104 protein-coding genes (2 of these 104 running past the window's edge) are annotated in these 115343 nt (G+C 31.2%); 51 read left to right on the forward strand and 53 right to left on the reverse strand.

Annotated elements, in window-relative coordinates:
- Window positions 1-1565: the 5' portion of an excinuclease ABC subunit UvrA gene (gene uvrA / locus DG508_RS05725; RefSeq protein WP_108867214.1), read on the reverse strand. It extends 1216 nt beyond the left edge of the window; the window shows 1565 of its 2781 coding nt (coding positions 1-1565); it begins with the start codon at window positions 1563-1565; its stop codon lies off the left edge, out of view.
- Window positions 1566-1806: 241 nt separating this feature from the next.
- Between uvrA and DG508_RS05730 the strand changes: the two genes are divergently transcribed.
- Window positions 1807-2391 carry an RNA polymerase sigma factor gene (locus DG508_RS05730; RefSeq protein WP_103866855.1) on the forward strand — a complete coding sequence of 195 codons (585 nt, stop codon included), beginning with the start codon at window positions 1807-1809 and terminating at the stop codon, window positions 2389-2391.
- Between the two features lie 252 nt (window positions 2392-2643).
- Here the strand turns inward: DG508_RS05730 and DG508_RS05735 are convergent, their stop codons facing one another.
- Entirely contained in the window at window positions 2644-3312 is a 669-nt protein-coding gene (locus DG508_RS05735; RefSeq protein WP_108867215.1) for an endonuclease III domain-containing protein, read from the reverse strand.
- 157 nt (window positions 3313-3469) lie between these two features.
- On the opposite strand from DG508_RS05735, the gene bcp reads away from it, so the two are divergent.
- Entirely contained in the window at window positions 3470-3919 is a 450-nt protein-coding gene (gene bcp / locus DG508_RS05740) for a thioredoxin-dependent thiol peroxidase (protein ID WP_108867216.1), read from the forward strand.
- A gap of 75 nt (window positions 3920-3994) precedes the next feature.
- Here the strand turns inward: bcp and DG508_RS05745 are convergent, their stop codons facing one another.
- On the reverse strand, window positions 3995-5311 hold the full coding sequence (locus DG508_RS05745; RefSeq protein WP_108867217.1) for a thioredoxin family protein: 1317 nt from the start codon (window positions 5309-5311) through the stop codon (window positions 3995-3997).
- 137 nt (window positions 5312-5448) lie between these two features.
- Window positions 5449-6900 (reverse strand): nicotinate-nucleotide adenylyltransferase, encoded by a 1452-nt coding sequence (locus DG508_RS05750; RefSeq protein WP_108867218.1) that lies wholly within the window; start codon window positions 6898-6900, stop codon window positions 5449-5451.
- Between the two features lie 170 nt (window positions 6901-7070).
- On the opposite strand from DG508_RS05750, the gene DG508_RS05755 reads away from it, so the two are divergent.
- Both DG508_RS05755 and DG508_RS05760 read left to right on the forward strand, forming a co-directional pair.
- Entirely contained in the window at window positions 7071-7832 is a 762-nt protein-coding gene (locus DG508_RS05755; protein WP_108867219.1) for an MBL fold metallo-hydrolase, read from the forward strand.
- A 4-nt stretch (window positions 7833-7836) separates the two neighbouring features.
- The gene (locus DG508_RS05760) at window positions 7837-8334 is read left to right on the forward strand and encodes a hypothetical protein (protein ID WP_108867220.1); all 498 of its coding nucleotides are present in this window, start codon (window positions 7837-7839) and stop codon (window positions 8332-8334) included.
- A 158-nt stretch (window positions 8335-8492) separates the two neighbouring features.
- Here the strand turns inward: DG508_RS05760 and DG508_RS05765 are convergent, their stop codons facing one another.
- The 9 genes from DG508_RS05765 to DG508_RS05805 all read right to left on the reverse strand — a co-directional run bounded on the left by DG508_RS05765 (window position 8493) and on the right by DG508_RS05805 (window position 22523).
- The gene (locus DG508_RS05765) at window positions 8493-9347 is read right to left on the reverse strand and encodes a DUF4249 family protein (protein WP_108867221.1); all 855 of its coding nucleotides are present in this window, start codon (window positions 9345-9347) and stop codon (window positions 8493-8495) included.
- 5 nt (window positions 9348-9352) lie between these two features.
- Window positions 9353-11767 carry a TonB-dependent receptor gene (locus tag DG508_RS05770; protein ID WP_108867222.1) on the reverse strand — a complete coding sequence of 805 codons (2415 nt, stop codon included), beginning with the start codon at window positions 11765-11767 and terminating at the stop codon, window positions 9353-9355.
- A gap of 303 nt (window positions 11768-12070) precedes the next feature.
- The gene (locus DG508_RS05775; RefSeq protein WP_108867223.1) at window positions 12071-13546 is read right to left on the reverse strand and encodes a right-handed parallel beta-helix repeat-containing protein; all 1476 of its coding nucleotides are present in this window, start codon (window positions 13544-13546) and stop codon (window positions 12071-12073) included.
- 22 nt (window positions 13547-13568) lie between these two features.
- Complete coding sequence (locus DG508_RS05780; RefSeq protein ID WP_108867224.1) at window positions 13569-14405, reverse strand: hypothetical protein; 837 nt, start codon at window positions 14403-14405, stop codon at window positions 13569-13571.
- 26 nt (window positions 14406-14431) lie between these two features.
- On the reverse strand, window positions 14432-16015 hold the full coding sequence (locus DG508_RS05785) for a right-handed parallel beta-helix repeat-containing protein (protein ID WP_108867225.1): 1584 nt from the start codon (window positions 16013-16015) through the stop codon (window positions 14432-14434).
- Window positions 16016-16029: 14 nt separating this feature from the next.
- Window positions 16030-16881 carry a hypothetical protein gene (locus tag DG508_RS05790; protein WP_108867226.1) on the reverse strand — a complete coding sequence of 284 codons (852 nt, stop codon included), beginning with the start codon at window positions 16879-16881 and terminating at the stop codon, window positions 16030-16032.
- Window positions 16882-16920: 39 nt separating this feature from the next.
- Window positions 16921-17973, reverse strand: coding sequence for a heparin lyase I family protein (locus DG508_RS05795; protein WP_108867227.1), 1053 nt, complete (start codon window positions 17971-17973; stop codon window positions 16921-16923).
- Between the two features lie 211 nt (window positions 17974-18184).
- Complete coding sequence (locus tag DG508_RS05800; protein WP_108867228.1) at window positions 18185-19270, reverse strand: hypothetical protein; 1086 nt, start codon at window positions 19268-19270, stop codon at window positions 18185-18187.
- 385 nt (window positions 19271-19655) lie between these two features.
- Window positions 19656-22523 (reverse strand): esterase-like activity of phytase family protein, encoded by a 2868-nt coding sequence (locus DG508_RS05805; RefSeq protein WP_108867229.1) that lies wholly within the window; start codon window positions 22521-22523, stop codon window positions 19656-19658.
- Window positions 22524-22826: 303 nt separating this feature from the next.
- Between DG508_RS05805 and DG508_RS05810 the strand changes: the two genes are divergently transcribed.
- The 3 genes from DG508_RS05810 to DG508_RS05820 all read left to right on the forward strand — a co-directional run bounded on the left by DG508_RS05810 (window position 22827) and on the right by DG508_RS05820 (window position 26409).
- Window positions 22827-25238 (forward strand): glycoside hydrolase family 31 protein, encoded by a 2412-nt coding sequence (locus DG508_RS05810; RefSeq protein WP_234418182.1) that lies wholly within the window; start codon window positions 22827-22829, stop codon window positions 25236-25238.
- 129 nt (window positions 25239-25367) lie between these two features.
- The gene (locus DG508_RS05815) at window positions 25368-25787 is read left to right on the forward strand and encodes a hypothetical protein (protein ID WP_159090705.1); all 420 of its coding nucleotides are present in this window, start codon (window positions 25368-25370) and stop codon (window positions 25785-25787) included.
- A 31-nt stretch (window positions 25788-25818) separates the two neighbouring features.
- A complete protein-coding gene (locus tag DG508_RS05820; RefSeq protein WP_108867231.1) occupies window positions 25819-26409 on the forward strand; it encodes a YdeI/OmpD-associated family protein in 591 nt (196 codons plus the stop codon).
- 509 nt (window positions 26410-26918) lie between these two features.
- Here DG508_RS05820 and DG508_RS05825 read toward each other — a convergent pair.
- The 6 genes from DG508_RS05825 to DG508_RS05850 form a co-directional block, all read right to left on the reverse strand.
- A complete protein-coding gene (locus DG508_RS05825) occupies window positions 26919-27578 on the reverse strand; it encodes an alpha/beta hydrolase (protein ID WP_416354243.1) in 660 nt (219 codons plus the stop codon).
- A 68-nt stretch (window positions 27579-27646) separates the two neighbouring features.
- Entirely contained in the window at window positions 27647-28453 is an 807-nt protein-coding gene (locus DG508_RS05830) for a hypothetical protein (protein WP_108867233.1), read from the reverse strand.
- Between the two features lie 37 nt (window positions 28454-28490).
- Window positions 28491-28820, reverse strand: a complete 330-nt coding sequence (locus tag DG508_RS05835) for a DUF4870 domain-containing protein (RefSeq protein WP_108867234.1) — start codon at window positions 28818-28820, stop codon at window positions 28491-28493.
- 95 nt (window positions 28821-28915) lie between these two features.
- Window positions 28916-30169 (reverse strand): dihydroorotase, encoded by a 1254-nt coding sequence (locus tag DG508_RS05840; protein WP_108867235.1) that lies wholly within the window; start codon window positions 30167-30169, stop codon window positions 28916-28918.
- Window positions 30166-32094 (reverse strand): BatA domain-containing protein, encoded by a 1929-nt coding sequence (locus DG508_RS05845; RefSeq protein ID WP_108867236.1) that lies wholly within the window; start codon window positions 32092-32094, stop codon window positions 30166-30168. The genes DG508_RS05840 and DG508_RS05845 overlap by 4 nt, the downstream gene beginning before the upstream one ends.
- 170 nt (window positions 32095-32264) lie before the next feature.
- A complete protein-coding gene (locus DG508_RS05850; protein ID WP_108867237.1) occupies window positions 32265-32786 on the reverse strand; it encodes a porin family protein in 522 nt (173 codons plus the stop codon).
- A gap of 152 nt (window positions 32787-32938) precedes the next feature.
- Between DG508_RS05850 and DG508_RS05855 the strand changes: the two genes are divergently transcribed.
- Window positions 32939-34495, forward strand: coding sequence for an NAD(P)/FAD-dependent oxidoreductase (locus DG508_RS05855; protein WP_108867238.1), 1557 nt, complete (start codon window positions 32939-32941; stop codon window positions 34493-34495).
- Window positions 34496-34572: 77 nt separating this feature from the next.
- Here the strand turns inward: DG508_RS05855 and DG508_RS05860 are convergent, their stop codons facing one another.
- The 3 genes from DG508_RS05860 to DG508_RS05870 all read right to left on the reverse strand — a co-directional run bounded on the left by DG508_RS05860 (window position 34573) and on the right by DG508_RS05870 (window position 39249).
- Entirely contained in the window at window positions 34573-35811 is a 1239-nt protein-coding gene (locus tag DG508_RS05860) for a sensor histidine kinase (protein WP_234418183.1), read from the reverse strand.
- Between the two features lie 235 nt (window positions 35812-36046).
- Entirely contained in the window at window positions 36047-36427 is a 381-nt protein-coding gene (locus DG508_RS05865; RefSeq protein ID WP_108867240.1) for a RidA family protein, read from the reverse strand.
- A gap of 53 nt (window positions 36428-36480) precedes the next feature.
- The gene (locus DG508_RS05870) at window positions 36481-39249 is read right to left on the reverse strand and encodes a putative LPS assembly protein LptD (RefSeq protein WP_108867241.1); all 2769 of its coding nucleotides are present in this window, start codon (window positions 39247-39249) and stop codon (window positions 36481-36483) included.
- Between the two features lie 202 nt (window positions 39250-39451).
- On the opposite strand from DG508_RS05870, the gene DG508_RS05875 reads away from it, so the two are divergent.
- From DG508_RS05875 to DG508_RS05915, 9 genes are all read left to right on the forward strand, one after another.
- Entirely contained in the window at window positions 39452-40576 is a 1125-nt protein-coding gene (locus DG508_RS05875; protein WP_108867242.1) for an N-acetylmuramoyl-L-alanine amidase family protein, read from the forward strand.
- Window positions 40577-40661: 85 nt separating this feature from the next.
- The gene (locus tag DG508_RS05880) at window positions 40662-41612 is read left to right on the forward strand and encodes an MlaD family protein (protein ID WP_108867243.1); all 951 of its coding nucleotides are present in this window, start codon (window positions 40662-40664) and stop codon (window positions 41610-41612) included.
- A 6-nt stretch (window positions 41613-41618) separates the two neighbouring features.
- Window positions 41619-42947, forward strand: coding sequence for a 4Fe-4S dicluster domain-containing protein (locus DG508_RS05885; protein WP_108867367.1), 1329 nt, complete (start codon window positions 41619-41621; stop codon window positions 42945-42947).
- Window positions 42948-43011: 64 nt separating this feature from the next.
- Window positions 43012-43458: an LNS2 domain-containing protein gene (locus DG508_RS05890; protein WP_108867244.1), complete on the forward strand. Its 447-nt coding sequence runs from the start codon at window positions 43012-43014 to the stop codon at window positions 43456-43458.
- Between the two features lie 58 nt (window positions 43459-43516).
- Window positions 43517-44308, forward strand: coding sequence for a (Fe-S)-binding protein (locus DG508_RS05895; protein ID WP_108867245.1), 792 nt, complete (start codon window positions 43517-43519; stop codon window positions 44306-44308).
- A gap of 113 nt (window positions 44309-44421) precedes the next feature.
- A complete protein-coding gene (locus DG508_RS05900; RefSeq protein ID WP_108867246.1) occupies window positions 44422-44907 on the forward strand; it encodes an ABC transporter ATPase in 486 nt (161 codons plus the stop codon).
- A gap of 7 nt (window positions 44908-44914) precedes the next feature.
- Entirely contained in the window at window positions 44915-47839 is a 2925-nt protein-coding gene (locus tag DG508_RS05905; RefSeq protein WP_416354242.1) for a glycoside hydrolase family 3 N-terminal domain-containing protein, read from the forward strand.
- 52 nt (window positions 47840-47891) lie between these two features.
- On the forward strand, window positions 47892-48782 hold the full coding sequence (locus DG508_RS05910) for an aldo/keto reductase (RefSeq protein ID WP_108867247.1): 891 nt from the start codon (window positions 47892-47894) through the stop codon (window positions 48780-48782).
- A gap of 227 nt (window positions 48783-49009) precedes the next feature.
- Window positions 49010-49465, forward strand: a complete 456-nt coding sequence (locus DG508_RS05915; RefSeq protein WP_108867248.1) for a hypothetical protein — start codon at window positions 49010-49012, stop codon at window positions 49463-49465.
- Between the two features lie 10 nt (window positions 49466-49475).
- Here DG508_RS05915 and DG508_RS05920 read toward each other — a convergent pair whose 3' ends face one another.
- Genes DG508_RS05920 through DG508_RS05930 form a run of 3 tightly spaced genes read right to left on the reverse strand, consistent with a single transcriptional unit; the run spans window position 49476 to window position 51465 of the window.
- Complete coding sequence (locus DG508_RS05920; RefSeq protein WP_199912762.1) at window positions 49476-50012, reverse strand: RsmD family RNA methyltransferase; 537 nt, start codon at window positions 50010-50012, stop codon at window positions 49476-49478.
- Window positions 50013-50015: 3 nt separating this feature from the next.
- Window positions 50016-50840 carry a DUF3822 family protein gene (locus DG508_RS05925; RefSeq protein WP_108867249.1) on the reverse strand — a complete coding sequence of 275 codons (825 nt, stop codon included), beginning with the start codon at window positions 50838-50840 and terminating at the stop codon, window positions 50016-50018.
- Window positions 50821-51465: a hypothetical protein gene (locus DG508_RS05930; protein WP_108867250.1), complete on the reverse strand. Its 645-nt coding sequence runs from the start codon at window positions 51463-51465 to the stop codon at window positions 50821-50823. Before DG508_RS05930 ends, DG508_RS05925 begins: the two co-directional genes overlap by 20 nt.
- Before the next feature lie 136 nt (window positions 51466-51601).
- On the opposite strand from DG508_RS05930, the gene DG508_RS05935 reads away from it, so the two are divergent.
- From DG508_RS05935 to DG508_RS05945, 3 genes are all read left to right on the forward strand, one after another.
- Entirely contained in the window at window positions 51602-53029 is a 1428-nt protein-coding gene (locus DG508_RS05935; RefSeq protein ID WP_108867251.1) for an ATP-dependent DNA helicase, read from the forward strand.
- A 160-nt stretch (window positions 53030-53189) separates the two neighbouring features.
- Window positions 53190-55034: a 3-deoxy-manno-octulosonate cytidylyltransferase gene (kdsB, locus tag DG508_RS21360; protein WP_108867369.1), complete on the forward strand. Its 1845-nt coding sequence runs from the start codon at window positions 53190-53192 to the stop codon at window positions 55032-55034.
- A gap of 89 nt (window positions 55035-55123) precedes the next feature.
- Window positions 55124-55675 (forward strand): 1-acyl-sn-glycerol-3-phosphate acyltransferase, encoded by a 552-nt coding sequence (locus DG508_RS05945; protein ID WP_108867370.1) that lies wholly within the window; start codon window positions 55124-55126, stop codon window positions 55673-55675.
- On the opposite strand, the gene DG508_RS05950 is transcribed toward DG508_RS05945, so the two are convergent.
- From DG508_RS05950 to DG508_RS05980, 7 genes are all read right to left on the reverse strand, one after another.
- A complete protein-coding gene (locus tag DG508_RS05950; protein ID WP_234418184.1) occupies window positions 55676-56176 on the reverse strand; it encodes a hypothetical protein in 501 nt (166 codons plus the stop codon).
- A gap of 129 nt (window positions 56177-56305) precedes the next feature.
- Window positions 56306-57676, reverse strand: a complete 1371-nt coding sequence (locus tag DG508_RS05955; protein WP_108867253.1) for a mercuric reductase — start codon at window positions 57674-57676, stop codon at window positions 56306-56308.
- 293 nt (window positions 57677-57969) lie between these two features.
- On the reverse strand, window positions 57970-58695 hold the full coding sequence (locus tag DG508_RS05960) for a YebC/PmpR family DNA-binding transcriptional regulator (RefSeq protein ID WP_108867254.1): 726 nt from the start codon (window positions 58693-58695) through the stop codon (window positions 57970-57972).
- Between the two features lie 106 nt (window positions 58696-58801).
- On the reverse strand, window positions 58802-59089 hold the full coding sequence (locus tag DG508_RS05965) for a 4a-hydroxytetrahydrobiopterin dehydratase (RefSeq protein ID WP_108867255.1): 288 nt from the start codon (window positions 59087-59089) through the stop codon (window positions 58802-58804).
- 29 nt (window positions 59090-59118) lie between these two features.
- Entirely contained in the window at window positions 59119-60054 is a 936-nt protein-coding gene (locus DG508_RS05970; RefSeq protein WP_108867256.1) for a septum formation inhibitor Maf, read from the reverse strand.
- A gap of 32 nt (window positions 60055-60086) precedes the next feature.
- Window positions 60087-60674 carry a Maf-like protein gene (locus DG508_RS05975; protein WP_108867257.1) on the reverse strand — a complete coding sequence of 196 codons (588 nt, stop codon included), beginning with the start codon at window positions 60672-60674 and terminating at the stop codon, window positions 60087-60089.
- 6 nt (window positions 60675-60680) lie between these two features.
- On the reverse strand, window positions 60681-61571 hold the full coding sequence (locus DG508_RS05980) for a geranylgeranylglycerol-phosphate geranylgeranyltransferase (RefSeq protein ID WP_159090707.1): 891 nt from the start codon (window positions 61569-61571) through the stop codon (window positions 60681-60683).
- Window positions 61572-61821: 250 nt separating this feature from the next.
- Between DG508_RS05980 and DG508_RS05985 the strand changes: the two genes are divergently transcribed.
- The 3 genes from DG508_RS05985 to DG508_RS05995 are packed head-to-tail and all read left to right on the forward strand — an operon-like array spanning window position 61822 to window position 64414.
- On the forward strand, window positions 61822-63219 hold the full coding sequence (locus tag DG508_RS05985; RefSeq protein ID WP_234418185.1) for a sensor histidine kinase: 1398 nt from the start codon (window positions 61822-61824) through the stop codon (window positions 63217-63219).
- Between the two features lie 47 nt (window positions 63220-63266).
- Window positions 63267-63950 carry a response regulator transcription factor gene (locus DG508_RS05990; protein WP_108867260.1) on the forward strand — a complete coding sequence of 228 codons (684 nt, stop codon included), beginning with the start codon at window positions 63267-63269 and terminating at the stop codon, window positions 63948-63950.
- 32 nt (window positions 63951-63982) lie between these two features.
- On the forward strand, window positions 63983-64414 hold the full coding sequence (locus DG508_RS05995; RefSeq protein WP_108867261.1) for a hypothetical protein: 432 nt from the start codon (window positions 63983-63985) through the stop codon (window positions 64412-64414).
- Between the two features lie 13 nt (window positions 64415-64427).
- Here DG508_RS05995 and rlmH read toward each other — a convergent pair whose 3' ends face one another.
- On the reverse strand, window positions 64428-64901 hold the full coding sequence (gene rlmH / locus DG508_RS06000) for a 23S rRNA (pseudouridine(1915)-N(3))-methyltransferase RlmH (protein ID WP_108867262.1): 474 nt from the start codon (window positions 64899-64901) through the stop codon (window positions 64428-64430).
- Window positions 64902-65040: 139 nt separating this feature from the next.
- Between rlmH and nadC the strand changes: the two genes are divergently transcribed.
- The 6 genes from nadC to DG508_RS06030 all read left to right on the forward strand — a co-directional run bounded on the left by nadC (window position 65041) and on the right by DG508_RS06030 (window position 69311).
- The gene (gene nadC / locus DG508_RS06005; RefSeq protein ID WP_108867263.1) at window positions 65041-65898 is read left to right on the forward strand and encodes a carboxylating nicotinate-nucleotide diphosphorylase; all 858 of its coding nucleotides are present in this window, start codon (window positions 65041-65043) and stop codon (window positions 65896-65898) included.
- A 3-nt stretch (window positions 65899-65901) separates the two neighbouring features.
- Complete coding sequence (locus tag DG508_RS06010; RefSeq protein WP_108867264.1) at window positions 65902-66822, forward strand: YihY/virulence factor BrkB family protein; 921 nt, start codon at window positions 65902-65904, stop codon at window positions 66820-66822.
- A 22-nt stretch (window positions 66823-66844) separates the two neighbouring features.
- Window positions 66845-67405, forward strand: a complete 561-nt coding sequence (locus DG508_RS06015; protein WP_108867265.1) for a chalcone isomerase family protein — start codon at window positions 66845-66847, stop codon at window positions 67403-67405.
- A gap of 136 nt (window positions 67406-67541) precedes the next feature.
- Complete coding sequence (locus DG508_RS06020) at window positions 67542-68105, forward strand: chalcone isomerase family protein (RefSeq protein ID WP_108867266.1); 564 nt, start codon at window positions 67542-67544, stop codon at window positions 68103-68105.
- A 98-nt stretch (window positions 68106-68203) separates the two neighbouring features.
- On the forward strand, window positions 68204-68632 hold the full coding sequence (locus tag DG508_RS06025; protein ID WP_108867267.1) for a DUF2147 domain-containing protein: 429 nt from the start codon (window positions 68204-68206) through the stop codon (window positions 68630-68632).
- 112 nt (window positions 68633-68744) lie between these two features.
- Window positions 68745-69311: a chalcone isomerase family protein gene (locus tag DG508_RS06030; protein ID WP_108867268.1), complete on the forward strand. Its 567-nt coding sequence runs from the start codon at window positions 68745-68747 to the stop codon at window positions 69309-69311.
- A 110-nt stretch (window positions 69312-69421) separates the two neighbouring features.
- Here DG508_RS06030 and DG508_RS06035 read toward each other — a convergent pair whose 3' ends face one another.
- The gene (locus tag DG508_RS06035; protein WP_108867269.1) at window positions 69422-70951 is read right to left on the reverse strand and encodes a DUF3472 domain-containing protein; all 1530 of its coding nucleotides are present in this window, start codon (window positions 70949-70951) and stop codon (window positions 69422-69424) included.
- Window positions 70952-71250: 299 nt separating this feature from the next.
- On the opposite strand from DG508_RS06035, the gene priA reads away from it, so the two are divergent.
- Window positions 71251-73704 (forward strand): replication restart helicase PriA, encoded by a 2454-nt coding sequence (priA, locus tag DG508_RS06040; protein ID WP_108867270.1) that lies wholly within the window; start codon window positions 71251-71253, stop codon window positions 73702-73704.
- Here the strand turns inward: priA and DG508_RS06045 are convergent.
- Window positions 73701-74408, reverse strand: a complete 708-nt coding sequence (locus DG508_RS06045; protein ID WP_103866351.1) for a LytR/AlgR family response regulator transcription factor — start codon at window positions 74406-74408, stop codon at window positions 73701-73703. The two genes, priA and DG508_RS06045, sit on opposite strands and share 4 nt — an antisense overlap.
- Window positions 74409-74579: 171 nt before the next feature.
- Between DG508_RS06045 and rpsF the strand changes: the two genes are divergently transcribed.
- The 4 genes from rpsF to DG508_RS06065 all read left to right on the forward strand — a co-directional run bounded on the left by rpsF (window position 74580) and on the right by DG508_RS06065 (window position 78956).
- The gene (gene rpsF, locus DG508_RS06050) at window positions 74580-74918 is read left to right on the forward strand and encodes a 30S ribosomal protein S6 (protein ID WP_103866352.1); all 339 of its coding nucleotides are present in this window, start codon (window positions 74580-74582) and stop codon (window positions 74916-74918) included.
- Complete coding sequence (gene rpsR, locus DG508_RS06055; protein ID WP_199912764.1) at window positions 74918-75217, forward strand: 30S ribosomal protein S18; 300 nt, start codon at window positions 74918-74920, stop codon at window positions 75215-75217. Before rpsF ends, rpsR begins: the two co-directional genes overlap by 1 nt.
- Before the next feature lie 16 nt (window positions 75218-75233).
- Window positions 75234-75686 (forward strand): 50S ribosomal protein L9, encoded by a 453-nt coding sequence (gene rplI / locus DG508_RS06060; RefSeq protein ID WP_108867272.1) that lies wholly within the window; start codon window positions 75234-75236, stop codon window positions 75684-75686.
- A 102-nt stretch (window positions 75687-75788) separates the two neighbouring features.
- A complete protein-coding gene (locus DG508_RS06065; RefSeq protein WP_108867273.1) occupies window positions 75789-78956 on the forward strand; it encodes a TonB-dependent receptor in 3168 nt (1055 codons plus the stop codon).
- Between the two features lie 79 nt (window positions 78957-79035).
- Here the strand turns inward: DG508_RS06065 and DG508_RS06070 are convergent, their stop codons facing one another.
- Window positions 79036-80340 (reverse strand): M20/M25/M40 family metallo-hydrolase, encoded by a 1305-nt coding sequence (locus tag DG508_RS06070; RefSeq protein ID WP_108867371.1) that lies wholly within the window; start codon window positions 80338-80340, stop codon window positions 79036-79038.
- Between the two features lie 169 nt (window positions 80341-80509).
- On the opposite strand from DG508_RS06070, the gene DG508_RS06075 reads away from it, so the two are divergent.
- Entirely contained in the window at window positions 80510-80992 is a 483-nt protein-coding gene (locus tag DG508_RS06075) for a DUF6495 family protein (RefSeq protein ID WP_108867274.1), read from the forward strand.
- 33 nt (window positions 80993-81025) lie between these two features.
- On the opposite strand, the gene DG508_RS06080 is transcribed toward DG508_RS06075, so the two are convergent.
- Window positions 81026-82261 (reverse strand): ABC transporter permease, encoded by a 1236-nt coding sequence (locus DG508_RS06080; protein ID WP_108867275.1) that lies wholly within the window; start codon window positions 82259-82261, stop codon window positions 81026-81028.
- Between the two features lie 222 nt (window positions 82262-82483).
- On the opposite strand from DG508_RS06080, the gene hisS reads away from it, so the two are divergent.
- Together hisS and DG508_RS06090 are read left to right on the forward strand one after the other, a co-directional pair.
- Complete coding sequence (gene hisS / locus DG508_RS06085; protein WP_108867276.1) at window positions 82484-83854, forward strand: histidine--tRNA ligase; 1371 nt, start codon at window positions 82484-82486, stop codon at window positions 83852-83854.
- Between the two features lie 82 nt (window positions 83855-83936).
- Entirely contained in the window at window positions 83937-84419 is a 483-nt protein-coding gene (locus DG508_RS06090; protein ID WP_108867277.1) for a hypothetical protein, read from the forward strand.
- 100 nt (window positions 84420-84519) lie between these two features.
- On the opposite strand, the gene DG508_RS06095 is transcribed toward DG508_RS06090, so the two are convergent.
- The 3 genes from DG508_RS06095 to DG508_RS06105 all read right to left on the reverse strand — a co-directional run bounded on the left by DG508_RS06095 (window position 84520) and on the right by DG508_RS06105 (window position 88685).
- Window positions 84520-86304: a cytochrome-c peroxidase gene (locus DG508_RS06095; RefSeq protein ID WP_108867278.1), complete on the reverse strand. Its 1785-nt coding sequence runs from the start codon at window positions 86302-86304 to the stop codon at window positions 84520-84522.
- Window positions 86305-86308: 4 nt separating this feature from the next.
- Window positions 86309-87772, reverse strand: a complete 1464-nt coding sequence (locus DG508_RS06100) for a PhoX family protein (RefSeq protein ID WP_108867279.1) — start codon at window positions 87770-87772, stop codon at window positions 86309-86311.
- Window positions 87773-87911: 139 nt separating this feature from the next.
- Entirely contained in the window at window positions 87912-88685 is a 774-nt protein-coding gene (locus tag DG508_RS06105) for a TIGR02757 family protein (RefSeq protein ID WP_234418186.1), read from the reverse strand.
- Between the two features lie 390 nt (window positions 88686-89075).
- On the opposite strand from DG508_RS06105, the gene DG508_RS06110 reads away from it, so the two are divergent.
- Both DG508_RS06110 and DG508_RS06115 read left to right on the forward strand, forming a co-directional pair.
- Entirely contained in the window at window positions 89076-89984 is a 909-nt protein-coding gene (locus DG508_RS06110; protein WP_159090709.1) for a helix-turn-helix domain-containing protein, read from the forward strand.
- A 560-nt stretch (window positions 89985-90544) separates the two neighbouring features.
- Entirely contained in the window at window positions 90545-91387 is an 843-nt protein-coding gene (locus DG508_RS06115) for a M57 family metalloprotease (RefSeq protein ID WP_108867281.1), read from the forward strand.
- 84 nt (window positions 91388-91471) lie between these two features.
- Here the strand turns inward: DG508_RS06115 and DG508_RS06120 are convergent, their stop codons facing one another.
- Together DG508_RS06120 and DG508_RS06125 are read right to left on the reverse strand one after the other, a co-directional pair.
- Window positions 91472-92362, reverse strand: coding sequence for an ABC transporter ATP-binding protein (locus tag DG508_RS06120; RefSeq protein ID WP_108867282.1), 891 nt, complete (start codon window positions 92360-92362; stop codon window positions 91472-91474).
- A 55-nt stretch (window positions 92363-92417) separates the two neighbouring features.
- On the reverse strand, window positions 92418-94814 hold the full coding sequence (locus tag DG508_RS06125; protein ID WP_234418187.1) for a DUF5916 domain-containing protein: 2397 nt from the start codon (window positions 94812-94814) through the stop codon (window positions 92418-92420).
- Window positions 94815-94996: 182 nt separating this feature from the next.
- On the opposite strand from DG508_RS06125, the gene msrA reads away from it, so the two are divergent.
- The 3 genes from msrA to DG508_RS06140 are packed head-to-tail and all read left to right on the forward strand — an operon-like array spanning window position 94997 to window position 96516.
- Window positions 94997-95554: a peptide-methionine (S)-S-oxide reductase MsrA gene (gene msrA / locus DG508_RS06130; RefSeq protein ID WP_108867283.1), complete on the forward strand. Its 558-nt coding sequence runs from the start codon at window positions 94997-94999 to the stop codon at window positions 95552-95554.
- A gap of 5 nt (window positions 95555-95559) precedes the next feature.
- Entirely contained in the window at window positions 95560-96156 is a 597-nt protein-coding gene (folE, locus tag DG508_RS06135) for a GTP cyclohydrolase I FolE (RefSeq protein ID WP_108867284.1), read from the forward strand.
- 60 nt (window positions 96157-96216) lie between these two features.
- On the forward strand, window positions 96217-96516 hold the full coding sequence (locus DG508_RS06140) for a hypothetical protein (RefSeq protein WP_108867285.1): 300 nt from the start codon (window positions 96217-96219) through the stop codon (window positions 96514-96516).
- On the opposite strand, the gene DG508_RS06145 is transcribed toward DG508_RS06140, so the two are convergent.
- The 9 genes from DG508_RS06145 to DG508_RS06185 all read right to left on the reverse strand — a co-directional run bounded on the left by DG508_RS06145 (window position 96513) and on the right by DG508_RS06185 (window position 104007).
- Window positions 96513-97034: a DUF6787 family protein gene (locus DG508_RS06145; RefSeq protein WP_108867286.1), complete on the reverse strand. Its 522-nt coding sequence runs from the start codon at window positions 97032-97034 to the stop codon at window positions 96513-96515. The two genes, DG508_RS06140 and DG508_RS06145, sit on opposite strands and share 4 nt — an antisense overlap.
- 21 nt (window positions 97035-97055) lie before the next feature.
- A complete protein-coding gene (locus DG508_RS06150) occupies window positions 97056-97484 on the reverse strand; it encodes a DUF6146 family protein (RefSeq protein WP_108867287.1) in 429 nt (142 codons plus the stop codon).
- A 203-nt stretch (window positions 97485-97687) separates the two neighbouring features.
- Window positions 97688-98134, reverse strand: a complete 447-nt coding sequence (locus DG508_RS06155; protein WP_159090711.1) for a hypothetical protein — start codon at window positions 98132-98134, stop codon at window positions 97688-97690.
- 185 nt (window positions 98135-98319) lie between these two features.
- Complete coding sequence (locus DG508_RS06160; RefSeq protein WP_108867289.1) at window positions 98320-99216, reverse strand: arabinofuranosidase catalytic domain-containing protein; 897 nt, start codon at window positions 99214-99216, stop codon at window positions 98320-98322.
- Window positions 99217-99221: 5 nt separating this feature from the next.
- Window positions 99222-99734: a hypothetical protein gene (locus tag DG508_RS06165; protein WP_108867290.1), complete on the reverse strand. Its 513-nt coding sequence runs from the start codon at window positions 99732-99734 to the stop codon at window positions 99222-99224.
- Window positions 99735-99838: 104 nt separating this feature from the next.
- Complete coding sequence (locus DG508_RS06170) at window positions 99839-100477, reverse strand: DUF937 domain-containing protein (protein ID WP_108867291.1); 639 nt, start codon at window positions 100475-100477, stop codon at window positions 99839-99841.
- A gap of 179 nt (window positions 100478-100656) precedes the next feature.
- Window positions 100657-101607: a D-2-hydroxyacid dehydrogenase gene (locus tag DG508_RS06175; protein WP_108867292.1), complete on the reverse strand. Its 951-nt coding sequence runs from the start codon at window positions 101605-101607 to the stop codon at window positions 100657-100659.
- 40 nt (window positions 101608-101647) lie between these two features.
- Window positions 101648-102712, reverse strand: a complete 1065-nt coding sequence (gene serC / locus DG508_RS06180) for a 3-phosphoserine/phosphohydroxythreonine transaminase (RefSeq protein WP_108867293.1) — start codon at window positions 102710-102712, stop codon at window positions 101648-101650.
- A 233-nt stretch (window positions 102713-102945) separates the two neighbouring features.
- Complete coding sequence (locus DG508_RS06185) at window positions 102946-104007, reverse strand: acyl-CoA reductase (RefSeq protein ID WP_108867294.1); 1062 nt, start codon at window positions 104005-104007, stop codon at window positions 102946-102948.
- Between the two features lie 66 nt (window positions 104008-104073).
- On the opposite strand from DG508_RS06185, the gene DG508_RS06190 reads away from it, so the two are divergent.
- A complete protein-coding gene (locus tag DG508_RS06190; protein WP_103863938.1) occupies window positions 104074-104421 on the forward strand; it encodes a 4Fe-4S binding protein in 348 nt (115 codons plus the stop codon).
- Between the two features lie 116 nt (window positions 104422-104537).
- Window positions 104538-105131, forward strand: a complete 594-nt coding sequence (locus DG508_RS06195; protein WP_108867295.1) for an outer membrane beta-barrel protein — start codon at window positions 104538-104540, stop codon at window positions 105129-105131.
- A 173-nt stretch (window positions 105132-105304) separates the two neighbouring features.
- Here DG508_RS06195 and DG508_RS06200 read toward each other — a convergent pair whose 3' ends face one another.
- Both DG508_RS06200 and DG508_RS06205 read right to left on the reverse strand, forming a co-directional pair.
- Window positions 105305-105667, reverse strand: coding sequence for a hypothetical protein (locus DG508_RS06200; protein ID WP_108867296.1), 363 nt, complete (start codon window positions 105665-105667; stop codon window positions 105305-105307).
- A 449-nt stretch (window positions 105668-106116) separates the two neighbouring features.
- On the reverse strand, window positions 106117-107811 hold the full coding sequence (locus DG508_RS06205; RefSeq protein ID WP_108867374.1) for an alpha-amylase family glycosyl hydrolase: 1695 nt from the start codon (window positions 107809-107811) through the stop codon (window positions 106117-106119).
- A gap of 210 nt (window positions 107812-108021) precedes the next feature.
- Between DG508_RS06205 and menA the strand changes: the two genes are divergently transcribed.
- The 7 genes from menA to DG508_RS06240 all read left to right on the forward strand — a co-directional run.
- Window positions 108022-108921, forward strand: coding sequence for a 1,4-dihydroxy-2-naphthoate octaprenyltransferase (menA, locus tag DG508_RS06210; RefSeq protein ID WP_108867297.1), 900 nt, complete (start codon window positions 108022-108024; stop codon window positions 108919-108921).
- A gap of 99 nt (window positions 108922-109020) precedes the next feature.
- The gene (locus DG508_RS06215) at window positions 109021-109701 is read left to right on the forward strand and encodes a metal-dependent hydrolase (protein ID WP_103863942.1); all 681 of its coding nucleotides are present in this window, start codon (window positions 109021-109023) and stop codon (window positions 109699-109701) included.
- The gene (locus DG508_RS06220) at window positions 109701-110741 is read left to right on the forward strand and encodes an o-succinylbenzoate synthase (RefSeq protein WP_108867298.1); all 1041 of its coding nucleotides are present in this window, start codon (window positions 109701-109703) and stop codon (window positions 110739-110741) included. Before DG508_RS06215 ends, DG508_RS06220 begins: the two co-directional genes overlap by 1 nt.
- Window positions 110742-110760: 19 nt before the next feature.
- The gene (locus DG508_RS06225) at window positions 110761-111684 is read left to right on the forward strand and encodes a CPBP family intramembrane glutamic endopeptidase (protein ID WP_108867299.1); all 924 of its coding nucleotides are present in this window, start codon (window positions 110761-110763) and stop codon (window positions 111682-111684) included.
- Between the two features lie 84 nt (window positions 111685-111768).
- Entirely contained in the window at window positions 111769-112854 is a 1086-nt protein-coding gene (locus tag DG508_RS06230) for an AMP-binding protein (RefSeq protein WP_108867300.1), read from the forward strand.
- 191 nt (window positions 112855-113045) lie between these two features.
- Window positions 113046-115115, forward strand: a complete 2070-nt coding sequence (locus DG508_RS06235) for a vWA domain-containing protein (RefSeq protein ID WP_108867301.1) — start codon at window positions 113046-113048, stop codon at window positions 115113-115115.
- Window positions 115116-115297: 182 nt separating this feature from the next.
- On the forward strand, window positions 115298-115343 hold the start of the coding sequence (locus tag DG508_RS06240) for a hypothetical protein (RefSeq protein ID WP_108867302.1). The gene runs 1382 nt beyond the window's last position; only the first 46 of its 1428 coding nucleotides appear in the window; the start codon lies at window positions 115298-115300; its stop codon lies beyond the right edge, outside the window.

The following is a 115343-nucleotide window of genomic DNA, read 5'->3' on the forward strand; positions in this document are numbered from 1 at the left end:
TCACGTAATGACTGTAATACTTTTATTAGTTTTTCTGTATCTTTTGGATGTAGCCCTATACTAGGTTCATCAAGAATGTACATAGAACCTACAAGACTACTTCCTAATGATGTTGCCAAGTTAATACGTTGAGATTCTCCTCCTGATAATGTATTTGATTTACGGTTAAGTGTTAAATATTCTAGCCCCACATTCTGTAGGAACTCTAATCGACTATTAATTTCTTTGAGTAAGCGTTTGGCAATTTTTGAATCATACGTATTAAGAGTAATGTTCTTAAAGAAATCAGCAAGCTCATTAAGCGGTTTTTCTACAAGATCAGTTAAGGTAGCTTCATTAATTTTTACATAACTAGCTTCTTTACGTAGCCGTTTTCCTTTGCAAGTATTACATTTTGTTTTACCACGATATCGAGATAGCATTACTCGATTTTGAATTTTATAAGCTTTAGACTCTAATTCTTCAAAAAAACTAGTAATTCCTTCAAAATATTCATTTCCTGTCCAAAGTAATTCTTTGTGTTCATCTGATAATTCAAAATATGGCTTATGAATAGGGAAATCAAATTTATATGCACTGTTTACTAATTGATCTTTGTACCAGCCCATACTATCACCTTTCCATGGGAATACGGCTCCTTCATAAATGCTTAATGCAGTATTAGGAATTACCAACTCCTGATCAATACCAATAACATCACCATATCCTTCACAATCTGGGCATGCCCCATATGGATTGTTAAAACTAAATAAATGGACATTAGGTTCAAGAAAAGATATTCCGTCTAATTCAAATTTATTACTGAATTGTTTTTGCTTGCCGTCTGTCAATGATTCTATATAACAGCTTCCCTTTCCTTCAAAAAAAGCAGAGTCAACAGCATCAGCAAGTCGATTGTAGAAATCTTCATTATCTCTTTTCACAATACGATCTACTACCAAATGATATGTATCCTTATCAATTATAGATACTTCTTCAATTCTGGTTACTTTATTATTGTGTTTTATACGAGCATATCCCTGTTGTTGTAAAACTTTTAACTTCCCTTCAAGAGTACGTCCTTCTTCTACATGAATAGGAGAGAGTAATAATAGTTTTTCGCCATCTTCAAAAGATTTTACATACTTAATAACATCTGTAACAGTATCTTTCTTTACTAATTCACCAGAAACAGGAGAATATGTTTTACCAATTCTTGCATAGAGTAACTTGAGATAATCATAAATTTCTGTCGTTGTACCGACTGTGGATCTTGGATTAGTAGAATTTACTTTTTGTTCTATTGCAATAGCAGGAGCGATCCCTTTGATATAATCTACTTTTGGTTTATTAAGGCGTCCCAAAAATTGCCTTGCATAAGATGAGAGGCTCTCTACATATCTGCGTTGCCCTTCTGCATATAAAGTATCAAAAGCTAAGCTAGATTTACCAGAACCAGATAAACCAGTAATAACTACTAGTTTATTTCTAGGTATGACTGCGTCTAAATCTTTAAGATTGTGAAGCTTAGCACCTTTTATAATTATGTTGTCTTTTGGATCTAAGGTTGTAATGTCTTGAATCATAGTAAATATGCGGTAAGAGGGCAAAGATAAGGATTACTAAATAAGTACAATAACTGAAGTAGATTGAAAGTTGAGTTAAAAAAATTAACAGGAAATTGTTTAATATTCGAGGATAGTTATTATATTAGCAATCTCAAAACATTCAAAAAACTAATCAAAACTGCCTATTGAATACCTTTACTTTTTAAGTTTAACGTAGCCCGAGCCCCAAGTATATGCTTGTGCTAAATTGAGTCAAGGTATGAAAGATTACACCCTATCAGACGCAGTGCTGGTTAATAATTATATTAAAGGCGACGAATGTGCGCTTTCAATTCTTATCGAACGTCATAAGCAACGTATTTATAGTTTTATTTATTCTAAAGTGTTTGATAGAGATGTCTCTGAAGATATTTTTCAAGATACTTTTATAAAGGTAATACGTACATTAAAAAATGGGAAATACAACGAAGAAGGAAAATTTCTTCCTTGGGTAATGCGTATTGCTCATAATTTGGTAATTGATCATTTTAGAAAAGGAAATAGAATGCCAAAATTTGAGGATAATGGCGAATTCAGTATTTTTTCTGTAATTAGTGATGGAGATTTGAATGCAGAAAAAAGATTGATAAAGGATCAAGTAGAAGAAGATTTACGTAATCTAATCCAAGAATTACCAGATGATCAAAAAGAAGTATTGGTCATGCGTATGTATAGAGATATGAGTTTTAAAGAAATATCTGATAAAACTGGAGTTAGTATTAACACAGCTTTAGGTAGAATGAGATATGCTTTGATTAATTTAAGAAAAGTGATAGAAAAAAATAATATAGTTTTAACAAACTAATTAATCTATTTGTGCAATAAAGTAGTTTTGGTGCCGTTATAGTCTTATATAATAACTTTATAATTTAAGACATTTAATATGGCAAAATTTTACTTTACGTCTTCTAAAAGAGAAGAAAAACATTTATTACCAAGTAGAAATACAATTAACTTTTTACTAAACTATTCAAAATCATTACAGGTTATTGAATGTAGTAACAGTTTAAAATTCGAAACGATTTTAAATTAAACTAAAAACATAAAAACAAAAAGCCTATTTTTTAATAGGCTTTTTGTTTTTATTATATTCACTTAGCACTGTCTTTCTACCAATAGTAGAGGTGATTATATCTTTATCTAGATCCCAACCTCTTGCAGGAGAATATTCTCGACCATACCAGATTATTTGTAGATGAAGATCATTCCATAATTCTTTAGGAAATAACCTTTTGGCATCCTTTTCGGTTTGCGTTACATTCTTACCATTACTAAATCCCCATCTATACATCAATCTATGAATATGTGTATCTATAGGAAAAGCAGGTACACCAAATGCTTGTGACATAACAACACCCGCAGTTTTATGACCAACAGCTGGTAATTCTTCAAGAGCTTCAAAACTTTGAGGAACTTCTCCGTTATGCTTATCAATAAGAATATGAGACAATTCATATATTCCTTTTGATTTCATAGGGCTTAATCCCACAGGTTTTATGATTTCTCTAATCTCTTCTACAGACAATCGTATCATAGCATGTGGATTATCTGCTTTTTCAAATAATAAAGGAGTAATCTTGTTTACCCGAACATCTGTACTTTGAGCGCTCATTAATACAGCAATAAGTAATGTGTATGGATCTTTATGATCCAAAGGAATAGGAATTTTGGGGTATAGTTCTTGAAGTGTTTTTATCGTAAAATCTACCTTTTCCTGTTTAGTCATGTCTCAAAGTTATTTTAGGCTAAAGTATAAAATAATCAACCCTCTATAAATATAGATAGGTATTAATTTCTTGCTAAAATTAAAAATAGATAAGTATTTTTGTTACAAATTCAGCAAAAGAAATAGTAAAAAGTTTTATTCGTATAAATTATATAAAATGACAACATTAAAAATAGGGGATAAGGCTCCTGATTTTACAGCATTGGACCAAGAAGGAAATACTATAACCTTAGCAGATTATAAGGGTAAAAAATTAGTTGTTTTTTTCTATCCCAAAGCCAGTACTCCAGGGTGTACGGCAGAAGCATGTAATTTGAGAGATAATTATCAAACGTTTCAAAATCAAGGATATGAGGTTATAGGAGTAAGTGCAGATAGTGCAAAAAGACAACTTAATTTTAAGAATAAAAATGAGTTACCTTATTCTTTGTTGGCAGATGAAGACAAAAAAGTAATTGAAGCTTTTGGGGTATGGGGGCCTAAAAAATTTATGGGACGTGAATATGATGGTATCCACCGTACTACCTTTGTGATAGATGAAAAAGGAATAATTACAGAGGTAATAGGTAAAGTAAAAACCAAAGATCATACGGCTCAGATTTTGTAATAAATCTATCTTTGTAAAAGTTTATTATACCCTTTTTATTTATAATAAAAAGGGTATATGTTTTTATCTATCTCTTTAGCTTGATAATTTTTTAATGAGTTCATCAACAGAATTTAAGTAGTATGAGTTTATTTTTTCTTTATGTTTAGTACAAATTGCCTGAGATTTTTTTGCCAACTTTAGAGCTGTAGATTTATCATTTGCTTGTGAATATGTTTTAGCTGCCATAAAATAAGCATGTAATTTTTTTAGAGGATCATCAGATTTATTACCTAAATCTACAACTATAACTGCTTGTTTGATTGCTTGGTTATAGTTTTTGCTAGTTAGATTAAGTTTCATGTTCATGATATGAGCGTCCATGTTTTGTGGGCGTATGAGAATCGTTTTATTTGACCAGGTGATAAACTCTTTTAGGGTATCACTTTTTAAATCTATTGGCGAATAGTTTGCAATACCAATATGATCCATGATTAGATCAAAATCATCAGAAGCATATTGTTCTAAAAAAGGAATTATTCTGTCTATCGCTTCTTTATACTTTTGGCAGTTTTTAAGGTAATTAATCTCAATTTGTGCTATTAACTTATCTTTATAAGGATAGTTTGTTGTTCTTAAAAAAGGAATTACAGTAGTATCAACATATTTTTCTGCAAATCCAGCACCTACATGGTGACTTTGTGTGAGTATATATCTTTTTGATATTTTATTGATTAATTTTTTTTCTGGTATTATTTTAGAAAAAGAATCAAAATTATTGATTAATATTTCAAACGGAATTGATTTGATATTAAAAGCATATTTATGAATTAGTTCATAAGTATGCTTTGTGAATACCTCTTTTTGAGGTAAAGAATTGAGGTATATTCCTAGTTTATTATCGGTTTCTCCTCCAAGTTTTATTAATTGAGACAAGTATTTTTTAATAAAATCTTTGTCTCTATTCCCTTTATTAAATTCATCATCCAGTACTGTGAATCTTTTTTTTGGATTTTGAGCAGTTTTTGCTAATTCAATCATTGCATCTTTATCTGCATATGCAGAAGTTATGTGTAATAACTTTCCTGTTGCATCCAAAAATAAAAAGGTAGGATAAGAAATTACTCCGTATTTTTTTGCTAATGCTATTCCTTCACCTTTTTCTGCATCAATTTTTACGCTTACAAATCTTGGATTGTAATAATCCCCAAGCTCTTTTATAGGAAAAACTTCTTTAGACATTTTTTTACAAGGAGCGCACCAGTCTGTGTAGACATCAACAAAGATTAATTTTTTTTCTGTCTTGGCTTTTGCTTTAATCTCATCCCAATTACTGTGTTCAAAATCTATTCCTTGTGAGAAAATGTGATTGCTGGAAAGTACCAGCAATGACAACAAAATTATTCTTTTCATTTCGTTTTTGTTTTAGAATTCAAAATAAATACGAAACTGTTGTTCTTTTACCCTATTTATACAAGGTTAAAATTTTCATAAAAAAATAGAGAGGTTATAATTTTATAACCTCTCTATTTTTACTATTTATATGAAATTTATTTTTCTATAGCTTTTTCAGCTTTATAGCCAAAGAAATTATTGGCTTTAATCATTTCAGGGATAAGCTCTGGTAATTGATTTTCCCAACCAGGAGTATCATCCTGAATATTTTGTAAAATTTCTCTTGAGAAAATATTCATAAGAGAAGCATCATAATCTGCAATATCTTGTAGTTTACCGTTGTATTTAAAGAATTTATACAATTCTTTCATTCTTGGGTGTACTTTTAGAGTATCACTAGTTGTAATTTCTCCAGTTTTATGATTTTTTAATGGATATAGGTATACTTTTAGATCTTTAAAGAATAATTTACCAAAGGCTTCTAGAATCCCTCCACTAAGGTGTCTATAGTATTTTTCATCAAAAATATCTACCAAGTTATTCACTCCCATAGCGAGAGCCATACGTTCTTTGGTATAGTTTGAGAAGTACTCAACAACCCTATAATATTCTTTGAAGTTAGAAATCATTACAGTTTGCCCTTGAGAGCATAGTAATCTAGCTCTAGCCATAAAATCTTCCTCATCAATTTCACCTTCTGCCCTTAGGTTGGATAAAGTGATCTCAAATATAACTACGGTTTTATCTTTGTTTACTTTATTTTCACTCAAAAACATATTAAGTGACTTCTCGTAGATATCCATATTTACTTTGGTCACAGGTCTAAAACTACCACGAAGCGCTAATATGTTTTTCTTGTATAAAATGGCAGCAGGTAATATATTATTACCATCAGGGCCGAACATAACGGCCTCTGTCATTCCATTTTTAACTAGCTGTAAACTCATTAAGCGATTATCTACTTTACTAAATCTAGGACCAGAAAAGTTGATTGTATCAATTTCTATTTGATCTTTATCTAGGTGATCATACAGATAGCGTAGTAACTTTTTTGGATTATCATATTTGTAATATGCACCATAAATTAGGTTAACCCCTAATATTCCCAAAGTCATTTGCTGTAGTTTGGCATCATTCTCATGAAAACGTATATGCAATGAGATTTCGTTGTATTCTTCGTTTGGTACGGTTTGATATCTTATACCTACCCAACCGTGACCTTTGTATTTTTTTGCAAAATCAATGGTTGCTACAGTATTGGCGTAACTAAAGAATAATTTATTAGGATGTTTTTCTCTAGTAATTCTTTCTTCAATAAGTCCAACTTCATGCCTAAGCATTTTTTTTAATCTCGCTTCAGTAACATAACGTTTATCGTTTTCGATACCATATATAGCATCACTAAAATCTTTGTCATATGCACTCATTGCTTTCGCAATAGTACCAGAAGCTCCACCTGCTCTAAAAAAGTTTCGAACAGTTTCCTGACCAGCACCAATTTCTGCAAAAGTACCATAGATGTTTTGGTTCAGGTTAATACGTAAAGCTTTGCTTTTTATTGAAGGGACAGACTCAAATTCTTTATCTCCCATTATCTTAATAGGCATAGTAAAAAGGGCTTTTTTTGTTTACTGTAAAGGTACTAATCCAAAAAGTATTAAAAAAGCATGTATGTAAATTTATATCTACACTTTATGTCCTATATTACGAATTAAGAAAAATATGTAATTTTTTGAGCAAAAAAATATAAGTACATTTGCTCTGGTTTATAGAAATTATGGAAATAACTTTTCTCGGTACCGGTACATCTCAGGGAATTCCAGTAATAGGAAGCGATCACCCTGTGTGTTTGAGTGATGATCCTCGTGATAAACGATTACGGGTTTCTGTACTTATATCTTGGGGTCAATACTGTTATGTTATCGATTGTGGACCTGATTTTAGGCAACAGATGCTATCAAATAATGTATCAAGAATTGATGGTATTGTCTTTACACATGAGCATGCTGATCATACCATGGGAATGGATGACATTCGTCCTTTTTTTTTCAGACAAGGAGATATTCCTGTATATGCTCACAAAAGAGTATTAGAATCATTGAGTGCTAGGTTTGAATATATTTTTTCTTCAGAAAATAAGTATCCAGGAGCTCCCAGTGTTATAGAACATGAAATTAGTAATACTCCTTTTTTACTGGGTGATTTGGATATTATTCCTATTAATACGTTTCATAACCGTTTACAAGTTTTTGGATTTCGATTCAAAGATTTTGTGTATATGACAGATGTAAAAACGGTAGAGGAAAAAGAAAAAAAGAAATTAAGAGGTGTCAAGGTGTTAGTCGTAAATGCATTGCGGATAGAGCCACATCATTCACATTTTAATCTTGAAGAAGCATTAAAATTTATAGAAGAAATAAAACCAGAGAAAGCATACTTAACTCATATAAGTCATTTAATGGGGTTTCATGCTGAAGTTGAAAAAAAATTACCAAAAAACGTATACATAGCTTACGATAATTTAAAAATAACAATTTAGAAACATGAGGAATAAAATTTTTTTATATCTATTCATTTTTGCATTACTATTTATCCTTTTTCAATTTATGAATGCAAAAAAAGCGAAAGAATCCTACGATAAAAAAATAGATAACCTAGAAACTCGTATCACAGAAAAAGAAACAGCTATAGATTCTTTGATAAGTACGACTATGGATCTTACGTATTTTTCATTAGAGAGTAATGAGGATGCAGCGAGTTATTTTGAAGAAATGGGATATGATGCCAATAAATTAACTTTGACAATAAGTGATCAAATTATTAGTCAGAATAAGGCAGGAAAAGATAATCCAATTATTCCATTTGTAGGAATGGAAGGCAATATGAGCATCAATAAAGTGAGGTTGTTAAACCATAAATGGATTATTGCTGATTTTACGGATGGAGTATATTGGGGAGAACTTTTTATTACTTACGAAGTAAAAGAAGGGGGAGTAATTGACTTTGAAGTCGAAAAATCATTCTTATACCCAAGGAATTAATTATAGATAACTTTAGGGAGTCTGTTTATATATATGATACCTATTAATAAACAAACCTGCCGAAATTTTAGATCATTGTTATAGGGTTTCGACAGGTTGTTGCTTGACAGATATCACACATTAACTCACTTATCTATCTCTTTTTTTTATGTTTTGAATTATTTAAAAGTGTAAGTTCTTCGCTCTACTTGAGTTAATCTAAAATACCCATGTGCATAATTATCTTTATTACTTAAATTAATACAATTACCTTTTAACGCTACGGGTGTAGCACTAAATAGGCCAGCTCCCTCAGATTGCTCAATAAGTATTCTTATATAGTTGTAATACCCCTCAGAGATACCATATAAATCTATATCTATAACATCTCCCTGAGCAAACTGATCATTGTCATCATCATCATCATTATCATCATCGTCTTCTTTTTCAAAATACCAACTAATTTCATTACCGTTTACGAATTCATCATTAAAATCTTCAAATTCAGCCAATAGATCACCTTTTTCTTTAAATTTAATGAGGTAATTATTTCCTTCTTCTTTTGGATCATCAAATATTACATTTACCTCTAGAACTTCATCATCAAAGCCATTCTCTGTAGACTGGTTAACTTCTTTGATGTCTGCTACTGGCATTAATGTTTCTTTGGCAGTATAAGTTTCATTATTATAAATAACTTCTAGCGTATAAGATTGATTAACGATAGGAACAAATTCTGTAGTGGTATACTCACCATTATTTTGATCTGTAAAAATAAATTCTGTACCATTGGTATCATTAGTAACTTTTACAGTAGCACCAGAAACATTGGTATTTGTCGTTCTATCAAAATAAGGAGTCGAGGTACTCAGTTTTATAGTTTGATTATTTCCTGTAGTTCCTTTTTCCCAATCTAATGAGGCTTCAATAGTTAATCTTGCAGGAGCTGTTTGTACCTCTACATCTATTACATCTTCACAAGAAGTAAAAACTACTGCCAATAAGATGATTATAATTTTTATATGGATGTTCATTTTGTTTAAAATTTAAAATTATACATTACTGAGGGTACTATCCCAAAAATAGCTGTTCTAGTAGCTTCATTAGCTCCTGTTTCGGCATTCTGCCCAAATGATATGGCGGCCGCATTTTTTTGATTATAAACATTATAAATACCAAAAACCCATTCTCCTTTCCATCTTCTATTAGGTTTATTATTGGGTCTGTATGTAGCAGAAATATCAAGTCTGTGATAGGCTGGTAATCTATCAGAGTTTCTGTCAGAATAACTAGCTATTGATAGCCCTTCATATTCATATTGGCCATTAGGATAGGTTACAGGTCTTCCTGTTTGAAAAACAGCATTGGCACTTAAAGTCCATTTCTTATTTAGTTGGTAAGCACCTGTTAATGAGATATCATGAGTTCTATCATAGGCAGTGTTGTACCAATCTCCATTATTAATCCCTGGCCCTCCTGCATTGGCATCAACTGTTCTTTGCTCTGATTTTGATAAGGTATATGCAAGCCATCCTGTAAATTTACCTTTGTTTTTACGAAATAAGAATTCTAGACCGTAAGCCCTTGATTCACCATTTAAAATTTCGGTTTCTATTGCATTATTTCCGATCAGGTCAGAACCATCAATATAGTCAATTCGGTTATCTGTCGTTTTGTAGTATGCCTCTAATTCTAATGAATACGTTTTGTCTTTAAAATTTCTAAAATATCCCAACGCATATTGATCAGATAATTGAGGTTTTATATATTTTCCACTAGGAGTCCACACATCAAGAGGTGTAACAGAGGTGGTGTTTGATAATAAATGAATGTATTGTGCGGCTCTAGAGTATCCCATTTTTATTGATGACTTATCATTTAATTGATACGCCAAAGAGGCTCTAGGCTCTATATTTCCAAAATTTTCAATAGATTCACTTTTTTTGTAGTTGGTTTCACCAATTTCAGTACCTCTTTCATAAATCCCTAAAGTAGGATTGTATACAACGGGCTGATCGTTTCTATAGTTCGCTATAGCTTGACCTCCTAATCGGCTGAAAGCACTATACCTAACCCCGTATTGTACTGTAAGTTTATCTGTGATTTTGTGTTCTGCATTGGCATATATACCTCCTTCAAAAGCTTTTTTTCTATCAAGAGCTAGAGGGTTTATTGATGAATTATTAGAGGTTGGCTTTATTCGACCTGGATCAAAATCATAATAGATACCACTTACTCCAAAATCTAATTTGAATTTATCACTGGCATAATATTTTAGATCGTATTTCACATTGTAATTATTAATTGATGAAACCCATTCAAACTCTTCAATAATAATATCCAGGTCATAGTCATATTTACTATAGATAAAAGAGGCATTAGAAAATAGTTTATCATTAAAAATATGATTCCATCTCAAATTTCCAGATACATTACCATAACTTGTACTGAAACTATCTCCAAAGTTAAACGTATCTCTACCATAATATCCTGATAAGTAAAGTTTATTGTTTTCATTCAAGCTATAGTTTGTTTTAAGGTTTATGTCATAAAAGCCAGCAGTATTTTTTTCTCCAGATGCTTTTAATAATAAATGAGCATAAGACCCTCTCCCAGCAACAAGAAATGAGCCTTTATCACTAAATAATGGCCCTTCTGCAGCTAATCGACTAGAAATAAAACCAATTCCTCCTGTAAGGCCAAACTGTTTATTGTTACCGTCTTTTTGTCGTACATCTAGTACAGAAGATGTTCTCCCCCCAAAACGAGCTGGGATGCCTCCTTTATATAATTTGATATCCTTAATTGCATCTGCATTAAAAACAGAAAAGAACCCTAATAGGTGAGAGGTGTTATAGATAATTGCTTCATCTAGTAAAACTAGGTTTTGATCTGCGGCACCACCTCGTACATGAAAACCACTGGTACCTTCTCCATTTTTTGTAACACCAGGTAGCATTTGAATAGATTTTATAATATCTACCTCTCCTAATACCACTGGCATTTGTTTTACAGTTTTTATATTAAGTTTAGAAACACTCATTTCTGGTTTTCTTAGACTTACTCTTTCTGTTTCTTCACTTTTAATTATTACTTCATCTAATTGAGTAGATGACTCAGTAATTTCAAAATCTATTTTTTGATTTTGATCTAATACTACTTTTTGATTAATATCTGTGTACCCTACATAAGAAACAGTCAAAGTGTAGTCTCCTTTTGGAGCAGAGATAGAATAAAACCCATATTCGTTAGTAATTACTCCAATAGAAGTGCCTTTAAAAAAGACAGAAGCTCCAAAAAGTGTTTCCCCGTTTTTTATGTCTGTAATCTTACCACTTATTGTATGGTTTTCTTGAGCTATTACACTTGAACTCATTACCAGTAAAGAAAAACAACAGAGGATAAGTAATCGTGTCCTTTCTTTAAGATGTTTACATTTAAAACTTTGATTCATACGTAATTTGTTTTGACTTTTGATTTTGTTAGTTTTTTGATAGAAAAATGATTACAATTTTATTTGCTTTACTATTGTTAATGACAATTCATAAAACTAAAGGTTGCATGTAGATGTAATTATTTTTTAAATAATTGATAGACAGTGTTTTGTTTGTGATTAAGAATAGAGGTGTTATTACGTTCTTGAGTTAATTCAATTAAAAAAGGTGTAATTTTTATAAATAAAAATTACACCTTTTAGGTATTAAGAATATTTAAAATAAGGGATGTTACTAAAACAAAGTGAGGAATAAAATTATGTTTATCTCACACCAAACAATTCAGATTGATCTTTGCTTATATATGCCCCCATATTTATGGCATTTTCTGTATTATTTCCTAATAACATACCTTTGTCTATACCAGTGTTTAAACATGGAGAATCAGGGCTTAATTTTAAACCATTATAAGTGACGTTGGTAAATAAAGGATCAGAAACCATACTATTTTGATCCTTTTGGGTAAGAGATTGCCAATTTGCAAAATTGATTTGATCCCAATTGCTAGTTGAAGTCCCGTCACCAAAACTAGTACTACCGTAATAGCAGTTATAATCAGGTTGGATATATGCTACAAAATTTTCAGCAGAATTGTTAGGAGATTCCTGATAGAAATAGGCTCTTTTCCCTTTTACATAAATAACATTATTAAATAGGTTATTGGTGTGTGGTTCGATATTATCGGTTATCCATAAAAAAGAAAAGCCAACGGTTCCATTTTCTGTATAGATTGAATTGTTAAAAATATCAAGGGCTTCAACGGCTAGTGTTCTCATAGTACCAGAGGAAGTAAATTCAAATTCTTGAGCATTATTAAAGAAAACGTTTTGATATATTCTGGAGCGTTCGTTTTGAGGTCCTTCTGTAAACCCGTGTGCACGAATTGTAGAAAAAACATTATCATGAAATGTGTTATACCGAATATCTATTCCATAATGTTCATATCCTTTTAGTTGAATAGCAGCTCCGCAATCAAAAATATCATTGTGTTCTATGGTAGAAAATTGTAGATCATAGGTAATAATTCCTGCTTGGTTTACACTATTTAAACGATTTTGGTTAAAACCACTCAGTTTATTGTCAGAAATTTTTAAATCTGTTGCATCTTCCAGTCGTATAGCAGAATGGTTATCAATATAGTTCACATCCTCGCCAGAAATAACACATCCTATAACAGCACATCCTTTTGAAGACCATATAGTACAAGGAGCAGAGTCTGAAGCTCCTTTGTTATCATTTACATTTTCGTTGGTGTAGATACCTACCCAATAGATATAGTCTTTTTGATAGCACCCAAAGGCAGGCCAACCTGTCCCAGTTTCAGTAGCTCCAGAGCGTATTTCTGTATACTCAGCACTTATTTTACTTGCTTGATTTTCTGCTACAAAAACAATAGGTGAATCTTTAGTTCCAGCGTTTTTTGGCGTAAAAGCTGGACTGTACCGAGATTGTGTGCTGGTAGCATCATTTTGACCAATATAAATACCAGCTTTTATTCCGATAGTGTCTCCAGCTTGTGCAAATTCCATAGCTTCATTTAATGTCCAAGGGTTAGCATCTGATCCATCACCGCCTCCCAAGGCATCAGGTGAAACAGTTTTGTTTCTTTGTTTAAAATTAGGAATAGAAGCAGGAGCTTCATCGTTGGGAATAACGATTTCAACTACGGGCTTTTCTATTTCTTCTTTACTACAGGAAATCAGCAATAAAAAACTAACTATAATTAAAAAGTATTTCATTTTTATTGGCTTATTACATTTTTTAGTTAATAGTTTCTAATGCCCAATCAGGATGTCCAGTAGACATTTTTATTTCATCTACCCAGAGATGTTGATCTTGAGGAGCAAGACCATTCCAATAGGTAAACAGGTAAAATGAATGAAAATAATCACCATCATGTAAAATTGTATTAATTGCTTTTTCTTCATGAATTTTTTGTCCATCATACCACCAAATAATTTTAGATGTTCCACCTTCACTAGCAAGAGTTTTATCAAATTTTACATAAACATCAATTTTATGCCATTCATCTTTGGTTAATAAACCAGGAGTGCCATAATAAAACCATTTGGCTTGATGTTCTCTAAGCATTCTGAATTGTCCTTTGCTTTCTTCTATAGGTAATGATTGTTTTTGATCATCCACAATTTGTAGGTCAATATATCCATTTGATTTTCCTTCTGCAGTTTCAGAGGCAAAGCGAAGAAATTTTAAGCTTCCATTACCAGGAGTTGCAATTATAAATTCTGAAGGGATTCTAATTGCCATGCTTAGGTAAAGATGTTGCCCATTTTTTATTTTTTCAGGAAAATTGAGAATACCTCCCCACAAACCAAAGCCTTCTTGCCCTTTTTTGATGTGTAATTTTGCAGCTCCTGTTCCTTTATATGTGAATTCATTATCATATAAAGAGTGTCCTGCAGCACCATCAAAAGCATCAGGATGACTTTCTGCTTTTTCTCCTATTTTTCCATTGTCAAAATTCTTTATGATCTCCCAAGGTTCATAATCTAATTTGGGTTGTTCTGGTACACTATCGTCTTTTTTACATGCAAAAAAAAGTATTGATAATGTAAGAGTTAAAGCTATTTTTTTCATTATATTTTTGTTAACTGATTAGATTTTTAGTGAACGATAATTAACTGATTTATAGCAACATTTTTTTCTGTGATATTGATGATGTATATGCCATCACTTTTGAACACTTCTTTGTCAATGATATGTTTTTTACCTATATCTGTTACTTTATAAATAAGTACCCCTTTTAGATCATAAACTTTTATTGTAGTAATATTTGAACTTAAATTATCTATTGTTATTTTTTGATTTAGTGATGGGTTGGGATAGATTATATAATTTTCCTTTTCAGAAGTAGTAGGGGGATTAGGTATTTCTACTGGGGTAATTGCTCCATTTGTAATACCAATTACACTGCCATCATTCCCCCTTGGGTATGCCCCTATATCTTCACCATTTTTACCAGCTCCTATGCATTTACTGTCAGTAGCAAGATGAAAATTCATTTCTGTACTATTGATAAACTTAGGATTCTGGGAGATAGAGTTATTCTCAAACCCAATAAATGTATTCCAACCAGTAATATCATAGAAATAATTATTGTTACCAGCAAGAAACCACATGCTCTTATCTTCATTTGGTATCATAAGGCAATTGAATTCAAAATTATAATTGACTGTATTGATAGATGCAATAGCATTCCATCTGTTCATATTTAGTATACGAGCCGCTATATCTGCTCCTGTACCTATATCAGCAGATACGTTAGAATATACAATGTTATTCCAGAAATTAAAATTGGTGGTAAAATGATCATCCCAACCTTGTATAAATCCTGTACAATTGTATATAGTATTGTTATAGACATTCAAACCTTCTCTCATATTGTTGTTGGTGCCCAATCCACCAATTATAAAAGCTGTTTTTGAATTGATTACTATATTCTCTGTAATAGTAACATTTTTTCCACCATTTTGAAATGGAAAATAAAAGGCAGCCTCAGAGGAATTAACGATAAGGTTTTGTTTGATAAGCATATCATTAGGGTCGTCTTTTCCTCCTATAGCTTGTTTACATTTATAAAACTCATTATTAGTGATAACCCATCCTTTGGTATCATATAAGCGTAGTGCAGGAGATAGGTTATCATGAAAGTAGTTGTTTTGAAACACACAATTATTTGAATACCCATTTTCTGTACCCATACATCGAATTACAGCTGTGTTTTCTGAACCGTTTTCAGGTGGCATCCCATAAAATTCACAGTTCTGAAATGTACAGTAATTGCTAGCTTCCATATAAATAATACTAGCTCCAACATTTGTAGAAGAAGTAGTCATTTTTAGTTTTTCAAATACCAAATATTCTTTAAACTGAAGCGTGAAACAAGGCCCTTCACCTCCGTCAATAATAACAATCTCATTTTCATAAGCTCTGTACGTTATTGGTTTATTAGTAGCTCCAGATTTTGGGATTATTTGTTGATTAAGGGTGTATGTACCTTCTCGAATAAAAACAGTATCTCCAGGTGTTGTTTGCAAAGCTGCTTTTGCAATGGTAGCATAAGGAGCTACAAATGTACCTGGATTATTGTCAGATCCATTTGTAGCTACATATATGCTTTGCGAATAAAGAGAGCTAAATGCGGTAATACAAAGTGTAATCAATACTAGAAAAAATGATTTTTTCATTACTCTCTATTTTTTTAGTTGCCAATAAAAGGATTTCCGTTGATATCCTTGTTTATAGGAGGATTATCATGAGTGGTGATAGTAAGATCATCTACATATACATAATTTGTAGGAGGGGTTTCGTTGTTCCAATATGTAAACAAATAGAAGTAATCAATCTCTCCATTTTCGTCGGTAATAGTAGGTGCATCGGTTCTATCAAAGATTAACTTTGCATCACGCCAGATTCGCATTCTAGCACTACCTCCTTGATCAACACTTTTGTTATCTACAGCTAGATACATTTCGTATGTCTCCCAGGTATCTCGGGGTATTTTATGACCATCATAGGTTTCCCATATATTATGGAACTCTTTGATACAACGCAGAACAGTGGTAGTTTGATCAGCTTGGTCTACATATAAATCATTATACCCTGCATTTTCGCCATTTCCAGATTTGTTATGTAATCTTAGAAACTTCATGTATGGAGTAGCATTAAATATAAACGATGATGGCCAGTAAACACGTAGTCGCACCCATATTTCTCCTCCTTTTTTGATTGAAGGGGTAATAGGTATAATTCCTCCCCATTGCCCAAAACCTCCTTGATCTCCTTGATGGATTTCCATTTTTGCAGCATAGTTACCAGAATAACTTTGTTCATTACTTACAGTGGTTCTTCCTGCTGCATCAAAAGGTTTGAGACTGCTTAAGGAGATTCCATTTTCATAAGTATCAAAGTTGTCATCAAAATAATAGTTTTCTTCTTTTGGTGGATCAGATGGAGGATCTATCGGGGTTTCTTCTTTATCTGATTCTGAGCATGATGAAATTATTAATGCTACAAGAATAATTTGAACCAATTGAAGTCTATACGGATTCATTGTTTTAATATGTTTTATTTTAAAAATAAGCATGTGTGATTATTGTACAGAAGAGGTTATTTTACCTGTAGAGAAAACAACATTATCAATATAGAGAATAGTTTCTTCATCAAAACCAGAATTTGACCACCCTAGTAAGTATCCGTATTGAAAATAATTAAAGCCCATTTCTGAATAATTAGGCAAATCAGTAACATTTAAATACTGTTGTCCGTTTTTCCATACTTGGATAATACCATCATCATTTGAGGAACTTGCAACTTTTATATGAAAAATGACTTCCATCCATTTACCAAGATCATGTTTTTTATCAATCATATAATTTTCAGAGATCGTATGTCCAGCTCTCCAGGCACCATGATCTTTTGCTGGATAGTATGATAGACATGAGTTTCCTCTATTTTTGTACCAGTTCTCAAAACTGATACTATTACCAGATTTATCAGAACCATAATCTCCTTGCCAAACCAAAAAGAATTTATTGTTATTACCATATCCAAGTCTTTTGGCTACTTTTGAAATAGTGCCATTTCTTTTGTTTTTAAACTCATTACCATCTAGAAAAGTAAGGTAATCTGGTAACTGGTCTACCATAATGGTGTCTTGGGCAATATGTTTTACAACTCCCCAGTTTTCTTGATTAGGAATGCTATAGCTACCAGTATCATTTTTTACTTTTATAATAGTATCTCCTACACGTACATCTGGGTCAGAGGATTCTATTTTAAGTTTTACTGGGCAGCGATGATGAAAATTTTGAGGAATATATAGATCGTATTTTACCCAAAAGTCACCATAATCACCTCCTAGATGGAAACGCTGTTCTTGCCAGCTATCCTCATTAATAGTATTTGGTCCATAAGTATACTTTAACCCTTTGGTACTATTAGGCGTATCGGCAATTGTAACATTGTTACTAGACCATTTAAATCCGTTTTCAGAACTGGAGTGATCCCCAGTTTCAAAATCATCTGTAAAAAAAGGCAGAATAGCGTCTGGGGTTTCATCATTACTTTCATCAGAACTAGAACATGAAACCACTATAAGAATCAACAAAATAGATGAGATTTTGTTTAATATATACTTATACATAATATTGGTTTAGGTTTATAATTAAATTATTTATTGGTTTAACAGGCTTTATACATTAGAATATCAATTACACCTTGCAAGTTCTGTAAAAACGTATGTTATACTACATTTTTTAATTTAACCGTAGTGGTGCTATGCTCAAATTAAGAAAATACCCTTTTATTATTGTACTTTCATGCTTCATAACAAAGTTCTAATGCATAAATTGGGTTTAAGGTGTTGTTTTATTTGTTGAGAATTCAACATTATCAATATAGAGAATAGTTTCTTCATCAAAACCAGAATTTGACCATCCTAAGAGGTATCCATATTGGAAATAATTATATCCTAATTGTGAATGATTGGCAAGATCAGTTATAGAAAAGAATTGTTTTCCGTTTTTAGATACTTCTAATATTCCATCATTATTGGCATCACTTGCAATTTTAGTATGAATTACAATTTCCATCCATTTCCCTAGATCTGTTTCCTTATCAAAAAAGTCTATTTCTCCAAATTGATGTCCCAATTGCCAAGTCCCTTGATCTTTTGCAGGACTATAAGATAAACGTGAATTTCCACGATAAGAATACCAAGTAGAAAGATTTATAGTATTTCCTGATGAGGCATGACCATAATCGCCTTGCCACAAGACTAGGAATTTATTGTTATTGCTATACCCAATATTTTTAGCAATTTTTGAAATAGTTCCAGTTCTTTTATTTTTGAATTCATTGGTATCTAGAAAGGTATAGTAACTAGGTAATTGATCTACCATCAGAGTATCTGCAGATATATGTTTTATGATTCCCCAGTTTTCTTGATTAGGGATACTGTAACTACCTGATTCATTTTTTACTTTTATAAGAGTATCACCTATTTGTACATCTGGAGTTGATGTTTCTAGTTTAATTTTTACGGGAGATCGATGATGAAAGTTTTGAGGAATATACAGGTCATATTTTATCCATAATTCGCTATAATCATTTCCCAAATGAAAACGCTGTTCTTGCCAGCTATCTTTGTTTACATCATTTGGTCCATATATAAATTTAAGCCCTGATGTTCCATTTGGTGTTTTATCTATGGCAACATTATTATCAGACCATTTGAAACCATTTTCAGATGTTGAATGATCACCAGTTTCAAAATCATCTGTAAAGAAGATGTTTTTTTGGTTGTTTGGTTGACTGTCTGGTTGGTTTTCAGGATTAATATCTTCTTTATCAGAGCAGTTTGAAAACAGTATAGCAATCAAAAAAACATTGATAATAGAGAAGAAAGAGGTATGCTTAAGTAACTGAATATTAGTATACATAAAATAAGGTTTTGAAGAGACATAGAGTATTCTCTTTAGTTGTGGTTTATTAGAATTGTTTTAATAGAATAAAAGAAGATTATGTTATGTTAATAATAATAAAAATGAGTTTGTGTTTTATTAATTATTAATACTAAGTTACATATAAAAATGGATTTTTTTGAGTTGTAAAAAGTTTAATTTTTTTATGATTACAGTTTTTGTTTTTTAAAGATTTGAATATGAATTTGTTATAATTGTAAGATTCAATTAATTGGTTAAAAAAATAAAAAGCTGTCAATATTGACAGCTTTTTACTAGTTAAGTGATTGAAATTAAGTTGGTTAGATTATATTTTTGAGATCTGTAACTTGGTTTTTATTTATTAAAGAGTTTCTAATCTTGTTTATTTTTTTATTATTTTCTTTTTAAAGAAATTCCTGCCTATTTGAATAATAGCTATATAGATTCCAGAAGTAACTTTTGCTCCATTGTTTGAGACTCCATCCCAGATATATGTATAGCCTTTTGCATTTTTGATAGGGGTAGTTAATTTTTTAATCTGATTACCATATATGTCATAAAGCATAATAGATATATTACTTTTTTCTTCTGAAGTAATAGAGAAATGCACTTGATGATCAAATGTGTTTGGGTATACCTGTATATGATTTTGAATCTTGTTTTTTTCAAGATCTTTATGATGATACCAGGGTTTTCCTAAAGGTTGATCTAACCATAACAAGATAAATTCATTATCATCAGGCAGTTTAGCTCCTATATGGCGACCAATGCTAAAAGGGTAATTGTTATCGTTTAATACTCCTATAAGAAAAGGATTAAACACAACAACACTTTCTATAGTTACAAATGGAAAAGCAAAGTTTTTACCTATTCCTATATCACCATTTAATCCAGGCTTAGAAATGCTACGAATATCATTGATTTTTAGTAAATCAACATTGAGTTTTTTTTCTATAAGTTCTTTGTTATTATCCAATTCTATTTCGTAAACTGTTTTAAAACCAGATAAATCACCTTGTGAGTTATCACGCTCAATAATAAGTCCTCTCTTGGAATTAAACATGATAAAATCTCCAATAGCCTCTGTTTTTTCGTGTAAAGGGTAGGTATATCTTTTGCCTGTGTATGAGTGGGTAGCCAGATCAAATTCATGAATTAATACATCATTTTTTTTGCTATTATATAACGGCTTTTCTAATATAGGAAATAGTTTGTTTTTTGAGGGAGTGATAGCCATTCCTTCAAAACCACCACTTTGTTTTACTCTAAAAGGGGTATCTAGTTTAGTTTGTCTATATGGCCAATACAGTCCACCTAACCAAGGAGTGTTTTTTCCGTTTTCATTTTGTAAGTTGGTTCCATCACCATGTAGACTAACTTTTGGGAAATCACCAAATAAGCAAACAGTTCGTATATCGGGATAGTATTTGTGAGTAATTAATAAGGTTCTGAAATCAAAACTTTGAATATCTGCTCGATCAGTAAGATGATTAGAAACAATTACATCTGCTACAGCTCTAGTAAATGTTTCAGGATTTACCGTTCTATTTGCAAAGATATCTCCTCGATCATCAGTATCTGTTCTGGGATTAATTTTGGTTTCAATATTAAAACGAACTTTGGATGCATTTTTCCAGCGTTTTATTGCTTCTGGATGAGATGTCCCTGTACCGTTTTTGTAATATGTAACATAAAATTGTACAAAATCAAATAACTGTTGAAGTGATGGTATAATATAAGGATCTATAAATTTGTGGTGATTAGCAAATGCTACTGCAACAGGAGATAATGAGAGGTTGTTTGTTTGTATAGGTCGACCACTTAGTATTTTATCAGCAATAAATGTATTTTGAATCTCATTAAGAGATAAGTTTTTTATGAGTACTTCGTCTTCATATTCATATGGTGTTCCATCTACTTTTCTAGCCTTTGATGCTTCTATATGTGGATCATGATCCAGAACAGGAATTCCATCTAGAGTAATGCCACAATCGGTTTCTAAAGTTGGCATTAAATAGTCTAGTGCAGCTTCTATAGCAGGTAATGTATTTTCCGGTCGCAAGTTTCTGGCACCTCGATGTCCCTGTGCATCAAATAAAGTAATATCTATAAGTCCATTTGCATCAAGATAATCAGGTTGTCCATCTTGATTTTTATCATGGTTTTGTAATGCTTTTAATAATAGGTCAGGACGATCAGAAATGATTCCTTGTACGTTCATATCCAACAGGAGTTGCATGTTTTCTAAATCATTTACGGTATAAACAACTACTTGATGTCCTGCAGTATTCAACGAGGATACATTGAACAATTCACTAGAAGCAGGAGTAAGCCCTGTAGGAGGGTTTTCTCTACTATTTACTTTGGTCTTCTCATTTTTATCATCCAACATTACATACCAAGGTGACATAACGGGAGGTTTGCTTCCATATGATTTGGCATGAGATCGCATTGCATTCATAATGCGTAATGCACTAGATTCTTCACTATATGGATTTTGAGGTGATCTAAGTTCTTTTTGAGGATTATCAAAATCAGGAAGTGAGTAAGGAGGTGCTACTAATATTCCATTTTTGTCAAAGTGAAGTATAAAGGGACCAAATTCATCTCCAATCCAATAATCACCATTACTATCTCTTTGAATGGATTCTATATCAAAATCAGCTCCAGTAAGAATTCTGGACTCACTAAAATGATTTGTAATTGCAAACGGAATTAGTTTTTTGGGGTCACGCAATTCTATGTAATCAATTACTTCGATTGTGCCTTTGTCCCAACCAACAATATTTTTGAAGTTAGGTTTGATTGTATATAGCCTAAGATGATAATCGGCTGAATTTTCTATGGTTCCAAAGCCATTATCAGATAGTACTGTAAATGTTCTGTCCTTATTGTCTAAGATTGAAGAGAATCCTTGTATAGGCTGTTTATTATAAAAAGGAACTGGCTGTTGATTGATTAAACCGTGGCTGATGTATTGTCCCGAGGTAGGGCCTTCAGAGAAAGTAGCAGCTGGTAAAACAGCTCTTGATACTAGAATATCTCCGAAAGTGGTAAAGGACTTACCAGTTCCTTTTGGATGTATTTTTTTCTTAAAATTATAATTGATAAAAGAAGTATAATTAGATTTAAGGTTGTTTTCTGTTTGATAAGGTACTGATTGCGCATTGAGAGTGCATATGTTAGCATAGAATATGCTAAATAAGATACAGCCCGTTATTTTTTGGATAATTTTACAATGATAGTTCATAATGTGCAATACGTTTTTTTAAGTTAACTTGGTTACTACTTTTCAAAACTACAGACCTTATATTACCAGATTGTTCGGGGATGGTAAACAAATGATTAGGAAACTGTTATGTGCTTTATTGTTTTGTACTAATGGTGTGTATTTTAGTACGAAAACGTTGTAGTGATTTTTTGAGATTCTGATAGTATTATAAGAGTTTTGATACTGATTTAATAATTCTGATTCTTAGACTTTTGTAGGGGTGAAGTTTCAGTGGCATTCTCTTATATTTGATATACTTTCAGCTTATAATCAAATACTACTATGCCTAGAATTACTTATATAAAACGTTTTTTTCTTTTATTACTTTTATTGAGTATGGCGTTGAATTTTTCTTGTAGGAAAAAATTAGATGGCCCATATCAAGGATTTAAAAACAAAAATACTTACATCGAAGTCTTTAAGGAGGATGGAACTTATATCATAACTCCTTATTCAGATAAAATTATTGAAACTTCATTTATTCCTAAGGGAGAAATTTTTGATACAATATCTCATGCAGTAGTATTAGAACCTATAGTTAAAAAGCTAAAGGTAGAAGAGAATGATAGTTTATTAATTATTGATACTGATGGTATTGATGTGTATATAACCAAAGAACCATTTAATATATCTTATTGGTTTAATGATAAAAAGCTAATTTCTGAGAGAAAAGGATATATAAAAACAGATTCTACAGAAATATTAGATTTTAGTTTAGACAAAGAAGAAGTTATTTATGGAGCAGGAGCAAGGGTTGTAGGTATGAATAGAAGAGGGAAAAGACTTCAACTCTATAATAAAGCTCATTATGGGTATGAGACTTATTCAGAATTAATGAATTTTACAATGCCCTTGATACTTTCTTCCAAAACCTATGCAATTCATTTTGATAATGCACCTATTGGATTTTTGGATATTGATAGTAAAAAGGATAACTCATTGCAATATGAAACAATAAGCGGAAGAAAAACCTATCAAGTGGTAGCAGGAGAAAATTGGAGAGATCTAATGGATCAATATACTAACCTTACAGGCAAACAACCACTTCCTCCTCGTTGGGCATTTGGAAATTTTGCTAGTCGTTTTGGATATCACTCAGAAAAAGAAACCAAAGAAACGGTAGCTAGATTTAAAAAAGATAGCATTCCATTGGATGCAGTGATCCTTGATATTTATTGGTTTGGTAAGGATATAAAAGGGCATATGGGAAATTTAGAGTTTTTGAAAGATTCATTTCCAACACCTAAGCAGATGATCAATGATTTTAAAGATCAAGGAATAAAAACAATATTGATCACAGAGCCTTTTATTCTCAAAACGTCAAAAAAATGGAATGAAGCGGTAGCCGAACGGATTTTAGGAAAAGATACACTTGGTAATCCATTTGAATATAACTTTTATTTTGGAGATACAGGAATAATTGATATTTACGACCCTAAAGGAAAAGATTGGTTTTGGAATATATATGCATCTTATGCCAAGGATTATGGTATTGCAGGATGGTGGGGTGATCTAGGAGAACCAGAGGTACACCCATCAGGACTACAACATGCGACTGGAAGTGCAGATGAGGTACATAATATTTATGGGCATGATTGGGCTAGACTTATTGAAGAAGGATATAAGAGAGATTTTCCTGATCAACGCCCTTTTATATTAATGCGATCAGGATATTCGGGTTCTCAACGATTTGGCATGATCCCGTGGTCGGGTGATGTAAATAGAAGTTGGGGAGGGTTACAACCACAAACAGAAATAGCACTACAAATGGGAATGCAAGGATTGGGATATATGCATTCTGATTTAGGAGGGTTTGCAGGAGGAGAAGTCTTTGATGCTGAACTGTATACCCGTTGGTTACAATATGGAGTGTTTCAGCCAATATTCAGACCTCATGCGCAAGAACATATTGCACCTGAACCTGTTTTTCATGATGTAAAGACAAAAAAGTTGGCCAAAAAGAATATAGAGCTTAGATATAGCATGATTCCTTATAATTATACAACTGCTTTTCAGAATAATCAGAAAGGTATGCCTCTTATGCGACCTTTGTTTTTTGATAATGTAGACAATAAAGATTTGTATGAGATTAGTCATGCCTATATGTGGGGAGATAATTTTCTAGTTGCTCCAGTGATAAAAAAAGGAATAACAGCAATGGATATTCCTTTTCCAGAAGGGGATAATTGGTATGATTTTTTTACTGATGATAAATTTAAAGGAGGAATACAAAAAACAGTAAACTTAGAAGAAGATCATATTCCTGTGTTTGTAAAAGGAGGAGCATTTATTCCTATGATTAGGCCAATTCAAACTACAGATGAATATTCTACCAAAGAATTGATTGTTCACTTTTATTATGATAATGAAGTTAAGAATAGTTCAGATATACTATACGATGATGATGGCAAGACGCCCAGAGCTTTTGAAAAAGGAAAATATGAGCTCCTACAATTTAGAAATAAAACAACTAGCGAAAGTATTTCGATTGCATTAACCACAAAAAAGGGAGCAAGGTATACTTCAATTAAAAGAAATGTTACTTTGATAGTTCATAATCTAGAGACTAAACCAGAATCTATACATATAGAAGGCTCTTTAGTACCTTTTGAGTGGAATTTACAACAGCAAACAGTAAGAATTTCATTTATCGTAGAAAATTCTACTAATAAAACCATAAAGATATCGCTATAAGAAACTATAAAAACATGTCTTTATGATTAAGTGTATGTATGTAGAAATAAAATTTAATTGATTTATACTATTGATTGTGTTAAAAGGTTATTATTTCTTTAGTATATTAAGACTTTTAATTGTTTTATTATGATGTTTACTAAAGGGCGTAGAATGTGGTTTAATTTGATAGCATTGATGTTTGTAGTCTTTCTATTTACTGGATGTGACTATAATATTAAATGGCTTAATGGAAAATGGGAAGGTGTGGGGTGCCAGTTGGATATGGAGGATAATGATACCTGGTCTATTAATCTAGAAATTGATATAGATAAACAATTGTTTGAAATAGAGTATCCTAGTTTGGGATGTGCTGGGAATTGGGTATTAATTGATTATTCAAATGATAGAGCAATTTTTAATGAGTTAATTACCGAGAATGATAAAAATGATTGTATAGAAAAAGGAACTGTAATTCTTACTAAAGTTGATGAAAAACATATTAGTTTTAGTTATTATATTTATAGTGATAAGGATGTTTTAGCCTTCTCAACACTAAGAAGAAAATAAGAAAGCTCTCTTGATTAATGAATATACAATTATGGAAAAAAACAAATCTGTAGAGGAGTTCATTGCAAAGAACTTACAATGGCAAGAGGAATTAAAGATGTTGAGAAGTATTATGCTTGATACAGAGCTAGAAGAAACGATAAAGTGGGGAACTCCTGTTTATACGATAAATAATAAGAATGTGATAGGACTAGGGGCTTTTAAGTCTTATGTTGGGATTTGGTTTTATCAAGGAGTATTTTTAGAAGATAAAAAAAAGAAATTGATAAATGCTCAAGAAGGAAAAACCAAAGGTTTACGGCAATGGAGATTTACTAATATAATAGATATAGATAGGGGTTTGGTGTTGAGTTATGTAAAGGAAGCTATAAATAATCAAAAAGCTGGTAAAGAGATTAAGAAAGAAAAATCAACTGAAATAAAAATACCTACAGAATTATTAAATGTTTTAATTAATAATGAGATTTTTAAAAAAGCTTTTGAAGGATTAACTTTATTTAAACAAAAAGAATATGCAGCTTATATTAGTGATGCAAAAAGAGAAACGACACGTTTATCAAGATTAGAAAAGATAAAACCAATGATTCTTGAAGGAATTGGTCTCAACGATAAGTATAGGTAGCTATTCAGAAAGGGTAAAGGGTTTTTGATAAAAAAAGAAATACATACCTCAGACTTGGTTGTGTGAGCCCAAGGTATGATAGGTTTAATAAGAGTAATGAGTACTATATATTTGTGATTTTATTTATTAGATTGATATAATATTCCTTCAATTTACTATAAAAATGCTCTTTTTGTTAGAATCAAAAAATGTATAAAACACTTTATATAAAGGATAAATTCACAATTTTTTTAGGACTATATAATTCTAGGTTTTTATTTTTATTTAGTCTAAACAAAAATAACAAAACTATAATAGTACAAAAATGATTTTAGTTAATTTTTTTTAACTAATTTAAACATAGAACGAAGAAGAGAAGAAGAGAAGAAGAGAAGAAGAGAAGAAGAGAAGAAGAGAAGAAGAGAATACTAGTAATATTCTTAATTGTTATTAGTAGATAGAATTTTGCTACAATACCACTTGATATTTCCCCCTAATTAATAATGTACTGTAGGGGGAAATATGTATGTTTAAATCTTAGAGCTTAACCATTCTTTAAACTGAAAAAAGTTTTGAGGAGCAACGCCATGTCCCACAGGAAATTCATTTAACGAAGTTTCTATTCCAAGCTTTGTAAATATGACAGGAGCTTTTCTTGCCCAATCTATTGGAATTACTTGGTCTACCGTACCATGAGAGCAGTAAATATTCAATTTAGAGAAATCATTAGAGGTATAGGAGTCGGTTAAAATCTCTTCATTGAGATATCCGCTTAATGCAATTACATTCTTAACTTTTTGTGGGTAAGAAAGTGCTACAGCATAGCTGAGAATTGTACCTTGACTAAATCCTAATAATGAAATATTATCTGCATCAAGGTTATATGCTTCTATTGCTTCGTCAATAAAATTGGCAATTTTGTCTCTTGATTCTATTGCTTGTTTATCATCACTAAATTTTCCTTTTGTAGGATCCATATAAATGGCATACCAAGCATTGCCAGATGGTTGCATAGGATAGGGAGCCCTCACAGAAATAATGAATAATTCATCAGGTAGTTCTGTAGCAAAAGAAAAAAGATCATTCTCATCACTACCATATCCATGAAACATAAATAATGCTGCTTTTTTTTCTTTTTGTACAGTAGGTTCTTTGATGATATGATATAATGATAAATCTTTCATTTTTATGTTTTTAATTATTAATCTACTTTTTAAATCATTTAGTCGTCTCTTGCTTTATAACGAGAAAAACGATTTTATAGTTGTATATGAATATGGTCATCATGCCTAACAGCACGGCATCCATGAAATCTAATTTTATTGCTCAGTATTTTTAATCTATTCTTGAGATGAGGTTCTATAAAAATCGTACTAATTTGTTTATGGTTTACAATTGATAAAAGTAAATCCTTAGTAGCTTTTTTAGAAAATTTTAGGCCATTGTTTATAGTTCCAAAAGTTACATATTTCGTAATATCATATTGCCAATACCCTATTTGCTTGCATTTTTCTGTTTGATGATATTCGGTTTTTAGAGGATTCTCAAATACCCCATATCCACTAATTGTAGGTTTTTTATTGGTGATTTTATGATTTTGGTCTTTGTAAATGAAAGAAATATCAATTTTTTTACCATCATTATGACTGTGATGAGGTATTAAAGGAAATCCATCAATAAAAGGAAAATTAGCGTCAAGATATACTACAGCTATACCAGGGTTAGATTTCTGGATAGAATTTGCAATATCTTTTAGAGTGGTAATCAATTGTGGCTTTACATAATCTCTATTCATAAGTTTGGTGAGAAAATTATGTGCTTTTAACTCTGAGCTATCTTTTATTTTCTCTCTACCAAATAATGGAGCAATGTTGGGTACTACTAAAAATGTAGCAATGAGATATGTTGTGATAAAAAAACCTAATTTTTTTAGCCTATATTTTGATTGATTTTTTTTGATACTTATCTCAACCAAAATATAGATAATACCACCAACCTGAGTTACTATGGTTAATAAACAAAAAATAAAGATTTTTAGAAATAACTTTATTAGTTTAATAGGCATAAATTTCAGATAATAAGGTTTTTATGATGCAATTAAACTATTTGATAAAGCTAAACCATTTTTGAAAGAAAGGACCTAGAAGAGGAACGACTTTTTGCTCTTCTTTCATTGCTGTTATCAAACCAAATACCCATAACACAAAAATAAATACATAAAAAGCAGAAGAAACAGCCCAAGAATCAAAAATACTTACCAATGCACCTATAAGATAAAAACTGATATTGATACCTAATGCTTGTCTGATATGAAAATTGGTAAACCTGTTCTTTTGCTCTTGATTCATGAAAAAAGCAATGATTGTTCCAATGATTGTAAGGTAAGCAACTATAGCTGCAGTTTTTCCTTGTTTTTCGTAGTTAGATTCCATTTTTAAGTAGTATTATGATTTGTAGAGGTTGTATTCTCTGTAATTTAATGAGTCATTTAAAATAAATAAATGTTGTTTTAATTTATTTTAAATGACTATTTCAACACTATTTTACCATTAGAAATAATACCATAGGTATTTCCTAATATTGTTTTACCCACAAATGCACTATTTTTTGATGTAGAAAGGATATGTTCTTTTTCAAAAGTTGTATCACCTTTGGGAGTAAACAATGTAATATCTGCTATCGCACCAACAGTTATACTTTTGTTTTCAATTCCAAAAACTGATTTCCCTTTAGTAAGCACATCTATTGTTTTTTCTAAACCTAATGTATTGTTAAGAACGCCAAACGCACTTTCTAGTCCTATTGTACCATAAGAAGCATTATCAAACTCTACTTTTTTATGTTCTACATCTATAGGTTGATGATCAGCAGTAACCATATCAATTGTACCATCAGTAATACCTTCTAATAATGCATTTATATCTTTTTGAGTTCGTAGAGGAGGTAATACTTTATAATTAGTATCAAATGTGATAAGTTCTTTATCTGTAAGAGTTAGGTGATGAGCTGTGGTACTACAACTTATCTGTAACCCTTTCTCTTTTGCTTTACGAATTAAATCAACTGATTTTGAAGTAGTTATAGTGGGTATATGTAATTTACCTTTGGTATACTCTAATAGAAATAAATCTCTAGCAATTTGTAGTTCTTCTGCCAAAGCTGGAATTCCTTTTAGTCCTAATAGAGTACTTTGTTCTTCTTCATTTACAATTCCTTTTCCTGCAATTTCATTTTCTTGAGGGAAAGAAATAACCAAGCCATCAAAATTTTGTGCATAAAGTAATGCAATTTTTAGCAAGTTAGGATTTTTAATAGCTTTTTTATAATCTCCAAAAGCAATAGCCCCAGCCTGTTTCATATCAAACAGCTCAGCCATATCAACCCCTTTGGATTGAATAGTTAATGACCCTATAGGGTGTAATGATACCGCATTATCAAGAGATTTTCCTTTTAAAAAAGCAATAGAAGTGCTTGTATCTACTATTGGTAATGTGTTTGGTTGTACAGCAATTGTTGTGAATCCACTTTTTGCAGCTACTTGTAAACCATGAATAATAGTTTCTCGCTCTTCATAACCAGGTTCACCAAAGCTTACACTACTATCAAACCATCCTTGAGAAACATGTAAATTATTTAGTAGTATTTCTTTTTGATCGGCAGCGCTCTGGATTGATGTATCTATATTTGATATAACCCCATCTTTGATCAGGATATCAACAGTTTTATTATGAAAAGGTGATTCGGGATCAATTACGGTAGCAGCCTTTAATAAGAGGTTCATTTTAGGTATTTTAATAGTAGGATTTCAATTAATAAGAATATCAGTGCAAAAATAACAAACCATTTCCAAAGTTCATGCACGCTCGTCTCTTCTTTTATTTGATCAAAAAGCTCGGTTATTGATTCGCTTACCTGATAGTTTTGTGTAGTATTTAAGTTATAATATTGTAATTGGCTTTCTGCACTATTATAATTATAGCTTATATGTTGTATTGTTTTTTTTGTATTATCCTGCAAGCTATAGATACCAGCCTTTGTAGGAACTTCATCTGTAGTGATTTTTACCTTTGTAGAAAAACTTTGTTGCATTGGGATAATACTTTCTTCATTAGAAATAAGAGATAGTACTCCATCTTGCCCCAAAGAGATAGGAATATCATACGAATTGGTTTGGCCAATGGTATAAGATATATCAGCTAGTTGCAAACTTTGTTTTCCTATATTATAAAGAGTAGGAACAATCAATGGAGAGTTTTTAAAATTTGAGTTCTCTTTGTTTATCGCTGCAGTAAATATGTAAAGGTTATTTGTTTTGTATAAAAAAGGACTATTGTCTTCAAATGATAATACGGCATTAGAAGCATTAGCATGATAGTAACTATTAACTTTTGGATATTGAAAATTAGTAACTTTTTTATTAAAAACTCCACGATATAGAGGGTGAGAAAAATGAATTGAAGTAATCTTTTTTTCTTGTACTTTTTCTGATGATATTCCCTGAGCAGAAAATTTATTAATAAATTGCTGATATGATGATACATCTCCTTTTACTGCTGGAATAAAACAAATAGTACCTCCTCGTTCTGTAAAAGGTTTTAATGTGTTTGTAAGAGAAATAGGAATTTGTTTTACTTCATTGACAATAACTAGATTTGCTGTACTAATATCATTATAATTAAGTTGTTCTATAGAGCTACTAATTAATACAAATTCATCAGAAGTATATATGTTTTTGATAAAATCATCACTAGCTTCATTGATCGCAACAACTTTAATTTTTTCAGGAGTATTTATTGTAAAAAACCTAGAATTATCAAAAGTTATGAGATGATCTTCTAGTGTTACCCTTCCATTTATTTTTATACTCTCATCTAATTGAAATTCTGCTTTTGCTGTTCCGTTTTTAGGAATCAAAATAGCAGTTTTGGCAACTAGCTTATCATCATTATATAATGCTATAGATGTATTTTCAGCATTGGTGTCTATGTTGCTTGCCAGTATATTAAGAACCAGATTATCATTGATGTTGCGTTCTAGAAAAAGACTATCTATAGCAAGGTTTTGTTTGGTAACTGGTTGTAGTTGTACCAAATGTGTTTTTATTTCAGAGTTTTTAGGTAATGTGAATTGATCTTCTTTCTGCTGAAAATCAGAAACCATTATAATACGTTTTATCGTTTCTGTAGAAGAGCCTGCTAGTTGTTTAGCTTTAAGATACGCAGCACTATAAGAAAGTTGATTAGAAGAATATGCTATTTGTAATAAGTCGTTCTGTATGTTTTTTTTGGAAGCATCAATAAAAGTTTCAGTATTTGTAAAAAGGGAAATAGTTTCTTCCTCAGGTAAATCGCTCAATATTTCCTGAATAGCACGTTTTAATAAAGGTCCTTTTGCTCCTTTGGCTTGCATGCTAAAAGAGTTGTCGAGATAGATGACTGTTTTGCTTTTTTTTCCTACAATTTCATCTAAAGCTAAAAATGGTTGCGCAAAACCTATAATAATTGCAGCCATTGCCAATAATCGAGACAATAATGTAAGCCATTTTTTGATCTGAGAGCTTTTTCGAGTCTGTATGGTAACAGCTTTAAGAAACTGAACATTAGAAAAATTCACTTTTTGAAAACGCCTTAACTGGAATAAATGAACTATAACAGGAATGATAAGCGCAAAAAGAGCGTAGAGAAATTCTGGGTGTTTAAACTGCATTCCTTAGTAAGGTTTATCAAATATACTATAAGATTTGAGAATTACGAATATCAAAATTATCAAATCAGAATTTTTAAATCAAAAAAAATGAGGGTTAAAATTTAATATAAAGTAAAAGCGGAAGTGTAACCTTCCGCTTTTCTTATTATTTGAGATACATTTTTTTCTTATTAAAAAATGTAATACCCTACAGATACTTGAAAAGCAGAATTCTTAGCTTCTACATTATCAATTACATCAGTAAAACCAAAGTTATAACGTAATTGACCAAAGAAAGGACCAAATTCTACTCCAGCCCCAACTGCACCACTAAGATCAAAACTTTCAGGTTTAGCACCAGCTTTGACATTATCATTTACTACAAAACCAAATTGTGGTCCTGCTTCTATACTAAAAAGTTTAGCAAATTTAAATTTAACTAATACAGGAAGGTTTAAATAATCAATGTCAGTATCTTCAATTCCTTGAGCAGAATAAAGTAATTCTGGTTGAAGAGCGAATTTTTCTGCTAAACCTATTTGAGCAACAGCCCCAATATGATATCCAGTTCTTCCATCTAAGTTATCATTGACATCATCTCCATTTAATGTAGCAAAGTTTACCCCACCTTTAAAACCGAATTTGATGTCTTGTGCGTTTGAAGAAATTGAAAAACCGATTACCGCAATTGCTAATAAAAAAAGCTTTTTCATAATTGTAAATTTAAGGTTTGTTTTAAATTCAAATATAGGAACAATTAGTTTAATAAAATATTAAATCAAAAAAGATTCAGAGTGATAGCCGTTGATTATCTTGAAATAAAGAATGTTGTATCTTCGCCCTAAAATCAAAATCTAACTTAAGATTGCAATACGAATTTACCATACAAGTTTTACCTGAGATCGTAGCGAATTCTGATCTATTAAAAAAAGAAATAGCGCGTAAAAACAGAATTCCTCTCGAAGAAATTAGACACATACAGGTACTAAAACGATCGATAGATGCGCGCCAGCGTACTGTAAAAATAAATTTAAAAATTAAAGTCTTTGTAAAAGAAGATTTTATAGACAAGCCACTTAGTTTACCCGAATATCCTGAAGTTTCTGGTAGTTCTCAAGTAATAATAATAGGAGCAGGACCAGCAGGTTTGTTTGCAGCATTACGTTGTATAGAGTTGGGATATAAGCCTATTGTTTTAGAACGAGGAAAAGATGTGCAGGCTCGTCGTAGAGATCTCAAAGCAATTAATAGAGATCATATAGTTAATCCAGATTCTAATTATTGTTTTGGAGAAGGAGGTGCAGGAACATATAGTGATGGTAAGTTGTATACACGATCCAAAAAAAGGGGTGATGTAAACCGTATTTTGGAATTGTTGGTAGGATTTGGAGCAACAGATCAAATTCTCGTAGAAGCGCATCCTCATATCGGAACCAATAAATTACCCAATATTATAGCTGCCATACGGCAAAAAATCATAGAAAGAGGAGGAGAGGTGTATTTTGATACTCGCGTTACTGATTTTAAAATTAAAAATTCTCAAATTAATGGAGTAACTCTTTTTAATGGGGATACGATTGATACCAATAAGGTGATTCTTGCAACAGGTCATTCTGCAAGAGATATATTTGAGTTATTATATCGTAAAAAAATAGAAATAGAGGCAAAGCCCTTTGCACTAGGGGTGAGAGTAGAGCATCCCCAGCTACTTATTGATAAGATTCAGTATAGTTGTGAAGTAAGAAGCCCTTATTTACCTCCATCACCTTATAGTGTAGTAAAACAAGTAGAAGGAAGAGGGATGTACTCTTTTTGTATGTGCCCAGGAGGTGTTATCGCCCCGTGTGCTACAAGTCCAGGAGAAGTCGTAACTAATGGGTGGTCTCCTTCAAAAAGAGATCAACCAACTGCCAATAGTGGTATTGTAGTAGAATTGAAACCAGAAGATTTTAAACCCTTTGAAAAATACGGGCCATTATCAGGAGTATATTTTCAGAAAAGTATTGAACAACAAGCATGGCGAGTAGGAGGGGAAACTCAAAAAGTACCTGCTCAACGATTAGTAGATATGGTGAATGGAAAAATATCAAATGATCTTCCTATTACTTCGTATAAACCAGGGTTGACTACTGCCGATATGAAATCGGTATTTCCTCAATTTATTCATAATACGTTACAAAAAGGGTTTAAAGCGTTTGATAAAAGTATGAGAGGATATCTTACGAATGAAGCTGTAGTACATGCACCAGAATCAAGAACATCATCACCAGTACGTATTCCTAGAGATTGGAAAACACTAGAGCATGTACAAATTAAAGGATTATACCCATGTGGAGAAGGAGCAGGATATGCAGGTGGTATTATATCTGCTGCAATTGACGGTGAAAAGTGTGCAGAGGCTTGTATTCAAAGTATTAAATAAAAAACGGTAGTATTACTAAATAGCGAGATCCTCTTACAACAATTATAATAAGGCGTACTTATGTATTCTTCTATTAACTAAATAGTTTGGTTAATAGAAGAATGGTGTTTCCTGATAGAAAAATCAAAAGTAGTTTGGATTTTTTCTTGAGAAGATACATTAATATATCCACCAAGGTTGTTTACTAATTTTTTTACAGTAGAAAGCCCAATACCATTACCTCTATTACCATTTCTATCTGTAGTATTAGCAATAGTAAAAAGATCAAAAATAGAGTTTAATTTATCACTAGGGATTCCCATACCATTATCTATTACTCTGAAATAGTAAAAATTGTCATCCTCACTCGTTTCTATAGATATAATAATTTGGTCTTTATCATTGTATTTAATACTATTTCCTATCAAATTAAAAAATATTTGTTTTAGAGCAAGTTTGTTGCATTCAACAATAGGATCTTCTTCTGGAAAATAAATGGTAAAATCAGGTTTTACACTTAATACGTCAACAATTTTATTTAATAAATGATTGAGGTAAAATTCTTCGGGTTTGTTTTGTACAAGACTGTCACTTTCATAATGATCAAGCACATCATTGATATAATTACTCATAGAGAAGGAAGATGTTTTTATGTAGTTAAAATATTCTGCGCTTTCCTTATCGAGTTTATCATCAAGTTTTAACTTTAATAAATCTGTTGATGTAATAATATTGGCAAGTGGCATTTTGAGATCGTGAGAAATAACCCTTGCAAATTCTCTTAAGGATTCGTTATGTTCTTTTAATTTATTTTGAATTGCCTGTAAATCTTTATTTTTCTTATTAAGTTCAAAAAGGATAATAACTTGTTTGGCCAATGCATTGAGCGATTCCATCTGTTGTTGAGAAAGCTTTTTTGGAGTACTATCCATTATACATAGAGAACCAAGAGCAAAACCATCTTTGTTTACTAATGGGAATCCAGCATAGAAAATTATTGGTCTGCCTTCTAGAAAACTAGGACTAGAATTAAAACGTTCATCTTTTCTTATGTCTGTAATTATTAATGGCCTTTCAGGGTGTAAAACAACATAAGAACATAATGAGTTTTTACGAGCAGTTTCACAAATAGTAAGTCCTTGTTTAGACTTAAACCATTGTCGGTCATTATCTACTAATGATATTAAAGCAATATCAGTATCACAGATATAAGCTGCTAATGCAGTAATCTCATCAAACTCTTTTTGTGATTGAGTATCAAGTATGTCTAATGATTTCAAAGCTTTTAGCCTGAAATTTTCATTTATGGGTGTAGCAATTGGTGTCATCCTCTTCATAAGAATTGATTTGTGTAAAGCAATTCTTAATAAAATTAACTAAAATAACTTAGATATTAATGAATTAATTACCTGAACGTAGGTATTTTGCGTAATAACCGTAGTTTGTAAGAAATAGATGAAACAGAGGGTGTTTGATCTTTTCTAGTTAAATATACTAGTATATTTAACTAGAAAAGATCAATTTAGTTGTTGATGTTATTGCAACAAAATTAAATGATAAAATAGTAATATTTTATTTTACAGCAATTACAGAAATCTCTACATTAACAAATTTCGGTAACGCCGCTACAGCTACAGTTTCTCTTGCAGGAGCAGTATCCTCATTAAAATAATTGCCATAGATCTCATTTACTTGTGCAAAATTGTTCATGTCATTTAAGAAGATAGTAGTCTTTATTACATTTTCAAAAGTCATATCTACTTCATCCAATATAGCTTTAAGATTTTGCATGACTAGCTCAGTCTCTGTTTTTATGTCATCTAGAACTAGTTTTCCAGTTTCAGGATTAATTGCAATTTGTCCTGATGTATATAAAGTGTTTCCGTTTAATATAGCCTGATTATACGGGCCAATAGGAGCAGGAGCCTTGGTGGTCGTTATGATTTTCTTCATGTGAAATATATTTAAGTTATAATTGTTACTTCAAAATCAAAATCGTTATGAGATTATAGCTGTCTATCTGGTTCACGTCTTTTATCCCATTTGATATCACTTAATACCGATGATTTGATACCGATAAAGAAGTTCCATGAAGTTCTCTCACTAAAAGGAATCCAGTTAAAATTCATAATCCAACTCTCTAAATCTCTTTGAAATCTTAGATTAGTAAAAGTAAATCCAGGGTTTTTAAGATCATACCCAGAAGATACACCAACAGACCATCGAGGTGCTAATTCTACATCTCCAGAAAACATAATAGAATGAGAAGATATTTCATTCTGCCTTACATTATTACTATAATTCACATTATATGATAAACGTAAAGACCATGGTATTTTATAGCTATAATCAGTTACATCTTTATCATTTTTTTTACTTTTATCTCTATCAAAAGATCTACTTTCACCAAAATCAGTAACTCCTCCAAACAAATTATCAGGTCTACCTTCATTCCTGAAATTCTGATTCTCTAGTGGATCCTCGTTTATTTCACCTTTCTCAAAATCTTTACTAGAAAAAGAATACCCAAAATTAGCACTAGCTCTAGTTAAACGAAAAAGACTACCTCCATTATCAATATTCCAAACATCAATTACACGATTATTATTGTCTAAGGCATATGGGTTTAATGTAGCATTAAAATTGATGTCTAATTTATTTTGAACAATTGGAATATTACCAGAAATAGCCAAAGGGCTTAATTTTAAAGAATCTCCTGCAACATTATAGGAAGTACTTAGGTTAAGATTGTTTAAAATAGTAACCTTTTTAGCCTCTGTAGCTGTACTGTCTTTACTCTTTACCTTCATTTCAATGTTATTGCTCAAAGAAAACCCTATACTACTAGAAAAAGTATTACTTGGAGCCCCATAAAGACCACCTTCAAATCTTGAATACTCTACAACCTCGGTCTCATTAATATTAGGTGTATTTGGATTATCGGTAACTGTATAGGTGTCGTAAAACTCACTAAAAGCTGGTTTTATATTAAAACTTACAGAAGGCCTCATGGTATGGCGTATTGCCTCTATTTTTTTACCTTTTTTAAATTTGAAAGTACCATATATAGTAGTTCCTAAACTTGTAGCAAAATCATAGGTTCGAAAAGCATCAAAACCTTTGATCGTATCACGTACTACTTCGCCAGCTCCATCTTTGGCACTAGGATCATAACTTTGTTTTATTGTTTCAAAAACCCAGTTTTCTTGAAAATTAGTTCCTGCTGTAGCACTTAAGTATTTAAGTATTTTGAAATTTGTACTCAAGGGTATTGAGTGTTGCATTCCCATTCGAGCTCCTTTGAACATCTCAGAAGAAAATAAATCATCATCTGTTGTCAGTATTTTATTTTCTCCCCTAAAATTGTATTGAGTATTAATGTTCTGTATAATTCCTTTTTTTACTCCAACCTTTGGAGCAAAAGGAAATATTCTAGACATGCTAACTGTTGCATTAGGTAGTGATAAATTCACTTCTCCTGAGTTAACATTTGAGTTATGAGTTGCAGCAATATTCACATTAACCTGTGGTTCTCCTTGAAATGTTTTTGCGTATGATACATTAGAACTCAACTGGTTGTTCAAGAAATTACCAGTATTGAGTTGGTTTGTGGATTGCTGAAAATAATCGGTACTACCAAAATTCACAGAAGCAGAAAATCGAGAATTTGGATTTGCTTTGGCATCTTGGCTATGTGACCATTGTATGTTATAGGTTGTTCTTTGTGAAAAATCAGGAAAACCTCTTTCGCTTTGAAGGTTGTTTTCATACCTAAATCTAAGATTACCTCTAAATTTATAGCGTAATGCATAGGCAGATTCTACTGCAAATGTATAACTACCATTTGTGTAATAATCACCCATAAGAGTTAAATCCATATAATCACTGATAGCAAAATAATATCCCCCGTTCTGAAGGAAGTATCCACGATTATTTTCTTCTCCTGGACTAGGGATTATAAATCCAGACGTTCTGTCTTCTGTCATAGGGAAATACCCAAAAGGTAACCCTAAAGGGGTTGGTACATCTGCAATAAACATATTTACCAGACCCGTTACAATTTTTTTCTTAGGAACAAATTTGATTCTACGTGCATAAAAATAATACTCTGGATTTTCTATATTTTCAGAAGTAGTAAATTTTACGTTTTTCATATAAATAACAGAATCATTCTCTCGTTTAGAGATCTCGTTCTTAATTCTAAAACCATTTTGCTCTGTTCTAGAATTATAAATAAGAGCTTTTTCAGTATCAAAATTAAAACGGATAGAATCTGGTTCAACTACATTTTGTGACTGTTTAAAAACAGGAGTCTGTGTATATTCGCCTAAAGAATCTTTAATTCCATACGCATACACTTCATTTTTTGAGTTGTCTACAACAATAAGCCCAGCATTGATTTGCATTTCTCCATACAAGATTTCGGCATTATTGTATAAATACATTTTGTTTTCCTTTCTACTCAGTCGCATATAATCTGTAGCTTTATAAGCTACTTTGTCTGTTAAAAGTTGCGGTTCTGGAGCAACAGAATCCTGTTTGACAGTATCCTGCTCTTTCTCATTAAGTAGTTCTTCTGGATTAATTTGTACACTTTTTACAGTGTCTTGTTCCGCTGGACTGGGAGACTCTATTGACTTATTAGTTTCTTGTGCAGTTACTTGAGTAACACAAAACAGTGAAAAACTTAGTGAATAAAGTATGTGACGTACCTTTGTTTGCAATGGTTTAAATCCTATTTTTGTATAACTATGGCTTAGTTTTTGAAGTGCCAAAATTACATATATTTTTTATGCTTAGATTGTAATTCATAAAAAAATAAAAAATTATGTCAATGACATACTCTCTAGGCTGTATAAACATAGAAGGTGAAGGTTTATTATATAAACCACAATCTTTAATTTTTTAATGTGTTATATTAAAAACTGAAACATCAGGTGAATGTTTCAAAATTAGTAGTAAAATTATTTGTAGTTGATGAAACAAAATGTAAAGTATAGTATTTTTCTAGCGGTTTTTATTTTTCTTATACCTGCTTTCAATTTCACTGTAACCTCTCAGGAAAAAGGTAAATTTGTAGTTGTTCTAGATGCTGGGCATGGTGGTCATGATCCTGGAAACAGAGGGAATGGATATAAAGAAAAAGAAATAGCATTGAATGTAGTACTTGCCGTTGGTGCTACTTTAGAAAAAGATGATAGGTATAAAGTAGTATATACTCGTAAAACAGATAAATTTATAGAGCTACATGAGAGAGGAAGTATTGCAAATAAGGCAGGAGCAGATTTGTTTGTGTCAATTCATTGTAATTCTCACCGTTCTCAAGCGTCGGGTACAGAAACTTTTGTGTTAGGGTTACATGCAAATAATGAAAACTTTAATGTTGCTAAGAATGAAAACTCAGTTATTTTGTTAGAGGATAATTATAAAGCAAATTATGATGGTTTTGATCCCAATTCACCAGAATCTATTATAGGGCTAACTTTGATGCAAGAAGAATATTTAGATCAAAGTCTTACTTTGGCAAGTTTTGTTCAAAATCGATTTAAAAAGATACTAGAAAGAAAAAGTAGAGGAGTAAAACAAGCTGGTTTTGTAGTTTTACACCAAACATATATGCCGAGTGTTCTTATTGAATTAGGTTTTCTTACTAATAATAAAGAAGGAAAATACCTTAATTCTAAAAAAGGACAAGATGATATGGCAAAATCAATTACAACTTCGATTATGGATTATAAAGAAAGCTTAGATGCTATTTATAAAGTTTCTCAACCAAAAACGGTCGAAATAACAAAAGTTACCACAGAGGTAGAAGAAGATAAGAGTTATGGTGATATAATCTTTAAAGTACAAATTGCGGCAGGATCAAGTGATATAGAACTACAACCCTTTAACTTTAATGGGTTAGATCAATTGTCAAAAAATAAAGCAGGAGAGTTGTATAAATACTATTATGGAAACACATCTAACTATACCTTGGCACAAGAATTAAGAGATGTAGCCAAAGGAAAAGGATTTGATTCTTGCTTTATTGTAGCTTTTCGTAATAATGAATCAATTCCGTTAACAGAAGCCCTAAAAGTTGATACATCTTCAAATTAATCTAAATAAATACTGACAATTCATTAATGAATTATCAGTAGATATATATTTTTTATTCTAAATTTGTCCTAAAATATAATCTATTTTGAAATTTACTCGAGAAGTCAAAACAGGAATATTAGCCATCTGCGCAATAGCACTTTTAATTTTTGGTTATAGTTTCTTGAAAGGGAAAAATCTTTTAGAAAATAATAGAACCTTTTACGCTGTATACACTAATGTAGAAGGATTAATACCTTCTTCACCTGTCACCATAAATGGAATGACGGTAGGACAGGTAGTTTCTATCGATTTTGCAGATACCAAAGGTAATTTAGTGGTAGAATTTAATGTAAATAGTGATTTTTCTTTTTCAAAAAATAGTCAAGCCAAAGTATACGGTGGTGGATTAATAGGAGGAAAATCTTTGGCAATAGTACCTATTTATGAGCAAGGCCTAGAAGCAAAGGATGGAGATACACTGCCAAGTAAAATAGAAGCAGGATTGCTAGAGCTTGTAAATGATAGGCTTACGCCCTTGCAAGAGAAACTTGAAGCAGTAATAACAGATGCTGACACCTTATTGAATTCTGTAAATGGAGTTTTGAATGTAGATAATAAAAATAACTTAAATTCTATTTTTAAAGATTTAAGTGTAACAGTCAAAAATTTTAAAGGAGCTTCAACATCATTAAATAATATTCTATCTGGTAATGAAGGAAAACTCAATAATGTATTTTCTAATTTGGATAAGATGTCAACTAACCTGAATAAGGTTTCTGATTCTTTGGCTCAAGTGAATATTGCTAGATTAGGAAGAGATTTGGAAACGACATTAGCTAATTTTGAAAAAATTTCAAAAGATCTCAATTCAGGTAGAGGAACAGTAGGAAAACTGTTGAAGGACGATAAATTATATAATAATCTAGAACAAACCAGTAAGCAATTAGAACTTTTACTGCAGGACCTAAGATTACATCCAAAAAGATATGTACATATTTCTGTTTTTGGAAAGAAAAATGCTCCTTACGAGAAACCAAAAGACTCAACACAATAAAAAATGATAAAATTTATACCTAATATACTTTTTGTACTAGCCTTATTAGCGGGTATCGGATATTTTGCAAATAATGTACGTAAGATCATTCGTAATATTCGTTTAGGTAGGGATGTAGATCGTTCTGATAATAAAAAAGAACGATTTAAGAATATGGCTATGATAGCATTGGGGCAGTCTAAAATGGTAAGACGACCAGTAGCAGGAATACTTCATATAGTCGTGTATTTAGGATTTATTATCATTAATATAGAAGTATTAGAGATTATCATAGACGGTATATTTGGTACGCATAGAATTTTCTCCTTTTTAGGAGGCGTGTATGATTTTCTTATTGGTTCATTTGAAATTTTAGCATTTTTAGTTCTAGTAGGTGTGATTTTATTTTGGATTCGTCGTAATGTAATACGAATAAAACGCTTCTGGAATCCTGAAATGAAAGGATGGGCAAAAAATGATGGAAATTTGATCCTTTATTTTGAAATGGTGCTTATGACATTATTTTTAGTGATGAATGCAACAGATATTCAACTACAGGAACTAGGAGCTGATCATTATATCAAAGCAGGATCTTATCCGATAAGTCAATTTATAGCACCTCTGTTTAGTTCTATGTCAGAAACTTCATTGATTGTATTAGAACGATCAGCTTGGTGGTTACATATTATAGGGATATTAGTGTTTTTAAATTACTTATATTTCTCAAAACATTTGCATATTCTATTGGCGTTTCCAAATACATATTATGGAGACTTAAAACCCAAAGGTGAGTTAAATAATCTTGAGGCTGTTACCAATGAAGTAATGTTGATGATGGATCCAAATGCAGACCCATTTGCAGCCCCAGCAGATGACGGGCAGGAAGAAGGAGAGCCAGAGAAGTTTGGAGCATCTGATGTAACAGATTTAAACTGGGCACAGTTGTTAAATGCGTATACATGTACAGAATGTGGTCGTTGTACTAGTGAATGCCCAGCAAATCAAACAGGTAAGAAATTGTCTCCACGAAAAATAATGATGGATACAAGAGACCGTCTAAAGGAAGTAGGAGATAATATTGATAAGAATGGTAGTTTTGTAGATGATGGTAAGCAATTGTTAAATGATTATATAACTCAAGAAGAATTATGGGCGTGTACAAGTTGTAACGCCTGTGTAGAAGCATGCCCTGTAAGTATTAGTCCATTATCAATTATCATTGATATGAGACGTTATCTAGTAATGGAGCAGAGTGCTGCACCAACAGATTTGAATAATATGATGTCTAATATAGAAAATAACGGAGCTCCATGGCCATTTAACCAAATGGATAGATTAAACTGGAAGGACGAATAGCTATTATAAGAACCAATTTTATAGTATTTTTTTTTAACCAATTAACCGCAAACAAATAAAAATTATGAAAAAGGAAGAAGTAGAAAGATTGTTACACGATAAAATAGAAGAAGGAGAGCATATAAGCCCTGTACTTCCTGAAGGAATTAAAAATTACCTTATAGATATCGATGGAACTATTACAGAAGATGTGCCAAATGAAGAGCCAGAGAGAATGGCTACTTGTAAGCCTTTTCCTGATGCATTGGTTACATTAAATAAATGGTATGAAGAAGGGCATATAATTTGCTTCTTTACTTCTAGAACAGAAGAACATAGAGAGGTAACAGAAACATGGTTAAAAACACATGGTTTTAAATATCATAGTCTTTTGATGGGAAAACCAAGAGGTGGTAATTATCACTGGATCGATAATCATTTGGTAAAAGCTACTCGATATACTGGTAAATTTACAGAACTAGTTGAAAGAGTTGTTGCTATCGAGGTTTTTGATGATGGAAAACACGACTAAAATATAAGCATAGATTATTACAAAAAAGTAGGGGTCTACGAGCTTTAAACATTATAATATGAGTGAAACAATAAAGGTGCCAACAATGGCAGAATATATGGCTGAAGGAAAAAGGCCAGAAGTTTTGTTTTGGGTTGGTTGTGCTGGTAGTTTTGATGATAGAGCAAAGAAAATCACAAAAGCCTTTGTAAAGCTACTTCATAATGCAGAAGTAGATTTTGCAGTATTAGGTACCGAAGAAAGTTGTACAGGAGATCCTGCAAAAAGAGCAGGAAATGAGTTTTTGTTTCAGATGCAAGCTGTTACAAATATAGAGGTTCTTAATGCGTATGAAATTAAGAAAGTAGTTACAGCATGTCCTCATTGTTTTAATACATTAAAAAATGAATACCCTGTATTAGGAGGTGATTATGATGTAATGCATCATACTCAATTCCTAAAATCACTTTTGGATGAAGGTAGGTTAAAGGTAGAAGGAGGAAAGTTTAAAGGAAAAAGAATTACTTTTCATGATCCATGTTATTTGGGTAGAGCAAATAATGTATATGAAGCTCCCAGAGATTTACTTAGAAAATTAGAAGTAGAGCTGGTAGAGATGAAACGTTGCAAACGAAATGGATTATGTTGTGGAGCAGGAGGAGCTCAAATGTTTAAAGAGCCTGAGCCTGGTAATAAAGATGTAAATGTAGAAAGAACAGAAGATGCATTAAAAATTAAACCTGATATTATTGCTGCAGGATGCCCGTTTTGTAATACAATGATGACTGACGGTGTAAAGAGCAAAGAAAAAGAAGAAGATGTGCAAGTCTTAGACGTGGCAGAGCTTATTGCAAATGCTCAAGATTTGTAATTTTTTTCTTAGTTATATATAATTTTACCCAGAGTTAATATGTTTTTTCATATTAACTCTTTTTTATGATCGTAAATAGAAATAGTTTTTATTATTTTAGTAAAAAATAGCTCATGTTAGTAGATTTTAATGATCTTCCAGAGACATCTAGAGTGTGGATTTATCAAGCCAATAGATCATTCACGTTGGAAGAACAGGAAGAAGTAGAAAATAAAGTAAAGGAATTTATAGCACAATGGACAGCTCATGGAGCTGACCTGAAAGCAGGTTATGAGATGAAATACAAGCGTTTTATAATCATAGGCTTAGATCAAGGAATGAATGCTGCTACAGGGTGTTCTATTGATGCTTCTGTTCGTTTTATCCTAGAATTAGAAAAAGAATATAATGTAGATCTAATGGATAAAATGAATGTTTCTTTTAAGCAAGGAGAGTTTGTGGCCTATAAAGCCCTTGCTGATTTTAAAAAAATGGCCAAAAATAGATCTGTATCCCCAAATACTATCGTTTTTAATAACCTGGTTACTAATATTGCTGAATATCGCACTAATTGGGAAATCCCAGCAAAAGATAGTTGGCATAACCGTTTTTTAAACTAAATTTTTCGTGCGGCAAATAATTGTAAAGTATATTTCCTTCCTAATTTTTTTTATAACTTTTGGTGCTAATGCTCAATTAGATGCCCCTTTGTTGGTAAATGATTTTGAAGATCAAAAGAGATGGGTAAATAATGTTTATAATAGGATGACTCTCAAGCAAAAGGTTGGTCAGTTATTTATGGTAAGTATTGCATCTTCTGCTTCACAAAAGGAGAAAGACGAGATAAAAAGACTTATTAAAGAATTCGAGATTGGGGGTGTTGTTTTTTCTAAAGGAGGGCCAAACCGACAAATAAAATTAAATAACGAATTTCAGAAGTTATCAAAAATACCTCTATTAGTTGGTATGGATGCAGAGTGGGGATTGGCGATGCGTTTAGATTCTACACAAGCATTTCCGTGGAATATGACTCTTGGCGCAATTCAAGATAATGATTTAATAGAAAAAACAGGAAAGCAGATAGCAAAACATTGTAGGCGAATAGGAGTACATGTTAATTTTGCGCCTGTAGTTGATATAAATACCAATCCTGAAAATCCTATAATAGGAAATCGATCTTTTGGAGAAGATAAAGACTTAGTAGCTCAAAAAGCTTTGGCATTTATGAAAGGAATGCAGAGTGAAGGAATTTTGGCAAGTGCCAAGCATTTCCCTGGACATGGTGATACTCAAAGTGATTCTCATAAGACATTACCAACTATTAATTTTGATAGTAATAGAATAAATAATGTAGAGCTATATCCATATAAAAAACTTATCAAAGAAAAGCTTTCTAGTATTATGGTTGCACATCTTAATGTGCCTAGCTTAGAATATAGACAAGGATACCCATCTTCGGTTTCTAAAAAAGTAGTATCAAATTTACTTAAAGATAGTCTTCAATTTAAAGGCCTGATTTTTACCGATGCACTTAATATGAAAGGTGTGTCAGATTTTAAAGCACCTGGTGATATTGATTTAGCAGCCTTTTTAGCAGGAAATGATGTCCTTTTAATGTCAGAAGATGTGCCTTTGGCATCACAAAAAATTGTATCAGCATATTATTCTGGTGCTATCACAGAAGAACGTTTATCTCATTCTGTTAGAAAAATTCTATATGCAAAATATAAAGCAGGGCTTAATAACTATCAACCTATTAAGACAGCATTTCTTGATGATGAATTAAATAGTGTTGAAAACACAGTACTTTATCATCGCTTGGTAGAAAATTCACTAACAGTAGTAAAAAATGATAAAGCCTCATTACCAATTAAAAATCTTGATCTTAAAAAGATTGCTTATGTTTCATTTGGAGATGATTCAGGAGAAGCTTTTTATAAAGAGTTGAATAAATATACTCAGGTAGACTGGGTAAAAGCTGGGCAATTAGGTGAGATGATTGATAAATTAAAGAAGTATAATTATGTTATTGTAGGTTTTCATAAATCGAATACATCACCTTGGGGTTCTTATAAATTTAAAGATAAAGAATTGGTTTGGTTGTATGAGATAGCTAGATTAAATACTACTGTTCTCAATGTGTTTGCTAAGCCATATGCTATGTTGGATATGCAAACTACTACAAACCTAGAGTCAATTTTGATGGCATATCAAAATAGTAAAGTAGCTCAAGAAAAAACAGCACAATTACTTTTTGGTGCCATAGAAGCCAAAGGAAAACTTCCTGTAAGTATTAGCGAGGAGTTTCCTGTAGGTACAGGCTTGGAAACACGGTTTTTGAATAGATTGTCTTATGGATTGCCAGAGAGTGTAGGGATGAATTCTTATAAGCTTGAAAAAATCGATTCTATAATTGATTTTACAATACAAGAAAAAATGGCGCCAGGATTACAGCTTATTGTTGCTAGAAAAGGAAAGGTAATATTCAATAAAAATTATGGATATCATACCTATAATAAACAACGAAAAGTAAAAAGTTCTGATGTATATGATCTGGCATCACTTACAAAAATATTAGCAACCTTACCACTGGCTATCGAATTAAAAGATAAGGGAGTTATTTCTTTGAATACCAAAATAGGTAAAATGCTACCTTCTTTTAAAGAGTCTAATAAAGAGCATATTACCATACGATCCATGTTGTCACACTATGCGAAATTTAAAGCATGGATTCCGTTTTACTTGCAAACAATGGATTCTATAACTAGAAAACCAGATAAAAAATATTATAGAACTAGCCGTTCTAAAGAGTTTAATATTGAAGTGACCAACAATCTTTATTTCCGTAGTGATATGAAAGATTCTTTGTTATTGCAAATTAGAGATAGTGAATTGAGAGATAGGTTAAGTTATAAATATAGTGATTTACCATATTACCTTTTAAAAAGGTATATAGAAGATCATTATGATAACTCATTACATAAGCTTACTCAACAACACTTTTATAAACCATTAGGTGCAAATCATGCTACGTTTCTACCTCTGAAAAAGTTTAAGAAAAGAAGAATAGTGCCTACAGAGTATGATAAGATTTTTAGAGGAGAGGTTATTCATGGTTATGTTCATGATCAGGGAGCAGCAATGCTTGGAGGGGTTGCAGGTCATGCAGGATTGTTTTCAAATGCCAATGATGTCGCCAAAATAATGCAAATGTATCTTAATGGAGGATATTATGGAGGTAAACAATATTTTGGTCAAGAAACATTAGATGAGTTTAATACTTGTCATTATTGCCATAGACGAGTACGACGTGGAATAGGGTTTGATAAACCGCAATTAGGAGACTTAGGGCCAACATGTGGATGTGTGTCAATGGCTAGTTTTGGACATAGTGGTTTTACTGGGACATTTACTTGGGCTGACCCCGAAAAAGAAGTGATTTACGTGTTTTTGAGTAATCGAACCTATCCGAATGCGGCAAATAGAAAGCTTATATCAAATAATATTCGTTCAGAAATACAAAAGATAATTTATGAATCAATAGAGGATTGATTTTTAGAACATTTCCTTTTTGATTCTCTGTTTTAATTTTCAAAAAAGAAAAATGAAGGCTAAAGGTTCAGTGTTTTCTCCAATAATTGCAGGTTGTATGAATTGGGGAGATTGGGGTGTTAATTTAACTGTAAATCAAGTTTGTAGATTGATTGACGGTTGTCTTGATATAGGTGTTTCTACATTTGATCATGCAGATATTTACGGACATTATACTACAGAGTCATTATTTGGGAATGCTATTCAAAAAAAAACATCTCTTAGAGATAAAATAAAGCTAGTAACCAAATGCGGAATTAAATTAGTAACTCCAAACAGGCCTACTAATAAAATTATATCTTATGATACAAGTAAGGAATATATACTATCTTCTGTAGAACAATCACTACAAAACTTAAAAACAGAGTATATAGACTTACTTTTGATTCATAGGCCGAGTCCATTGATGAACCCACAAGAAATTGCAGAAGCTTTTACTAAACTCAAAGACAGTGGGAAGGTTTTATCTTTTGGTGTTTCTAATTTTACTACAACTCAATTTGAGATGTTGGATTCTTTTATAGATTTGATAACTAATCAGGTAGAGGTGTCCCCGCTGTGTTTAAGTCCTTTTGTTGATGGAGTTTTGGATCAATGTATGCTTAAAAAAATTAAACCGATGGCATACTCTGTCATGGCAGGAGGGAAGTTGTTTTCTAATCATCTAGATGATAGAGGAACTAGGGTAAATAAAGTGTTGAGAGAATTAAGTGAGAAATATAATGCAACACTAGGCCAAATATTGATCTCTTGGATAATAAAACATCCATCAGGTATCATTCCTATAGTTGGTTCTACCAAAATAGACCGCATACGATTGGCTGTAGATGCTTTGAAAATTACTATAACCGATGAAGAGTGGTTTATGATTTGGGAAGCCTCAGAAGGAAAACCTGTACCTTAATTTACTGTTTGGGGTAAGTATTTGTAATGAATAATTCTAAATGATTGTTAAATCGATAGTTATATGTTTGTTATAAAATACTAGTAAATTACATTTTTTTATTTTTTTTCCATATATTTAAAAATAGTAATTAATGATGTATTTGCGGTTTCATAATTTTTAGTATACCATCAAAAATTAATATTTCGTAAATCATATTTATTCTAACCCCACATCACTTAAGACCAATGAATAATTACAAGTTAACATATATTGGATTGATGATATCTCTCTTGATATATGTAGTGTCTATTGTTTTAGAATTAGAGCTATTCGAAAATTTTATTATTGTATTAAAAAGTTTAGATAAATTTCAGTTTGATGAGATGATAATTCCCCTTATAATATTTTTTATATTTATTCTTGGAGATATTAGACAGCATCTTAAAAAAGCACAGATGGAGAATGTAAAAAAAGATATATACAAAGCAATGTTATCTTCTAGTCATCATATCCTAAATAACTTTATATATCAGATGGATATTTTTAAAATGACAGCAGAAGATACGCCTGGGTTTGATATACATGTATTAGCTTATTATGAAGAAATTATTAGTAATGCATCACATCAGATTAATTCTTTGAGTAACCTGTCTACTATTGATGAGTTTTCTATTCGAACTTCTGTGATGAAAGCTTCTTGATTTAAAAGACTTATTTTTTAAAAAAACTAAAAACAGAACCTCCGTATTTTCTAGAATTATCAAAATAAGGTGCTTCTTCAAGAGAGGTGTATTTAGAATGTTCTATGATTAACATACCATCATCATTAAGTAATTCATTCTCAAATACTAGAGTGGCTATTTTTGTAAATTGTTCAATGGTAAAATCATAAGGAGGGTCAGCAAATATGATATCAGCTTTATGTTTTACCTTTTCAAGGTAGTTATATACATCACTTTTTATTGTTTCTATAGGAGAGCCTAGTTCTTTTGTAGTACTTTTTATATACCCTACACATGCATAATGTGAATCTACAGCTGTTATGTTTTCGGTGCCTCTTGATATAAATTCATAGCTTATGTTTCCAGTACCAGCAAAAAGATCTACTACTGAAATAGTAGAGAAGTTATAATAATTCCCTAGAATATTAAATAACCCTTCTTTGGCCATATCTGTAGTAGGGCGAACAGGTAATTTCTTTGGTGCCGTAAGTCTTTTTCCTTTGTGTTTTCCTGAAATAATACGCATAAATTAAAAATGACTAAGTAAAACAAAATGTTGATGAGCCTCAAGAGGAGGTATATGGGATGAAAAATGTGGTGTTATTTGATGGTTACCAAAACTCACATTACGGATATAGGTGTATGCGATGTTGTAGTATTCACTGTTTTTTGTGATATTACCAAGAAAAACTAACCTGAACTCTTCTGGGTTTAGTTGTAATTGTTCAGCAGTATACATTAAATAATATAAGAAATCTTCCTTAGTTTGATGTCTAAAAGTGTTACTTAAAATTAAATTTCCTTTATTAATAACAATGATATCAAAAGAAGCAGTACTCATATTAGCAAAAACAGTAATTTCTCCACTATTTTTTTCTTGTGTGAGTAGTGAGTTAATTAATATAGTGCTAGAATGTTTATAGGTAAATGACCCAAAATTTTCAAAAAAGAAATTATTAATATTTGTATATGGTATATATACAGTAACAATATTATGAGGATCTAGTTCATCATAAGCTATAAAATCATGCTCTAGAACTTTTGTGTTAAATTTTAAATAATCACTTAATAATTCTTTATTGAATAATGGTTTTGGAACTATAGTATATAAGTCATTTTGATAAATTACTTCAATAGTACTAAATGATTCTTTTACATTTTGATTATGATCAAATATATGTTTGATCTTGTCTAATAATTGATTGGGTGTGATTTGTATGCCAAAATTTTCGCTTTCTAAAGCCGTTATCTTTTTGTTGGCATCTACTGTGCAAAAAGAAAGTCCATTCAGGCTTACCTGAATGGACAATGTTTTTGATGTATTATCAATAGTATTATTGATCGTTTGTACCATAAGTTCTTGGCCAGTTACCAGATGTCATTACTTCTGTCATTGATCCTACAGATAAGTATGGTCCATTAACTCCATCTACTGATTGTACTTCTTTTTCTTGAGCTAACAAATCTTTATCTAGATCATGTAGTAGTACATCTTTAGCTACTTTTGCTTCAAAAACAGCAACTCTAAGGTCGTTTTTGTTAATGTAGCCCGCTTTTAGTTCAAAATTAGCATCTATTCCTTCAATAGGTATTTTAATCATATTCTTATGATTCCCTGTTTTAAACAATGAATCTTTAACAGATGCATAACCAAGGGTATCTACAATTACAGTATCTCTTGGTTCGTCAATTTTTAATACTTTATTAAATCTGATAAAACTGGAATCCCTTCTTTGAGTCAAAGTGAATTTAGCAGTATCTATAAATGCAACTAACTTAACTGGATTTTCTTCAAATTTTCCAGTTACAGTTCTATGCGCTATCTGAGCTGTACGAATATCTCTTAAATTTTCAACGGCTTTTGCATATCTGGCTTGCTTAATTTTATTGAATTCGACAGGACCATTAATAGAATTGTATACTAAGTATCCCAAAAACCCTATAATTACCCAAAGAACTAATTGAATTACAATTTTCATTTTATAATTTAGCTTTAAACATTAGTGTATACGCAAATCTACAATTTTTTTTTAATCGTAAAAGTTTATTGCCAAAAAATCATCCTTATCTTTGATTTATTAATGAATATAATGAATTATATAGATAAAATATTTAATGAGGGAAAAAGAATTTTATAGGTTATTAAAAGAAGATTTCCCTTTTGAACCTACTTTAAAACAAGATATTGTTCTACAAAAACTATCAGATTTTGTGTTATCAGGATCAAAAGACTTACTTTTTTTATTAAAAGGGTATGCTGGTACAGGAAAAACCACATTAATTGGTTCTTTAGTTAAAAATCTATGGAAAATAAAGTTAAATGTAGTGCTTTTAGCTCCAACAGGGCGTGCAGCTAAGGTGATTAGTAATTATTCAGGAAGACAAGCTCAAACCATTCATCGAAATATTTATTATCCTAAGAAAGATAAAAGTGGAGGAATGGCTTTTCAATTGAAACAAAATAAGAGTCGCAACACTATTTTTATAGTTGATGAAGCTTCTATGATACCTGATACACCAAGCGATAGTAAGCTTTTTGAGAATGGATCATTACTCGATGATTTGATGATGTATGTATATTCTGGCCATAATTGTAAAGCTCTTTTTATTGGTGACACAGCACAGTTACCTCCAGTGAGGTTAGAAGTAAGCCCAGCATTGGATATGGATAATTTATCTATGGGGTTTAATAAAGAAGTCACTCAGATAGAACTTGATGAAGTTGTAAGACAAGCAGAGGGGAGTGGTATTTTGATGAATGCAACCCGATTACGAGAAATAATAGCGGAAGGATTTTATGGTTCTTTTCAGTTTAAAATTGCTGGATACCCCGATGTAATACGATTTTTTGATGGCCATGAGATTATGGAGGCTCTAAATGATGCTTATTCTAGCTCAGGGCATGAAGAATCTGTAATCATACTTCGATCCAATAAAAGAGCAAATATATATAATCAACAAATCCGTTCAAGAATACTTTTTCAAGAAGAAGAACTTTCTCCTGGAGATTATTTAATGGTGGTAAAGAATAATTATTTTTGGCTAGATACCAAAAGTGAAGCAGGTTTTATTGCTAATGGTGATATAATTAAAGTATTAGAAATTTTCTCAATAAAAGAGTTATATGGATTTCGATTTGCTGTAGTAAATGTCAATATGGTTGATTATCCAAATCAAAAACCTTTTGAAACAGTTTTATTACTTGATACATTAACATCAGAAACACCATCTTTATCTTATGAAGAATCTAATAAATTGTATCAAGAAGTATTAAAAGATTTTGAAAACGAAAAATCAAAATATAAACGGTTTTTGGGAGTGAAAAAGAATAAATTCTTTAATAGTTTACAAGTTAAGTTTTCTTATGCAATTACGTGCCATAAATCTCAAGGAGGACAGTGGGATAAAGTTTTTATAGAACAACCTTATCTTCCTGATGGAATCAATAAGGATTATTTGAGGTGGTTATATACAGCCGTTACTCGTGCAAGAAAAGAATTATACTTAATTGGGTTTAAAGATGATTTTTTTGAAGAAAATTAAGATTTTATAAAGATGTAAATATTAAATTTTAAGATTTTTTTAATAAATTATAATGAAACTAAATAAGTAACCTGATCTGGGAATTAATTAAAAAAAGTTATTTTTGCAAGTCTAGAAAAGCAACAAAATTTTGAACAATACTACTTTAAAAACTATCGCAATGATACCTGCTAGGTATGCTGCGACTCGATTTCCAGGAAAATTAATGCAGGATCTCGGAGGGAAAACTGTTATAAGAAGAACATATGAAGCTACCCTAGATTCAGGACTTTTTGATTCAGTTTATGTAGTTACAGATAGCGATATTATCTATAAAGAAATTACTTCTCATGGAGGTGTAGCTATTATGAGTAAAAAAGAACATAGTTGTGGTAGTGATCGTATTGCTGAAGCTGTAGAAGAAATGGATGTTGATATTGTTGTCAATGTACAGGGCGATGAACCTTTTACAGAAAAGGAAAGTCTAGAAAAAGTGCTCAATGTATTTTATGAAAAAGATTCTGAACGGATAGATTTAGCGAGTCTTATGACACCAATGGATGATTGGGACGATATAATGAATCCTAATAGTGTAAAAGTTATTGTTGATGAAAATGGCTACGCATTATATTATTCTAGGGCTCCGATTCCTTTTCCTAGAGATAAAGAAATAAACCACGTATATTATAAGCATAAAGGAGTTTATGCATTTAGAAAACAAGCTATTTTAGATTTTTACCGATTACCAATGCGCTCTTTAGAAGCATCAGAAAAAATAGAGTGTATTAGATACTTAGAATATGGTAAGAATATTAAAATGGTTGAAACACACCATGAAGGTGTGGAAATTGATACCCCAGAAGATTTAGAAAGAGCAAAAAAAATAATTAATAAAAAAAACCTATTGAACTCAGAATCTACAATTATTTCTGATATGCCTGTTACCACACATAAAAATTTTCCGATGGTACCAAAAGTGGTATACGGAGAAGGGGCTTTTAGTCAAACTAGCGAGATTATATCAAAAGAACGAAACGGAATAGCGCCATTTGTTTATTTGATTGACGATGTTTTTGAGAATAATAAATCTTTTATAGAAGATAGAATACCATTGGCTTATACCGACGAGATTATCTATATATCTACAAAAGAAGAACCTAAAACAAGTCAGGTGGATGCTATTGTTTCTAAAATTAGAGAAGACAATCAATATACACCAAGTGGAATTATAGGAATTGGTGGTGGATCTATTTTGGATTTATCAAAGGCAGTATCAATCTTGTTAACAAATGCTGGTAGTGCTTCAGACTACCAAGGTTGGGATTTGGTTAAGAATAAAGCCGTTTATCATGTAGGTATTCCTACTATTTCTGGTACAGGAGCAGAGGTTTCTCGTACAACAGTTCTTACTGGTCCAGAGCGTAAACTAGGAATTAACTCTGATTTTACTCCTTTTGATCAGGTTATATTGGACCCTGAACTGCTAAAAGATGTTCCAAAAGATCAATGGTTTTACACTGGTATGGATTGTTATATTCATTGTGTTGAATCACTAAACGGTACTTATTTAAATGCATTTAGCCAAAGTTATGGAGAGAAAGCTTTTGATTTATGTAAAGAAATTTTTCTTAAAAATAATTTAAGCAGAGAAGAAGCTGATGCTAAACTAATGATGGCTTCATGGCATGGAGGAATGAGTATTGCCTATTCTCAAGTAGGAGTTGCTCATGCAATGAGTTATGGGTTAGCATATGTGTTGGGAACCAAACACGGGATCGGTAACTGTATCGTTTTTGATAAACTAGAAGAGTACTACCCAGAAGGTGTTGCTTTATTCAAAGAAATGAAAGAATATCATGGTATTACTATTCCAGAAGGTATATGTACCAATGCTACAGAAGAACAATTAAATGTAATGACAAAAGTAGCTTTGAGCTTAGAACCTTTATGGGAAAATGCTTTAGGTAATGATTGGAAGTCAAAAATAGACGCCAATAAGCTTAAAGAAATTTATCGTTCTTTATAATTAATTTCCAGTATCTTTATAAATAATCAATATCTTATATGAGTATAAATTTATACTCATATAAGATATTGGTGATCCAAATTCAAAAAATGAAACAGTTCTCATCCTTTATATACCACAAAATTTTGAGATGGAAGATTATAGGAGATTTTAGTGCAGAAACGGTAAAGAAATGTGTAGTGATAGCTGTGCCACATACAAGCTGGCATGATTTCTACATTGGTTTGCTGATAAGGCAATTGGCTGGAGTAAAAATAAGTTTTCTAGGTAAGAAAGAGCTTTTTAAATGGCCTTTAGGATGGTACCTTAGACGAGTTGGGGGTATTTCTTTAGATAGGACTCCTGGACAAAATAAAGTAGAAGCTATAGCAAGTCTTTTTCTAAAAAAAGAAGAATTGCGTTTGACCATTGCCCCAGAAGGTACAAGAAAAAAAGTAACAGAATGGAAAACTGGTTTTTATCATATAGCAAAAGCAGCCCAAGTTCCTATTATTATGGTAACTTTTGATTTTGGAAAAAAGCAAAATTTGATTTCTAAACCTTTTTATCCAACTCATGATGTAGAAAAGGATTTTGAGTATATGTATAGTTTTTTTAAAGGGGTTAAAGGTAAAATACCTGAGTATAGTTTTGACGTTTGATTAAAATTTAAGTATTTTCTCTTTTTGTTTTTTTTCTGTAGATTGTTTTTGGGTATTTTTTCCGCCAAAAATAAATTCAGTACTAGAAAAAGTAGTACCAAAATTTTTTGTAGCATAATATAATTGAGATAAAGCACTTACAACCTGTTCATTTGTAAGCTCTTTTAGAGGGTGTACGTATACAGACCATAGAATTTCATTAGATATTGCATACTTTACATCCAAAGCTGAATGAAAATTAGCTGTCATAGCATCCAATAAGAGTTCTTTATCAAGAGTATCAGATGAAGTTATGGGAGTAATGATTCTCATTCTATTATTGGTTGTATCTGTAATACATATCATAGGTGTTTTTTGATAGATAAATTTCCAGTAGCCAGTAACTCCACTTATAGTATCTGCATTTTGATTAATAATTTCCTGTAATTTATTATTATCCATGTTTTGAGCATATATAGCTCCCGAAAACGAAAACAAAAGGAGAAAAATTAGTCTTACCATAGCTTTGTATTTGAATGGTAGTCGGTTTTGTGAGCAAAACATAACAAAAAAAGCTTAACTATAAGCTAAGCTTTTTTACTATCTATCTAGCACAACATATTGTTACCTAGTTATTATATACCTTTGAATTTATTTGATTTCTTGTAGTCCGTCCAAGGTCCAAGGCATTAATTCAGAAACAGTAGGGTGCACTAATACTATTTTGCGATATTGCTTATAGGTTATCTTTGAATGCATTATAGTGGCAAACATATTAATGATTTCATCGCCACCAACTCCTAAAATTGAAACCCCCAAAATGAGATCGGTTTCTGCATCTACTAATATCTTAACAAAACCGTTAGTTTCTCCCATTTCTTTGGCTCTACTTATTTTATTCATCGGTTTAATCGCTTTTAGCACGGTTTTTCCGCTTTTGATAGCTTCTTTTTCTGTCGTACCTACTCTACCAAGAGGAGGATCAGTAAACAATCCATAAATCATGTTTCTGTCATACAATGTACGATCCCCTCCAAAAAGCTTATCTAAAACAATTTCGGCATCGTTTACTGCAGTATGGGTAAATCCACCATGACCATTTACATCTCCTACAGCAAATACACCTTCAACGTTTGTTTCACAATATTTATCTACCTCAATAAATCCACGGTTATTAGTTTTTATTCCTGTATTTTCTAGATCCAGTGTATCACTGTTTGGGGTTCTTCCTGCAGCAACCAGAACCTGATCTCCAGATAAAATTTTAGATTCTCCATTTATTTCAATGTTAACTTCTTTGTGATTGGGTTTTTGTGTAATATTTATTGTATTAGCACTGCAATAGATATTAATTCCTTCACTTTCTATAATTTCTTTTATTGTATCTGCAACGTCTTGATCTTCTCTTGGCATTAATTGGCTATTTCTCTGTATAATGCTTACTTGAGCGCCAAATCTCCTAAACACTTGAGCAAACTCAACACCAATGTAACCTCCTCCAATAACTATTAAATGTTTTGGGATATTTTTTAGATCTAGTAGTCTTGCACTATCAAGCCAATTTACAGTGTTTAAGCCTGGAATTGGCGGAGCAGAAGGTCTGGTTCCTACATTAATGTATATATTATCAGCTGTATAAACCGCATCATTTACTTCAACTTTTTTAGATCCTACAAATCTTGCTTTACCGAGAATAAGTTCTACATTCTTGGTATTATTCATCCAAGATGTTAAGCCATTACTACTACCATTTCTTATGCTGTCCATGCGATCTCTTACCTTACTATAATCAAGAGTTAAGTTTTCTGTGTGAAAGCCGTAGAAATCGCCTCTTTTAGCCTGATGAAAAGCTTTTGCAGAGGCTACTAGAGTTTTGGTAGGAGTACAGCCATAATTAACGCAGCTGCCACCAACTTTATCTGCTTCAATCACTCCGATTGTTTCATTTCTTGGGATTAATTTACCTAATAAAGTTCCTGTAGCTTGCCCTGTTCCTATAATAAGATGAGAAAAATGTTTCATAAGTCTATTGATTTATGTTTTTGATTTCTTGTGTTTTTGTTAAGTATTGCTTAGCAACCTGATTTTAAATGTTTTTCTGTAATTAAAAAGAGGTTGTTTTATTATTGAAGATACTTACTTCTGTTGATATATACTAGCTTAGTCTAAGTCTTATGATTTTAATAACATGTTTAAGGAAAATAGTCTTTTATATCTATTTAAATAGATATAAAAGACTAGTGAGGTTTATGTATAAAAAAAGAGCTTAGCATTGCTAAACTCTTTAAAAATATACGATAAAAAGGGATATACTTTTACCCTTCAGAAGATGATTCTTTCATGGTATGATACACATTTTGAACATCGTCATCCTCTTCAATTTTTTCTAATAATTTTTCTACATCAGCAGCTTGATCAGAAGTAATTTCCTTAGTTACTTGCGGGATTCTTTCAAAGCCAGAAGATAGAATTTCGATTTCACGACCTTCTAATTCTTTTTGAATTGCTCCAAAACTTTCAAAAGGAGCGTAAATCAATATTCCGTCATCATCTTGAAATACTTCTTCTGCACCAAAATCAATAAATTCAAGTTCAAGTTCTTCAGGGTCTAATCCTTCTCCGTTTATTCTAAAGTTGCAAGTATGATCAAACATAAACTCTACAGATCCCGATGTACCTAAATTACCATCACATTTGTTAAAATAAGATCTGATATTGGCTACAGTTCTATTATTATTATCTGTTGCTGTTTCTACCAAAATTGCAATACCATGGGGAGCATATCCTTCAAAGAGAACTTCTTTGTAATCACCTTGATTTTTATCAGAGGCTCTTTTGATAGCTCTTTCTATATTGTCTTTTGGCATGTTTACAGATTTTGCATTCTGAATAACAGCCCTTAAGCGAGAATTAGAATCGGGATCAGGCCCACCTTCTTTCACAGCCATTACAATATCTTTGCCAATACGAGTAAACGCCTTTGCCATTGCTGACCAGCGTTTCATTTTACGTGCTTTTCTGAATTCAAAAGCTCTTCCCATTATGCTAATTTTAAAAATCTGAATACAAACATAAGTAGAAACCAAGTTTTTGACAAATGTTTATTGCTTGTCATTTTAATATAATTTATTTAAAGAAAGTATATATCTATTCACCTTCAATAATTGTATCGATTATTTTGGCAAGTGTAAAGTCCTTTTCTGTAATTCCGTTAGCATCGTGAGTAGAAAGGCTGATATGTAATTTGCTGTATACGTTTGTCCAATCAGGATGATGCTGTAATGCTTCTGCTTCAAAAGCAATTCTGGTCATTACAGAAAAAGCATCTTTAAAATCATTAAACTCAAAAGTAGTATGTATGGCATTGTCACGATATTCCCAACCATCAATATCATTTAGTCTTTTTTTTATTTCGGATTCAGATAATTTTGTCATTTTTTATTTAAATAGAATTATTATTATTATTATTTAAGTTTTAGTTTAGTACGTAAAACTTCATCACTATTGCTGTTTTTACCCCAATATGCAGATTTGATTTTATTCATTCTAGTTGCTTTTGTAGTAAGCTGTTTTGCATTTGGTCCAAAACCACTAATAAAAGTTTCTGTCCAACCTTCTATTTCATAAGGAAAGGTATTGGTAAAAGAGATACTAATACTTCTTTCTAATTCGGGATATTCTAGAGTGTATATATTGGTAGTGTCTCCTTTTTGGAGAGAAGCTCTGGCCTGGTATGCCTTAATTTCTTTATGTTTCAATCTACAAAACTCAAAAGATGGGATGACTTGAATCTCTCCTTGTGGTAAATCTTTAGGATTGATTCTTATCTTTGTCCAAATTTCATTTTCTAAAGTATTTTTTTCTAATTTGAATTGCTGATCTGCTTCATTTTGAAAGTAAGAGTGTGATAAAATTTCAAATTCTTTTCTGTTATTTAGTTGTGCATACACATGTCCACACCATTCTTGCATAGAATTAGATACTTTGATAGCATGTCGATTATCAGCAACAGGATAAAAAGTACTTTGCATGATTGAATATGGATATATTCCTGTATTAAACCTTTTGGTAGCGTTCAGTTTTAATACAGGTATATTTTTAGAATTTTGACCATCAGCCTTTACTTGTTCTTTTGGTAAAAAATCTTCAGTAACATAGATCAATACAGAAGTTCCTTTTCTTATTTCACCATACCTTGCTTGTTCTAATTCGTATGATGTAATTTCTGCTTCACCAGCGTACCAATATTTTTTAAAATCTTCAGAAGGAATTTTTTTTGGTTTTTTTACACTGGTATTTGATTGGTTTTTAGTAGTGATTGGTTTGTTTGCAGTGCTGTTACTACAAGCAATAAAGACTAATATGCCCAATATGACAAATAGAAGGATTGATTTTTTCATAATGCATTTTTGCGTTACAAAGTACAATAAAGCTACATTTTAGCAAGTTCTATTAACGTTTTGTAAACAAGATGAGTTGGTAGGCCCATTACATTAAAATAGCTTCCTTCTATAGAAGTTATGGCAATATGACCGATCCATTCTTGTATTCCATAAGCACCAGCTTTATCTAGAGGTTTGTATGTGTTTACATAGTATTCTACTTCTTCTACAGAAAGTTGTTTGAATTCAACTTTTGTGGTGTGATGTACTACGATAACTTGTTTGGATGTTTTGAAACACACAGAAGTGATTACTTCATGCGTATCTGCAGATAATGAATGAATCATTTTTGATGCTTCTGCCAAGTTTTTTGGTTTTCCTAGTGCTTTATCATTATGCCATACGATTGTATCACTGGTAATCAAAATATCTTTTGGCTTTATATTGGTGAAGGCATCTGCTTTTAGCACAGCCAGATAATCTGAAATTTCTTCTGCTTTGAGATGATCAGGATAAACTTCTTCAACTTCTTTAGGTTGAATGGTAAACTCTAACCCAAGATCTTTAAAAAACTGTTGTCTTCTTGGTGATCCAGAGGCAAGAATTATGTTTTTTTCTTTTAATAAGTCTTTTAACATAGTTTTTTAGATTAAAACGAATTGATAAAGAAATAAAGAAAATGATGCTATTACTAGGATTAGTTTAGAAACCAAACGTAATCGAATAAGATGTTTGGTTGTACTTGTACTAAAACTACTGATCATAAAATATAATAAGGGAGCTATGATAAAAATCAAGACAAATAAAACAGCCTTGCTGTTTGAAAAAAGATAGGTGTAAATATAATAAACTACTGAAATAATCGGTAATAGTGTTAATAACCCAATTATTTTGGTAGTCCTGTTTTTGCCCAAAACTATGGGGATGGTTCTAATACCAATATTGTGATCTCGATCTATATTAATGCAATCTTTTAGAATTTCTCTAAGTATTACTATCATGAATGCAAAAATTGAATAATCCATAATAATAGCAAAAATAACAGATTGAGACTCTTTATTTTTTTCTGTAATTGCAGGAAGAAGGTCAAAAATTCCAACAACAATCAAGCTTAGAGCTATGAGCAATGCAGGAATAATATTTTTAATAACAATTAGTTCTTTGAGGTAGGATGCATAAATATAGAAAACTCCTGAGATTAAAATAAACAAAGCTGCAAAACCAGGTTTCTGTATAAGGTTTGCTAAATAGAACCCAATAAGAACACCTATAACATTAAAAATGATAAATAATCTGTTAGCTGATTTCTCTGAGATGGTTCCATACAATAAATTTTCGGACTCAGAATTTTCTTGATTATAGATTTCTATAATAATATTACCAGCCGCTCCTATAGAGGCTGTGGCGATTAATAATAGTGAAATACCAAAGCCATTTAAAGTAATAGCAATATTAAATGGCTCAAAAAGCCCATATTTTATACATAATTGAGCAAGAACGATGATAAGTAGATTGTTGATTTTTATTAGTTTCAAATAGGGTAGCATAGAAATGATCTATTAATTTGCCCGTAAATGTAATAATTAATCCCAATTTTTAATCTATTAACATTGATACTTCCGTCTCTTATTTTTTGGGCATAATTAGATTTGTTAACGTTAATAGAGGGTTAATGGCTTTTAATTATATAAAAGCAAATTATGTTTGTCTTACTTTTGATATAGTATCAATCAAATAAGTGAATAGTAATAATAAAGAAGGAGAATGTAATTTATGTAACTCTCTATGATGAAACCAAAAATTAGAATATTAATCATAACATCTATCTTAACATTATTGGCATTATCAGGTATTCAGGGATATTTGATTTATAATACTTACCAACTTAAAAAAGATGTCTTTTTAAAAGAAACAAAGAAATCAATTTCAGGATTAGATAATATAAAAGAAATGGATTCTCTTGCAGAATTATGGCATGGTGAGTTAACAAAAAAAATATCTGAATATAGAAAACAGAAGCTCAATAAAACAGAAATGTTTATAGACTTTAAACCTTTTACAGATTCTCTGAATACTGCCTTCAAGGAGTATTATGCCAAAGAAATAGAGAAAGCTAATTTAGGGTATGAATTAAAGTATAAAAAAATAATAAAAAGCATTATTATAAATGATAAAGATAAGTTAGATACCGTTTTTTTTACTGAAACTGGTGATGCCTATTTTTTATTTGGAGAAGATTTTCCTGATGATGAAGGGAACGTTATAAGCAAAGCAAGATGGCTTACAGAACATGATTTTGAAGAGGATAATCAAGGGGAGGTATTCAAAACAGCGCTTAATGTTGAAATTAAAACAGAAGATGTAATCAGTATTGTAAAATGGAAGAGATTTATTTTTGGGCAAATGGCGAGCTTATTTTTGTTTTCTGTTATATTATTATTGTTTGTAGTAGCATTGCTTTTTTATTCGATAAAAACAGCCATTCAACAAAAGAAAATGGCAGATGTGCGTAATGATTTTATTAATAATATTACTCATGAATTGAAAACGCCATTGGCCACCTTAAGTATTGCCTCAAAGAGTTTAAGAAATAAAGAAATTCAAAACTCACCCAATATATTTTCTAACGCATTAGATATATTAGATAGACAAAATAATAGGTTGCAAAAATTAATAGATCAGGTAATGAATAATACCTTAGGATCAAAAGACATAGAACTGCATAAAGAAAGAGTTTTGGATACTGAATATTTTAAAGAAGTGGTAGAAGACTTTAAATTATCTGTACAATATAAAGATGTAGAAGTATATGAAAAAATAGAATATGATCCCATATATATAAATATTGATAAATTTTTATTTGCTACAGCTTTGTTTAATATAATGGAGAATGCCGTAAAATATGGTACAGAAAAAGTAAAAATTAGTATTCAAACAGAGTTAAAAAATAATAACTATATAGTTACAATAAGAGATAATGGCATAGGTATTTCTGAAAAAGAGCATTTTAAAGTTTTTGAGAAATTTTATAGAGTAACTACAGGCAACGTGCATAATGTAAAAGGATTAGGGCTAGGGCTGTTCTATACAAATCAAATTATCAAAGCACATTCAGGGAGAATTGAAATAAAGAATAATTCTGATAAAGGAGTATCATTCAGTATTACTATACCGATTAATTAATGATTGGTAAATACAATTAGCCTTTAGAAAAAAGATTATAAAAACAAATGAAACACATATTACTAGCAGAAGATGATTTTGATTTTGGAAGTATTTTAAAACAATACTTAGAGCTACATAGCTATACAGTTACTTGGGCAAAGGATGGTGTAGAAGCCTTGCAAGAATTTTCTAAAAAGGAAATTGATATCTGTGTATTTGATGTAATGATGCCTAAAATGGATGGTTTTGCATTAGCAGAGAAAGTAGTAGATATAGACCCTGAAGTTCCATTTATATTTCTTACTGCTAAGAAAATGAAAGATGATAAAATAAGAGGGCTTAAGTTGGGAGCAGATGATTATATAGTAAAACCTTTTGAAGCAGATATATTAGTACTAAAGCTCCAAAATATTCTAAAAAGATCAAAGAAAACAACACTTTCAAAAGAAGAGAGTATATCAATAGGAAATTATGAGTTTATTATTAATGATCATCAATTAAAACTGGATAATGAATCACAACGATTGACGAAAAAAGAAACTATTTTGATACATTATCTATGGGCTAATAAGAATGTAATGATCAGAAGAGAAAAATTACTTAAAGATGTTTGGGGAAATGATGACTTTTTTTCAGGCAGAAGTATGGATGTGTTTATAAGTCGATTGCGTAAGTATTTCAAACAAGATGATAATATTACAATAGAAAGTGTAAGAGGTGTAGGATTAACATTTAGAGTAGAACAATAATATCAATATCATTCAAAAATAAAAACAAACAGATGAAGACATTAATTACTATTTTGGTAAGCTTTATTATAGGAGTCCTTACCTCAAATGCACAAACAAATACAATAATTTCAACAGAAAAATCCACTCAAGAGGTAGAAGAAGAAGATAATTATTACAGATCTTTTGCAGTTATTGACACAGATAAAAATTTTAAAATTAAAATAAAATTTGTGAAAAAGAAGAAAGACAATGTGAAGATCTATTTAATAGATCAATTAGGGGAAGAAAATATGATGATCAATGTGGATGAATATTCTTGGAAAAAAGGAATAGATGGAGAAGAATTATATACAGTACAACTCAAAGAAAATCGATTAAGGATTAATGTAGATAAAGAACTAGCATCAGATAAAATTATTAAAAAGTTTAAATTAATAAGTGCTGAACTAAAATTAATAACATCAAGATCAAGTAAAAATTAAATAAAAATGAATCTTATCGATGATGATAAGGTTCATTTTTTAGAATGGTAAACCCACGATATAATTGTTCTATAAAAAACAGACGTATCATTTGATGAGAAAATGTCATCTTAGACAAAGATAATTTACCATTTGCTCTATTGTATACCTCAGGACTAAAACCATACGGGCCTCCTATAACAAAAATAAGCTGTTTGATTCCGCTATTCATGTGCTTTTGTAATAGTTGAGAAAATGCTACAGAGTCGTATTGTTTACCATTTTCATCCAAAAGGATTAATACATCAGAATTTTCAACATAATTAAGAATTAGTTTACCCTCTTTTTCTTTCTGTTGTGATTCACTGAGGTTTTTAGTGTTTTTAATATCAGGAATAATTTCAAAATTAAACTTAATGTAGAATTGTAATCTCTTGATATAGCTATTTATAAGGTCTTTCAATTCTTGGTTATCTGTTTTGCCTATTGCAAGTAGTTTAATATTCATTGATATAAAGTATTGATATGTTTTACTCAAAAAAGAAAGAGAATTTAAAGTTTTTTTTGAAAAGTAATAGAAATACGTTGTATTTCTTACTTCGTACTTCCGACTTCTTTTTTTACATTAGCAAAAATAACCATTCAATATGATTAGTGAAATCCAATTCAATAAAGAAATTGATTTAATAATAAGTAATGCAATACGAGAAGATGTAGGAGATGGAGATCATAGTTCATTAGCTTGTATTCCAGAAATAGAAATGGGAAAAGCAAAACTATTGGTTAAAGATGAAGGTATTCTTGCAGGGGTAGATTTTGCGATAAAGGTATTTGAGTATGTTGATCCTGCTATTACTGTAGATGTAAAAATAACAGATGGTACCCCTGTTAAATATGGTGATGTAGCATTTTATGTTTCTGGAAGCTCACAATCTATTCTCAAAGCAGAACGGCTAGTGCTTAATGCAATGCAACGAATGAGTGCAATAGCTACAAAGACACATCAATTTGTAAAACTATTAGAAGGTACAGGAACCAAAATTCTTGATACTCGTAAAACTACTCCAGGTATACGAGCATTAGAAAAATGGGCAGTAAAAATAGGGGGAGGAGAAAACCATAGATTTGCATTGTATGATATGATTATGCTTAAGGATAATCATATTGATTTTGCAGGAGGGATTACCAAAGCAATAGAAAAGACAAAGCAATATCTTATTGATCATACTCTAGATCTTAAGATTATTGTAGAAGCTCGTAACCTCGATGAGATTAAAGAAATTTTACAGACATCGGGAGTCTACAGAATATTAATAGATAATTTTGATTATGAGGATACTCAAAAAGCAGTAGCTATGATAGGGGATACTTGCCTTACAGAATCTAGTGGAGGAATTAACGAGAAAACCGTTCGTAAATATGCAGAATGTGGAGTAGATTTTATAAGTAGTGGTGCACTTACTCACTCTGTATATAATCTTGATTTGAGCTTGAAAGCGGTGTAATATATGTCAAAACCTATAGAAGATAAACTTAATAAAATACCTGTGATCAATGTTTTGGTCAAAGTAGGGAAGAAAATTATTCTTCCTGGTTTTGTAGGATTGTCAATATATGATTTGATAGAAATTTATGCTATAGGGATTGTTAAAGGTACTTTTTCAGCAAGAGCAAGTGCAATATCATGGAGTTTCTTTTTGTCTCTATTTCCTTTTTTATTATTTCTTTTGAATTTGATACCATATGTACCAATAGATCAATTTGAAGAGAATTTTTTTGAATTTGTTAATGGAGCGTTACCTAAGCAATCTTCTGAATTTTTTTCTGAAATATTTAAGGATATAGCATCAAACCCTAGAGGAGGACTATTATCTACAGTATTTGTATTGTCAATACTTTTTATGACTAATGGGGTCAATGCTGTTTTTTCTGGTTTTGAATATTCTTATCATGTAACACTTAATAGAAATTTTGTTAGACAGTATCTTGTAGCATTAGGGGTGTCTATTATTGTGGCATCGTTATTGTTAATTACAGTTATAGGAACACTGTATTTTTCTTATCTAGTAGATAATTTAAATAGAATGGGAGTCGTAGATGATACCGTTTTTTGGCTTACTATAGGAAAATACGCACTATTCGTTTTTATGATTTTTGTAACTATCGCAACATTATTTTATTTTGGTACCTCAGAAGGAAGACAAAATAAATTCTTTTCTCCAGGAGCATTTATGACAACTCTTTTGATTGTTGTAACTACTTATTTATTTGGGGTTTATATAGATAACTTCTCAAATTATAACAAATTATATGGGTCTATAGGAGCCATGTTGATTCTAATGCTGTATATATGGCTTAATGCAAATTTGGTATTATTAGGTTTTGAATTAAACGCCTCATTAAACCAGCTTAGAAAAAATTTTTATTAACTTAATATCCAAATTGTATAAAATGAAAAAATTAAGTATTTTATTTATTGTTTTTGTAACTTTTATTTCTGTTAATGCTCAGACAAAGGTAGGAGATGCTACATTGCCGAATACCGTAAAGTTTAATGAAGAAAAATTAATAATTAATGGAGCAGGAATTAGAGAAAAATTCTTTTTTGATATTTATGCTGGAGCATTATATCTAAAGAAAAAGAACACCAGTGCAAGTACAATAGCAAAGGCAGATGAAACAATGGCTATCAAGTTACATATCTTATCAGGAATGATGTCTAGAGATAAGATGGCTTCAGCATTGAGAGAAGGGTTTAAAAAATCTACAAATGGAAATCTAAAACCTTATAATAAAAGAATAGAAAAATTTATTGGATTCATTAATAATGAAATCGAGGTTGACCAAATTTATGATATAGTATACGAAAAAGGAAAAGGAAGTATAATCTATAAGGATGGAGTAGAAAAAGGATATGTAACTGGATTAGACTTTAAAGAAGCTCTTTTTAATATTTGGATAGGAAGTAAACCAGCAGATAAAGGTTTGAAAAAAGAAATGCTAGGTAATTAATAATTTATACTTTTGTCAAAAGAATAAGTAAACACGTTCTCAATATGTTGTGCATATATCCCCTGTTTAAATAGATGCACTTTTTAAATTTTTTGGAGATTATAAATTAATTACCCCAAAACATATTTATTATATAATGAGAAATAATATTTTAATAGTAATAGCACTAATTTCATTGTCCTCGCTTACAGCGCAAATTAGAGTAGGAAATGCTATTCTTCCTTATGAAGAAAATTTTGAAGGAACAGAATTAAAACTCAATGGTGCAGGAATGAGACAAGTGCTTTGGATTGATATGTATGCTGGAGGGCTATACATGTCAAAAAGAAGAAAAGATCCAAAGGAAATTCTTGAAGTAGACGAAACTATGGCAATTAAGCTAAATATTGTATCTGGTTTTGTTACACAAAAGAAAATGATAAAAGCTGTAAAAGACGGTTTTACTAAATCTACTTATGGTAATACCGATGCGTTAGACGAAAGAATAACAAAGTTTATTAAGTTTTTTTCAGAGCCAATTGTTAAAAATGACATTTTTGATATAGTTTATGTAAAAGACAAAGGAGTAGTTGCTTTCAAAAATGGGAAAGAGCTAGGAGTAATTGAAGGTCGTGATTTTAAATACGCATTATTTAAAATTTGGCTAGGAGATAAACCCGCAAGCGAAGGCATTAAAAAAGGAATGCTAGGGATACAGTAAATCTATTGTCACAGTAATAACAAAAAAACGACCTGTTTGAATACAGGTCGTTTTTTGTTTTATCTTGGAAACATAATAAAAATAAATTATCATAAAGAATGAATTTTTGTAAAGTAATTTTTGTTTCTATTTTGTTTGTTTCTGGAACAATAACAGCACAGAAACAAATTGTAGGGATGTGGAAAACAATTGATGACACTACAGAGAAACCAAGGTCTATTGTAGAAATATATAATAAAGGGAATAAGTTATTTGGGAAAATTAAAAAGATATTGAATGAAGAAGAAAGAAATAATTTATGTACTGCGTGTAATGGGGCAAATTATAATAAACCGATAGAAGGAATGCTTATAATTAAAGATTTGAAAAAAAATGGAAATGAATATGAAGATGGAACAATTCTGGATCCTGAAAATGGTAAGATATATCGTTGTAAAATTTGGGTAGATGAAGATAACCCGAGCATATTAAATGTAAGAGGATACATCTCATTTTTATATAGAACCCAACAATGGGTTAAGATATAGTTTTAGGTATTTATTAATTATTTTTCTTATCAAATTTAAAATTTAACATTTTTTTTGGTTAGGTTTTTAAAGATTTTGGACTAACCCCTTGAGAAATTAAAAAACCTATACAATGAAAAAAATAATTACTTTAACAATTGTGCTTACAATAACTACCCTTTCTATGGCACAAATAAGAGTTGGAGATATTGTATTACCATATAAAGTTACATATGAAGGAGAAGAGCTCTCATTAAACGGTGCGGGGATGCGAAGTGTTCTAGGATTTGATACATATTCAGGAGGGCTATATACAAAGAAAAAGTACAATGATCCAGGCACAGTATTGGATTCTGATGAAAGTATGTCTATTCGATTAAATATTGTTTCAAAAAAAGTAACCAATAAAAGAATGGTTAAAGTCTTTAAAAAAGGCTTTGATGATGCAATGTTTGGTAATACACAAAGTTTAGATGCTAGAATAGAAGAGTTTTTAAAATTATTCTCATCTCCTATGCAGATAAATGATTATTATGACTTAGTGTACATCAAAGGTAAAGGTGTTAAAACCTATAAAAACGGAGAAGAACTTGGTTTTATTACTGGTAGAGATTTTAAGTATGCCTTGTTTAAAATTTGGTTAGGAAACGAGCCAGCATGTAAACTAATCAAAGGAGGAATGCTTGGACATAGTAAGTAAATAACAAAGAATTTAAAAGTAATAATTACCCCTAAAAAAAGAGACTGAATTCTAAACTAATTTGTTTAATGAATTCAGTCTCTTTTATGTTTTTTACAATTTACAAAGATTTATTCTAGTGTAGAGAAATCTATTTGAGGCATAGTATTACTAGTGCTATTTCTTTCTAATAATGTATTCTTACTTAGCGTACCATTGAAAAAACCGCAATTTTTCAAAGAAAAATAAGACCCGTTGACCCCACCAGAGTAATCAAAACGGAATTCATTATCTGCTGTAGCATCATATGTAAACTTTGCCTTGGTTACTTCATGCCAAGTGTTATTGGTGTCATATACCCATTGATTGTAAAAATTAGCACTTCTTTCTATGTTTCCAGTATTGGTATTAAAGTTTTCTAGAAACGAATATTGACGTTTTATATATGTATTGGTTTTTGGCCTTCTAAAACTAGCAATTAGATCCCATGTGCCAATCGTAGGGTCCATAAAATAAGCAGTAAAATCTGTATGATTATTTCCAGCAGGTTTACCTAGCAATAAAAACTTATAGCGTACCCCAGTTTTCCAATTGTATACCTTATAACTTTGTCCTCCAGAGCCTTCACCACCAAATTGTTGTGTGTTCACTCCCGTACCCTTTTTTAATAATTTTATTTTGTATTCTTCAGGAATACTTCCTGGGTTGTCTGTAGAATAAGGACTCCATACAGAAAATAAAATTCGCCTTTCTATATTTGAATTTACCTGTATGCCAAAATATCCATGTTGAAAACCATTGGTCATAAAAAAGGAGCCAAGAGCATCTTGACCAGGTTCTACTTCAACTTCATTATAAAAAGCTTCGATGTTATTAGATGTTGGAATTACATATCCAAGATGTACAGAGGGACCTCTTCTTCCAAAATGAAGCTCATCTTTGATATATTTAACAGTTTGTAATGTTGCATCACCCCCTAATAAAACTGTTTTTACATCTGCAAAAACTGATGATGTTTTAGAAACCCCTTTTAGATCTAGATAATAATACCCCTTTGTAGATGCTTGTAGTTTTCCAACATAAATATTTTGGAAACCTGTATTGGTCAAAGTGATATTTTTTGATTGATTGTTATAAGAAGCTCTTATTTGAGAAGTTCCAGATCGAACTCTTGCGTTGATTCCTAATTGGTACGTACCTGGTTTCTTAATGTAAAAATAAGTTCGTATAGTTATGTTTTCCTTGTTCCAATTGTTAATTCCATTATAACCAATTATTTGTTGTGTATCAGAAGGGTTTTCAACAACCCAACTATTACCTTTGGTAGCAATAGAGATAGAGAAATTGACATCAGGGTTAGAAGGAGTTTGAGAACATTTACCAAGATCATTCCAACTTAGAGTTGTTTTTTGATACACTTTGTATGGTTGGGCGCTATCTCGTCGATACTTTACTTTATCTCCAACCTTATATTGATTAAATCTATCATATATGCTTAGAATATCACAATTACCAGAATAATCCCCTTGATTTTTATGTAGGCTAGAATTTGGTTCAGACTGCTCTTGCTTATCTATGACATCATTATCACTAGAGCAAGAAATAAGAAATATACAGCCTACAAAAGCTATGAAAAAGAAGTTGAGTTTTAAGAATTTCATGTTTTTTAAGTTAAATTTGAGAGGAAAACTACTTTTAAAGAAAAAAATTATAACGTAGATGTTAATGTTTTTATAATACTTAAGATGTGATAAGAAGCTATAAAAAAGGAGAGAGATTTAGTACTTTTATTAAGAATAAAGTCTAATTGTGATAAATAATAAGTGTGTAAATAAAGGCAAGTGAGGAGAGAAATTATAAAATTTATATTGAAAACAAAAAGTTTAAGTAAGTTCAGTAGATATTCTTGTATTTTTGTTGTTTGTACAGAGCTTATTCTGGATTGTTGTAATACTAAATAATGTCATATTTTATAAATGTAATTCTTCCTATTCCTCTTGATAAAGAGTTTACTTATAGTATTAATGAGAATGAGGCAGCTTTTTTAAAACCAGGTATGCGTGTCGCTGTTCAGTTTGGAAAAAGTAAAGTATATGCAGCATTAGTAACACAAATACATCAGAACCCACCACAGGTTTACGAGGCTAAAGAGATAGAGCATATTTTAGATGAATCCCCAATTGTTACTCAAAATCAATTAGAATTATGGACATGGATTTCTAGTTATTATATGTGTACAAAAGGAGAGGTAATGAGAGCAGCACTTCCTGGGGCATTTTTATTAGAAAGTGAGACTATTATCTTAAGAAATGAAAAAACCGAGTTAGATGAATCACTTCTCAAAGATGATGAATTCTTGGTGTTTGAAGCATTACAATACCAAAGTTTACTTAGAATACAAGAAGTAATGAGTATTGTGAGTAAAAAAAATGTGCTTCCAGTTATAAAACGGTTATTAGAAAAAGGAGTAATCACAGTTCAAGAAGAAATTTATGAGCAGTATAAACCAAAGATAGTACGCTATATACGATTACATAAAACGTACAAAGATGAGCAAGCACTCCGTACATTATTAGATACAATGACTCGTGCTCCAAAACAAAGAGAAGTGTTACTGCACTTGTTTACATTGCAAGCACAAACTACAAAGGATATTAAGGTTAGTGAACTCATACAATCTTCTAATAGTTCTTCTTCAGTTATAAAAACTTTGATAAATAAAAATGTATTAGAAGAATATCATTTACAGACAGATCGTGTTCAATATACAGGAGAGGTGTCAGGAAAATCAAAGCAGCTTAATGAATATCAGGAAAAAGCATATGAAGAAATAAAAAATGTTTTTAAAACCAAAGATGTATGTCTGTTTCATGGGGTTACTTCCTCTGGTAAGACAGAGGTATATGTAAAATTGATAGAACAAGTTATTCAAGAAGGAAAACAGGTATTATATTTATTGCCAGAAATAGCATTGACTACTCAACTTATAACCCGTTTACAAGAATATTTTGGAGAAAAACTGACAGTATATCATTCTAAATATTCTGTAAATGAAAGGGTAGAAGCATGGAATAATGTAAAGCATAAAAAAAATAAAGCACAGGTTGTCATTGGCGCTAGATCCGCAATTTTTTTGCCTTTTGCCAATTTAGGGTTAGTTATTGTTGATGAAGAACATGAAAATACATTTAAGCAATATGATCCTGCTCCTAGGTATCACGCTCGCGATACAGCAATTGTTTTGACTAAAATGTTTAATGCTAAAATAGTACTAGGCTCTGCGACACCTGCATTAGAAACATATTATAATACGCAACAAGGAAAGTATGGGCTTGTAGAGTTGACAAGAAGGTATGGTGGTGTGCTGATGCCAGATATTAATCTGGTAGATATAAAAACAAAGTATCGCAAAAAACAAATGACAGGACATTTTAGTGATACATTATTAACAAGTATGCACGATGCATTAAAAGAAGGGGAGCAAATTATACTTTTTCAGAATAGAAGAGGGTATTCTCCTGTTATAGAGTGTAATACGTGTGGTCACTCTCCTCAATGTCCAAATTGTGATGTAAGTCTTACATATCATAGCTATAGAAGTCAGTTGCGATGTCATTATTGTGGGTATAACATAGCAATGCCTCAAAAATGTGTAGTTTGTGATAGCGTTGATTTAACTACCAAAGGTTTTGGTACAGAACAGATAGAGAAAGAATTACATGATTTATTTCCAGATCATATTGTAGAGCGAATGGATCAGGATACTACCAGAGGAAAACATGGATATGAAAAAATAATTAATCGTTTTGAAAGTGGAGAAGTAGATATTATGGTAGGTACACAGATGTTGTCAAAAGGATTAGATTTTAGGAATGTAAGTTTGGTGGGGATAATGAATGCAGATAATTTATTAAACTTCCCTGATTTTAGAGCGCATGAGCGTAGTTTTCAACTAATGCAACAAGTAGCAGGAAGGGCAGGAAGAACCCAAAAAAGAGGGAAAGTATTGATACAAACATATAATCCATATCACCAGATTCTTCAACAAGTATCTATTCATGATTATGCGAGTATGTATAAAGACCAGATAGAAGAGAGGCATCAATATAAGTATCCCCCATTTTATAAATTAATAAAAATAACAGGTAAACATAAAGATTATAACAAAGTAAATGATGCTATGAATTGGTTGGGGACTTCTCTTAGAAATGTATTCAAAGAAAACGTTTTAGGACCTGAGTTTCCACCTATTTCAAGAATAAGAAATCAATACCATAAAAATATAGTGATAAAAATACCACAAGGACAGTCTTTGCATAAAACAAAAGAGGTCATAAAAAAGATTCAAACATCTTTTAAGAGTATAAAAGAGTTTTCAGGAGTACGAATAATAATCAATGTAGATAATTATTAATTATTCAAAGCTTCTATAAGTGAATGTTTTTTATGTCTACTAAGTGGTATTTTTTCGTCAGCAATTTCTATATTACGACTATTGTAGCGTTCTACTTTGTCTAGATTTACGATATAAGATTTGTGAATTCTCAAAAAGCGATCACTTGGTAGCTGAGCTTCAAATGATTTCATAGTCGCCAATACTACGATAGGATCTCCTTCTTCCATAATAAGTTTTACATAATCGCCAAGAGCTTCTACGTATTTTAACTGATTAAGAAAAATCTTTCGTTTTTTAAGATTACTTTTTACAAAAATGTAATCATCGTCATCAACAGGAGCATTTTCTCCACCAATACGAGACATACTTAATGCTTTTTCTACAGCAGCATTAAAACGATCTTTCTTTAGTGGTTTTCTTAAATAATCTACTGCATCATAATCAAAAGCTTTAAAAGCATATTTGGTTTTTCCTGTAACAAAAATAATATGAGGCTTGTTTTCTAGATCATCCAAGAGATCAAAACCTGTTAGAATAGGCATTTCAATATCCAAGAATAATAAATCTACTTGGGTATCAAGTAAACCATTTTTTGTCTCGATAGCATTATTCCACTCAGCCACTAATTCTAGTGACGAATGCTCGTCTATGAGCTTTACAATAGCTAGTCTTTGGAGGCGGGAATCATCTACTACCGCGCATTTTAATTGAGGTTGCTCCACTTGTATAGGTTAAATATTCCAATTACAATATTAATGAATATATATCGTTTCCACAAACTATTTCAGCTTTTTGTCGATAAAAATAGTGTTTCATCGAAGTGATAATAAGGTTTGATAATCCAAAAAATAATGTTATTTTTGCACCCAATTTTAATTTAAATTTAGATTTTTATGAATCAATATGAAACTGTTTTCATCTTGAATCCCGTTTTATCTGATGATCAGATAAAGGAAACAGTTAAGAAATACGAAGACATTCTTGTTTCTAATGGTGCCAAGATGATATCAAAAGAGGACTGGGGGCTTAAAAAGCTTGCCTATGCTATTCAACACAAAAAAAGTGGATTTTATCACTTGTTTGAGTATCAGGTGCCTGGTGAAGCAATCAATAGTTTAGAAGTTGAGTTTAGAAGAGATGAGCGAGTAATGCGTTATCTTACAGTAAAACTTGATAAGCATGCAATTGCTTGGGCAGAAAAAAGAAGAACTAGAAACAAACAAAAAGCTTAATTATGTCATCTATAGAACAACAAGCTAAAGGAAAAAAAGACGGAGAGATCAGGTATCTTACTCCTCTTAATATAGATACAGCAAAGACAAAGAAGTACTGTCGTTTCAAAAAGTCAGGTATTAAATATATCGATTATAAAGATCCTGATTTCTTAATGGCATTTGTAAACGAACAAGGTAAATTATTACCTCGTCGTCTTACAGGAACTTCATTAAAATATCAACGTAAAGTTAGTGTTGCTGTAAAAAGAGCAAGACACTTAGCATTAATGCCATACGTTGGTGATTTATTAAAATAAAATTCGTCATAACATTATGGAACTTATATTAAAGAAAGACGTTGAGAATCTAGGATTCGCAGACGATGTAGTACAAGTTAAAAATGGTTATGGTCGTAACTATTTGATACCTAACGGGTTTGCTTTGTTAGCAACTCCATCTGCAAAAAAGGTACTTGCTGAAACTTTAAAACAACGTGCTTTTAAAGAAAAGAAAGAAATTGAAGATGCAGAGAAAATAGGTAATAAACTATCTGGATTAGAAATCAAAATTTCTGCAAAAGTAGGATCAGGAGATAAATTATTTGGTTCTGTATCTAATGCTGATGTAGCTGAAGCGTTTGCTAAGCAAGGAGTTGAACTTGAGAAGAAATTCATTACTGTACCAGGAGGAACGATCAAACGTTTAGGTCAGTATGAAGCCTCTGTTCGTCTTCATAGAGCAGTAATTGTTCCTGTAGCTTTTGAGATAGTAGCACAAGCAAAATAAGAATAAACAGTTAATAACTGTTTTATAATATTTATGAAAATCGCCCTTTTGGGCGATTTTCTTGTTTTATTTTTGCATTAAATTAACATAACTCATTTGTATATGAAGAAAATTATTTTATTGTCTTTTGTGCTAATAGGATTTGCTATTAATGCTCAAGTAACTACATCAAATATTTCTGGTATTGTCAGAGACCATAGTAATGGATTATTGCCTGGAGCAAATATCACTGCAGTACATACGCCTACAGGAACCTCTTATGGAGGTGTAACTGATTTTGATGGACGTTTTAATTTAAATAACTTACGAGTAGGAGGGCCTTACAGAATAACAGTCAGCTATATAGGTTTTAAAAAACAGCTTATAGATGAAGTGTTTTTGCAATTAGGTCAAACGTTTAACTTATCTGTGATATTGGCAGAAGATGATAACAAGTTAGAAGAGGTTGTTATTACTACCAATAAGAATTCTACATTTGGTAGTGAGCGTACAGGAGCTGAGACTAGTGTTGGTAGACGAGAATTAACAACTTTACCTACCATTTCAAGATCTGCAGCTGATTTTACTAGGTTAGAACCTACAGCTAGCGGAAATTCTTTTGGAGGTAGAAATGATCAGTTTAATAATTTTAGCTTAGATGGAGCCGTATTTAATAATCCATTTGGTTTGGATGCAGCAACTCCAGGAGGACAAGCTGATGCACAACCTATCTCTTTGGATGCAATAGAACAAATTCAAGTGTCTACTGCTCCATACGATGTTACATTATCTGGTTTTACTGGTGCATCTGTAAATGCAGTTACCAAAAGTGGAACAAATACCTTTAAAGGGACATTGTATGGCTTTTTTAGAAATGAGGATCTTACTGGTGGAAAAATAAAAGGAGACGATGTATTTAAATCAGACCTAGAACAAACTCAATATGGATTTAGTATAGGAGGACCAATTATTAAAAATAAATTGTTCTTTTTTGCAAATGCAGAAAGAGATCAACGTACAGATTTAGGATCTCCATGGTTGCCCAATACTGGAGGTGGAGGAATCAATGAGTCTCGTGTATTAGAATCAGATATGATCGCTGTGAGTAATGCTTTATCCAGTTTAGGATACAATACAGGAGCGTATCAAGGGTTTACCTATGATTCTGAATCTACAAAAGGTATTTTAAAATTAGATTGGAATATTAATAGTAAACATAGAGCTGCTATTATTTATAACTTTTTGAGAGCTTCAAAAGAAAAACCAGCACATCCAACTGCATTAGGTATACGAGGACCAAGTGCTGCAACCTTACAGTTTGAGAATTCAGGGTATGAGATAAATAATAATATCAACTCTTTTCAATTAGAGGTGAACTCTACATTTTCTAGTAAGGTAGCCAATAAATTTCAAGCAGGATATACACACTTTGATGATTTTAGAAACCCATTATCGATCCCTTCACCAGTAATAACTATTCAAGATGGTGCAGGATCAAACTATATAATTGCAGGTCACGAACCCTTTTCTATAGAAAATAAACTAGATCAAAAAGTAATACAAGCAACCAATAATCTTAATATATTTCTAGGAGATCATACAGTAACTATTGGAGGTTCTTTTGAGATGTTTAGGTTTAAAAATTCATTTAATCTAACAGCATATGAGGATTTTGCGAATTTTGGGTCTACATATAGAGGATTGTTTTTTCCATATACTTCGGTAAACTCTTTTCTTGATGATGCAAATAATGGGGTAGTCGCTGCCAACTTACAATTTGCACAAGATAGATTCCAAGCATTTAATTCTGCAGGTGCAGGTAACGATGGTGGTTGGAAACTAGCGGAGCTTAATGTTGGGCAATTGGCATTTTATGTTCAAGAAGAATGGAATATAACAGAACGATTTAAGTTTAGTTATGGCTTAAGAGTTGATAAACCATTGTATTTTAATACAGATGAATTAATTCAAAAATATATTGATACAGATAATGGGGCAAGTCGAGATGAAGATATTGTATATTACAATCCACAGAGTGGCGAGCCAGTATCTCTAAGCTCTACTACCTTGCCAAATGATAAGGTATTATTATCACCTAGATTAGGATTTAATTATGATGTAAGAGGAAATAAGACATTTCAGTTACGTGGAGGAACAGGAATTTTTACAGGAAGGCTACCATTTGTTTGGATAGGAAATCAAGTAAGTGGAGCTGATGATGGATTTTTTCAACTAGTAGATCCTGATTTCAAGTTTCCACAAGTATGGAGATCTAGTTTTGGCGTTGATTATAAGTTGAATAATGGAATAATACTTACAGGAGATTTTGCTTATACCGAAGATATCAATGGAGTACACGTGCAAAATTGGGGGCTGAGAACTCCAACAGAAAGCCTATCTGGTGTAGATAATAGATTGATATATGGTGATACAGATAAAGGAGCAAATAATGCTTTTGTGTTAACTAATTCAAATCAAGGTAGAGTTATTAATGCTTCTATGAAGGTTGCCAAAAATTTCCAAAATAATTTATATGCCAGTATTGCTTATAGTTATTTAGATTCTAAAGATGTAAATTCTATAGAAGCAGAGATTACAGGAGATGCATTTGTTGGAAATCCAGCTTTGGGTAATGTAAATAATGATGTTTTATCTTATTCAAAATATGGAGATAAACATAGAATTATTGCTGTAGCTTCAAAAAAATGGAAATATGGGAGTGATAAGTTCGCAACCACTATTTCAGCATTTGCAGAGTTTGCACAAGGAGGTAGGTTTAATTATACATACGGGGGAGATATCAATGGGGATAATTCTGTGATAAACGATTTGATTTATATTCCTACTCAAGATCAATTGGCTACTTATTCATTTAGTGGAGCTACTTTTGTAGAAAGAGAAGCGCAAAGAGCTGGTTTTGAATCGTATATTCAGCAAGATGAATATCTAAGAGATAATAGAGGGAGCTATGCAGAACGATATGGTGCGATAGCACCTTGGCGAAATAGAGTTGATTTTAAGTTATTACAAGATTTTAATATCAATGTTGGCCAGAGAGTAAATACAATTCAAGTAAGTTTGGATGTTTTAAATATAGGAAACTTAATTAATTCTGAATGGGGATTAGTGCAGCAACCAAATAATGTTCAGGTTTTGGGTGTAAATGTTGATTCTAGTACAAATATACCTACCTATACATTTGATGAAAATTTATCTAAAACATTTGGATATGATTCTAGTTTACAATCTAGATGGCAGGCCCAAGTTGGATTGCGATATATATTCAACTAATAAGATCTAAAAAAAACAGTATTCAATACTGTTATTATTAGACCTCGGCAAAGTAAACTTTGCCGAGGTTTTTTATCTATTATTGATTAATGAGTCTATAGATTAATAAGGCTGTACGTTTGGTTAAAGCCATAAAAGTAGATAAATCAAGAGTTTCTTTGGGAGTATGAGCACCACTCCCCATAGCTCCTAATCCATCAAGGCAATCTACATACTGAGCAATAAACGAAGTGTCTGCAGCCCCACGCTTACCTGGGTCATATGCAGTAACAACCCCTTGGTTAAGATCTTTGCTTACTTCATTTAATAGTTTTAACAACTCATGATTTCCTTCTGTTGGTTGCATAGCAGGATAGCTATCTGTAAATGTGATAGCCGCACTAGTTTGGGGCAAATTATTATTGACAATGCTTTTCATTTTAGTTCGTGCTCTTTCTTTCTGTTCCTCAGAAATAAAGCGTAATCCTCCTTTTACTATCACGGTTTGAGCAACAACATTACTTTTTCCAAAAGCTTTACCTTTACTAGTATTTTGATTTAATTCGACGTCAGTTCCTCCTAAGATTATTCCAGGGTTAAAAGTAAGATATTCTTCACCTCTTACCTCTGTATAAAATTCGTTCAAAATTCTAGAGGCTTCAAAAATAGCTCCAGCTCCTACCTGTTCATTGAATATAGCGGATGAATGTGCTCTTTTTCCTTTGACTTCTAGTTGCCACCCAGAAGACCCTCTACGTGCAACAGTGGCATAGTTAAAACCTGTAGATGTTTCAAAACCCAATGCAATATCACTTTTTTTGGCGGCATCAATTAGATCTTTTCTGCTAATCTCTAATGGCTTGCCTGTGCTTTCTTCATCACCTGTAAAGGCAACGATAATTTGTGAGTCACCTAGTAAATCATTCTCTTGTAAGGCTTTTAGGGCATACAGTACAATTACATTTCCGCCTTTCATATCATTTGCTCCAGGGCCATATGCGGTAGTGCCATTCACTTCAAATTTTTGAAAAGGACTGTCTTTTTCGAATACGGTATCTAGGTGACCAATAAGTAGTATTTTTTTTCCTTTATTACCAGTGGTCTCAGCAAATAAGTGTCCTGCTCTATTTACCTCTGCAGGCATATCAATCCATCGTGTTTGAAAATTAATATCTTCAAATTGCTTTTTAAAAATAGTACCAACTTCTTTTACTCCAGAATGATTCATGGTACCACTGTTTATATTTACTACTTTTTCTAAAAATTGAATAGCAGATGAGTGATTGGCTTCAATAGATGAGATAATTTTTTTTTCGGCCTGAGAGAGTTTTTGCGCTTTCATACTTACAGAGATACAAAATATGAGAAAAATAGATAAGGTGTTTACTTTATATAAGATATTCATTTTGGAACTTTTTTTTGTTTGAGTATAAATATAAAGACTTTTATAGATTATAAAATTATAAGATTTTGAGCTAGTCTGTTTATAAAAAATAAAATGATTGATATATGGACCTGTGTATTGTTTTGAAATCTTCTTTTTATAATTACTTTTGCATTCAATTTTTTTCAAAATGAAATATCAAAGACTAAGTAAAGAGCAATTAGAAGAATTACACATAGAGTTTATCAACTTTTTGGCTACTCAATCTATTACAGCAGATGAATGGGAAGATATAAAAGAACAAAAACCTCATGTTGCAGAAGAGGAGATTGATATTTTTAGCGATTTGGTGTGGCAAAAAGTACTTACCAATGCACAATATTTAGAGCATTTTTCAAAAGATCAAATACATTTATTTGATTTACAAGAAGATAAAATGAATCTTATTGCGGTAAAAGTAAATAATGAGGCGATTGATATTACAACACAAGATGGATATCAGTGGTTGAAAGATAATTTACTGAATGATGAAGTAGTGTTTTATAATGCTTCTAAGGAATATGGAGATGATAAAAATCAGGATAAATTTGCGTTGATAGAAAAAGGAGCGGCTATTACCAAAGGAGAGTTATACGGTTTTTTTGCTAAATTAGTTAATAGTAAAGAGGGATAGAAGTTACTATTATACGGGGTTTTAAGGAGTTTTTTATTCATAACGTAAGGATTCAATAGGATCTTGTTTGGCGGCTTTTAATGCAGGGTATAATCCTGAAACAATAGCAATAATAAAAGAAATGGTAGTAGCGGCGATGATCGCTAACCATGGTGTACTGAATGAAAAATTTATCAATGATGCAATCCCTCCACCAATCATAACTCCTAGAATAATACCAGTAAATCCTCCAATTTGACCAATAATAATAGTTTCCATAAAAAACTGACCAGCAATTGTTTGTTTTTTTGCACCTAATGCTTTTCTTACTCCAATTTCTCTAGTTCGTTCTGTAACTGATACTAGCATAATATTCATGAGCGCTATAGAAGAGCCTAAAATGGTAATAATACTTATTATCCAAGCCGCATAATATAGATAAATGGTAATACTAGCGATACGATTTAATAAATCATCACTGCGTTCGATACCAAAATTGTTTTCTTCAATAGGGTTTAATTTTCTAATGTTTCTAAAGGTAAGTATAGCCTCATCTTGGGCCCCTTCTAGAAATTGTTTATCATCTACCTTTACACTGATTCCATAATTAATATTAGGAAGTGTAAAAATTGATCTAGCTGTTTGTAGCGGAATGAGTACTCGTAAATCCTGATTATTTCTAAAAGTAGCTCCTTTACTTTTTAGAAGACCAATAACTTTAAACTTTACTCCTCTAATGCTTATTGTTTTTCCTAATGGTGTCGTGTGTTTAAATAAATTCTTTTTAAAATCAGAACCAATCAGACATACATGATTGTTGTTTTCTATATCAAAGAACGTAAAATTTCTTCCACTATCAATTTCGGTACCTGTATTTTCGAGATAATTTTCATTAATACCAACTACAGTTACCTCTGGGTCTGTTTTTTCATTTTCATATTTTACTTCGGCATTACTAGTACCTGTAAAGTGAATAGATGTTTTTGAAAAGGGATACTTGTATTTATCATTAAACTCTTTGATGTTACGATAACTAAGTATAGGGTTTATTTTTTCTTGTTCTTTATTGTTTTTGGTACTGAATTCGTATCGTTGAATATTAAAGGTGTTAGCTCCCATAGAGGCAAAATCTCCAGAAATTGTGTTTTCTAATGCGCCTACCAATGTTAGTATACCTACCAATGATGTAATACCAATAGCAATGATAACTATGGTAAGGATGGTTCTTAAAACCTGACCTTTTATAGAATCCATTGCGATTCTAATATTTTCTCTAAAGAGTGAAAACATAATGTTTTAAATAAGATGTTCTTTTTATAGGACTACAAAACGAGTTTAAAGTTACTTAAAAAAACATTTTTTTTATGTTTATAAGCAATGGTCTTTGTTCTTTTTTTAGATATTTGTAGCCGTACTAGTAAGTAGAGAGGTGTTTTTGATCAAGAAAAAAGTTCTTGGTTGTTGATGCTCAGAAAACTACTTTCTTTCTACTGTAATTATAAATTTATAATAATGGCTCAGAAACCATCAATACCAAAAGGAACACGTGATTTTTCACCGATAGAAGTAGCAAAAAGAGGCTATATAATGGATACTATCAGAAAACAGTTTCGATTATTTGGTTTTCAACCAATAGAAACTCCAAGTTTTGAAAATAGTGATACTTTGATGGGAAAGTATGGGGAAGAAGGAGATCGACTAATTTTTAAGATATTGAACAGTGGAGACTACCTAAACAAAGTAGATGAAGCTTTGTATACCACAAAAGATAGTAAAAAGATGACTTCTAAGATTAGTGAAAAAGCATTACGCTATGATCTTACTGTTCCTTTTGCTCGTTACGTTGTTCAACATCAAAATGAAATAGATTTTCCGTTTAAAAGATTTCAAATTCAACCAGTTTGGCGCGCAGATCGTCCACAAAAAGGTAGGTTTAGGGAGTTTTTTCAATGTGATGCAGATGTAGTAGGGAGTAAATCCTTATTGCAAGAAGTGGACTTTATAAGATTGTATGATCAGGTATTTACACAGCTTAATCTAAAGGGAGTAACCATAAAAATGAATAACCGTAAAATTCTTTCTGGAATTGCAGAGGTTATAGGAGCAAGTGATAAATTAATAGATTTTACTGTTGCGTTAGATAAACTTGATAAGATTGGAGAGGATGGAGTAAAGAAAGAAATGCTTGGAAAGGGAATTACTGAAACAGCTATAGAAAAAGTAAAACCTCTTTTTAATTTTACAGGAACAACATCTGAAAAAATAGAAGGGTTAAGAAGTATGCTAGCATCATCAGAAGAAGGGATGCAGGGCGTGAAAGAGTTAGAGTTTATTGTAAATGTAATCAAAGAAATTCCTTTGACTACTGCTTTATTAGATCTAGATGTAACTTTGGCAAGAGGCTTGAATTATTATACTGGTGCAATTTTTGAGGTAAGTGCTCCAGATACGGTAAAAATAGGCTCTATTGGAGGAGGAGGTAGATATGATGACCTTACTGGTATATTTGGATTAAAAGATATAAGTGGAGTCGGGATTTCATTTGGTTTGGATAGGATTTATTTGGTACTGGATGAATTAAAGTTATTTCCTGAGACAGTAGCTTCTTCTACAAAAGCATTATTTATAAATTTTGGAGAATCAGAAGCTATTTATAGTTTAAAAGCAGTAAATAAACTACGAGGTGATCAAATAATAGCAGAACTATACCCAGATAGTGCTAAGATGAAAAAACAAATGGGATATGCTGATAAAAGAAACATTCCTTTTGTTGTTTTGGTAGGAACTTCTGAAATGGAGGCAGGTACATTTACTGTAAAAGATATGAAATTAGGTACCCAAAAAGAAGTTGATTATGAAGAATTAAAAGTGTTTTTACAATAATTACCTTGTTAAAACACAAGAACAAAAACAATAAATTACAAAAGTAAACGCTAACTTAAATATTTATACTAAAATCAAAATTATGAAAACCCCCATTTTATCTATTTTATTTTGTGCTACATTATTGCTTGCAGGATCTTGCAAAAAAGACCCTAAAGCAGATAAGCTAGATGTAGTAGAAGTAGTAAAAGACTCAACAAATGTTGCTGTTGAAGAAGTTGTAGAAGAAAAAAAACCTGAAAAGCCAAAGAAGAAAAAAGCAACAAAAAAGAAGACTGTAGAAACAAAAGAAAAAACAACACGCATACCAGGAACTTCATTCTCTACTGATAATTCGTTTGCTAAGAAATATATAAAAGATTATGAGCGATATGTTGCAAATTATAAGAAAGCTGTAGAAGCAAATGATATGGATTCTTTTCTTAAGTTGAGTGACGCAAGTAGTAGTCTATCTAAGCAATATACTCGTCTTATTAGTGTGCTTCCAGGTGAAGAAATAGAAAAGCTAAGTAAGTATATGCAAGTAAAATCAGATCAATTGACAAAATTATCTGAAAAAATGTAAAAGCAGTTACTTGTTTTATATTTCTTAAGAATAAGAAAAACAAAAAAAAACTTTGAGATTTTTCTCAAAGTTTTTTTTATACCTAAAAATAAAATTTTAGTCATTCGTTTTGATCATCAAGAGTTTTCATAAATAGAATTAAATCTTTTATTTCTTGATCATTTAAGAGTAAAGAATCTGAAGGTAGTGTTTGATATGGGGTATCAATACCAATTCCGATGCCACCACCACGATTATAGAAATCTATAACTTCTTCAAGAGTTGTATATACACCATTATGCATATAGGGAGCAGTCTTATGAATGTTTCTTATTGTTGGGGTTTTGAAAAAATGTTTTCTTTGTGGGGTTTTATAAACATGATACCTTCCTAAATCTTTACTGATAACTGCATTAATAGTATCTTTTTGTTCAGGAACTCCTATTAATTCAATTTCTGACTCCTTATAATTAGGAGGAACTGTGCCATTGAATAATGGTGCAAAATGACAAGTAGCACATTTAGCTTTGCCATTAAAAAGATTGAACCCATTGATCTCATTTTGAGTTAGTGTGTTTTCTAAATCATTAATATTGCTATCAAATTTTGAATTAAAAGGGGCTAAACTTCTGATATAAGTAGCGATTGCATTTCTAATGGTTGTATTATCAATTTTTTGATTTTGATATACTTTGGTGAAATCTGTTAGGTAAACACTATCTTTTGATACGACTCTTGTTAATGTTTTGAGATCTGTATGAAATTCTTTTTCATTTTCTACAACTGCAATAATTTGCCCCTCTAAACTGCCTGCTCTCTTGTCGTAGAAATATGCTTGCTGAAGACCTGAATAGGATAATGTAGGAGTATTACGAGTTACTCCAGATCCAATTTTTAGTCCATCTGTAAATGCTTTATCAGAATGATGACAAGTAGCACAGCTCATTCTCTTATCAGATGATAGATGAGGGTCATTGAATAGTTTTTTACCAAGCGCTATTTTTTCTGGTGTGATTTCTCCTGATTGTTTGTCTGTAAAGAAAGTGTGGTTAAAAGTAGTGTTAGAAAAAAGAGAGGTTGCTTTATTTTTTATAGCAAGTTCAAAAGGAAAATGAACTCCCCAATCAATCACTACCAAATTCCATAAATTTAATTGTCTATGAGTATGATTTTTTATAAAATGATATCTATCAAACGTATTAAAATCGGTTGTTAAGTCTTTGATAGATAAATCAATTTCATTATTCCATTTTTCAAAAAGTTGAGGATCATTAAATTCATCTTTAAAAATAGATAGATATGTTTTTAAGCTTTGATATACAATTTTGGATTCTTCAAGTGAATTTTCTAGCACAGGAGAATCAAAACCAGTGATTCCAGTAAGTGCTATCTGTAGTATTGATTTTCTAAACAACCATAAGAAATGATATGTTTTTATATGGTTGAAATTACTATTTTCTTTAATTAATTTTAGCCTGTTGGCTACCAGATTCAAGTGTTTTTTGATAAGAACACTATCTATTTCATCAACAAAAATTTCTTCTTCAAGGACTTGGTATCCACTAGGTTTTTTTAATTTGATATCAGTATAATCTTCTTCTTCAATTTTTAAGATGTTTGGCTGGTTGAGAAATGCATAATTTTCTATATCAAGAGAAGCTAGTATTGGTTCTATTTTTTTAAAATATTTTCTAGACTGTAAGAAGTTTTTTTTAATATTAACATCTATTACCGCACTATCTATAAAAGTAATAGCCCTTGTAATATCTTCTGTAAATTGTTGTTTCATTTGAATATTGAACGGAATTTTTACTATTTTTTCTTTTTTTGAACAAGAAGAAGAAATAATAAGCAAGATAAAGAGGCTTATATAATAAGCCTCTTTACAATATTTTAAAAATCTCATATACTTATCTGTCTAATCCGTTGATTATATAAAGCATACTTCCTTCTTTTCTGCTATTGGATAGATCAGGGTTGGCAGTAGGATCTGTAAATGGTATACCATCTGATCGTTCCCAACCGTGATTTTGTGTAATCATAAGAAATGTTTTATCTACATTAATTACATCAGAAATATCTATCATACCCGTTATTTCCCATATTTTTTCTGTAGTACCATAACCAGATGCAGCACCTTTAAGTTGATCACATTCTAAGACGACTTTAAGTTCTTTAGTATTCAAATTGAATTGATATAGTCTAGAATAATGATTAGCAGAAGGTTTAAAATCTTGAATCCCGTTTGGATCTTCTTGGATATAGACATAATTTTCTGTTACCAGAATGTTATCAGGACTATGAAAGGCTTCTGCTGTACCTCCTTCTTTATCACCGTCTAATATACAGGTAATTTTACCAGGTCCATCTGGTGTTTCACTATTGAGTTCTACTTTATAAACTCTTCCTGATCGTGTTCCTTTGCCAATTAAACCTGGTTTGTCTCTACCAGTTACAGCAAAATATACTTCCTGATTATTGGCTTTGCTATTTCCTTTTCGCCAGTCGATATCTTCTAACCTAGAGAATCCCATAACTCCTTTTTGCTTCGCTTCGGCATCTAATAAATCTATATCTTTTTCTGTCAGTTCTATAAATTCTATATCATAAGAGATTCCTTCTTTCATATCCATTTCATATGCTATATCAGGAGAAGTAACCTTTAGACCATATAATTTACCACCTTCTAGATCACCTTGTTTACCTATATACATTCCTAATTGTCCAGAGGGGACTTCATTATCACTATTATCATCTCCTATTAGAATTACTGTTTTTTCTGGATAAGCTTGTTTGCTTAATGCTACTGCATTTTCTGTAGACCATTGCCCTAGAGCGGTTAGTATTCTTGGAGTAGATGCTTCTGTAATATCTCTATAAGGGTCGGTGGCAAAAACACCTTTAGATGCTCCTCCCCATTCACCACCAGATAAATACAAAGGACCAAAACCATGAGTTTCTGGAGTAATAAGAGAGCCAGAGCATTGTGCAGTATTTGCAGTAGCAACAGCATTCAGGATATGTTCTCCTTTGATTGGTTTAAATGTTTCATCTAGTGTAATTCTAGCGATAGAGTAATCAGCTTCTATATTATTAATAAGAGTAAAAGTTCCATCATTATTATTTAATAATGCCGCCCCATCAGCCATAGAACCATACGTGAAATCTGGAATATATGTGTCTTCTGATGAAAGTAGGTTATATATTTTTATATCAGAGAAACTAGTAGTTTTTTTTACTAGTACAGGTGATATAGAATGGTTTTTTAATTCAATTTTTTCTGCTGGAGGTGTAATAGTATCATTGTCATCTTTATTACAGGAGGTTAGTGATACAGCTATTGCTAGAATAGCTATAGTGAGGTCTTTTTTCATTACTGTGTGGATTTATTTGTTTTCACAAATTTAATCTAGTCCACACTTGAATAGCTTTAAGAAGATGTTTTATCTTTATTAAAGAAATATTACCAAAATGTATAAAATGTAAACTTAATATTATTCCTTATTGTGATGCTTAGAATTTTTCAAATACACCCAGTCCAAATAGCGCATAATCATATTTAACGGGATCTTTTGGGTCTAATTCTCTTAACCTTTTATCAAGTTCTAATAATGCTTTCCCGTCATTTTGCTTCCGTTTTAATAAACCTAATTTACGAGCAACATTTCCTGAATGAACATCTAAAGGACATGATAATTGAGAAGTAGAGAGACTCTTCCATAATCCAAAATCTACACCTCCCTTAGCACCCCTTATCATCCAACGTAAAAACATATGAATACGTTTGGCGGCAGAATTTTTTAAAGGATCACTGACATGTTTCTCTGTTCTAGATAGATGTGGTAACGAAAAAAAATCTTTTTTGAAATGGTGAATAGCTAATTGAAAGTTATTCTCTTTTTTAAAGGCTTTAAAAAAAGTTTCCATATCACCATATTTGATGTAAATATGATGCAATGCTGTAATAAAATAGGTGAGATCTGTACTATTAAAAGTTCTATGTACAAAGCCGTCAAAAGATAGAAGATCATTTTTGGTATGATTTATAATGAAATCATGTGGGCTATTGTCTAGAAGAAGCATTAACCGATGTGCATTTTTTAAAATACTCTTTCTATTTCCCCAGGATATTGTAGCTGTAAGGAATCCCGAGATTTCGATATCTTCTTTTTTAGTATATAAGTGTGGAATTTGTATAGGATCTGTCTCTATAAATTTAGGTTGCTCATAAAAAAGAGCTTTTTCATCCAAAAAACCTTTAAGTTCTTCTTTATTTAGTTTTTTCAAATTAAAAATTATTAATGATATGTTTTTATATATCAAGACGTTTGTAATATCAATACAGATTTTTTTTATTTTAAAAATCGAAATATACTGTTAAATACAATAAATTAATTAATAATTAAGTTTAAATTACTTAGATATAATCAAAATAAATGTTATTTATTTGATTTACTATAAATTATAATCGTTTTTATTGTCGATAAATAGCAGTCAGTGATCATTTGTTATTCAAAGGTTAATAGAATGAGGGTTATAGATTATTTAGTTTTAATAAGTAGCTTACAAACGTTAGTTATTTTTGTTGTTTTATTTTTTTATAAATCAAAAAAAGTACATATTAACAGATATCTAGGGTTGTTTTTTGCTACACTGTTTGTTGAGTTGGTAATGCATATGTTGAATATTGTAATTGAGCATCCTGCGATTCATTACCAACCATTACGGTTTGATTTTTTAAGCATGAATTTTTTGTTTTTTTATGCTGTAGAAACTTCAGGGATATGTATTAAACGAAAACTTTATTATTATATTCCAGGTATTATAGAATTCTTATTTCTATCGATATTTTTTGTTACTTTACTTATAAACCCTACTATATATACCACGTTACAACAAATTCATCTTAATACTATTATTCGTATCATAGCTTCTATATATATTATAACATTCTCTGTAATGATTATAAAGGTTAATATAGAGCACAAGAAAAAATTATTTCATTTTTATGAGATTACCAAATTCAAATCATTAAACTGGTTAACTGTTTTTTGTGTAGTATGTATTTTATTTAATATAGTATCACACACATTTCGTATATTTTTTAATCAAGAATATATCAGTATTATTTTTGAGATTACTTATTTATTTGCTCTTTATTATTTAACTATTGCAAGTTTGGTACAAATAAATATAGTCAATGTAACTTCATCTAATGCGGATAAAAAAGAAACTATTGCCGAATTAGAAAATGCAATAAGAATTATTGATGATTATATGTTGGAAACCAAAGCATATTTAAACCCTTCGATTACTCTAAAAATGTTATCCAAAAATGTTAAACTTCCTGAGCGATTAATTTCTAAAGCAATTAATAAGATAGAGCATAAGAACTTTAATAATTATATTAATTATTATAGAATAGAAGAGTTTAAGAAGCTTTTATCAATGGATCGACATAAGAAATTTAGTATTTCTGCCATTGCAAATGAGGTTGGTTTTAATTCTAGAGCATCATTTTATAAAAATTTTAAGGATATCGTAGGCGTTTCTCCTTCATCATACGCTAAAAACACAAGTAGCTGATAGTCAGGAGTAAATAATGTTTCGAAACATGTATTTAGATGTCTTAAATCATGTTATTGGACATTCATTTGTTGTAAGAAGTGTTTTTTTTATTGAATTTAGCATCAACTAATTTTACACAAACTCAATTTATGAATACACTTTCTAAACAGTATTTCAATTCTCGTTTTTTACTTAGAAGTAATAAATTTCTTATAGCTGGTTAACTATAAGAATTTATTCTTGGTTGCTACAAAGCTATAAACCGGACTCTATTTTTTAATTGCAAATTTAGGTTTTATTAGTATCATTTTGATTTACTAAAAAAGCAATTTTAAAATTTGATAATCGAGGGATTAGAATCAAAAACTAACTTTAAATTTTTGATATATAGGGGTATATTTTCACCTTCGAACCGGTTTATACTTTGTTTTTTACAAGATTTACAGCCTCTACATTATAAATTATACCAATTACTTATACTAAGGTTTTCGAAGTTCTTAATTCTTAAATTTTGAATTAAGTCTATAAAAAAGTTATGGTTTTTTTCTAGGGCTTAAATTAATTAACAACTTAACAATATGAAGACAATAAAATTATTGGCGCTTAGCGCTATTATAGTTGGATGTATCTCCTCTTGCCAAAGAGAAGAAATTGCTACAGAAATAAATGAGGTAAGTAATGTTCCTACAAAAGAACAACTCATTAAACTATCAAACATGGGAGTAAACACAAAAAGTGTAACTATTCAATCCCTTAAAAACCTTGATGGTAGTATAGAAGATTATTTTATTAATGGTACAGACCTTGGAATACCTGTAGCAAGTTTGACTGATGAATCGAGCTTAGAAACATTAAAAGATGGGACCAAACAATATAGAACCCGTAACTTAATTTCTAATTCTAATCGCACCGTTGATGTACTAGGATACACTGGTGGAGGTGGTTATGGAATATCTAATACAGGTAGACAAGCTTTGCAAAGAGCAGTTAATAATTATAATAGATTAAATACTTCTCTGAACCTGAGACTTTCTTTTGGAACAAATTATCAAGCAGCAGATATGGTGATTTATGTAGAAAGAAGTTTAGGTAGTGGAGGGCAAGCAGGGTTTCCATCAGGAGGAAGGCCATATAAGTGGGCACGCATTGGGCCAGGAGTAGAGAATAGAGGAGTAGCATATGCTACTCATGTAATCGCTCACGAAATGGGACATTGTATTGGTTTACGTCATACAGATTGGCAACGTAGAGTGTGTGATGGTGGAGCAGAAGGTCAAGGTGCTGATGGAGCAATACATATTCCTGGAACACCTAGAGGTACCGATATTACATCATTTATGATTTCTTGTTCTGCACCAGGAACTAGTCAAACTGGGGCTTTTAATAGAAATGATGTAACTGCAATACAATATCTGTATTAAAATAAAAATGTAAACACAATCAAAGAACTTCGAGAATCTATGCAAAAAGAGGCTGTACATAACACAGCCTCTTTTATTTTTAATTTATTTTTCTGACAATTCTGTTACAATTTTACCATCTACCATTACCAGTTTTCTATCTGCCATATCTGCAAGTTCACGATTATGAGTAACTATGACAAAAGTTTGCCCAAATTGATCTCTAAGTTTAAAAAACAACTGATGTAAATTTTCTGCAGCTTCACTATCTAAATTACCAGAGGGTTCATCAGCAAAAATGACTTTTGGATTATTGATAAGCGCTCTAGCTACTGCAACCCGTTGCTGTTCTCCTCCAGAAAGTTCGTTGGGTTTATGATTATATCGATGAGATAATCCAAGAAAATCCAAAAGCTCTTTAGCTCGTTTTTCTGCTTTATCTTTTGGTGTTTTTTTTATAAATGCAGGAATGCATACATTCTCTAAGGCTGTAAATTCAGGTAATAATTGATGAAATTGAAATATGAAGCCTAAGTTTGTATTTCTAAAAGAGGAAAGATTGATTCCTTTTTTCTTTTTTTTGGTAAAAAGACGATAAACTCCTAAGATTACTAATGGAATTAGGATTAATGAAATTCTAATTGCATTTCTGAGGTAAGTATCAACCATATCAGGAAAAAGGAAGATACAAAATACCACAAAGCCTAAATAAACAATCCTAAAGAAAGGCAGAATGAGAGAAGCACTTTTCAAATTACGAATTTTTGATTCTTCTTTTTGAAGCTCAAAAATATCTGATTCATTAATTGTTAATGATGAATTATTTTTGTCATTATTAGGATTGTCTAATGTGCCAAGAATCTGTAAGAGCGTTGTTTTTCCCGCACCAGAAGCACCAACGATAGATACAATTTCTCCTTTTTTTATATGAAGATCTACACCTTTGAGGACGTGTAAATCTCCGTAGTTTTTATGAATATTTGTTGCTTTAATCATTTACTTTCTATACTTGATGCAGTGAAAGTAATCAATATCATCAGAATCCCCAAGATTATCCTTTAGAAGAACGTTTTAAATTATTCACATCCAAGAAATATACGATTCTTAATGAGAGCGTGTGTTGTATTTGTTGCGTAAATAAATTGTCCAAACTTTGACCGTAATCTAATGTGGACAACTTATCCTCATTAAAAATTTGATTGCGATAGAGTAGGGTAGCCTCACTACCAGGTGCAAACCTCCAATTGAAACTTAAATCAATATTCCAGATATTAAAATTTCTATTTGGATCGTCATCAGAAATATCATAATCAGTTTGAGATTTGGAACCATCTTCATTGAGAAGATAAAATACATTATCTGTGTAATCTGCTGTACTCCAGAAGTTTCTGAATCGTAAGTTTATCGATTTATATGGATCAAAATTATAACTGGCATTTAAGGAATTTTCTAAAGAAACTACATCTCGTTTCCCTAGAAAAACATCGGTTCCATTATCATCAACATATCCAAAATTATCAGGGCGATAGAAGTATTCTGATCGCCATATAAGCAATAATTTATCAGAAAATCGATATCTGGGAGAAACCTCTATTCTATAGATTTTTTGAGGGTCATCAAACCATTGTCTTGTTCCAACACTAACATCATATGCAAATTTTTTTCTATAATCAGATGAAATAAACATTCTTCCACCAAGGCTGGGATTAAAAGTTACAAACCTTCCTTTTACTCTTGGTTCAAAATAATTTTTATTTTTTGAATTGTAAACAGTATTTCCTCCAAAAGCAAATCGATTTCTAGCCATAAAAAACCAATCAGCACCAAGGCTATTTTGTGTTTGAATGCTAGGACTATATAATCTACGGTGTCGTGTGAAAATATTAACTCTATAATTATTGAACCATCCTTTGGGTTCAAAAATTTGATACGAGGCATTTATTCTGAAATTATTAAAATTATTTCTAAAACTTACCCCAAGATCATTTATATCATAGGTTGTATTTGATAGATCATGCCCAAATCCATATCTAAATTTACCTTTGATGCGATCAAAATCTAATTCAGAAGCAAAACCACCTATATTATCTTTAGGTAAATTTACCTGACTCACCATAGATCTTCCTGTAAGTCGATAGGAATTAGATTTGTTGGTAAGGTTCCAAACTAATCCAGTTACGTTTCCATTTCTAAAATCACTTCCTTCTCGAGTTACATTTGTATTTATCAATGATACAGAGGAGTTATTGTTAAATTGCTGATCTAGTACAAAAACGTTATAATTAGTTAGTGGTTCTACTGTTTCTTTTCGATGTGCTCCTGTAATAGTATCTGTAATCTGTATTTCTGTTTTTTCTGTAATAGCATTCAAGAATCCAATACCTAATTTACCACTAGTTCTTCCAGAAACTTTTAGTGCATTAAGCAAATTTATTTTGGAAGGAGCATCTTCTGCTACCTCATGAGTAGCTAGATCATCATCTGATATGGATTTAGAAGGTCTTCCCCCAATTCTTCTTGAAAAGAATACATTACCTTTATTAAATAATTCTGTACCTTCAGTAAAGAATTGTCTATTTTCTCTAAAAGTTTGTTCAAAGGGTCCAAGGTTAAGGCGAACTTCATCAAAAGCTGCTTGACCAAAATCGGGGATAAGAGTAGCATCGAGCGTAAAACCATCACTCAATCCATACTTTACGTCCATTCCTGCACTAAAATCAGCTTTATTTTTTTTATCATTATGAGAAACAAGACCTTGTATAAAAGGAAAGAATGTAAGTCTTGTTGGGGGATCGATATTATGTACCCCTTTTACTAATCCATTATATTGTGTACGTTGCCCTTTGCTATTATCTATAAAATTCCAAGTATATGTTTGATTTCTACTCAAAGATCTTCTAAAAAAATTAATACTCCAATCTTGTATGTCTACTTCAGGAAATCGCAATGCATTATAAGGTATTTTGAATTCTGCATACCATCCTTTATCATCAAAAGATACTTTAGCATCAAAAACAACATTATAACTAAAATCTTGATTAAATTGATCAGCTCTTGCATCACCTATAGTACCCGCACTAGTAATAAAAAACCTAGTTTCATTAACCCCATCATTATAGGTGTTTATTGCTATACTAAAAAAATCTGCCTGCACAAATATATCATCTCTTTGACTAAATTGACGTAGTATCTCATCAGGTTGGTTATCATGTAAATAAACACCAAAATAAACGGCTTTGTTATCATAGGCCATTTTTACTTCGGTTTGTAAATCTTTAGGGATTTCACCTTCATTACCAGGCCTCCACATTTTAAATTCACCGTGAGCAGGTAATGTTTGCCATACAGTATCATCTAGGATACCATCAATTTTTGGAGGATTACTTATTCTTTTCGCAATAATTTCTTTTCTTTCTTGCGCAAAAGAGCATAGAGAAAAGAGTAGCAAAAATGTAACAAAATTTTTTTTGCGTAATTGTATAACCATAAACATGTAATAAAAAACTTACTTTTTTGTATTATTTGTAAAACTATGCTTGTAATGTAAGATGTCGTGCTAATAAAAAGTTAAAATAGGGAAAATACCTTATTCTTATAGGTATTTTTGTTAAAAAATGTTAATATGTTGTTATGGAGAATACTAAGTTAGAGGTGGCTGTACTGGCTGGAGGTTGTTTCTGGTGTACAGAAGCTGTTTTTCAAAGAATAGAAGGGGTTGAAGTGGTCACTTCTGGATTTACAGGAGGAACTATTAAAAATCCTGCTTATAGAGAAGTAACTACAGAAAGAACAGGTCATGCAGAGGCTGTAAAAATAGAGTTTGATGCTAGGCGTATTAGTTATAAAGAATTATTAGAGATTTTTTTTGCCACTCATGACCCTACGACACTTAATCGTCAAGGAGCAGATCGTGGAACTCATTATCGAAGTGCTATTTTTTGTACAGATGAACAACAACAAAAAATAGCGGAAGAATTTATTGAGACTTTAGAAGAAGAGAAAATTTTTGATAAACCAATTGTTACACAGGTGGCTAGATTCGAGGCTTTTTATAAGGCAGAAATAGATCATCAAGATTACTATAACCAAAATAGTAATCAAGGGTATTGTCAATTTGTGATCAACCCAAAACTTAAGAAATTAAATAGTACCTTTAAAAATAAATTGAAAAAAGAAATACAGAATTAATTGCTATGCCGTATAAGAATTTTGAAGAGTATAATATAGAAGTAACTGAAGGAGTAAAAGAAAAATTTGAGTCAATTATAAAAGATTTGGGAGAAGATACAACACGAGAAGGTATTGTGAAAACACCTGAACGTGCTGCAAAAGCGATGCAATTTCTTACTCAAGGATATCATCAAGACCCTACCGAGATATTAAAAGGAGCGATGTTTAAAGAGGATTATGATGATATGGTAATTGTAAAGGATATAGAGTTATATTCATTATGTGAACATCATATGTTACCATTTTTTGGAAAAGCTCATATTGCTTATATTCCTAATGGTCATATTGTTGGGCTTAGTAAATTACCAAGAATTGTAGATGTATTTGCCAGACGTTTACAGGTACAAGAGAGATTGACTCATGATATTCTTGAATGTATTAATACAACTCTAAAACCAAAAGGAGTTGCTGTTGTTATAGAAGCTTCTCATATGTGTATGATGATGAGAGGGGTACAAAAACAGAATTCTGTAACTACTACCTCAGGTTTTAGAGGGCAATTTGAAAAAATAGAAACTAGATCAGAGTTTTTGAGATTAATTACTGCCGATTTAACATAATACATTTTTGGAATACTCTTTGCTCTAATCATAGTATATTAACCCCTTAACTATTTAACTATGGTAAAAGACAAATACAAAAAATTAGGACTGAGTATTCTTTTTGATGGACTCGGAATGGTAACTTATTTATTTCCAGGTGTTGGTGAGTTTGGAGATGTAATATGGGCACCATTGGCTGGCTGGTTGATGACTAGAATGTATAAGGGCAATGTAGGAAAGGCTGCTGGTGTATTTACACTTGTAGAAGAAGCATTACCTGGATTAGATGTAATACCAACATTTACAATTATGTGGGTATACACTTATGTTGTCAAAAAAGAAAAAGTAAAAGATATTATTGATATTGATGTGTCTTAATCTTTAAAAAAACGAGCAAGCCCCATTCTGCTAAGCATTTTTTTCTCAAAACCCCAGAAGAACTTGAATTGACCAACAAGCCAGCCTACGATAAGTAATAATATTTGATATATTGGAAATATAAGTAATATTCTTAATGGCCAATAAATCCAACCATTTGTGGTTTCTCGTGCTAGCCCTATAAGAGTTAGTATCGGATCAGAAATACGTGCCGAGGTAGAACCTGTTATAGCAAAGCCTATAAAAATGGCAATAAGCTCCCATCGGTAGGTAATAGCCCATTTTTTTTCAAGAATTTTAAAAAGTTTTAATGTAATAAATAGAAGTAAAAAAAACACAAAAAGTACCAAGGCAGATAGTGTTCCAATATAGATACTATCTGTTTGATTTATTGGTAGCGTGTTCAGAATATATTTACTGATTAAATATGAAGAAAATAATAGACTTATAGTGCCTAATATAGGAAAAATGAGTTGCCAATTATATTTTATTTCCCAACGTTTCTTAAATTTTTGCATAGTACAAAAATACGATTAAAATCAAAATGAACCTCTTCTAGAGACAATAAAACGTTGCTTATATCGCTGTTCAAAATACAAGAAATAATTATAGAGAAGATAATTTACTTCGTATCCATAATGCGTAAAAGAATCATAGTTTATTTGCTGAACATATAGGTTAGGATCAAAACGTAAAGGTTGTAATACTCTTTGATTATATTGAGTAACATATAAATTATTTCTGGTTTCTAAAAAGCGTTCAGAATAAAAGCCTCTTGGCCTTTGTGTGACTATCCAAGAATTAAATCCAGGTTCTATTATTAGAATTTCATATTCTAAGCTATCATTAGCAATTCTTATTGTATCAGATTTAGTGTTTCTAGAAGTTGTATGTATATTTCTATTTTTTGTAGTAGTACAACTATAGAATACTATGCCTATAAATAATATGTATATTAAATTTTTCATTTGTTGTGATATATCGTTTTTAAAATCAAATAGAATACTATTAAAAGTATTTCTTAGGTTTTAATGATTGATATTCGGATATATAAATGTCAAAAAAGGAAACTAATACTTCTGAATAGAAACTTTTTTAATTGTATTTCTTGCTTTTAATTTGTTAATATATACACTGGAATTACTTTCTAATTTATTATTAATTACTTAGGTTAATTCAAGTCTATTTCAATACGTAAAGTTTGATTACCACGAACAGTCATTGTCTTATTTATAGAAAAGGAGTTAGAGAATATGTTTCTGTAATTATGAGTACTGCCAGAATTTACATTGACTAAATTACCGTTTACAAAACTGTATTGAACAAAAGCATCGTCATTATTATTATAAGACCAAAACTCAAGTGTATAATCATAATCTCCAGGTGATATGTTTGAAAATCTTATTTGTTTTTTACCTAGTCCACCTACTTGTCTTTCAGAATTATTCTTATCGTGTAAAACTACACGAACATTTGCTAAGTCGTAATAGTTTGGAACATTAAAATTAAATTCAATAGCTCCTTTATCAAAGGCGGTACCTATTCCTCCAGTAGTATAGTTATTAGTACTTTCTATTTCTATATCATCTGTACTACATGCTAAAACCCCTAGCGTCATAAATATGATTATTAAAGTATTTTTAATTTTCATCTTTTTAATTAGTATTGTTAAATTATTTATTCTCGGAGCGATTTACAAGTATTATGCAAAATCGATTTTACAAAATTATTTAAAAAAAGAATGGGATTATGTTGTAGAAATTATAAAATCTAGTAATGGAAGTAAATTATGTGGCTAGGTGATTATAAATTCCAAAAATTGATTTGACTTTCTTCGATTTCTTGAATCTCTGTGAGATTTATATCCATACGGTACATAATTAATTCTGTAAATCGATTTGTAGCAAATTCTTGATTGTATCCATTTGAATAGAGAATTCCAGCACCATTGGTAGCAGTACAACGACCCAGCGTATAATTACCAGTTCTGAGTACAGTTCCTGATCGCCTTATCGTTTGGGCAATATTTGCACGAATAAATGAAAATTGTTGCCATTGATTATTAGTATTAGATGCATGTCGTACAGGATTGCTACAGCAAATACCAGAGTCAAAATAAACTCTGTTATTGGTCCAGTTAATATGAATAGACCACCTGTCTCTACTTACTCCAGCTCGTCGGGTACCAAAAGAAAATTGATTATTAGAAGTAGAATATAGTACAGTAAGTATAGTTCCGTTAACTCCTGCATTGGTCAATAGTTGTATACTAGTATTGATATCTAATCTGTCATTGATACCATCGCCAAAAAAATAGGGCCTTACTGGGTTTGTAATAAATCGAGGTTGAAAAGCATTTGTGTTTTGAATAGCATTTCTACCCAATCCACTTTGATCATACCAAATAACGATAAATACATTTGCACCGCCTCGCCAGGTATTAATTGCTTCAACATCTACTATGTCATTGTCTGCCCATCCAAAATCTTGTTCCATATTGTCACTATCTCTTCTTAGCCGGATCAATGGGCCGTTGTAGTCGGATTCTAATACACGCAAAGAATAGGCAAAACTAATATTGTTTAATTTTTCATCAAGAATATGAGAAGGCCTAATAGTAGGGAAGTGGTTGTATTGACCAATCTGACTATGACAAAAGACTGAAAAGAGAAGGCATATAAAAAATAAAACTCTTGTCATATCAATTAATTTCTTTTTAAATCTCCTGTAACATGAAAAACGTTTGTACTAGTGCTTACAATTCCTGCTCCTGCATCTAATCCAGCAGTTTTAAATCTAAGTAGCCTATTTTTAATAGTAACACCTCCTGCTCCAGATATAGTTATTTTTCCATTTCCAATTTGATAAATACTAATATTATAACCTATAGGAAGACCATTAGGAATAGTTAATGTAATATCTGTTATACTATCAAATGTTAAAATATTTCCGTTATCGTTCTCTGTAAGTGTATAATTTCCTGTTTTAGGAAATACAGAAGGAGGAGTTAATAATTCTTTCCATTCTGTACCATTAAATTCAAAAACCTTTTTTTTATCAGTATCAAATATCAATGCTCCTTCTTGTATTGTTATAGTTGATATACTATTAATATCTGCTGTAGTAGCTCTTGGGAGTACTAATAGTGCATTTGCATCAATTTGTGAAATAGCATGAATAGAAGAAGTAAATAATACTAAAAACAATAGTTTTCTCATAACAAAAATGGATAAGAAGAGTGCAAAAAAGGCTTACTAAAGTTTTAATACTTCTGTAAGCCCTGATTTTATGTGATTTCTAATTTTAAATCAGAAAAAATAGATTATTTTCCAAAAAGTCCTCCGAGGAGTCCTCCTAATCCACCTTTTTTGCCTCCACTATTACTTAACAACATACCAGCAACATCATCAAGGATACTTCCATCACCATCTGCATCTAGAAAAGATTCTATCAATGATTGTTGTTGCGATCCTCTAGCTCCACCAGAAAGGTTTCCAAGTAGACTGGTTAATCCATTGGTATCTGTTACATTGTTTTGCTGTGCTTGTTTACCAAGAACTCCCATAAGAATAGGGGCAGCTACTTTTAATATTTGAGCAACAGAACCAGCATCGATACCAGATTTTTGACTTAGTGCATTTTCTACAGCAGGTTGTTTACCTCCTAAGATGTGACCAAGAATACCAGCACCATCATTAGTAACACTTTGGTCAACACCACCTTCGAACAAACCTCCTAGGTTATCCAATATTCCTCCGCTATGTTTACCAGTAATAGCTCCTAATAAGCCTGAAGCTCCTTCTGGAGTTGCTGCATTTTTTTGCATTGCTCCCATTAATACAGGCATAGCCATACTTAATAAACTTCCAGTTTTATCCTCAGATTGTCCTGTTTGTGAACTTACACCATTGATAATCTGCTTACCTACTGGGCTATTCAAAAGTTCTAAAATTCCTGACATAGTAAAATATATTTTTTTTAATGAATTTAAATTTACATTTTTAATATTAAAATTCAGAATTTGAAGTCATTTTATTTTGATTAAAATAGGATGAAATGCAATTTTATAAGGTAAAAAGTATAAAAAAACGTCATTTCCGTAATGGAGATGACGTTTTACTATACAGTTAGTTTTTATAATTAATTCAGAATATCTATAATTTGATCTGCTAGTTCTTGACCGATACGATCTTGAGCTTCACCTGTGGCTGCACCAATATGTGGTGTCAAAGATATTTTGCTATTCATTAATACCTTGATTGCTGGATTAGGTTCATTTTCAAATACATCAAGTCCTGCAAAACCAAGTTTTCCTTTTTCTAAAGCATCTACCAATGCTACTTCATCAATTACACCACCTCTTGCAGCATTAATGATTCCAGCACCATCTTTCATCTGCTCAATTTCAGGTTTTCCGATAACGTACTCTTTTTGTGCAGGTACATGCAGTGTAAAAAAGTCTGAATTTTTAAGTACTTCTTCTTTAGAAACTGTTTTAATTTTGAAATTCAAAGATTGCCCATCAAAAAAGTCAATAGGGATTTCTATCTCATCAATAAATGGATCATACGCAATAACATTCATACCTACTCCGATTGCTATTCTTGCTGTTGCCTGACCAATACGTCCAATACCAATAACTCCAAGAGTTTTACCTCTAAGTTCTATACCAGAACCATAAGCCTTTTTAAGATTTTTGAATTTACTATCACCTTCCAGAGGCATATTACGATTAGAATCATGTAAAAATCGTACGCTTCCGTATAAATGAGCAAAAACTAATTCGGCAACAGAACCAGAAGAAGCTGCAGGAGTATTTATAACATGTAATCCTTTTTCACGAGCATACGCCACATCTATATTATCCATTCCTACACCACCACGACCAATAATTTTGAGAGAAGGACAATTGTCAATAATATCTGTTCTTACTTTGGTGGCACTACGAACCAGTAATACAGTAATTTCGTTTTCGTTAATATAATTAACTAATTGATCTTGAGCTACAGTTGTTGTCAAAACTTTGAATCCTTTTTTTTCTAAAGCTTCAATACCACTTTGAGATACCCCGTCGTTTGCTAATACTTTCATTATTATAAATCTTAAGTTTTTAGTTTTACATCTATATTGGTTATGCTTTTCGTTCTAGGTCACCCATTATGTCAACAAGTGTAGCTACGCTTTCTAGAGTCATTGCGTTATACATACTGGCTCTATACCCTCCAATACTTCTATGGCCATTAATTCCATTGATACCAGCTTCGTTCCACATAGCGTCAAAAGTTTCTTTTAGATCTTCATTTGCCAGTGTAAAAGTTGCATTCATATTTGATCTATCTTCCTTGGAAGCGAATCCTTTAAAAAGAGGATTGAGGTCAATTTCAGAATAAATTAATTTTGATTTTTTTTCATTTAATTCTTCTATAGCAGCAATACCACCTAGTTTCTTAAGCCATCTCATGGTAAGCATAGAAACATAAACAGAATATACAGGAGGAGTGTTAAACATACTTCCTTTACTTATATGCACTTGATAATCCAGCATTGATGGGATTTGTCTTTCTATTTCACCAAAAATATCCTCTTTGACTATAACCAAAGTAGCTCCTGCAGGACCCATATTTTTCTGTGCACCCGCATAGATTATACTAAATTTAGAAAAATCTAATTGTCTTGAGAATATATCACTACTCATATCACATACAAGAGGAACATTAGTAGAAGGAAATTCTTTTAATTGTGTACCGTAGATAGTATTATTACTGGTAAGGTGTAAATAATCTAGATCATTAGGTATATCAAACCCTTTAGGGATAAAATTAAAATTGGAATCCTTTGATGAAGCTACTTCTATAATTTCTCCAAAAAATTTAGCTTCTTTAAGAGCTTTATCACTCCAAGCTCCAGTATTGAGATAGCCTGCTTTTGTTTGTAATAAATTATAAGCTGTCATTAAAAACTGAGTACTGGCTCCACCTTGAAGAAATAAAGCTTTGTATCCTTTACCTTCTAGGCCTAATAATTCTAGAGCGAGACTACGAGCTTCCTCCATAACATCAACAAAATCTTTGCTACGATGTGATATTTCTAGAATAGAAAGCCCCGAGTTATTAAAATCTAACACTGCTTGTGATGCTTCTTTAAATACTTCTTGTGGTAAAATACAAGGACCAGCGCTAAAATTGTGCTTTTTCATGTGATAATGTTTGTTGTTTTTAATAACCACATGGAATCTTTGACAATTATAATCATGTATCCAATATTATTTTATACAATGATTAATTTAATTGTGTCAGTTTCATCAGTAGTTTTATTGTTGTTAAATAGAATGGTTTTATTGTCTTTTCTTTACTTTAAAACAGCGTTAGAGAAAACAAGACAAAGGTGCTAATAATATGATACATATTCGTTATCAAAATGATAAATTATTTAATTAATTTTTGCTAAAAATTGAATTATATCGATACCATCTGCATAATCTGAAAGACTCGGTTGCTGAGTTTGTCCGAATTCAATATTTTCTGAGGACAAGGCTGGACCTACAATACATTGTATCTTATCTTTATCACTTTGTATTTTTTGATTCAATACATCTATTGAATCATACGTTTCATAAAATAGTGTGGCAATGGGAGATGCATAACTTGTATCTTCTTTTAGCATTAGAAAACCGTTTTCTAATAACTTATAATTACTCATAAGATATACAGCTTTGTTATAATCATAATTATTAGCATATTTTGCGCTGTTAATAATATCATGATAGGAATATATAGCTTCAAAAAAAGAATCAAAATTATAGTCTGTTGGAACCATTATTTTGGATACACTTCTGCAACCTAAACCATAATATCTAAAAATATCTTCCCCTAGAGCATTTAATTGTTCTTTACTTTCGTTTCCTGTAAGAATTGCAATAGAGTTTCTGTTCTTGCGAATGATATTAGGAACTTTACCAAAATAATATTCAAAATAACGTGCAGTATTATTACTTCCTGTAGCAATAATAGCATCAAAATTTTTAAATTTATCAGAGGAAAAGGTTATTGATTGCTCAAACCTAGGTTCAATAGCAATTAGATAAGAAGCAAGAAAAGGTAGTAATTGATTGTCATTAGAAGATTGTTTTACAATTACATGGTGTCCAGAAATCAATACACAAAGAAAATCATGAAAACCAACTAATGGTATATTTCCTGCCATGATAATACCTACAGTTTTTGGTTTTACTTCTTTTATAGTATAAGAAGATAACCATTCTGTTAAGTTGTTTTGAGTAAGTGCATTACTCCATTGTTGAATAGAGAAAATAACATTTTCTTCTGTAAACCATCCATTATGGTGTACTGCAGAAGTAATCTTATTTGTCATCTTGTCAAAAAAATCATCATTTGCAAGGATATGGCTAACTTTCTCATAACCAGTGTTTTTGAATTGATTTAAGAACTTTCCTAATTCAGAAAAAGCTTTGATACGGTCATTTAATAACATCTCTTATTTGTTTATCACTAGTTTACGAGTTATTTTTGTGCTACAAATTTAGAATAAAAAAGAGCTATGGCAATTATAATAACAGATGAATGTATAAACTGTGGTGCTTGTGAGCCAGAATGCCCAAATACTGCAATTTATGAAGGTGCAGATGACTGGAGGTATGCTGATGGAACAGATCTTGAAGGAGATGTTGTCCTGCCTGGTGGAAAAAATGTGAATGCCGATGAGGCACAAGAGCCAGTAAGTGATGAGATATATTTTATCGTCGCTGATAAATGTACTGAATGTAAAGGTTTTCATGAAGAGCCACAATGTGCAGCTGTATGCCCTGTGGATTGTTGTGTTCCAGATGAAGATATAGAGGAAAGCGATGATTTCTTATTACAGAAACAAGCTTTTCTACATAAATAAGAAGGTTTAATATAACTTATAGTATAAAAACCTGCCTTAAAGCAGGTTTTTTTATGGTCATTTTTTAAATTTTAGTATTTTCGTTGCAAAACAACCTCAAATCAAAAAAATAAAAAATGACAAAAAAAATAGCAATCTTTGTTTTATTTACAGTAATCTCTATTACTTCTTATGGTCAATATCGTTGGGAAGTTTCTGCGGGAGGTACTTTTTCTAAATTAAATCTTGATAATACAGAAACTACTGGAGGAGCTGGCTTTTATGTTAATGCTGGATATGGATATGTAATGGGGGTGAGAGCCAGAACTAGTATTGTATTTTCTTTAGACCTTTTACAACGTAATAGTGAGATAGAAGGGCAAGGGGATGCAAAAACCCTTCAAGTTGGTTTTAATCCAAAATTTAGATACTTAACGGGAGATGGTAAAGACAGGTTTCGTGGTTTTATTAATGTAGGGCCTTCTTTTAGAGTAAATACAAATTTTGAAATAAACGGAATCGAATTAGAAGATGAAGCTTATGAGAAACTAATTATTGGTGGGGTATATGGTGTAGGATTTTCTCAAATGATTGGAGAGATGTTTGATGTCATCGCAGAAGTAGGAGTTATGAATGATTTTGTTGATAATATTACTGATACCAATAGTAAGTTTTTTGATGTATATGCAAGGGTAGGAGTTCGGTTTAGAATCTATGATGCAAGACGATAACCTTATATAGGTAAAAATAAACGATGTAAAAAAGTTCCAAAATTTTGGAACTTTTTTATGTTTATAATATTTTTTCTAATTAATTAGAGAAAGGAAGTAATAAGCAAAAAATAAAGCGCAATTCCATTTGAGAACGCGCTTCTATAAAAATAGTTACTTAGACGATGAATGATTTAATACTCCATCAATGCATCTCTGTATTCTTTTAGGTCAGATATATTCATTCTATTATTTAGACTTTTTGTAAGCGAAACCAAGTATTTAAGACTCTCTACAGGATCTACAGTTGTCTGATTGGCTACTTCTGCACCTTCTTCTATAGGTTCATCATCTGGAATTGGTATGAGAAACGAATTGTTTTGTTCTATATGTTCATAGGTAAATCTAAGGACTTTTACTACGAGTGGAACTTGCTGTTCTAAAGCATACGTTCTTAAATTTTTAAGATCTTCTATCAGTGTATCTGTATTAATACCTGTTTTATCAAGATCTTCCAGAATTTTATCAATTAACTTGATTGCTTTTTTATTTTCCAAATGGGTAAAATTATGTGGATGATTAACTACTAACGATTGCAAATTTAAATTTTTCCTGCTTTATGGAGAATCAATTCAAAGGATTTATTTGTAGAAATATTAGTTTTATTTTATTTAGTATAATTTAACATTATTTTGATTTTTAATGTAAAATACTGATTATCAATTAATTAAATGTGTTTTGTGGCTTTTGTAATATTATTCCAGCTAAAGTTTGAGGTAAAACCGTAACCTAGTTTGAGACAAACCTCTTTATCTTTGACAGGTATTCCAATTACAATTTTTCCCTTACTTTTTTTGTTTTCCCCAACACTTACCTCCTTAATCCTAAGGAGGTAAGTTCTTCTTAGACCATTTCTAAAATAGATGCTTTATATCTTTTTTTGAGTTTAACTGGTTGTATTCAAGTGTTTTGTGTTTTTGTTTTTTTGGAAATAAAGTGAGTTTTTTTATTTTTCTTGCTCTAAAAGAGCAATTTCATAATTAGAATTAATTATTACTGAGTTATTGACAACTTTGACTTTTTTGCCCGAATATTGATCAATTAATATAGTTCCTTCAGGAAAAATGGAATCAATTTTAATTGTTTTCTCTCCTTTAGCAAGGTCTAGTCCAATTACTACTTTATCTGAAACTCCATTGATATTATATTTCCTTGAAAATACATAAGGTTTTTTTGAAATCATTTTGTGTTTCCCAGCACCTATAGAAGGGTGATTTTTCCTGAAAACCCCTAATTTCTGCCAATGACCCAATAATAATTTTGTCTTTTCTTCTTTTATACCTTCCCAGTTCATATTTGATCTGAGTGTTGCATCTCCTTCAGTTCCTTCAATTATAAGGGGTCTAGCCAATTCATCACCATAATATATTTGTGATACTCCAGGTGTTAGCAATAATTTGGTAGCAGATTCATAAGTGTTACTTCTATTTTTATCAAAAGGTTTATCATCATCATGAGAACTTATATAATTCATGATACTTTTACCAATAAGGCTTGTGTATAATGTTTTGCTGTATTTGCTGAATAGTTCTTCATACGATAGTTTTGCTGCATCATATTTAAACTGAAAATTGATCATATTATCAAACCCTCTGGCAAAATAATCAACTTTACGATCGCCAAAATCATAGTATCTTTTGCCATCAATACCATATCCATATAATTCACCTAGAACATAGAATTCATTATCGTCAAGTACTTTTTCAGGATTATTTGATTTCCATTCTTTAAAAGCTAATCTAGCTTGTTCAGTGAGAATACTCCAAGCTTCTTCTTCTACATGTTTTACAGTATCTACTCTATATCCATCTATTCCCAATTCTCTAACATAGTCTGTTAGCCATTTTATGATATAGTTTTTTGGAGATCTTTTTAATTTTGTGTTATTAAAGAAAGTATCAATTTCTGCTAACTCTTTTTCTAATCTACCTTCAGCTTTCCATTTATCAATTAATAGTTGAGGAAGCTTTACATTTTCATTACTCTCTGTTTTGATATCAGGCAAATTCTTTACTAAAGTACAGTTAATAGTGGTTTCATAGTCTTTATATGTACAATGAGGAGAAGTACGTACCCAACTATCAGGCCATACTGGGTCTTCTTTTGTTACTGGGCCTGTATGATTCATCACAACATCCATGAGTATTCTTATACCATTATTGTGGGCAATGTCTACAAGTTGTTTTAATTCGTCATAAGTTCCATAATTAGGATCAATATTAGTCCAGTCTTTTGCCCAATATCCATGAAAACCATATGTGTTTCCTGTTCCTTCATTTATGCTTCCATGTATTTGTTCTACTACAGGAGTAATCCAAATGGCATTAATACCTAGTTCTTTAAAGTATCCATCTTCAATCTTTTGTATGATTCCTTTTATATCACCTCCTTCAAACCCTCTTAACTTACTTGTTTTTTTTGTTCGACCTAATTCTTTGTCATTATTAGAATTTCCGTTGTTAAACCTATCGGTAAGTAAAAAATATACATTGGCACCTTCCCAGACAAAAGGGAGTTCTTTTGATACTTGCTTATTGGTACTATTTGTATCATTAGATTGAGGTGGATTGCTTTTTGGTTTTTCTGAATCACTTTTACACCCTATAATAAGGCTAAAAAGAAAAAAAAGAATTATTCGCATACTTGTATTCATATATACTTAGGGATTTAAAATGCTAAACTATAAAATCTCTCTCAGAAATAAGAGAAGTAACGTTTATGAAATTCAAAAAAATAACCACAGTTTACTTAAGTAAGAACGATATGCTAATTATAATTATATAAAGAATTGATAGAATTAATTTTTATTTTTTTATAAAAATACTGTTCCTTTGAAGGCAAAACTATAAAAATGATCAAAATTAAGGCTTGGATCTCTGCAGCTAGATTAAGAACATTACCGTTATCGATTTCAGGAATTATAGTTGGTTCGGCTTTGGGGTTTCAAGATTTTTTAGGAAGCTCTATTTTTTGGTTGGCTATTGCTACTACATTAGGATTGCAAATTTTATCAAATTTTGCTAATGATTATGGAGATGGAGTGAAAGGAACTGATAATGAAGATAGGGTAGGGCCAAAAAGAGCTTTACAGAGTGGAGCAATATCAAAGCAAGAAATGTATAAAGGAATTATTTTTACTGCTATTGTAACACTAGTTTTTGCAATTACACTTATATATGTATCCTTTGGAAAGGAGAACTTTTTTTATTCTGTATTATTTTTTGGATTAGGTATTGGTGCAATAATAGCGGCAGTAAAATATACGATGGGTAGTTCTGCATATGGATATAGAGGGTTAGGAGACGTTTTTGTATTTGTTTTTTTTGGACTTGTAAGTGTTGTGGGATGTTACTTTTTGTTTACTAAAGAGTTGAATTTTTATGTGTTTTTACCAGCAATAACTATTGGGGTGTTAAGTACAGCTGTGCTTAACTTAAATAATATGCGGGATTATCAAGGAGATAAGAAAGCAGGAAAAAATACGCTAGTTGTAAAATTAGGGATTGCACATGCAAGAAAATACCATTATACTTTATTAGTGGTTGCTATGTTATCTATGTTAATTTACCTTTATTATACCTATCAAAACAATATAGATTTATTATTCTTAATAGCATTTATACCTTTATTGATTCATATAAAAAAGGTGGTAGGGACTAATGTACCTAAATTATTAGACCCAGAACTTAAAAAGATAGCTTTAACAACATTTTTATTATCTATTTTATTTAGTCTGGGGCAGATTTTTTAATTTAGTGCAAATCTGCTATCATAAGCTATGATAGTATTTTATTATTAAAATAACTAGTCTCATTATCTAATTAATGAAACTAACTTTTATAGAGAACACATGAAAATTACGTTTTACGGGCACAATACTTTATTAATAACAATTAATGAAACAAATGTTTTGATAGATCCATTTATTTCAGGAAATCCATTGTCAAAAGATAAAATAGATATAAATGATATAAAAGCGGATTATATCCTACTTACACATGCGCATCAAGATCACGTTCTTGATGCAGAAGCTATTGCAAAAAATAATAAAGCGATTATTGTTTCTAATCATGAGATAGCAACATATTACCAAAATCTTGGTATAGAAGTACACCCAATGAATCATGGGGGAGCATGGAATTTTAATTTTGGAAAAGTAAAATATGTAAATGCAATTCATACCAGTAGTTTTGCTGATGGTACTTATGGAGGGCAACCAGGAGGGTTTATTATAGAAAGCACAGAAAAATCTATTTATATAGCTGGTGATACTGCATTGACAATGGATATGAAGTTAATCCCATTAAGATATACGTTGGATTTAGCAATATTACCTATTGGAGATAATTTTACAATGGGAATTGAAGATGCTGTAATTGCAAGTGATTTTATCGAATGTGATAAAATATTAGGAGTGCATTATGATACTTTTGGTTATATAGAAATAGATCATAATGTAGCAAAACAAAGCTTTGCTGAAAAAAATAAAGAATTGATATTATTGAATATTGAAGAAAGTATAACGTTATAATGAATGCCAGATATTATAAATATATTCTTCAATTCAAAAGACCAAGCGGTACATCTAGAGGAGTACTAAAAACTAAAGAAACCTGGTTTATTGTAATTAATGATAAAGGGAAAGAAGGAATTGGTGAATGTGGAATTTTAAGAACATTAAGTATTGATGATCGACCCGATTATGAGGATAAATTAAAGTGGGTTTGTGAGAATATACATTTAGGTGTTGATAGGTTATGGCGAGAGCTTATAGAGTTTCCTAGTATTCAGTTTGGTGTAGAGATGGCATTTAAGTCATTAGAAAGTGAATCCCCTTTTGTATTATTTCCTTCAGAATTTACTCAGGGAAAAGCCTCTATATTGATTAATGGGCTTATATGGATGGGAGAAAAAGAATTCATGAAGCAACAAATTGAGGATAAACTAAAAGCTGGGTTTAATTGTATAAAAATGAAAATTGGGGCAATTGATTTTGATACAGAATTAGATTTGTTAGCCTATATACGATCACAGTTTTCTTCTGATACAATTGAATTAAGAGTAGATGCAAATGGAGCATTTGCACCCAGTGAAGCATTAGATAAACTAAAACTGTTATCTAATTATCAATTGCATAGTATAGAACAGCCAATACGACAACATCAGCATAATGAAATGAAATTGTTGTGTAAAAAGACATCACTACCAATTGCCTTGGATGAAGAATTGATAGGAGTTTTTGATCTAGAGGATAAGAAGAAACTTTTAGATACCATACGGCCACAATACATTATTTTAAAACCAAGCCTCATAGGAGGGCTTAAAGGAACCAAAGAATGGATAGATATTGCATCATCTATGAATATAGGTTGGTGGATTACCAGCGCGTTAGAGAGTAATATAGGCTTGAATGCGATAGCACAATTCACTTATACATTACAAAATAAAATGCCGCAAGGATTGGGTACAGGAGCATTGTATACCAATAATTTTGAATCCCCATTAGTTGTTAGTCAAGGAACATTGACTTATGACTCACAAAAAAAATGGGAAGTAAACTACTTAACTTAATAAAAAAACTTACTTATACATGTATATTACTCAAGGAAGAAAAGGAAAATTAGGAATGTGGAAATATATTCCTATTCCTTTAGGATTTATAGGATTAATGGCTGTCAATTATTTAGCAACCAAAATGCTTAATATGGATACAGAAGAAGTGATGAGACAACAAATAGAATCTATTGGTAAGAATGGGTTGTTTCTTCAATTATTGCTACCGTTTGCATTTTTTCTGGGAGGTTTGCTTTTTTGGGTTCGATTTGTACATCAACAAAGTCTTGTATCATTGACAACTAGCAGAAAAAAGATAGACTGGAGTCGTGTGTTTTTTGTGTTTTTTCTAATGGGAGGTTTTATTGTGATTTCAACATTGATAACCTATTATGCAGATCCAGGTGCATATCAATATAATTTTAACCTCATTCCATTTTTAATCCTTTCTATTATAGCAATACTATTTATCCCATTACAAACAAGTTTTGAGGAATATTTGTTTAGAGGATACCTAATGCAAGGTTTGGGATTATCTTTAAAAAATAAGTGGGCTCCTTTAATTATCACTTCTGTTCTTTTTGGTGTAATGCATGCTGCTAATCCAGAGGTAGAAAAATTAGGACCAATTCTTATGGTTTATTACATCGGTACAGGATTGTTTTTAGGGATTATTACTTTGATGGATGAGGGTATGGAGTTAGCACTTGGCTTTCATGCTGCAAATAACTTAGTAACAGTACTCTTGGTTACTGCCGATTGGACTGCATTGCAAACTGATTCTATCTTAATAGATGTTTCTGACCCTAGTGGAGGGTATGAAATATTAATACCAATTTTAATTATTTTTCCTGCTTTTATTTTTATTCTTGCAAAAAAGTATAAGTGGACAGATTGGAAAGGTAAACTTTTTGGAAATATAGCTCCTGAACCAGTTTCTATAGAAGTTACAAAAGAATAACATACTCTTTACGTATTCATAACCTGAGAATATTCCAGAAAATGGAAATTTGAATATGTAAACTAAAAATACGTTTCTATATCTATGATTCATAAAAATTTCTCTATAAATAAAAAAACGTTGGATAAAGGCGGGCTAAAACATCTTGCGTCTGGTTTTATTAAAGAAGGAGAAGTATATGAGCAAGAAGTAGGAGTATTTCTATTGGATTGGTTAAGTGAAAAAGATCATATAGTTGTACAAACATCTGGCTCTACTGGGAAACCTAAAAAAATAAAAGTATTTAAGGAGCATATGATCAATAGTGCCATAGCAACTGGTAAATTTTTTAAATCAGAAGAAAAAACAACAGCATTGTTATGTTTATCAGCAAACTATATAGCTGGTAAAATGATGTTGGTAAGAGCAATGGTTTTAGGATGGAAAATAGATTTGGTACCGCCTAAAACCAATCCATTAGACACCGTGTATAAGCAATATGATTTTTGTGCTATGGTACCTTTGCAATTAGACAATTCTTTGAATAGACTTCACTTAATCAAAAAACTAATTGTAGGTGGAGGGCCTGTTTCAGAAAATCTAAAGCAATTGGTTCAAGGTATTACAACCAAAATTTATGAAACTTACGGAATGACAGAAACCGTTTCTCATATTGCTGCTAGAAGAATTAATCCAAAGAAGGTGGATAAAAAAGATGTTCATTATTTTAAGGCATTACCCAATATCACATTAAATATTGATGATAGAAATTGTTTACTTATAAAAGCTCCTTTATTAAATGATGATACTATTATTACAAATGATGTTGTGGTGCTAAAAACATATAAAAAATTTTTGTGGAAAGGGCGGTATGATAATGTAATTAATAGTGGGGGGATAAAGTTGTTTCCAGAAGAAATAGAGACAAAACTTCAGTTAATAATCGGACATCGTTTTTTTATTACCAGTGTATCTGATAATGTTTTAGGAGATAAAGTAATATTGGTAGTAGAAAAAGAGTATGATAAAATTGCATATTTAACCTTACAAGAGAGTATTCATAACTTAAAAAACCTAAATAAGTATGAAGTTCCCAAAGAGATGTACTTTATTCCTCGATTTGTAAGTACCGAAAATGGGAAAGTACAACGTACAAAATCTCTGGAATTAGCGCTGGATTCTAAATTGTAATTTTTTTTTGACAAAAATATGGACTGTATTTGTCAATAAAATCTGATGATAAGCTCTTAATTTTTACATTTTCTTGAAACATAAAAAGCAATATTTCCTTTTTACTCAATAAAAAGACTACTTCACTCATTCTTGATTGTTATCTCTTATATGAACACATAGTTTTAGTTTAGAATTAAAAACTATCAACTATGAGACTATTACAATACATTTTATTTGTTTTTCTTATCACAGGGATTTCAAATGCGCAACAAATAAAAATTACAGGAAAAGTAACAGATGATCAAAATCTGCCTTTGCCAGGTGTAAATATTGTTATAAAAGGCAACACTACTGGAACGCAATCAGATTTTGATGGAAATTACACTATCCTAACAAATATTGGAGATACATTGGTGTTTTCTTATGTAGGATTCGAAATCGCAGAAGAAAAAGTAACCGCAGCCTCTTCTTTGATGCATATTAAATTGATTCCTGCTTCATCACAACTACAAGAAGTTGTAGTTACGGCATATGGATCAAAAAGAGTAAGGAAATCGACAAGTTATGCTGTGTCTCGTAATAAGTCAAGAAGAAGAGGGAGAAAACACAGGCAAAGACGTATAAAGAAGTCGTCGGGGGTACAGGTTGCATTAAAAATCAGAGGAGCTAATCCAACTTCACGTACAAAACAACCTTTGTATGTAGTAGATGGAGTTCCTATAGATAATAAAGATATAGCAGTGGTAAACGCAATAGATCCTTCTAAAATAGCAAAGCTAGAAGTACTTAAAAGCAAAAAAGAAACTTCGATTTATGGAACCAAAGCTAAACATGGATGCATTGTAATTACAACGCATTCTGGTAATTACAAAGTACAAAATGATGAGTCATATAGAGAAATTGTAGAGAATGATTTTAAAAGAGTTCATATGGCTCCTCTTTCTACTTTCTCTATTGACGTAGATAAAGCATCTTATAGTAATATTCGAAGAATGATCAATACTGGGGTAAAAGTTCCTGCTGATGCAGTTAAAATAGAAGAAATGATCAATTATTTTAATTACCAATATGCACAACCCAAAGATGAACACCCTTTTGCAATTCATACAGAATATGCCTTAACTCCTTGGAATATGAAGACGCAATTGGTTAAAATTGGATTAAAAGGAAAAGAGATTCCTCAACATGAAATTCCTGCGTCAAATCTTGTATTCTTAATTGATGTATCGGGATCAATGGGTAATAGTAACAAGTTACCACTACTTAAGAAGGCTTTTAAACTTTTGGTGAATCAATTACGAGAAAAAGACAAAGTTTCTATTGTAGTATATGCAGGAGCAGCAGGAATGGTTCTAAAACCTACATCTGGTGCTAATAAGTATGAGATTAATCAAGCATTACAAAATCTTGAAGCTGGAGGGTCAACAGCTGGAGGAGAAGGAATAAGATTAGCATATAAAATAGCTAAAGAGAATTTTATAAAGAATGGTAATAATAGAGTTATCTTGGCAACAGATGGAGATTTTAATGTTGGAATTAGTAGTGATAAAGACATGAAAAAACTGATTGAAGAAAAACGTAAATCTGATGTGTTTCTAACATGTTTGGGATTTGGAATGGGAAACTATAAAGATAGTAAGTTGGAAACGTTGGCAGATACAGGTAATGGTAACCATGCGTATATTGATACTATGCAAGAAGCACAAAAGGTATTGGGAAAAGAATTTGGAGGTACTATGTATACAATAGCTAAAGATGTGAAAATTCAAGTTGAATTTAATCCTAGTAAGGTACAAGCATATCGATTGATAGGGTATGAAAACAGACTTTTGGCAAATGAGGACTTTATAGATGATACCAAAGATGCTGGAGAACTGGGGAGTGGTCATACAGTGACTGCATTGTATGAGGTAATCCCTGTAGGGGTAACAAACAAATATCTGAAAGAGATTGCTGATCTAAAATATACTAATTCAACGATTAATAAAGAGTATGGAGATGAATTATTGACTGTTAAGTTTAGATATAAAAAACCACAAGAGAAAAAAAGTATTGAAATGGTTCATGTTTTACATACAGATACCAAAACTTCTGCATCACAAGATTTTAATTTTGCAGCTTCAATTGCTTGGTTTGGGATGAAATTAAGAGGCTCAAAATATATTGAAAACCAAAATATTAAAGATATAATTGTTTTAGCCGAAACGAATAAAGAAAAAGATAATCAAGGATATAAAGCAGAGTTCATTAGACTTATGAATAGTTATCAGGGATTGTAAGGAGTTAAAAGGTATTGTAATGGTTATACCAGTTATACTCATGTTTTGGAGTTTGCTTTTTTTAAAATATTTTAAAAAAAGCAAGCAAAATTGATTTTATGTACGAGAATTCCTAATAGAGAATAGTTATATTCGTTGACTGAATTTTTAAATAGTTTAAATTTATAATTAATTAGAATTTTATGAATCGATTATTTGTTTTTTTATTGGTAAGTATTTTGTTATCTG

It is taken from the genome of Aquimarina aquimarini (assembly GCF_900299535.1).
Classification (GTDB): Bacteria; Bacteroidota; Bacteroidia; order Flavobacteriales; family Flavobacteriaceae; genus Aquimarina; species Aquimarina aquimarini.

Bases quoted from the DNA above. Each gene is read 5' to 3' on its own strand.
- DG508_RS06205 (WP_108867374.1), bottom strand. From the start codon at position 107,811: ATGCGAATAATTCTTTTTTTTCTTTTTAGCCTTATTATAGGGTGTAAA.
- DG508_RS05950 (WP_234418184.1), bottom strand. From the start codon at position 56,176: ATGGTAAGACTAATTTTTCTCCTTTTGTTTTCGTTTTCGGGAGCTATA.
- DG508_RS05930 (WP_108867250.1), bottom strand. From the start codon at position 51,465: ATGAAAATTGTAATTCAATTAGTTCTTTGGGTAATTATAGGGTTTTTG.
- DG508_RS06190 (WP_103863938.1), top strand. From the start codon at position 104,074: ATGGCAATTATAATAACAGATGAATGTATAAACTGTGGTGCTTGTGAG.
- DG508_RS05755 (WP_108867219.1), top strand. From the start codon at position 7,071: ATGGAAATAACTTTTCTCGGTACCGGTACATCTCAGGGAATTCCAGTA.
- DG508_RS05810 (WP_234418182.1), top strand. From the start codon at position 22,827: ATGCCTAGAATTACTTATATAAAACGTTTTTTTCTTTTATTACTTTTA.
- DG508_RS05765 (WP_108867221.1), bottom strand. From the start codon at position 9,347: ATGAACATCCATATAAAAATTATAATCATCTTATTGGCAGTAGTTTTT.
- DG508_RS06070 (WP_108867371.1), bottom strand. From the start codon at position 80,340: ATGAATATCTTATATAAAGTAAACACCTTATCTATTTTTCTCATATTT.
- DG508_RS05895 (WP_108867245.1), top strand. From the start codon at position 43,517: ATGAGTGAAACAATAAAGGTGCCAACAATGGCAGAATATATGGCTGAA.
- kdsB (WP_108867369.1), top strand. From the start codon at position 53,190: ATGATACCTGCTAGGTATGCTGCGACTCGATTTCCAGGAAAATTAATG.
- DG508_RS06230 (WP_108867300.1), top strand. From the start codon at position 111,769: ATGATTCATAAAAATTTCTCTATAAATAAAAAAACGTTGGATAAAGGC.
- msrA (WP_108867283.1), top strand. From the start codon at position 94,997: ATGGAGAATACTAAGTTAGAGGTGGCTGTACTGGCTGGAGGTTGTTTC.
- DG508_RS06080 (WP_108867275.1), bottom strand. From the start codon at position 82,261: ATGTTTTCACTCTTTAGAGAAAATATTAGAATCGCAATGGATTCTATA.
- rlmH (WP_108867262.1), bottom strand. From the start codon at position 64,901: ATGAATATTAAACTACTTGCAATAGGCAAAACAGATAACCAAGAATTG.
- nadC (WP_108867263.1), top strand. From the start codon at position 65,041: ATGATTAGTGAAATCCAATTCAATAAAGAAATTGATTTAATAATAAGT.
- DG508_RS05975 (WP_108867257.1), bottom strand. From the start codon at position 60,674: ATGTTAAAAGACTTATTAAAAGAAAAAAACATAATTCTTGCCTCTGGA.
- DG508_RS05890 (WP_108867244.1), top strand. From the start codon at position 43,012: ATGAAAAAGGAAGAAGTAGAAAGATTGTTACACGATAAAATAGAAGAA.
- DG508_RS06225 (WP_108867299.1), top strand. From the start codon at position 110,761: ATGTATATTACTCAAGGAAGAAAAGGAAAATTAGGAATGTGGAAATAT.
- DG508_RS05850 (WP_108867237.1), bottom strand. From the start codon at position 32,786: ATGAAAAAGCTTTTTTTATTAGCAATTGCGGTAATCGGTTTTTCAATT.
- DG508_RS05820 (WP_108867231.1), top strand. From the start codon at position 25,819: ATGGAAAAAAACAAATCTGTAGAGGAGTTCATTGCAAAGAACTTACAA.
- DG508_RS05730 (WP_103866855.1), top strand. From the start codon at position 1,807: ATGAAAGATTACACCCTATCAGACGCAGTGCTGGTTAATAATTATATT.
- DG508_RS05840 (WP_108867235.1), bottom strand. From the start codon at position 30,169: ATGAACCTCTTATTAAAGGCTGCTACCGTAATTGATCCCGAATCACCT.
- hisS (WP_108867276.1), top strand. From the start codon at position 82,484: ATGGCTCAGAAACCATCAATACCAAAAGGAACACGTGATTTTTCACCG.
- DG508_RS05835 (WP_108867234.1), bottom strand. From the start codon at position 28,820: ATGGAATCTAACTACGAAAAACAAGGAAAAACTGCAGCTATAGTTGCT.
- DG508_RS05935 (WP_108867251.1), top strand. From the start codon at position 51,602: ATGAGGGAAAAAGAATTTTATAGGTTATTAAAAGAAGATTTCCCTTTT.
- DG508_RS06195 (WP_108867295.1), top strand. From the start codon at position 104,538: ATGACAAAAAAAATAGCAATCTTTGTTTTATTTACAGTAATCTCTATT.
- DG508_RS06155 (WP_159090711.1), bottom strand. From the start codon at position 98,134: ATGACGCTAGGGGTTTTAGCATGTAGTACAGATGATATAGAAATAGAA.
- DG508_RS06215 (WP_103863942.1), top strand. From the start codon at position 109,021: ATGAAAATTACGTTTTACGGGCACAATACTTTATTAATAACAATTAAT.
- DG508_RS06035 (WP_108867269.1), bottom strand. From the start codon at position 70,951: ATGAAATTCTTAAAACTCAACTTCTTTTTCATAGCTTTTGTAGGCTGT.
- DG508_RS05790 (WP_108867226.1), bottom strand. From the start codon at position 16,881: ATGAATCCGTATAGACTTCAATTGGTTCAAATTATTCTTGTAGCATTA.
- DG508_RS05780 (WP_108867224.1), bottom strand. From the start codon at position 14,405: ATGAAAAAAATAGCTTTAACTCTTACATTATCAATACTTTTTTTTGCA.
- DG508_RS05735 (WP_108867215.1), bottom strand. From the start codon at position 3,312: ATGACTAAACAGGAAAAGGTAGATTTTACGATAAAAACACTTCAAGAA.
- folE (WP_108867284.1), top strand. From the start codon at position 95,560: ATGCCGTATAAGAATTTTGAAGAGTATAATATAGAAGTAACTGAAGGA.
- DG508_RS05875 (WP_108867242.1), top strand. From the start codon at position 39,452: ATGAAACAAAATGTAAAGTATAGTATTTTTCTAGCGGTTTTTATTTTT.
- DG508_RS06175 (WP_108867292.1), bottom strand. From the start codon at position 101,607: ATGAAAGTATTAGCAAACGACGGGGTATCTCAAAGTGGTATTGAAGCT.
- DG508_RS05795 (WP_108867227.1), bottom strand. From the start codon at position 17,973: ATGTATAAGTATATATTAAACAAAATCTCATCTATTTTGTTGATTCTT.
- DG508_RS06170 (WP_108867291.1), bottom strand. From the start codon at position 100,477: ATGTCAGGAATTTTAGAACTTTTGAATAGCCCAGTAGGTAAGCAGATT.
- DG508_RS05745 (WP_108867217.1), bottom strand. From the start codon at position 5,311: ATGAAAAGAATAATTTTGTTGTCATTGCTGGTACTTTCCAGCAATCAC.
- DG508_RS06010 (WP_108867264.1), top strand. From the start codon at position 65,902: ATGTCAAAACCTATAGAAGATAAACTTAATAAAATACCTGTGATCAAT.
- rpsF (WP_103866352.1), top strand. From the start codon at position 74,580: ATGAATCAATATGAAACTGTTTTCATCTTGAATCCCGTTTTATCTGAT.
- DG508_RS05785 (WP_108867225.1), bottom strand. From the start codon at position 16,015: ATGAAAAAATCATTTTTTCTAGTATTGATTACACTTTGTATTACCGCA.
- DG508_RS05830 (WP_108867233.1), bottom strand. From the start codon at position 28,453: ATGCCTATTAAACTAATAAAGTTATTTCTAAAAATCTTTATTTTTTGT.
- DG508_RS06115 (WP_108867281.1), top strand. From the start codon at position 90,545: ATGAAGACAATAAAATTATTGGCGCTTAGCGCTATTATAGTTGGATGT.
- DG508_RS05910 (WP_108867247.1), top strand. From the start codon at position 47,892: ATGAAGGCTAAAGGTTCAGTGTTTTCTCCAATAATTGCAGGTTGTATG.
- DG508_RS06220 (WP_108867298.1), top strand. From the start codon at position 109,701: ATGAATGCCAGATATTATAAATATATTCTTCAATTCAAAAGACCAAGC.
- DG508_RS06100 (WP_108867279.1), bottom strand. From the start codon at position 87,772: ATGAAAAAAGACCTCACTATAGCTATTCTAGCAATAGCTGTATCACTA.
- DG508_RS05760 (WP_108867220.1), top strand. From the start codon at position 7,837: ATGAGGAATAAAATTTTTTTATATCTATTCATTTTTGCATTACTATTT.
- DG508_RS06065 (WP_108867273.1), top strand. From the start codon at position 75,789: ATGAAGAAAATTATTTTATTGTCTTTTGTGCTAATAGGATTTGCTATT.
- serC (WP_108867293.1), bottom strand. From the start codon at position 102,712: ATGAAAAAGCACAATTTTAGCGCTGGTCCTTGTATTTTACCACAAGAA.
- menA (WP_108867297.1), top strand. From the start codon at position 108,022: ATGATCAAAATTAAGGCTTGGATCTCTGCAGCTAGATTAAGAACATTA.
- DG508_RS06020 (WP_108867266.1), top strand. From the start codon at position 67,542: ATGAGAAATAATATTTTAATAGTAATAGCACTAATTTCATTGTCCTCG.
- DG508_RS05965 (WP_108867255.1), bottom strand. From the start codon at position 59,089: ATGACAAAATTATCTGAATCCGAAATAAAAAAAAGACTAAATGATATT.
- DG508_RS06145 (WP_108867286.1), bottom strand. From the start codon at position 97,034: ATGCAAAAATTTAAGAAACGTTGGGAAATAAAATATAATTGGCAACTC.
- DG508_RS05865 (WP_108867240.1), bottom strand. From the start codon at position 36,427: ATGAAGAAAATCATAACGACCACCAAGGCTCCTGCTCCTATTGGCCCG.
- DG508_RS06030 (WP_108867268.1), top strand. From the start codon at position 68,745: ATGAAAAAAATAATTACTTTAACAATTGTGCTTACAATAACTACCCTT.
- DG508_RS06025 (WP_108867267.1), top strand. From the start codon at position 68,204: ATGAATTTTTGTAAAGTAATTTTTGTTTCTATTTTGTTTGTTTCTGGA.
- DG508_RS06185 (WP_108867294.1), bottom strand. From the start codon at position 104,007: ATGTTATTAAATGACCGTATCAAAGCTTTTTCTGAATTAGGAAAGTTC.
- DG508_RS06120 (WP_108867282.1), bottom strand. From the start codon at position 92,362: ATGATTAAAGCAACAAATATTCATAAAAACTACGGAGATTTACACGTC.
- DG508_RS05770 (WP_108867222.1), bottom strand. From the start codon at position 11,767: ATGAATCAAAGTTTTAAATGTAAACATCTTAAAGAAAGGACACGATTA.
- DG508_RS05775 (WP_108867223.1), bottom strand. From the start codon at position 13,546: ATGAAATACTTTTTAATTATAGTTAGTTTTTTATTGCTGATTTCCTGT.
- DG508_RS05800 (WP_108867228.1), bottom strand. From the start codon at position 19,270: ATGTATACTAATATTCAGTTACTTAAGCATACCTCTTTCTTCTCTATT.
- DG508_RS05995 (WP_108867261.1), top strand. From the start codon at position 63,983: ATGAAGACATTAATTACTATTTTGGTAAGCTTTATTATAGGAGTCCTT.
- DG508_RS05945 (WP_108867370.1), top strand. From the start codon at position 55,124: ATGAAACAGTTCTCATCCTTTATATACCACAAAATTTTGAGATGGAAG.
- DG508_RS06095 (WP_108867278.1), bottom strand. From the start codon at position 86,304: ATGAGATTTTTAAAATATTGTAAAGAGGCTTATTATATAAGCCTCTTT.
- DG508_RS06235 (WP_108867301.1), top strand. From the start codon at position 113,046: ATGAGACTATTACAATACATTTTATTTGTTTTTCTTATCACAGGGATT.
- DG508_RS06165 (WP_108867290.1), bottom strand. From the start codon at position 99,734: ATGAGAAAACTATTGTTTTTAGTATTATTTACTTCTTCTATTCATGCT.
- DG508_RS05990 (WP_108867260.1), top strand. From the start codon at position 63,267: ATGAAACACATATTACTAGCAGAAGATGATTTTGATTTTGGAAGTATT.
- priA (WP_108867270.1), top strand. From the start codon at position 71,251: ATGTCATATTTTATAAATGTAATTCTTCCTATTCCTCTTGATAAAGAG.
- DG508_RS06140 (WP_108867285.1), top strand. From the start codon at position 96,217: ATGGTAAAAGACAAATACAAAAAATTAGGACTGAGTATTCTTTTTGAT.
- DG508_RS05925 (WP_108867249.1), bottom strand. From the start codon at position 50,840: ATGGTACAAACGATCAATAATACTATTGATAATACATCAAAAACATTG.
- DG508_RS06110 (WP_159090709.1), top strand. From the start codon at position 89,076: ATGTTGAATATTGTAATTGAGCATCCTGCGATTCATTACCAACCATTA.
- DG508_RS06160 (WP_108867289.1), bottom strand. From the start codon at position 99,216: ATGACAAGAGTTTTATTTTTTATATGCCTTCTCTTTTCAGTCTTTTGT.
- DG508_RS05860 (WP_234418183.1), bottom strand. From the start codon at position 35,811: ATGAAGAGGATGACACCAATTGCTACACCCATAAATGAAAATTTCAGG.
- DG508_RS05815 (WP_159090705.1), top strand. From the start codon at position 25,368: ATGATGTTTACTAAAGGGCGTAGAATGTGGTTTAATTTGATAGCATTG.
- DG508_RS06090 (WP_108867277.1), top strand. From the start codon at position 83,937: ATGAAAACCCCCATTTTATCTATTTTATTTTGTGCTACATTATTGCTT.
- rplI (WP_108867272.1), top strand. From the start codon at position 75,234: ATGGAACTTATATTAAAGAAAGACGTTGAGAATCTAGGATTCGCAGAC.
- DG508_RS05900 (WP_108867246.1), top strand. From the start codon at position 44,422: ATGTTAGTAGATTTTAATGATCTTCCAGAGACATCTAGAGTGTGGATT.
- DG508_RS05920 (WP_199912762.1), bottom strand. From the start codon at position 50,012: ATGCGTATTATTTCAGGAAAACACAAAGGAAAAAGACTTACGGCACCA.
- DG508_RS06075 (WP_108867274.1), top strand. From the start codon at position 80,510: ATGAAATATCAAAGACTAAGTAAAGAGCAATTAGAAGAATTACACATA.
- bcp (WP_108867216.1), top strand. From the start codon at position 3,470: ATGACAACATTAAAAATAGGGGATAAGGCTCCTGATTTTACAGCATTG.
- DG508_RS05960 (WP_108867254.1), bottom strand. From the start codon at position 58,695: ATGGGAAGAGCTTTTGAATTCAGAAAAGCACGTAAAATGAAACGCTGG.
- DG508_RS05915 (WP_108867248.1), top strand. From the start codon at position 49,010: ATGAATAATTACAAGTTAACATATATTGGATTGATGATATCTCTCTTG.
- DG508_RS05845 (WP_108867236.1), bottom strand. From the start codon at position 32,094: ATGCAGTTTAAACACCCAGAATTTCTCTACGCTCTTTTTGCGCTTATC.
- DG508_RS05955 (WP_108867253.1), bottom strand. From the start codon at position 57,676: ATGAAACATTTTTCTCATCTTATTATAGGAACAGGGCAAGCTACAGGA.
- DG508_RS05985 (WP_234418185.1), top strand. From the start codon at position 61,822: ATGATGAAACCAAAAATTAGAATATTAATCATAACATCTATCTTAACA.
- DG508_RS05970 (WP_108867256.1), bottom strand. From the start codon at position 60,054: ATGAAAAAATCAATCCTTCTATTTGTCATATTGGGCATATTAGTCTTT.
- DG508_RS05750 (WP_108867218.1), bottom strand. From the start codon at position 6,900: ATGCCTATTAAGATAATGGGAGATAAAGAATTTGAGTCTGTCCCTTCA.
- DG508_RS06015 (WP_108867265.1), top strand. From the start codon at position 66,845: ATGAAAAAATTAAGTATTTTATTTATTGTTTTTGTAACTTTTATTTCT.
- DG508_RS06150 (WP_108867287.1), bottom strand. From the start codon at position 97,484: ATGAAAAATTTAATATACATATTATTTATAGGCATAGTATTCTATAGT.
- DG508_RS05805 (WP_108867229.1), bottom strand. From the start codon at position 22,523: ATGAACTATCATTGTAAAATTATCCAAAAAATAACGGGCTGTATCTTA.